The organism is Streptomyces sp. NPDC048291 (genome assembly GCF_043201715.1).
GTDB lineage: Bacteria > Actinomycetota > Actinomycetes > Streptomycetales > Streptomycetaceae > Streptomyces.
On record NZ_JBICZC010000013.1, the window covers coordinates 114,376 to 202,447 of the forward strand.

The window sequence follows — 88,072 nt, forward strand, 5'->3', positions numbered from 1 at the left end:
CGGCCGGCATGGTCAGCCTCACCGTCGTCGTCCTGGTCGGCATAGCCAGGCGCCACCGCTGGCGGCAGGGCGTCCTGCACGGCGCGGTGGACATCCTCGGCATCGGGGCCGGCGCCCTGGTGCTCCTCGTCTGCGGACGGGTCCCGACCGTCGAGTCGCCCTGGAACCCCGACAGCTGGAGCGTCGCCACCGCGCCCGAGGTCGTGCTCGTCGCGGCCGCCTACCTCGCCGTCACCCGCGCCCTGCTCTGGTACCTGCACGCACCGCGCGGCGGCGGCCTGCCCACCGTCGCCCGCACCGCCCTGATGCGCCAGGGCCTGGTCGCCGTCGCCCTGCTCGGCATCGCCCCGCTGATCTGCGTGGTCGCCGTCGCCCAGCCGCTGCTGCTGCCGCTGTTCTCCATCCCGCTGGTCGCCCTCGACTCCACCCTGTGGATAGCCCGGGCCCGCGCCGAGGAGCAGCTGCGCGACCCGCTGACCGGACTGCCCAACCGGCAGTGGCTCCTGGAGCGGATCTGGACCGCCCTCGACGACGCCGAACGCATCGGCGCCCGCTCCGCCCTCATGCTGATCGACCTCGACCGGTTCCGTTCGGTCAACGACACGCTCGGTCATCTCGCCGGTGACCGGCTGCTCCTCCAGATAGCCGACCGGCTGCGGGCCGCGCTGCCGCGCGGTGCGGAGGCGGCCCGGCTCGGTGGCGACGAGTTCGCGGTCTTACTCCCGGTCGCCGACTCCACGACCTCGGCCACCCGGGTGGCCCGGAGCCTGGTCACGGCCCTCTCCTCGCCGCTCGACCTCGACGGCCTCACCCTCGTCCTGGAGGCCAGCGCGGGGGTCGCCGTCTTCCCCGACCACGCGCTCGACGCGGAGGGTCTGCTGCGCCGGGCGGACGTGGCGATGTACCAGGCGAAGCGGGACCGTACCGGCGTCGAGGTGTACGAGTCCAAGCGGGACTCCAACACCCCCGACCGGCTGGGCCTGCTGGGCGACCTGCGGCGCGCCCTGGACGCCCACGAGGTGCAGCTGCACTACCAGCCGAAGGTCCGTTTCGACGGGCAGGTGGCCGGTCTCGAGGCGCTGGTGCGCTGGGTGCACCCCGAGCGGGGCAAGGTGCCGCCGGACGAGTTCATAGCGATCGCCGAGTCGTCCGGGCTGATGCCCCATCTGACGGAGTACGTGCTGGAGACCGCGCTCGGGCAGGTCGCCGAGTGGCGGGCGCAGGGGCTGCGGGTGCCGGTGGCGGTCAACGTCTCGCCGCGGGACGTCCACACGCCGGGGTTCGCGGGCCTGGTGGCGGCGAGGCTGGCCCGGCACGGCGTGCCGGCCGGGGCGCTGCAGCTGGAGATAACCGAGCACGTGCTCCTGGAGGACCCGCAGCGGGCCGCCGACACCCTCGCCGGGCTGAACGGGCACGGCGTGAAGATGTCCCTCGACGACTTCGGCACCGGGTACTCGTCCCTGGTGCATCTGCGGCGGCTGCCGGTGAGCGAGCTGAAGATCGACCGGTCCTTCGTGGCCCGGCTGGCGATCGACAACGAGGACGCGGAGATCGTGCGCTGCACGGTCGACCTCGCGCATTCGCTGGGGCTGCTGGTGGTCGCGGAGGGGGTGGAGGACGACGAGACGTGGGAGCGGCTGCGGGACCTGGGGTGCGACGCCGTGCAGGGGTGGCTGGTCGCCGCCGCGATGCCGCCGGAGGAGACCACGGCGTGGTTGCTGGCGCGGGGGTCGCGGGGGTGGCAGCGGCCGCGGGCGGCGTTGCCGGCGGCCGAGTAGTCTCCCACTCGGCCTGCCCGTTCGCCGTCTCCGGAGGTGAGCGTCTGCCGTGGGGGTGCGGTGGTGTGGGCGGCCAACGGTGCGTCGTGGTTGCTCGCGCAGTTCCCCGCGCCCCTAGAAGGCGCAAAGACAAAAGACGCAAAGACGAAAGACGGGGCGTTCAGGTCCTACGGAGTGGCGAAGTGGTCGACCAGTAGGGCCAGCCTCGTCTCGTGGGCCTCCTCCGGCAGGCGGCCGCTGCGCATCAGCGTCACCATGCCGTGCAGGCCCGCCCAGAACGTCTCCGTCAGGATGCCGGGGGCGTCGTCGCCCGTGGCGATCGGCTCGATCGCCCGCAGCAGCTCGCCGAACGCCGCCCACAGGGCCTCCGGGGCCTCCTGGGTCGCGAACGGCAGGTCCACCCGGTGGGTGAACATCGCGTCGTACAGAGCGGGGCGCCTGCGGCCGAACGACGTGTACGCCTCCGCCACCGCCGCCAGCGACTCCCGCACGCCCTGCGCCGCCGCGCGGGCTGCCCGCAGCTCCGTCGCCATCTCCGCGAAACCCTGGACGGCCACCGCCGCCATGATCGCGTCCTTGCCCTTGAAGTGGCTGTAGAGGACCGGCTGGCTGTACTCGATCTCGGCGGCCAGGCGACGGGTCGTCACCGCGTCCCAGCCCTCGCTCTCGGCGAGTTCGCGCGCGGCGGTGACGATCAGCTGCTCGCGCTCTGCCCGTTCGCGTTCCCGGCGGTTCTGAATCGACATGCTCCGGATTCTAGCAGCGCTAGCCAATCTGTCGACGCTCTGCTAGCTTCGCTATCAGTCCTAGCGCTGCTAGAAAACCATCGACAGGGGGCCGCCATGACCGTCACCGCCTACACGCTCGCCGTTCTGCTCGACCTGTTCTGCCTGTTCCTCGGCTACCGGTTCCTGTTCCAGCCGGGGCCTGCCGCCGCCGGATACGGCGTGCCCGCCGACCCGACGGGCGACGCGGGTGCCTATCTCTCCGTCAAGGGCCTCAGGGACGGCACGTTCGGCGTCGTGGGGCTCGCGCTGCTGGCCTTCGCCGGAGCGCACGCCGAGGCCTGGTTCATGCTCTGCGTGGCCCTCGTACCGCTCGGGGACACGCTGACAGTCCTGCGGCACGGCGGCACCCGGGCCGTCGCCTTCGGGATCCATTTCGCCACCGCGGTCGTCGTCCTGATCAGCGCCGCGCTGCTGTTCCTCGTCTGAACGAGGCCACCCGCCACGGAAACCGTTTAACGGGTACTCGCCCGTGCCCCATAGGATTGGCTCCAAACCGCACACACTCACCCCAGAGGAACGCTGCATGCCTGGCATCACGCGCGAGGAGGTCGCCCACCTCGCCCGGCTGGCGCGTCTGGAGCTGAAGCCCGAAGAACTCGAACACTTCGCCGGCCAGCTGGACGACATCATCGGCGCGGTCGCCCGCGTCAGCGAGGTCGCCGACCAAGACGTACCGCCGACCTCGCACCCGCTGCCGCTGACGAACGTCATGCGCGCGGACGAGGTCCGTCCCTCGCTCACCCCCGTGCAGGCGCTCTCCGGCGCCCCGGCCCAGGAGCAGCAGCGTTTCAAGGTGCCGCAGATCCTGGGGGAGGACTAGACAGCCATGACGGACATCATCAAGCTCGGTGCCGCCGAGATCGCCGCGAAGATCGCCGCCGGCGAACTCACGGCCGTCCAGGTCACCGAGGCCCACCTCGCCCGGATCGAGGCCGTCGACGAGAAGGTGCACGCCTTCCTGCACGTCGACCGCGAGGGCGCCCTGGCGCAGGCCCGTGCCGTCGACGAGAAGAAGGCCCGGGGCGAGAAGCTCGGCCCGCTCGCCGGCGTACCGCTCGCGCTCAAGGACATCTTCACCACCGAGGGCATCCCGACCACGGTCGGCTCGAAGATCCTCGAAGGCTGGATCCCGCCGTACGACGCGACGCTCACCAAGCGGCTCAAGGCCGCCGACGTGGTCATCCTCGGCAAGACCAACATGGACGAGTTCGCCATGGGGTCGAGCACGGAGAACAGCGCGTACGGGCCGACCGGCAACCCGTGGGACCTGACCAAGATCCCCGGCGGTTCGGGCGGCGGCTCCTCCGCCGCCCTCGCCTCCTTCCAGGCCCCCCTCGCCATCGGCACCGACACCGGCGGCTCCATCCGCCAGCCGGCCGCCGTCACCGGCACGGTGGGCGTCAAGCCGACCTACGGCGCCGTCTCCCGTTACGGCATGGTCGCCTTCTCCAGCTCCCTGGACCAGGGCGGGCCCTGCGCCCGTACGGTCCTGGACGCGGCCCTGCTGCACGAGGTCATCGCCGGGCACGACCCGATGGACTCCACCTCCATCGACGCGCCCGTCCCGCCGGTCGTCGAGGCCGCCCGCAACGGCAGCGTGGCCGGTATGCGCGTCGGTGTCGTCAAGCAGTTCCGCGGCGAGGGCTACCAGGCCGGCGTCATCCAGCGGTTCGACGAGTCCGTCGCGCTGCTGAAGGAGCTGGGCGCCGAGATCGTCGAACTGGACTGCCCGTCCTTCGACCTCGCGCTGTCGGCGTACTACCTGATCGCGCCCAGCGAGTGTTCCAGCAACCTCGCCCGCTTCGACGGCCTGCGCTACGGCCTGCGGACCGGCGACGACGGCGGTCACTCCGCCGAAGAGGTCACCTCGCTCACCCGTGAGGCGGGCTTCGGCCCCGAGGTCAAGCGCCGCATCATGCTCGGCACCTACGCGCTGTCCAGCGGGTACTACGACGCGTACTACGGCTCCGCCCAGAAGGTCCGCACGCTCATCACGCGGGACTTCGAGAAGGCCTTCGAGCAGGTGGACGTCATCGTGTCGCCCACCACGCCGACCACCGCCTTCGCGATCGGCGAGCGCGCCGACGACCCGATGGCGATGTACCTGGCCGACCTGTGCACCATCCCGACGAACCTCGCGGGCAACGCGGCGATGTCGCTGCCCTGCGGTCTCGCCCCGGAGGACAACCTCCCGGTGGGCCTGCAGATCATCGCCCCGGCGCTGAAGGACGACCGGCTTTACAAGGTCGGCGCCGCCGTCGAGGCCGCCTTCGTGGAAAGGTGGGGGCACCCGCTCCTGGAGGAGGCACCGTCGCTGTGAGCAACGCACTGTCGAAGGCCAAGGGCTTCAAGAAGTCGAAGTCCGGTACGTACCTGTCCATGGCCACCACCGCGTTCGGCGCGGTCGGTGTCGCCAAGCAGATCAAGAAGGCCCGCGCCGAGCACGACACGCTGCGGCTCATCGACGCCACCGTGTCCGCCGTCGCGATCGTCACCGGTTTCGCCCTGCTGTACCGCGAGCTGAAGCGGCTGGGCGACGACGACGTCCTGCTGGGCTGAGAGGGAAGTTTCACCGTGACCACCACGACCGACCTGGTGTCGTACGAGGACGCGCTGGCGTCCTACGACCCCGTCATGGGCCTTGAGGTCCATGTGGAACTCGGCACCAAGACGAAGATGTTCTGCGGCTGTTCGACCGAGCTGGGCGCCGAGCCCAACTCGCAGACCTGCCCGACCTGCCTCGGCCTGCCCGGCGCGCTCCCGGTCGTCAACGCGACCGGCGTCGAGTCCGCGATCAAGATCGGCCTCGCGCTGAACTGCGAGATCGCCGAGTGGTGCCGCTTCGCCCGGAAGAACTACTTCTATCCGGACATGCCGAAGAACTTCCAGACCTCCCAGTACGACGAGCCGATCGCCTTCAACGGCTACCTCGACGTACAGCTGGAGGACGGGGAATCCTTCCGCGTGGAGATCGAGCGCGCCCACATGGAGGAGGACACCGGCAAGTCGACGCACGTCGGCGGCGCCACCGGCCGTATCCACGGCGCGTCCCACTCCCTGCTCGACTACAACCGCGCGGGCATCCCGCTCATCGAGATCGTCACCAAGCCGATCGAGGGCGCCGGCGAGCGGGCCCCCGAGGTCGCGCGGGCGTACGTCCGTGAGCTGCGCGAGGTCATCCGGGCGCTCGGCGTGTCCGAGGCCCGCATGGAGATGGGCCAGATGCGCTGCGACGTGAACCTGTCGCTGCGCCCCAACGGCACCGAGAAGTTCGGTACCCGCTCCGAGACGAAGAACGTGAACTCGCTGCGGTCCGTGGAGCGCGCGGCCCGCTTCGAGATCATGCGGCACGCGGCCGTGCTGAACGGCGGCGGGACGATCATCCAGGAGACCCGGCACTTCCACGAGGACACGGGGTCCACGACCTCCGGCCGCGTGAAGGAGGAGGCCGAGGACTACCGGTACTTCCCGGAGCCCGACCTGGTCCCCGTGGCGCCCTCGCGCGCGTGGGTCGAGGAGATCCGCGCCGCGCTGCCGGAGATGCCGCTGGCCCGCCGCACCCGGCTGCTCGCCGAGTGGGGCATCTCGGCCTTCGACATGCAGGCGATCATCAACGCCGGTGCGCTGGACCTGATCGTCGCCACCATCGACGCCGGGTCCGACGCGGCCTCCGCGCGCAAGTGGTGGATGGGCGAACTGGCCCGCAGCGCCAACGAGTCGGGCACCTCGCTCGACGAGCTGGCGATCACCCCGGCGCAGGTCGCCCGGGTCACCGAGCTGGTCTCGAAGGGTGACCTGAACGACAAGCTGGCCCGGCAGGTCATCGAGGGCGTCCTCGCCGGCGAGGGCACCCCGGACGAGGTCGTCGACAAGCGCGGCCTGAAGGTCGTCTCCGACGAGGACGCGCTCACCGCCGCCGTCGAGGAGGCCATCGCCGGCAACCCGGGCGTCGCCGACAAGATCCGCGGCGGCAAGGTGGCCGCGGCCGGTGCCCTGGTCGGCGCGGTCATGAAGGCGACCCGCGGCCAGGCCGACGCGGCCCGCGTCAAGGAGCTGATCCTGGAGAAGCTGGGCGTCAGCGAGGGCTGAGCGAGAGCACCACGCACCGGTACGGCCCCGGAGGCAGCGCCTCCGGGGCCGTACCGCGTCACAGGCGGCGGCCCACGATCCGGGCGAAGCCGAGCAGCTGACCCCGGTCCGCCTCCAGCAGTTCGACCGACTCCCGGGCCATCCTGGCCATCTCCGGGTCCGGGCTCTCCGCGGCGCACACCTCGCTCCACAGCAGCCAGTCGCGCCAGCCGTCCTCCAGCCAGTCGGCGGCCTCGACCTGCACGGCCCCGCTGCGGGTCCAGTGCCGGTGCCACCAGCCGGGGGAGTGGAACGCCCAGAAACCCGGGTCCCAGTGCGCCTTCAGGTGCTCGGGGGGCTCGGATCCGGCCGGTTCCTCGCGCACCGCGGGCACGACGACCCCGATCCGGCCGCCGGGCTTCAGCAGCCGGGTGAGCGTGGGCAGATAGAGGTCGGCGGTGCCGAAGTACTGGTAGGCGTCGACCGAGACGATCGCGTCGAAGCTGCCCTCGGCGAAGGGCAGGTCGTGCGCTTCCACGTGCACCGGCTGCACGCGGTCGGCGAACCCCGCCTCGGCGATCCGCCCGGCGTTGTCGTCGGGCCTGATCCACAGGTCCGCCGCGGTGACCTGCGCGTGGAACTCCCTGGCCAGGAAGATCGAGGTCATCGCCCGGCCGCAGCCCAGGTCGAGCACCCGCGCGCAGGGGCGCAGGGCGTCCAGGCCCAGGGCAGGGGCCAGCCACTCCAGCAGCCACAGGGCGTGCGGGCCCATCTGGTTCTCGACGGCCCACCGGGCGTCGTAGGTGCTGCTGAGCGGATACCGGGGGAGGGTCAGACGGTCAGTGAGAGGGGCGTCCTTCGACGGTGCGGGAGAGACGGCGTCGGACATGGCTGAACGGGCTCCTTGTGATCTTCGTAGTGGAAGGCGATGCGTAGGAGCTCATTCGAACCGTCAAACAATGCACCCGCTTCGGTCGCCGGCGAGGGGCCGGTCAGGGCTGACCAGCGGAAGCTAGCAGTTGTTCATCTGGTTCGCAGCCGTTTCCCTCAGGTGCGGGTACTACGCTCGCCCGCCATGACCGCACACGCCGAATCCGACGCCGAACCCGAGATACCCGGGGTGGAGGCCGCGGACGACGAGGACGAGGACCTCTACGAGGACGCCCGTCGGGCCCGCTGGACCGCCACCGTGACCGGGGCGCTGCTGGCCCTGATGGGGCTCACCGCCGCGCTGATGAGAGTGGGCGGGGGCGTGCCCGCGCTGGTGCCCGCCGCCTACGGCTCCGGATCCGCCGTGTGCGTGTTCGCGGCGGCACTCGGGTCCCGCGGCCGTACCCGCTGGGCCCTCTGGCTGATGATCCTGGGCACCATGGTGATGGCGCTCGGCGACCAGTTCGACTGACGCACCGCCCCGGACCGGCCGCGGACCGGCCCCGGACCGGCGCCGGGCCGCCCGGTCGGCGCGCCGCGCATGAGAGGCTCGACACGCCGGTCAAGGACGTGGTGGAACTGGAGAAGCACGATGTACGCGATATCCCTGGGTGACGACGGCGCCGAGCTGCGCCCGCTGGAGCCCTGGCACGCCGAGGAGTTCCTGGCCCACCTGGAGCGCGGGCGGGAGTTCATCGGGCAGTTCATCGCGTTCGGCACCAGGGAGAAGGACGTGCCGGCCGCACGGGCCATGCTCCAGCGGTACGCCGACATGCGGGCCGCCGACACCGGCTCCCTGCACGGCCTGTGGCTGGAGGGCACGCTCGTCGGCGGGGTGCTCTTCCTGAACTTCGACGCCGAACACGGGAACACCGAGGTCGGCTGCTGGCTGGAGCCGGCCGGCACCGGGCGCGGACTCGTCACGCGCGCGATGCGGGTACTGCTCGACTTCGCGGTCGAGCAGCGCGGCATCCACCGCATCGAGTGGGTCGCCGCCTCGGGCAACGAGCCCAGCCTGAACGTGGCCCGGCGGCTGGGGATGACCCGCGATGGCGTACGCCGTCAGGCGCACCCCTATGGTGGCCTACGGCACGACCTGGAGGTGTGGTCGATCCTCGCCCCGGAATGGCGTGAAGCACGCGCGCGTGTCACAGCGAACGATCATTAAGACGCCTCTCAGACAGGATCCGTACGGTGCCGGACATGGGAACCAAGACAGCTGACGAGACCGGTGCCGCGACGGGCGCCGAAGCGACGACCGACGAGGAGAAGGTGAGCGTCACCAAGAACGCCGATGACGCGTCGGAGCCCGGCACCGAGGCCGCCGACGGCACGGACGCCGACCTCGCCGCGGAGAACGCGGACGACGACGAGGACGCCGAGGACTTGGCGGACGACGACGCCGACCTCGCCGCGGACCTGGCCGAGGCCGAGGGCCCGTCCGGGGTCGGCCAGGGCGCCGGTGCCGTCGTCTCCGTCGCGCTCGGCCTGGTCTCCCTCACGGGTGGCTGGATCGGTACGGTGGCCGCCGCCCGCGAGACCCTCGTCGGCCAGCTCCAGACCTCGTCGACCGCGAGCGTCGCCACGCAGGTCAAGGAGGTGTACGGCGACGCGTGGGCGACCACAGCGCTGTGGGCCGGCTTCTTCGCGCTGGCCGCGCTGCTCACCGCCGTCGTGGTGCTGGCCCGGCCCGCGTTCGGTACCCCCGGCAAGTCGCAGGCGCCGTGGATCAAGTCGGTCGCCTGGGCGGGTGTCGCGCTCGGCGTCATCGGCCTGCTGCTGGCCGTCCTCAAGTACTCCGACGCGCTCCTCGGCCTGCCGTCGACCAGCTGAGCCGACTGCGGGGGCTCAGCTCAGAAGCCCAGGTCGGAAGGGGCCTTAGGGCGTCCGTAAGCACCTTACGGACGGTCTGAGGCCCCTTACGCGTGTCCGGGGTCCGGCGGCCCCGCGAAGATGCGGAACTCTCCCGATGTGGCGCACCCCCCTGGGAGACGAAGGTGGAGGCATCGCGGAAAGCGAAGCACAACCACCGACTCTCACAAGGGACACCATCATGTTCGAGTACGAACTCCACCGGATCCGCTCCGCCGAACTGCGCCGGCAGGCCGACGACGCCCGCCTCGCCCGCGAGGTCGTCCGCTCCCGCCGCGCCGCCCGCCGCGAGGCCCGGGCGGCCGGGGCGGCGGGAGCCGCCACGGCGGCGCAGGAGGCCCATACCGACCGCCGCGGCCGGCGCCGGCTCCCGCGCGCCGCGTGACCACGGGACGCCCGGGCGGGGCAGACCGCCCGGGGAACGGGACCGGGCACGGGACTGGGCACGGGACCGAGAAGGGGACCGGGAACGGGGAAGCCGGTGGCCGCACGGGGGTCGGCCACCGGCTTCTGCCGTCTCCGCCCACCGGTACGACGAGCGCACCGGTGCTGTGGAAAACCGCTGCCGTGGACTCCGGGCCCCATGCGATGCTCTGGCCTGTGGAAACCAGGTCCGTGAGTCCCGTGTTCGTAGGCCGCAACGACGAGTTGGACACACTGAACGACGCGCTGGAGCGTGCCGGGGCCGCCGAGCCGCAGGCGCTGCTGCTCGGCGGCGAGGCCGGCGTCGGCAAGACCCGGCTGGTCGAGGAGTTCGCCACCGCCGCCTGCCGTCGCGGCGCGGTGGTCGCCCTGGGCGGCTGCGTGGAGATCGGCGCCGACGGCCTGCCGTTCGCCCCCTTCTCCACCGCCCTGCGCGCGCTGCGGGCCGCCCTGCCCGACGAACTGGCCGAGGCCGCCGCCGGCCAGGAGGACGAGCTGGCCCGGCTGCTGCCCGAGCTCGGCGAGGCCACCTCCGGCCGCCACGACGAACAGGGCATGGCCCGCCTCTTCGAACTCACCGCGCGCCTCCTCGAACGGGTCGCCGCCGAGCGCACGGTGGTCGTCGCCCTGGAGGACCTGCACTGGGCCGACGCCTCCACCCGCCATCTCCTCGCCTACCTGCTGCGCACCCTGCGCACCGGCCGGCTCGTCGTCCTCGCCACCTACCGCTCCGACGACATCCACCGCCGCCACCCGCTGCGCCCCCTGCTCGCCGAACTCGACCGGCTGCGTACCGTCCGCCGCCTCGAACTCGCCCGGTTCACCCGCGAGGAGGTCGGCCGCCAGATCGCCGGCATCCTCGCCGCCGAACCCGACCCCGCCCAGGTCGACGACATCTTCGAACGCTCCGACGGCAACGCCTTCTTCGTCGAGGAACTGGCCGTGGCCGGCGCCGAAGGCTGCTGTACCGGGCTCACCGACTCACTGCGCGACCTGCTGCTGGTCCGGGTCGAGGCGCTGCCCGAGAGCGCCCAGCGGGTCGCCCGGATCGTCGCCGAGGGCGGCTCCACCGTCGAGTACCGGCTGCTCGCCGCCGTCGCCCAGCTCGCCGAGGACGACCTCATCGAGGCGCTGCGGGCCGCCGTCGGCGCCAACCTGCTCACCGCCACCCCCGCCGGCGACGGCTACCGCTTCCGGCACTCCCTGGTCCGCGAGGCCGTCGCCGACGACCTGCTGCCCGGCGAACGCTCCCGGCTCAACCGCCGCTACGCCGAGGCCCTGGAGGCCGACCCCCAGCTGGTGCCGGCCGACGCGCGCGTGACCCGTCTGGCCAGCTACTGGTACCAGGCCCACGACCCGGCCAAGGCCCTGCCCGCCGCCCTCGACGCCTCCGTCGTGGCCCGCCGCCGGCACGCCTACAGCGAGCAACTGCGACTCCTGGAGCGGGCGATGGAGCTGTGGGACACCGCCCCCGAGGAGGTCCGCGCGGCCCTGCGCCCCGTCGACTACACCGACGTCTACCCTCCCCCACTGCCCGAAAGGCGTGGGGGGACCCCCAGCGGCTGCGATCCCGCCACCACCCCGCTGCGCTACCTCGACCTGATGGCGGAGGCGGCCGTCGCCGGCCGCTTCTGCGGGGAGCGCGAACGAGCCCTGAAGATCACCAAGAAGGCGCTGCGGATCCTCCAGGACGAGCACGACCCGCAGCGCGCCGCCTGGTTCTGGGTGCAGCGCTCCCGGCTGGTCCAGGGCCTCGCCCGCGGCGACGGCTGGCAGGAGCTCGGCACCGCCCAGGATCTGGTGCGCGGCCTCCCGCCGTCCGAGGTGCACGCCGACGTGCTGGCCAACGCCGCCGCCTGGTCCATGCTGCACGAGCCCGGCCCCGAGGCCTTCGCCGCCGCCGAACGGGCCGTGGAGTACGCGCGGATGGTGGGCGCCCGGGAGATCGAGCTCAACGCGCGCGTCACCCTGGGCACCCTCATGGTCGACGCGGGCGACGTCGACGACGGCCTCGCCGAGCTGGAGCGGGTCAAGGACGCGGCGCTCCAGGAAGGCGTCGCCCATGTCGCTGGCCGCGCCTACACGAACCTCCCCTCCGAGCTGGAGTCGGTGGGCCGCTCCCGCGAGGCGGTGCCGATCCAGCGCGAGGGCATCGCCTTCGCCCGCAGATACGGCCTGCTGGACTCCGAGGCATGGGTCTGGGGCAACCTCTCCGAGTCGCTGTACGCGCTCGGCCAGTGGGACGAGGCCGCCGAAGCAGCCGCGGGCGCCCTCGGCTCCGCGGCCAGCGCCAAGCCCCGGGGCGCCGGGGCCCTGCACCTCGCCCATATCGCCCTCGCCCGGGGCGACACGGCCGAGGCCGCCCGCCGGCTGGCCGTCGCGCGCGCCCACTACGGCACCCACGACCCGATGCCCCAGGCCCAGCTGCCCGTCGCCCGGATCGCGATCGGCGTCGCCGCCGAGGAGGGCAGGATCCTCGACGCCCGCGCCGAGCTGGACCGCTCCCTGGCGGCCGGCTTCCCGCCCGGCACCCACCGCTACGGCTGGCCCCTGCTGCTGGCCGCCGCCACCGCCGAGGCCGACGCCCGCGCCCTGCCCGCGGCGGCCGAGGGCCGGGCCGAGGCGCTCGACCGGCTCGCCGAGGCCGCCCGCAAGCTCACCACCGGCGCGCCCCTGTGGCAGGCGTACGAGCGCTGGACCCGCGCCGAGCTGCACCGCGCCCGGGGCACCGCCACCGCCCTCGTCTGGTCGGACGTGGTCACCGACTTCGAGCGTCTGGACCGCCCCTACGACCTCGCCCGGGTCCGCCGCCGCCTCGCCCAGGCCCTCCTCGAAGAGGCCACCGGCGACGACGAACGCGACCGCGCGACGGAACTCCTCCGGCTGGCCGGGGCCGTCTCCGACCACCTCGGCGCCCGCCCGCTCGCCGAGGCCGTCGCCCTCCTCGCCCAGCGCGCCCGCCTCATCCTCACCCCCCGAGCCGCCGCCCGCCGGGCCCTCGACCCCGCCGAGAGCCTCGGCCTCACCAGCCGCGAGCGCGACGTCCTGCGCCTGGTCTCGGCCGGCCGTACCAACCGCCAGATAGCCGAGGAGCTCTTCATCTCCCCGAAGACCGCGAGCGTCCACGTCTCGAACATTCTGGGCAAGCTGGGCGTTGCAGGGAGGGGCGAGGCGGCGGCGGTGGCACACAGACTGGGGATGTTCCCCGCCGAGGCCCTCGACCCGACCAGGTAGGGGACCGGCAGAGGAGGCACCGTGTTCAACATGTTCGAGGAGCTGTTCGCACCCGGCCGCAAACACACCCACGAGGAGCAGAAGCGGCTGGAGCTCACCCGGGAGGACGTGGGGGACACGGATCCCGGACGCGGACCGATAGACCTCGCGTCCGGCAAGGTCGTCATACGGGTTCCCCAGGAGGAGCCCGCGGTGGACACCGTTGCCGACTCCGACTCCGACTCCGACTCCGACGCTGACGCGGACCCCGGCGCGGACTCCGGGGACGGCGGGGCGTGAGCGGTACCGCCCCGGCCCCGCCTACTTCACCGCCAGTTCCAGGATCCGGTCGTCGCCCGTCTTCGGCTTGCCCCGCCCGTCGGTGTTGCTGGTCACCAGCCACACCTTGTCGCCGCCGGCCGCCACGACCGTGCGCAGGCGGCCGTACTCGCCGGTGAGGAAGGCCTGCGGAGCCGCGGCGGCGGTCGTGCCGTCCAGCGGGATGCGCCACAGCCGTTGGCCCTTCAGCCCCGCCATCCAGATGACGCCGTCGACGTAGGCGATGCCGCTCGGGGATGCGTCGTCGGTGTGCCACTGCGCGATCGGGTTGACGTACTTCGGGTCGGACGACTTCCCCTCCGCGTCCGGCCACCCGTAGTCGCCGCCGGGCTTGATCGCGTTCAGCTCGTCCCAGGTGTCCTGCCCGAACTCCGAGGCGAACAGCCGCTGCTTGTCGTCCCAGGCGAGGCCCTGCACGTTGCGGTGGCCGTAGGTGTAGACGGGGGAGCCCGGGAACGGGTTGCCGGGGGCCGGGTCGCCCTCCGGCGTCAGCCGCAGGATCTTGCCGCCGAGCGACTTCCTGTCCTGCGCGAGTCCCCGCTGTCCGCTCTCCCCGGTCCCCGCGTAGAGCATGCCGTCCGGGCCGAAGGCGATCCGCCCGCCGTTGTGGATGAACCCCTTGGGAATCCCCTTGAAGATCGTGTCGGGGGCGCCCAGCTGCTCCTTGGCCGGCTTGCTCTCGTCCCAGAGCATGCGGACGATCCGGTTGTCGGAGGCCGACGTGAAATACGCGTAGATCATGTGGTCCGAGGCGAAGTCGGGGGAGAGCGCGATCCCCAGCAGACCCCCCTCACCGGCCGCGGACACCCCGGAGACGACCCCCAGCTCGGTGATCTTCCCGGTCTTCTCGTCGACCTTGCCGATCGTCCCGTCGTCCCGGTCGGAGACCAGCAACCCGGACCCGTCCGGCAGCGGCGCGAGCCCCCACGGCGACTTCAGCCCCTCGGCGACGGTACGCACCACCGTGACCGACCCCTTGGCGGGCGCGGCCGACTCCGATGCCCCGGCGGACGCGGAGGCCGCTCCGGACCCACTCGCCGACGACCCGCCGGCCCAGGACGGCGTGGGCAGGTCCCCACCCCCGCCCCCGGCGGAGCACCCTGCCACCAGCAGGAGTCCAGCCGCAGCCAACAAGGCGGGCACACCTCGACGTTGCACGATCACAATCCCTTCGACCAGCCCCCGACCCCTCCGCCCGACGGTAGTACAACGCGCCCCGTAAGGGGCGCGGGGAACTGCGCGACCAGCCCCCACGGCGCCGCACCCGACCGACGACAGATCGCGGCTCATCCCAATGCGCGCTCAGTCCCAAGAACCCTGCGCAGCAGGCAGCCCACTCAACTCCGCCAGATCCGCCACCGACAGCCGGACCTCCACGGAACCGGCGTTCTCGGCCACCCACTTCCCCCGCTTCGTCCCCGGCACCGGCACCACATGCGCCCCCTGCGCCAGCACCCACGCCAGCGCCACCTGAGCCGCGGTGACACCACCGCCCCCCTGCCGGCCCGCAACCCTCCGCAACCCCGCCACGATCGGCTGGTTCGCCGCCATCATCTCCGCCGTGAAGCGAGGGTGCCGCGCCCGCAGGTCGTCGGGCTCGAACCCCTCACCCGGCGTGAGCGTCCCGCTCAGGAAGCCGTTGCCGAGCGGCATCGCCGCGAGGAACCCCACCCCCCGCGCCGCGCACCACGGCAGCAGCGACTCCAGTGCCTCCGGCGACCACACCGACAGTTCCGCCTCCACCGCGCTCACCGGAAACACCTGCTGCACCCGCTGAAGCTGCCGCAGGGTCGCGTCATGCAGTCGCGCGCCGGACCTGCGCCCCCCACGCGCCCCCACGGCGCACAACCCCAGCGCCCGCACCTTCCCCGCCTGCACCAGTTCCGCCATCGCGCCCCAGGTCTCCTCGACGGGAACCTCGGGGTCCGCGCGGTGCAGCTGGTAGAGGTCTATGACATCGGTCTGCAGCCGGCGCAGCGACGCGTCGCAGGCCCGTTTCACATAGCCGGGGCGGCCGTTCGCCACGATGTGCTGGTCGCCCACCAGCAGCCCCACCTTCGTCGACACGAAGGCCTCCGCACGCCGCTCCCTGAGCACCCGCCCCAGCAGCAGCTCGTTGGTGAACGGGCCGTACATGTCGGCCGTGTCAAGGAGCGTCACGCCCAGATCCAGCGCCTCGTGCACCGCTCTCGACGACTCGTCACCCCGCTGGCGCGACCCGCTGTACGCCCAGCTCATCGGCATGCACCCGAGTCCGACGGCTCCCACCGCGAGCGCCCCCGCGCCGATCGTCCTGCGCTCCACCAGCCCGTGAACCTCCTTCTTGGGCCCCCAACCTAACCCGGTCGCCCGAACACCTCTGACATAGCCTCCTGCCCATGACCTCTGACGTGTGGCTCCCCATCCCCCCGGCCGAGATCCAGGGGCTCCCGGAAGGTCCCCATTACCTCTTCTGGGACGGCGACCAGGACTTTCCCGCGGACCCCGCCGACTGCGCCGTGTACGTCGTCCCCTACATGAAGCGGCAGCCCGTCAAGGTGCGGCCGCTGCGGGGGATGCGCAACGTCCGCCTCATCCAGACCCTCACCGCAGGCGTCGACGACATGACCGCGGCCCTCGACCTGATCGCCCCCGGCGTGCAGCTCTGCAACGCGCGCGGGGTGCACGAGGCGAGCACCGCCGAACTCGCGCTCACCCTCACCCTCGCGTCCCTGCGCGGCATCCCGGGGTTCGTCCGGGCCCAGCGGCAGGAGCACTGGCAGAGCGGCTTCCACCAGGCCCTGGCCGACAAGTCCGTCCTCATCGTCGGCTACGGCGCCATCGGTTCGGCCATCGAGGACCGGCTCGTGCCCTTCGAGGTTGCGCGGGTGGCGCGCGTCGCGCGCTCCGGGCGCGCCTCGGCGCGCGGTCCCGTGCATCCGCTCACCGAACTGCCGAATCTGCTTCCGGAAGCCGATGTCGTCATCCTTGCCACGCCCCTCACGGACACCACGCGTGGCCTGGTCAACGCGGAGTTCCTCGCGCGGATGAAGGACGGCGCCCTGCTCGTGAACATCGCGCGCGGGCCCGTGGTGGATACCAAGGCCCTCCTCGCCGAACTGGAGAGCGGTCGCCTCACCGCCGCCCTGGACGTCACCGACCCCGAGCCGCTGCCGGCCGGACACCCCTTGTGGCAGGCGCCCGGAGTGCTGATCAGCCCTCATGTCGGCGGCCCCACCTCGGCCTTCCTGCCGCGCGCCAAGCGGCTCGTCACCGATCAGTTGAACCGCTACGTGAACCGGGAACCGCTGCGGAACGTGATTTTGACGACGGGATCCACCGACAACTGACCATCACGGCAATACGCGTGTAATCCGCTTCCGGTACGGTCCGCAACCTTCCGGGCGCGGTGTGTGCCGACATAGCCGCTGGTCGTCACGGAGCGTAGAGAAGCTATGTCCCTGAGTGACGAGACTGGTGTATCGTCCCGGAAGGGGCTGCGCCGCGTACCGAACGGCGCCGGGGATGGACATTTCAGATTTGTGAGGGGGGCGACGGGCGATGCACGGCCTATGGACGAACGATCCGACGCGGCGGAGCCGCCGGCGGCGACCCTGGCGCACGGCTGCGCGCAGACGCGGCCACCACACCAGCCATCACCACCACCGCAGGCACAGCGGACGCAGGAGGCACGCTCACCCAGCGCACCGGGGCCCACGGGACCCGGGAGCGGCGCAGACCGGGAGCATCCGGTGACAGCGCCGACGCCCGTGACGACCACCCTCCCCGGAGCGCTGCGGGCGCAGTCTCCGGCGGGGACGCCGCACCCCCGGCCGCCGGCCACCGGCGGCGGGACCGGTATGGTCCGCCAACTCGTCCTGGCCCTGATCTGCGCGGGATACGCCGTCGGTTCCGCGCTCGACTGGGGCTCGAACCAGATCGCCCTGTTCATGGGCGACTTCGGTCTGACCGCGGCCGCCGGCACCGCCGCCGTGTCGTGCTTCTTCTACGCCCGCTCCCCGCGGGTCCGCTTTCGACCTGCCTGGCTCCTGTTCGCCCTCTCCTCGGCGATGGCGGCCCTGGGCAACGCGGTCTGGGGGTGGTACGAGGTCGTGCTCCACCGGCCCGTGCCCAGCCCCAGCTACGCCGACCTGTTCTTCCTCTGCTTCGCGCCGCCCGCCATCGTCGGCCTGCTGGTGCTGGCCAAGCGGCCGGTGACCAAGGCCGGCTGGATCTGCCTGGCGCTGGACGCCTGGCTGATCGGCGGCTCGCTGCTCACCCTGTCGTGGAGCCTCGCGCTCGCCCAGGCCGCCCGGTTCGACGGGCCCAGCGTCGCGCACACCGCGCTCTCGCTGGCCTACCCGCTGCTGGACATCGCCCTGGTCAGCATGGTGCTCGCCCTGCACTTCCGGCGCTCGCCGGGCAACCGCACCGCGGTGAACACCGCGATCGGCGCCCTCGCCCTGACCGTGATGTGCGACGCGCTGTTCACCTCGCCCCTGCTGCACAGCAGTTACCGCTCCGGCCAGCTGCTGGACGCGGGCTGGTTCGCCGGTTCGCTGCTGCTCGCGTACGCCCCCTGGGCCGCCCCCCGGCCGCAGGGCGCGCAGGATCCCGAGGGGCACACGCGGGTGGTCCACGAGCACGTGCCCGGCGGCCGTGCCCCGGCGGCCAAGCAGCCGCCGGCGCCCGCCCCGGGTGGTGATCACAGCCGGTACCCGGCGGGCCGCCCGATCACCGGCTCGCTGGCCGCGCTCACCCCGTACCTGGCCGCCGCCGTGTGCACCCTGGGCATCCTCTACAACGTCCTCAACGGCCGCAGCCCGGACCACGTCGTCCTGATCACCGCCGGCTGCGTGGTCCTCGCGCTCGTCGTGCGCCAGGGCATCATGCTGCTCGACAACATCACCCTCACCCAGGAACTGGCGCAGCAGGAGAACCACTTCCGCTCCCTGGTGCAGGGCTCCAGCGACGTCATCATGATCGCCGCGCCCAGCGGCATGCTCCGCTACGTCTCCCCGGCCGCCGTCGGGGTCTACGGCCGGTCCGCCGAGGACCTGGTGGGCTCGGAACTGGCCAACCTCATCCACCCGGAGGACCTGGGCTGCGTGGTGCACGAGGTGCGCCGTTTCCTCGCCGCCAGCTCGCAGGACGAACCCACCACCCGCATCGAGTGCCGGTTCCGCTCGGGCGAGGGCGGCTGGCTCAACGTCGAGTCCACCGTCAACCGCCATCACGGCGGCCTCATCTTCAACAGCCGGGACGTGACCGAAAGAGTGCGTCTGCAGGCGCAGCTCCAGCACAACGCCGAGCACGACCCGCTCACCGACCTGCCCAACCGCGCCCTGTTCACCCGGCGGGTCCAGCAGGCCCTGTCCGGCCGCCGTTCCTCCGACCGGGGCCCGGCCCTCAGGAACACGGCGGTGCTCTTCATCGACCTGGACGGGTTCAAGGCCGTCAACGACACGATCGGGCACCAGGCCGGGGACGAACTGCTCGTCCAGGCCGCCCGCAGACTCCAGGACGCGGTCCGCCAGGGCGACACCGCGTCCCGGCTGGGCGGCGACGAGTTCGCGGCACTGATCGTCGGCGACGGCACCCGTGACCGCAGTGCCCGGGAGCGGCACATCCTGGAGCTCGCCGACCGCCTCAGGGTGACCCTCTCCCAGCCGTACGCCATTGACGGCAACGATGTCCGTGTCAACGCGTCCATCGGTGTCGCCTTCGCCGAACCGGGCCTCGGCGCGGGCGAGTTGCTGCGCAACGCCGACCTGGCGATGTACCGCGCCAAGTCGGCCGGGAAAGGCCGCGTCAAGCTGTACAAGCCGCAGATGCAGCAGGACGTCGTACGCAAGGCGGAACTGGCCACCCGGCTGCGGGCCGCCCTGCACGACGGTGAGTTCGCGCTGCTGCACCAGCCCGTGGTGAGCCTGGACAGCGGCCGGATCGAATCGGTCTGCGCGCAGGCCCGCTGGCGCTCCTCGCAGGGCGTGCTGTTCACGCCGGCCGAGTTCCTGCGGGTCGCCGAGGACAGCGACAAGACGGCCGAGCTGGACCGCTGGATCCTCCAGGAGGCGGTCGAGCAGGCCGCCGAGCGGGCCGCGAGCGGGCTCGTGGTGCCGGTCGCCGTCCGGACGTCCGCCCGGCGGCTGCTCGACCGGTCCTCGCCGCTCGGCTCCGTGGAGGCCCTGCTCACCCGGCACGGGCTGCCCTCGGGGGCGCTGCTCCTTGAGCTGTCCGACACCGACCCCAGGGTCCCGCTGGACGAGCTGGAGCGGCGGCTGACCGCGCTCAGCCGGCACGGTGTCCGGATCGCACTGGACGGCTTCGGCAGCGGCTACGCGGCGATCACGGCCCTCCGCAAGCTCCCCGTCGACGTGCTCAAACTCGACCGCAGCCTGGTCGAGGGGGTCGTCGAGTCGGCCCGGCTGCACAAGATCACCAGCGGGCTGCTGCGGATCGCCTGCGACCTGGGCCTGGAGTCCGTGGCCGAGGGCGTGGACCTGCCCGAGCAGGTCACGGTGCTCCGCGCGATGGGGTGCACGCACGGGATGGGCATGGCCTTCTCCGGCCCGGTGGACGAGTACCGGCTGCGCCGGGCGCTCGGTTCCGGCCACTATCCGGTTCCGCACGCCCCGGCCGAGCCCGCCTTCGCGGGCGGCGTGAGAGAGCCGGAGGGGCGCGTCGGTGTCGAGGGCGCGACCGCGCGGAGGCCCGAAGGGTTGAGCACGGTCGTGGCCTCGACACCGACTGGAGCGCCCCGGAGGTGAGCGAACGATGAAAGGGGGCGCGGGGGTGTACACCGGAGGTGTGCCCGCCGGTGTACCGGCCGTGCTCGGAGGCGGAAGTGGCCTACGCTCACATAATGAGACTCCCGTCCCACCCACTTGACACGTGGTGCGCGTCGGAGGGAGGGTCAGTTCCATGCGCACCCGAATTCTCGTACTTGGACAGCGCGTCGGCTGAGCTGGGACCCACCGGAGGACGATCCGGAACCCCCAGCGACCTCACCGGCGCGCTCCCCTCGCTTGCCTTTTGGCACGAGGGGTTTTTTGTTGCACCAGCACCACTCGTACAGCATGCGTACGGCAGCAGAAATCCGTACGAACCTCGCAAAAACCCTCAGCATCGAGAAGAGAATGCCGATGACCGAGCAGAGCGCCGCGGCCCACCATCCGCAGCCGCGGCCCCGTTCCGGAGGACAGCAGCCCGCCCCCGTCGAGCACGTCACGGGTGCGAAGTCCCTCATCCGCTCGCTTGAGGAGGTCGGCGCTGACACGGTATTCGGCATCCCCGGCGGCACGATCCTGCCCGCCTACGACCCGCTGATGGACTCCACCCGGGTGCGCCATGTCCTGTGCCGGCACGAGCAGGGCGCCGGACACGCGGCCACCGGCTACGCGCAGGCCACCGGCAAGGTCGGCGTCTGCATGGCGACCTCAGGTCCCGGTGCCACCAACCTGGTGACGCCGATCGCGGACGCGAACATGGACTCGGTGCCGCTCGTGGCGATCACCGGCCAGGTGGTCTCCGCGGCGATCGGCACGGACGCCTTCCAGGAGGCGGACATCGTCGGCATCACCATGCCGATCACCAAGCACAGCTTCCTGGTCACCAAGGCCGAGGACATCCCGCGGATCATCGCGCAGGCGTTCCACATCGCCTCCACCGGCCGTCCGGGCCCGGTGCTCGTGGACATTCCCAAGGACATCCTCCAGGCGAAGACCACCTTCTCCTGGCCGCCGGTCATGGACCTGCCCGGCTACCGCCCGGTGACCAAGCCGCACGCCAAGCAGATCCGCGAGGCCGCCAAGCTGATCACCGCCGCGAAGCGGCCCGTCCTCTACGTCGGCGGCGGTGTCATCAAGGCCGGCGCCACCGCCGAACTGAAGGTCCTCGCCGAACTCACCGGAGCGCCCGTCACCACCACCCTGATGGCGCTCGGCGCGTTCCCCGACAGCCACCCGCTGCACGTGGGAATGCCGGGCATGCACGGTGCGGTCACCGCCGTCACCGCGCTGCAGAAGGCCGACCTGATCGTCGCCCTCGGAGCCCGCTTCGACGACCGCGTCACCGGCAGGCTGGACAGCTTCGCCCCGTACGCCAAGATCGTCCACGCCGACATCGACCCCGCGGAGATCGGCAAGAACCGCGCCGCCGACGTGCCGATCGTCGGTGACGCCCGCGAGGTCATCGCCGACCTGATCCAGGCGGTGCAGAAGGAGCACAGCGAGGGCCACCAGGGTGACTACACCGCCTGGTGGAAGGACCTGAGCCGCTGGCGCGAGACCTACCCGCTCGGCTACGACCTGCCGGAGAACGGCTCGCTCTCCCCGCAGCAGGTCATCGAGCGGATCGGACAGCTCGCCCCGGAGGGCACCGTCTTCACGGCGGGCGTCGGCCAGCACCAGATGTGGGCCGCGCACTACGTGCAGTACGAGAAGCCCGCCACCTGGCTGAACTCCGGCGGCGCCGGAACCATGGGCTACGCGGTCCCGGCCGCCATGGGCGCCAAGGCCGGCCAGCCCGGCAGGACCGTCTGGGCGATCGACGGCGACGGCTGCTTCCAGATGACCAACCAGGAACTCACCACCTGCGCCCTGAACAACATCCCGATCAAGGTCGCCATCATCAACAACGGCGCCCTCGGGATGGTCCGCCAGTGGCAGACCCTCTTCTACAACCAGCGGTACTCCAACACGGTGCTGCACTCCGGGCCCGACGACGTCAACCCGGACGCCCGCGGCACCCGGGTCCCCGACTTCGTCAAGCTGTCGGAGGCCATGGGCTGCCACGCGATCCGCTGCGAGTCCCCGGAAGACCTCGACAAGGTCATCGAAGAGGCGAACTCCATCAACGACCGCCCCGTCGTCGTCGACTTCATCGTCCACGAGGACGCCATGGTGTGGCCGATGGTCGCCGCCGGCACCTCCAACGACGAGATCATGGCCGCCCGGGACGTCCGCCCCGACTTCGGCGACAACGAAGACGACTGAGCGAGAGACGTAAGAGAGAGACGCAGAAGAATATGTCCAAGCACACGCTCTCCGTCCTGGTGGAGAACAAGCCGGGCATCCTCGCCCGGATCGCCGCCCTGTTCTCCCGCCGCGGCTTCAACATCGACTCGCTCGCCGTCGGCGTCACCGAGCACGCCGACATCTCCCGCATCACGATCGTGGTGAGCGTCGAGGCGCTGCCCCTCGAACAGGTCACCAAGCAGCTCAACAAGCTCGTCGAGGTGCTCAAGATCGTCGAACTGGAGCCGGGTTCGGCCGTTCAGCGGGAACTCGTTCTGGTGAAGGTGCGCGCCGACAACGAGACGCGCTCCCAGATCGTCGAGATCGTCCAGCTGTTCCGGGCCAAGACCGTCGACGTCTCCCCGGAGGCCGTCACCATCGAGGCCACCGGCAGCAACGAGAAGCTGACGGCCATGCTCAAGATGCTGGAGCCGTTCGGCATCAAGGAACTGGTGCAGTCCGGCACCATCGCGATCGGACGCGGGGCCCGTTCGATCACCGACCGGTCGCTGCGCGCCCTCGACCGATCTGCGTAAGGCTTGAGCAAGGTCCGACACGGGCGGCCGGCGATCCGTCCCCGGCTCACCGGCCGCCCGTATACCGAGACCCCGAAACTTCCCCTCCGCCCACCGGCATACGGTGGGACGCAACACCTGCACACCAAGGAGAGAACCCAAAGTGGCCGAGCTGTTCTACGACGCCGACGCCGACCTGTCCATCATCCAGGGCCGCAAGGTCGCGGTCATCGGCTACGGCAGCCAGGGTCACGCCCACGCGCTGTCGCTGCGCGACTCGGGTGTCGACGTGCGTGTCGGTCTGCACGAGGGCTCCAAGTCCAAGGCGAAGGCCGAGGAGCAGGGCCTGCGCGTGGTGACCCCGGCCGAGGCCGCCGCCGAGGCCGACGTCATCATGATCCTCGTCCCGGACCCGATCCAGGCCCAGGTCTACGAGGAGTCCATCGCCCCGAACCTGAACGACGGCGACGCCCTGTTCTTCGGCCACGGCCTGAACATCCGCTTCGGCTTCATCAAGCCCCCGGCCGGCGTCGACGTCTGCATGGTCGCCCCCAAGGGCCCGGGTCACCTGGTCCGCCGCCAGTACGAGGAGGGCCGCGGCGTGCCCTGCATCGTGGCCGTCGAGCAGGACGCCACGGGCAACGGCTTCGCGCTGGCGCTGTCGTACGCGAAGGGCATCGGCGGCACCCGCGCCGGCGTCATCAAGACGACCTTCACCGAGGAGACCGAGACCGACCTGTTCGGCGAGCAGGCCGTCCTCTGCGGTGGCACCTCCGCCCTGGTCAAGGCCGGTTTCGAGACCCTGGTCGAGGCCGGCTACCAGCCGGAGATCGCCTACTTCGAGTGCCTGCACGAGCTGAAGCTCATCGTCGACCTGATGTACGAGGGCGGCCTGGAGAAGATGCGCTGGTCGGTCTCCGAGACCGCCGAGTGGGGCGACTACGTCACCGGCCCGCGGATCATCACCGACGCCACCAAGGCCGAGATGAAGCAGGTCCTCGCCGAGATCCAGGACGGCACCTTCGCCCGCAACTGGATGGACGAGTACCACGGCGGTCTGAAGAAGTACAACGAGTACAAGAAGCAGGACTCCGAGCACCTGCTGGAGACCACCGGCAAGCAGCTGCGCAAGCTGATGTCCTGGGTGAACGAAGACGCGTGAGCCCCAGGTGACAGGGCCGGGGCGAGCCGCCCCGGCCCTGTTGTCCGCCCCGTCGAATCTCGGACGGGTGATCCTTCCGCAGAGGCGCAGGACGACTCCTGCCACGCCACTACACTGCCGTACTACATACGCGTCAGGCCCACAGCGTCGTGCGTCTCCACGCGGCTAGCCAACCTCCACCGCCTGCGGCCGTCGGGACGGCCGTCCGCATTGGACATGTGAGGACTCACGTGAGCTCGAAACCTGTCGTACTCATCGCTGAAGAGCTGTCGCCCGCCACCGTCGACGCGCTGGGCCCGGACTTCGAGATCCGGCACACCAACGGAGCAGACCGAGCCGAACTGCTCCCCGCCATCGCCGACGTGGACGCGATCCTGATCCGCTCCGCCACCAAGGTCGACGCCGAGGCGATCGCCGCGGCGAAGAAGCTGAAGGTCGTCGCACGAGCCGGCGTCGGCCTGGACAACGTCGACGTCTCCGCCGCCACCAAGGCCGGCGTCATGGTCGTCAACGCGCCGACCTCGAACATCGTGACCGCCGCCGAACTGGCCTGCGGTCTCCTCATCTCCAGCGCCCGCCACATCCCGCAGGCCAACTCCGCGCTGAAGAACGGCGAGTGGAAGCGCAGCAAGTACACGGGCGTCGAGCTCGCCGAGAAGACCCTCGGTGTCGTCGGCCTCGGCCGCATCGGCGCCCTGGTCGCGCAGCGCATGTCCGCCTTCGGCATGAAGGTCGTCGCGTACGACCCCTACATCCAGCCCGCCCGCGCCGCTCAGATGGGCGTCAAGGTGCTGTCCCTGGACGAGCTGCTCGAGGTCGCCGACTTCATCACCGTGCACCTCCCGAAGACCCCGGAGACGGTCGGTCTGATCGGCGACGAGGCGCTGCGCAAGGTCAAGCCGTCGGTGCGGATCGTCAACGCCGCGCGCGGTGGCATCGTCGACGAGGAGGCGCTGTACGCGGCGCTGAAGGAGGGCCGGGTCGCCGGCGCCGGCCTCGACGTCTACAGCAAGGAGCCGTGCACCGACTCCCCGCTGTTCGAGCTCGACCAGGTCGTCTGCACCCCGCACCTCGGCGCCTCCACCGACGAGGCCCAGGAGAAGGCGGGCATCGCCGTCGCCCGGTCCGTGCGCCTCGCCCTCGCGGGTGAGCTGGTCCCGGACGCGGTCAACGTCCAGGGCGGGGTCATCGCCGAGGACGTCAAGCCGGGCCTGCCCCTCGCCGAGCGCCTCGGCCGCATCTTCACCGCGCTCGCCGGTGAGGTCGCGGTCCGTCTCGACGTCGAGGTGTACGGCGAGATCACCCAGCACGACGTGAAGGTGCTGGAGCTCTCGGCGCTCAAGGGCGTCTTCGAGGACGTCGTCGACGAGACGGTGTCGTACGTCAACGCGCCGCTGTTCGCGCAGGAGCGCGGTGTCGAGGTGCGCCTCACCACCAGCTCGGAGTCGACCGACCACCGCAACGTGGTCACCGTCCGCGGCACTCTCGGCAACGGCGAGGAGGTCTCGGTCTCCGGCACGCTGTCCGGCCCGAAGAACCTCCAGAAGATCGTCGCGGTCGGCGACTACGACGTCGACCTCGCGATCGCCGACCACCTGCTGGTGCTGCGGTACGAGGACCGGCCGGGTGTCGTCGGCACCGTCGGCCGCATCCTGGGCGAGGCCGGGATCAACATCGCCGGCATGCAGGTCGCGCGTGCGGCGGCGGGCGGCGAGGCGCTGGCCGTCCTGACCGTCGACGACACGGTGGCCGCCGGCGTGCTGGCCGAGGTCGAGGCGGAGATCGGGGCCACGTCGGCCCGTTCGGTCAACCTCGTGTAACAGCCACTTCCGCGAACGGCGGGCGGGCTGACGCAAGTCAGCCCGCCCGCCGTTCGCATGTCCTGCTACTTACCGGGCTTCCGCAGCGTCACCCCCGCCCCCACCGCGGCCAGCGTCAGCAGCACCGCCCCCGCGATCGCCGCCCCCTGCATCCCGCTGGTGAACGCCTCCCGTGCCGTGCGGGTCAGGGCCTCTCCCGCGGGCCCCGGCAGCCGGCCCGCCGCGGCCAGGGCGCCGCCCAGGGTCTCGCGGGCGCCGGCCGGGGCCGTGGCCGGCATCCGGTGGCGGTAGAGCGCCGTGCCGATCGAGCCCAGTACCGCCATGCCGAGCGCACCGCCGAACTCCGCGGCCGTCTCAAGGAGCGAGGACGCCGTCCCGGCCCGTTCCACCGGCGCGCCGGTCATCGCGAGGTCGGTCAGCTGGGCGACGATCGCGACCATCCCGCAGGCGAGGACGCCGGCGGCGGTCAGCACCAGCCACAGCGAGTCGGTGCCGACCAGGGCGAGCAGCACGAACCCGGCGGCCATGGCCGCGAAGCCGCCGGCGACGACGTACCCGCGGTCGGCGCCCCGCTGCACCAGCTGCGCCGTGAGCGGCCCCGCGGCCCCGATGAACACCGAGGGCAGCAGACTCCACAGCGCCGCCGCGAGCGGGCTCATCCCGAGGACCGACTGCAGGTACTGGGTGGTGAAGATCGCCGAGCCCATCATCGCGAGCGAGGCGACCAGGTTCAGGACCAGCGCCGGGGTGAAGCCCCGGCCCGTCAGCAGGGCCGGCGGGATCAGCGGGGAGCCGGTGGTGCGCTGACGGTGCACGAAGAGGGCGGCGAAGAGCAGGCCGACGGCGACCGAGACGACGTACAGCGGGTGCCAGCCCTCGGAGGGGATCTCCTTGACGCCGTAGACCACGGGGAGCACGGCGGCCATCGAGAGCGGGACGCTCAGCCAGTCGAAGCGGCCGGGGGAGGGGTTCCGGGACTCCGGGAGCAGGAACGGGCCGACGAGCAGGAGCAGGGCCATCGCCGGGAGGTTGACCAGGAAGACCGAGCCCCACCAGAAGTGCTCGACGAGGATCCCGCTCATCACCGAGCCGAGTGCGATCCCGCCCGTCATCACGCCGGACCACAGGCCGATCGCCTTCGCGCGCTGGCCCGGGTCGGTGAACATCGTGCGCAGCAGCGCCATCGTCGACGGCATCAGGGTCGCGCCGCCGATGCCGAGGACCGCGCGGGCGGCGATCAGGGTTCCGGCGCTGTCCGCGTAGGCGGCGAGCAGCGAGGCGCCGCCGAAGGCCGCGGCGCCGAACAGCAGCAGGCGGCGCCGGCCGATGCGGTCGCCGAGCGCGCCCATCGTCATCAGCAGGCCGGCCAGGACGAAGCCGTAGACGTCGAGGATCCACAGCTGCTGGGTACCGCTCGGCGCCAGGTCCGCGCCGATTGCCGGGAGGGCGAAGTAGAGGACGGAGACGTCCATCGAGACCAGCAGCAGCGGCAGCATCAGCACGCCGAGCGCCGTCCATTCGCGGCGCCCGGCAAGGGAGTTGGTCTCGGGTGTGGTCGTGCTCGTGGTCGTGGCCGTGCTCGGCGGGTTCGTCATGCCAAGGAATGTACGGGCGTATTAAACGCGTGTCTAGAACGAATGTATAAGTCATTCGTCTAGGACGGCTGTATGGATCCCGGGGTAGGGTGGCCGCATGGGACACCGTGAGGATCTGCTCGAAGGCGCCAAGCGCTGCCTGCTGGAGAAGGGGTTCGCGCGGACCACGGCGCGCGACATCGTCAAGGAGTCGGGGACCAACCTCGCCTCCATCGGCTACCACTACGGCTCCAAGGACGCGCTGCTCGCCCAGGCCTACATCGCGCTGGTGGAGGAGCTGTCCTTCGAGGGCGGCGACGGGGGACCGACCGGGGCGCCCGGCTCCCTCGAACGCTTCCGCGAGGTCTGGACGAACATCGTCGCCAGCATGCGCGAGCCCGGCACGATGTGGCGGCTGAGCGTGGAGATCATGGCGATGGGCGATCAGCTGCCCGAGGTGCGCGACCAGTTGGCCCGCGCCCAGCGCGAGGGCGGCCGTGGACTGACCTCGCTGATGATGGGCGTACCGGAGGAGGAGGTCTCCGACGAGACCGCCGACACCCTCGGCCGCTTCTACATGACCCTGATGTCCGGCCTGATCTCGGCATGGACCTTCGACCCGAAGACCGCACCCGACGGCGACGCGCTCACCGAGGGGCTGCGGCAGATCGTCGAGGCCGCGAACCGGAGTTGACGCGGCGGAGCCGCCGGCGCGCGGGTCAGCCGAGCGGGTACGTCAGCACGGCGCGGGCCGGGAACCGGAGCGCGTCGTCGTACAGCGGCGACCGCTCGACGGTGACCCGGACGCCGTCGGCGGGGCGGTAGTACCAGACGGGACTCTGCAGGGCGGGTCCGCACAGGCCGTCGGGAAGCTTGTACGGCTCGCCCGCCACACCGACGCTGCCGTGCCGCTCGTCGAACAGGTCCGCGCCCGCCGGCACGATGCCCGCGCCGCGCAGGAAGTCGGAGAGCAGGCCGCTCCGGAAGGACAGGACGGCCCTGCCGTTCCGGGTGAAGTAGTGGACGTCGGCGGCGTCGGAGGGGATCGGCGTGCCGTGGACGAGGATCCGCTCCGGCAGCCGCTGCTCGCTGCCGGCGCAGGCCCGGTCGTCGCCGAGCGGGTGGGGCAGGTCGTCCCGGAAGAGCCAGACGGCCCCGGAGGCGCACCCCGCGAGGGCGAGTGCGCCGATGCCCAGCGCGGCGGCCCGGCGGCCCGGCCCGAGCTGTCTGCGTCCCCCGCTCTCCTCGGCCGCTCTCGGTTCGCCGGCCTCGCCCTGCCGTATGTCCGGACCCGATTCACCCATGTCCGCCCCCGCCGACATCCTTGATGTGAACACGCATTCTGAACATGCATTCGGAACACGCGGAGCATACGCCGACCGGCATCCGCGCAGGGCACCGAAAGGCGCACCTCAGGCGAGCCGGGCCCCCTTCAGCGCCATGTGCAGCAGCAGGCGGTCCTCGCCGTCGTCCAGGTCGAGACCGGTGAGCTGTTCGACGCGGGACAGGCGGTAGTACAGGGTCTGCCGGTGGATGCCGAGCGCGGTGGCCGTGCGGCCCGCCTGGCCGGCGTGGTCGAGGTAGACCTCGGCGGTGCGGGCCAGTTCGTGGTGGGCCGGGGTGAGCAGCGGGGCCACGGCCGGGTCCTGCGGGGCCTGCGGCGGCAGCGCGGTCAGCAGCCGGTACGGGCCGATGTCCGCCCACCGCGCGACCGGCCCGAACCGCGGCTCCGCCAGCGCTGCCCGGGCCGCCGCCGCCGCCTCCTGCCAGACCGCGCCCAGCTCGGCCAGCCCGGTCCGGGCCCCGCCCACCCCCGCGGCGCAGCCCTGCGCCGCCGGCACCGGTCCCGCGAGCCCCGCGGCGACGGCCGCCGCCGTCCGTGCCCCGGCGCCGCGCGCCGCCGCCGACCGGGCCTCCTCCGCGTCCTTGAGCAGCCGGGCGGCGGCCGTCAGGGCGGGCGTGGCCGTGTCGGTGCTGCGCAGCCGGACCAGGACCGCGAGGCTGTGGCCCGTCGCCCCCCAGGGCAGCGCGCACAGCGCGGTGGCGTGCGGGACGGCGCGCGGGGACGGCGCGTCGTCCGGGTCGGCGGACGGCCAGGGGGCGACACAGACCAGGGTGTGCGGGGCGTCCGCGCGGGTGCCGAGAGCCGTGCGGAGTTCGGCGACCGCCATGTCCCGCTGCCAGCCGCCCTCCGCGACCAGCACCGCCCGCAGCTCCCGGCCGAGCCCCGCCCCCGCCTGCGCCTCGTCCGCGAGCAGCGCCCCGATCCGCCCCGCCACCCCCATGGCGGCGGCCAGCTGGGCGTCCGTCGGACCCGGATCCGAGTCCAGCAGCCACACATAGCCGAGGACGACACCCCGATGGCGTACCGGCAGGCAGATCCGCCCCCGGTACACGCCGGCCTCCGGGGTCGGCGGGATCCGGACCGGTCCGGTCGCCCGGGTGATGCCGAAGCCCTCGAACCAGGTGCGGACCGTCGCCGTCGAACGCCGGGTCAGGATCGAGCGGGTGCGGACCGGGTCGAGGGCCGACGGATCGAGGTCGCCCTCACTGTCGTACGCCCCGAAGACGATCAGCTCGAAGTCGCGGTTCTCCAGGGTCGCCGGGACGCCGAGGAGCTCCGAGATCTCGTCGACCAGCTCCTGGTAGTCACCCTTGAATTCCGACGTCACCCGGGCATTCTCCCGCAATTCCCGAGCGTCTTCATACATCTGTCTGAGATCCGTGGCACGGATGCGTGACAGCTGTCGATGGCCCACGATCGGAGGGATCCATAACTTTCACGGTGGTTCCCCGTGCCGTATCCAAATCGTCGGATCGCGGCTGTCTGGCATGTGTTGTGGAGGTGCCCCGTGCTGGGTCCCGTGATTCTCGCCGCGTCGCGCAGCGACCGGATGCGACGCCTGATCTCGGCGGCCCCGGTGACGAAGCAGGTCGTCGACCGCTTCATCCCCGGTGAGTCGGTCACCGACATCGTCCCGATCATCGAGCAGCTCACCGGCCGCGGCCTGGAGCTGACCATGGACGTCGTCGGCGAGGACATCACCACCCCCGAGCAGGCCGGTGCCGCCCGGGACGCCTACCTCGCACTGATCGACCGGCTGCGCGAACTGGGCCTCGGCGAGCGCGTCGAGATGTCGGTCAAGCTGTCCATGTTCGGGCAGGCCCTCCCGTCGCCCACCACCGCCCTGTTCGAAGGGCCCTCCGGGCCCGCCCCCACATTCCACGGCGGCCACGAACTGGCCCTCGCCAACGTCCGCCCGGTCGTCGAGGCCGCCGCCGCCATCGGCACCACCGTCACCCTCGACGCCGAGGACCACACCACCCTCGACTCGATGTTCGCCATCCACGAGGAGCTGCGGAAGGACTTCCCGCAGACCGGCTGCGTCATCCAGGCCTACCTCTTCCGCACCGAGGCCGACGCCCGCCGCCTCGCCGCGGCCGGCAGCCGCGTCCGCCTGGTCAAGGGCGCCTACAAGGAGCCCGCCGAGGTCGCCTACCAGCAGAAGCACGAGATCGACAAGGCGTACGTGCGGGTCCTGCGGACTCTGATGGAGGGCGAGGGGTACCCGATGGTCGGCTCCCACGACCCGCGCCTGATCTCCATCGCCCAGGAGCTCGCCCGGCGCGCGGGCCGCAAGCCCGACGAGTACGAGTTCCAGATGCTGTACGGCATCCGGAGCGACGAGCACCTGCGGCTCGCCGCCGAGGGCCACCGGATGCGCGTCTACACCGCCTACGGCACCGACTGGTACGGCTACTTCATGCGGCGGCTCGCCGAAAAGCCCGCCAACCTGCGATTTTTCGTCCGCTCGATGATCAGCAAGGGGTGATGCGCTGGATGAGCCACGGCTGTCGGTCGCCGAGAAGTTTCGGAGGCCAACAGTCGCAGCCCTGCGGCCGGCTGAGCCGGACCCAGATCCGTGGAAAGGAGTTACGGATCCCGTGACTCCGCCCCCGAAGGGGCTTCTCACGGCTCGCCTCAGCGAGTCCGTGACGGTCAAGCCCTGACCGCTGCTCACCATACGCAACTGCCTCGGCCCCCTCGGGCTGAAGCCAGGGAATCACTCGGAAGAGGTAACCCATGGACGCTGTGACCCAGGTCCCCACCCCTGTCAACGAGCCGGTGCACGGCTATGCCCCCGGCTCCGCCGAGCGCACCCGCCTGGAGGCGAAGCTCAAGGAGCTCGCCGAGAACCCGATCGAGCTGTCGATGACCATCGGCGGCGAGAAGCGGCTCGGTGGCGGCGAGCCCTTCCAGGTCGTGCAGCCGCACCACCACAAGGCCGTCATCGGCACCGGCCGGCACGCCACCCGGCAGGACGCCCAGGACGCGATCGACGCGGCCCTCGCCGCCGCGCCCGCCTGGCGCGCGATGGCCTTCGACGACCGCGCGGCCATCATCCTGCGCGCCGCCGAACTGCTCGCCGGCCCCTGGCGCGAGACGATCGCCGCCTCCACCATGCTCGGCCAGTCCAAGACCGCCCAGCAGGCCGAGATCGACTCGCCCTGCGAGCTGGTCGACTTCTGGCGGTTCAACGTCCACTACGCCCGCCAGATCCTGGCCGAGCAGCCCCCGGCCAACTCCCCGGGCGTCTGGAACCGCCTCGACCACCGCCCGCTCGAGGGCTTCGTCTACGCGATCACGCCGTTCAACTTCAGCGCGATCGCCGGCAACCTGCCGACCGCCCCCGCCCTCATGGGCAACGTGGTCGTGTGGAAGCCGTCCCCGACCCAGACCCACGCCGCCGTGCTGCTGATGCAGCTGCTGGAGGAGGCCGGTCTGCCCAAGGGCGTCATCAACCTCGTCACCGGCGACGGCATCGAGGTGTCCAAGGTCGCCCTGGAGCACCGGGACCTGGCCGGCATCCACTTCACCGGCTCGACCAAGACCTTCCAGTACCTGTGGAAGACGGTCGGCAACAACATCGAGAAGTACCGCTCCTACCCGCGTCTGGTCGGCGAGACCGGCGGCAAGGACTTCCTGGTCGCCCACCCGAGCGCCGACCGTGCCGTCCTCAAGACGGCGCTCACCCGCGGTGCCTTCGAGTACCAGGGCCAGAAGTGCTCGGCGACCTCCCGCGCCTACATCCCGGCGTCCATCTGGAACGACGGTTTCCGCGAGGAGTTCGCCGCCGAGGTCGACTACCTGACCATGGGCGACGTCACCGACCTGTCGAACTTCATCGGCGCCGTCATCGACGACCGCGCGTTCGCCAAGAACAAGGCCGCGATCGACCGCGCGAAGACCGACCCGTCCTGCGAGATCGTCGCGGGCGGCTCCTACGACGACTCGGTCGGCTACTTCGTCCGCCCGACGGTCGTCGTGTGCAGCGACCCGGAGAACGAGGTCTTCCGCACCGAGTACTTCGGCCCGTTCCTCGCCGTGCACGTCTACGAGGACGACGAGTACGACGCGATGCTGACCCAGATGGAGTCGGTGTCCGACTACGCGCTCACGGGCTCGGTCGTCTCCAACGACCGCGCCGCCGCCGCGTACACGATGGAGAAGCTGCGCTACGCGGCCGGCAACTTCTACATCAACGACAAGTCGACCGGCGCCGTCGTCGGCCAGCAGCCCTTCGGCGGCGGCCGTGCCTCCGGCACCAACGACAAGGCCGGCGCCCCGCAGAACCTGCTGCGCTGGACGCTGACCCGTGCGATCAAGGAGACGCTGGTCGCGCCGACCGACTACGCGTACCCGCACATGGGCTGATCCCCAGCCCCCCGAGCACGGGCCGGGAAGCCTGACCCACGAGCAGGCTTCCCGGCCCGTTCCCATGCCCGGCGCGGCTACGGCCGCCGGCCCGGCTACAGCAGCGTGCGCAGCCGGGCCGCGCCCTCGGTGTCCGGCGTCGCCGAGAGGATCACGATCTTCAGCTCCGAGTCGCCGTCCGTCAGGACGTCGCAGTCCACCTCCACAGGACCCACCCCCGGATGCTCGACCGTCTTGCGGTCCGTGCGGTGGGCGGCGACCGTGCCCCGCGCCCAGAGCCGGGCGAACCGCTCGTTGCCCTCGGCCAGTTCGCGCACCAGACCGGCCAGCCGGGCGTCCTGCGGGAAGCGGCCGGTGGCGCGGCGCAGGTCGGCCACGATCGCGAGGTCGGAGCCGTCGGCGTTCGCCACCCGCACCGGCCAGGACGAGAGGCGGGCCTCCCCGGCGCCGACCGGGAACCGCTCGCGGGCCAGGTTGCGCAGCTCGTGCGGGGTGGCCGCCGGGTCGCCGAGCAGCGCGGCCCAGCCGGTGTTCCACCACAGCAGCTGCCAGTGCGCGGTGAACACGCCGACCGCCACACCGCCGAGCCGGTCCAGCACGCGGAGCACACCCGGCGGGAGGTGGTCGGGGACCGGGCCGCCGTCCGGCGGGACCAGCCCGGCCATCCGGTAGAGGTGCTCGCGCTCGGCGGCCGTCAGTCGCAGCGCACGGCACAGCGCGGCGACCACCTGCCCGGACGGCGCCGTGGCCCGGCCCTGCTCCAGCCGTACGACGTAGTCGACCGACACCCCGGCCAGCTCGGCCAGTTCCTCGCGGCGCAGCCCGGTCGCCCGGCGGGCACGGCCGGTCGCGGGCACCCCTACGGCCGCCGGCGAAAGCCGCTCCCGCCAGGCCCGGATCGTCGGGCCCAGACCGGCCGCCTCTTTCCTCGCCATGCCCTCCATCCTGCCCCAACCGGGTGATCCTGGTAATGCCGTTCCTACGGTCGAGGCGTCCCTGGCAGAGGGCCCGCGCCGGGCCGACGATCGATCCATGACCATCACCTTCATCACCGGGGCCAACAAGGGCCTCGGCCGCGAGACCGCCCGCCGCCTCGCCGGACTCGGCCACACCGTCCTCGTCGGCGCCCGCGACCCCGAGCAGGGCGCGGCGGCGGCCGACGCGCTCGGCGCGCGGTTCGTCCGGATCGACGTCACCGACGACGCCTCGGTCGCCGCCGCGGCCGCCGACGTCGCCGCCCACGAGGGCCGGATCGACGTACTGGTCAACAACGCCGGCATCGCAGGACCGCACGTCGATCCGGGTGACCTCACCGCCGCCGACGCCCTCGCCGTCTTCGACGTCAACCTGTTCGGCGTCATCCGCACGACCACCGCGTTCCTGCCCCTGCTGCGCCGGTCGGCCGACCCCGTCGTCGTCAATGTCAGCAGCGGACTGGGGTCGGTCGCCGTCACCCACGACCCGGACCGCGTCGAGTCCACCGTCGTGGCGCCGCTCTACAACTCCTCCAAGGCGGCCCTCGTCATGCTCACCACCCAGTACGCCAAGGCCCTCAAGGACATCCGCGTCAACGCCGTCGACCCGGGCTACACGGCGACCGACCTCAACGCCCACAGCGGCCCGCAGACCGTCACCGAGGGCACCGACGCGATCGTCCGCCTCGCCACCGAACCGGCCGACGCCGGAACGGGCCGCTTCATCGACCGCAACGGCCCCGTCGCCTGGTAGTCCCGTACGACACTGGGGTCATGTCTCTCCCGTCGCTCCGCATCGCCCACACCGCCGACCTCGACCCCGCCGACCTGAGTGCCGCCCGGGCCCTCCTCCAGGAGGCGTTCGGCGGGGACTTCGGCGACAGCGACTGGGAGCACGGCCTGGGCGGCCTGCACGCCCTCGTCCACGACGAGGCCGGGCTCGCCGCCCACGGCTCGGTCGTCATGCGCCGCGCCCGCCACCGGGGCCGCTGGCTGCGCGTCGGCTACGTCGAGGCGGTGGGCGTACGGCCCGACGCCCGCCGCCGGGGGCACGGCGGGCGGGTGATGGCGGCGCTGGAACGGATCGTCGAGCGGGGGTACGACCTCGGCGCGCTCGGCGCGAGCGACGACGGCGCCCGGCTCTACACGGTCCGGGGCTGGCAGCGCTGGCCCGGCAGGATCTGCGCGCTGTCCCCGGACCGGGGGATCGTGCGGCTCGCGGCGGAGGAGGGGGACGTGTTCGTGCGGCCCGCCCTGGCCGGCGCCCTCGACCCCGCCCACGAGCTGGTCTTCGACTGGCGCGACGGAGACGTCATGTAACCCTTTCGCCCCACCCGCCCCAACCGTCAAAACCCCAGTTCACAGGCGGGTGGCCGACCTCGCCGTCTCAGATAGTAGGAAGTCCGAGTAATTGTGCAGACAGAAGCGGGCCGCTCCCTTACTTTTGTAGGAGCCGAACGTCTCGCTCGATCAAGCGAATGGCGGTCGTGAGCCGGGCCCCGTGCAGGCAACCCCTGCGGCACCGCTCCCCGCCCCTTCCGGCGTCTCGTATCTCCCCTTGCCGTACTCCCCGTATGTCGAAGGAGTCGATTCCCATGGCCGAGACGACCGTCCGCCGCCGAGTCCGCCACGTGTCCCGCACCAGCGACTCGGACCGCAAGAACGCCGCCGCCGCTCTCCAGCGCGCCCTCGACCGCCGCGACAACGGCGGCGAGACCGGCCACTGAGCCGCTGACGAGCCGTTGACGCACCGCCGGTATCACGTGTAGCAACCCCTCGACGGGAGCCGCGCCCGCACGGGGTACGGCGCGGCCGGGACAGCCGCGCCGTACTCCGGGGTCAGCCGCCCCGGCGTACCTCGAAGTGGTCGATCCGCGCGCCGCTCTGCGCCAGCGCCGACACCTTCAGCCTCGGGGCCGTACCCGCCTCCGCCTCGACCCTGAGGAAGGAGAAGCCGGTGTACCGGACCCGCGACCACTCCACCGTCTCCGCCACGCTGTGCTGCCCCTTGGTCCAGTGGGAGCTGTCCACCGCGTCGTGCCGGGTGACGTGCCCCTCGTAGCTGTCCTTCACCCCCGAGGGGAACCCGTACAGGCCCCGCCCGCCGCCGCCCGCCGTGACGTACACGATCCCGTCCCGTGTCGGGTCGGTCGAACCGCCGACCGGGACCGCGCGGCCGACCCCGCCGCCCTTCACCGCGTCCGTGCGCTCGTAGACGTGGTTGTGCCCGTTGATCACCAGGTCCACCTGGTACCTGGTGAACAGTGGCAGCCAGGCCGCCCGGATCCCGCCGTCGGAGGCGTGCGAGGACGTCGAGTACGCGCAGTGGTGGAAGAAGACGACCACGAAGTCCACGCCCGGCGCCGCCCGCAGCTCTTTCAGCTTCCGCTCCAGCCATTTCGTCTGCCGGCCGCCGCTGTAGCCGAGGTTGGCGGGGATCTCGTACGACACGTCGTTCGCGTCCAGCGCCACGAAGCCCACGTTGCCGTAGGTGAACGCGTACACGCCCGGTGACCCGTGCGGGTCGAAGCCGTTGTCGGGGAGGGCGAAGCGGGCGTACTGGCCGCCGTAGCCGTCGGGGGAGTACCAGGCCTCCATGTCGTGGTTGCCGGTCGTCACCATCCAGGGCACGGACCGCGCCACCGGGTCGTTCTGCTTCAGGAACCGGTCCCACTCCCGGGCGTCGTAGCCGTCCGAGGTCTTCCCGGCGCCGTTGCCGTCCGCGTAGCAGATGTCGCCGGCGTGCAGATGGAAGGCGGGGTCCTGCTTCAGCAGCGCGTTGTCGGCGGCCTTCCCGGCCTGGCTGACACCCTGGTCGCCGAAGGCCGTGAACACGAACCGCTCCGGGCTCGCGGGCGCGGTGCGGAACGGGGTGATGGTGCCGCGGTGGTTCGGGGCGGCCGGGTCCCGGCCGTCGTGGCCGACGCCGTAGTAGTACGTGGTGCCGGGCGTGAGGCCGGTCAGGGCCGCGTGCACGTAGTACTGCTCGACCACCGGGCGCACCCCCCGCACGCCGGGCGTGTGCAGGTGCCGGATCTCGGCGGCCACCCGCGTGCCCAGCTGGTCCGGGCGCGTCCCGATCCGCACGAACGGCTTCTTCACCGCGAACGGCACCTGCCAGGAGATCCGCATCTGCGTCCGCGGGTCGGCGCCGAAGGCGAGATGACGGCCGAACGGCACGACCGCCGAGCCCCGGACCGCGGAGGTCGCCGGAGCCGGGTCCGCCGACTTCGCCGACGGGTGCGCGCAGCCCGTCACCAGCGCGCCGCCCGCCAGCGCGCCCGCCGTCACCAGGGTGCGGCGGCTCACCAGCCGGGCGCGCAGGTACTCGTACTGCTCGGCCATGCTCAGCCGGGCGGCGAGCCGCGGCGGGATGCCGAAGTCGGGGATGTCCGTGCCGGGGTTGTCCATGCCCGGGAAGCTGCCCGGCGCGGGCCAACAGCAGCCACATGTACGGGTGAACGCCCGGTGACGGGACGACCCGCCGTGTCCGCATGCCGGACGCTCCATGTCATCCCATGGGACGAGGGGTAGGGTGCCGGGCATGTCTCGCAGCATCGATCTCGCAGTGATCCCCGGTGACGGCATCGGGCAGGAAGTCGTGGCCGAAGGCCTCAAGGTCCTCTCCGCCGTCCTCCCGGAGGACGTGAAGCTGGAGACCAAGGAGTACGACTTCGGCGCCAAGCGCTACCACGCCACCGGTGAGACCCTCACCGACGCCGACCTCGACGCGCTGAAGGGGCACGACGCCATCCTGCTGGGCGCCATCGGCGACCCGAGCGTGCCCTCCGGCGTCCTGGAGCGCGGCTTCCTGCTGAAGCTCCGCTTCGCCTTCGACCACCACGTCAACCTGCGTCCGTCGAAGCTGCTCCCGGGTGTCGCCACCCCGCTGGCCGGCGAGCCCGAGATCGACTTCGTCGTGGTCCGCGAGGGCACCGAGGGCCCGTACACCGGCAACGGCGGCACCATCCGCAAGGGCACCGAGCACGAGGTCGCCACCGAGGTCTCCGTCAACACGGCCTTCGGTGTCGAGCGCGTCGTCCGGGACGCCTTCGCCCGCGCCCAGGCCCGCCCGCGCAAGAAGCTCACGCTGGTCCACAAGAACAACGTGCTGACCTTCGCCGGGCACCTGTGGACCAACATCTTCAACAAGGTGGCCGCGGAGTTCCCCGAGGTCACCACGGACTACATCCACGTCGACGCGGCGACGATCTACCTCGTCACCGACCCCGGCCGCTTCGACGTCATCGTCACCGACAACCTCTTCGGCGACATCATCACCGACCTCGCCGCGGCCGTCTCCGGCGGCATCGGCGTCGCGGCGAGCGGGAACATCAACCCGAGCGGCGAGTTCCCGTCCATGTTCGAGCCCGTCCACGGTTCCGCGCCCGACATCGCAGGACAGGGCAAGGCCGACCCCACCGCCACGGTCCTGTCCGTCGCCCTGCTGCTGCGCCACCTCGGCTACGAGGCCGAGGTCGCCCGCGTCGAGGAGGCCGTCACCGCCGACCTCACCGAACGCCAGGGCAAGCCCGCCCGCTCCACCTCGGAGATCGGCGACGCGCTCGCCGTACGAGTAGCCGGCTGACCCGCCGAGCCCCTCGAAGACACTTCGAAGCCGCCGGGTCGCACAAGCGCCCGGCGGCTTTCCCATGCCTGCCGCCGGGTGCCACCATCAACCCCGGGTCCGCATTCACCCCGATTCCTTCCACCCCGGCCCCCGCGCGATAATCGAACGCGGAGCCGCGCCATGAGGGAATGCTCGGACGTCCTACGACAGGGCACTCGCCCTGCTACGGGACACCGGCCGTACGGGTGTGAGCGCGGCCCCATCACTACAACCGGTGCTGCATCTCCCGGGGGACAACCCCCGGACCCCCGGCCGAAAGACCGGAGCCGCCCCGGCCCCAGCCTGGAAGCGAAGGACACCTACCGATGACGACGCCCACGATCGAGCTCAAGCCGTCCGCACACCCGCTGCCCGCCGCGGAGCGCGAGGCGATCCTGGCCAGCCCCGGATTCGGCCGCCACTTCACCGACCACATGGTGACGATCAAGTGGACCGAGGGCCGCGGCTGGCACGACGGCCAGCTCGTCCCGTACGCGCCGATCCCCCTCGACCCGGCCACCAACGTCCTGCACTACGCCCAGGAGATCTTCGAGGGCCTGAAGGCCTACCGCCGCCCCGACGGCTCGGTGGCCACCTTCCGCCCGGACCAGAACGCCAGGCGCTTCCAGCGGTCCGCCCGCCGCCTGGCCATGCCCGAGCTGCCGGTGGAGACCTTCATCGAGGCCTGCGACCTGCTGGTCCAGCAGGACAAGGCGTGGGTCCCCGCGCACGGCGGCGAGGAATCCCTCTACCTGCGTCCCTTCATGATCGCCACCGAGGTCGGCCTGGGCGTCAAGCCGGCCAACGAGTACCTCTTCCTGGTCATCGCCTCCCCGGCCGGCGCCTACTTCCCCGGCGGCGTGAAGCCGGTCTCCATCTGGGCCTCCGAGGACCGCGTCCGCGCCGTCCCCGGCGGCATGGGCGACGCCAAGACCGGCGGCAACTACGCGGCCTCCCTGCTCGCCCAGGCCGAGGCGGCGGCCCAGGGCTGCGACCAGGTCTGCTACCTCGACGCGGTCGAGCACAAGTGGGTCGAGGAGCTCGGCGGCATGAACCTGTACTTTGTGTACGGCGACAAGATCGTCACCCCCACCCTCACCGGCTCCATCCTCGAAGGCGTCACCCGCGACTCCCTCCTCACCGTCGCCCGCGACCTCGGCTACGAGTCCGAGGAGGCCCGCGTCTCCGTCGAGCAGTGGCAGCGCGACTCCGAGAACGGCACCCTCACCGAGGTCTTCGCCTGCGGCACCGCCGCCGTGATCACCCCCGTCGGCACGGTCAAGCGCGCGAACGCCGAGTGGCAGCAGTCCGGCGGCGAGCCCGGCGAGGTCACACTTCGGCTCCGCGAGGCTCTCCTCGACATCCAGCGCGGCACGGTCGAGGACAAGCACGGCTGGATGCACCGGCTGGGCTGACCCCAGCGGTCACACAGGCGGCCGATCTTCGGTTGTCCGTTCGACGCGTATCACCTCCCCCGTAGGGGTATCTCCTGAGTCCGAACGGGGGAGGGAACACGCGTGAGTGGACGATCGCCGATGCCGCGGCTGCGCTGGCTGATGCGCACGTTACGGACACCGCGTCGCCCGCAGAGCCTCACCGTGCTCGGCCTGCTCGCCGCCGTCGCGGGCCTGCTGCTGTGGCGGGCCTCGACGATGGACAGCTACGGGCAGAACCTCGCCCTCAACCTCGGCACCGACCTCGTCGGCGTGGTCATCACGGTGTTCGTCATCGGCCCGCTGATATCCCGGGCCCAGGAGGGCCGGGTCCGTGAGCACACCCGCCTGGACTACGAGTGGTTCGCCGCCCAGGTGCACGGCTCCACCTCCAACGTGAAGGTCCTGGACACCTTCTCCAACCTGTTCGGCCCGCAGTTCTCCGAGCGCCTCTTCCGGGGCGTCAGGTCCGCCACCGCGAGCGGCGCCCGGGTGCAGATCCTGCTCCTGGACCCCGACTCCCTCGCCGTCATCCTGCGCGGCCGTGAACTGGGCGAGCAGAGCGCCGACATCCGCCGCGACATCATGCGCAACCTGCGCACCCTGGACGGGTTCGCCCGCCGCCTCGACGCCACCTCCCGGCAGCTCCTGGAGGTACGGCTGTGCTCCACCTCCCCCGGCGTCACCCTCTACCGCTGGGACGAGCGCTGCCTGGTCTCCTTCCTGACCGTCGGCAGGCTCTCCGGCGAGGGCGTCCAGCTGGAGGTCGCGGTCCGCTCCCCGCTGGGCACCTTCGTCGAACAGCGCTTCGACGAACTGTGGCAGCAGGGCAAGCCGATGGAACGGTTCACCCGTCTGCCCGTCACCCTCGTCGACGCCACGGACGGGCGACGCGAGTTCGTCTGCCACTTCGTCTTCCTCGACGACCGCCTCTACGTCGCCGCCCCCGACCTCGTCACCTACCTGGCCCGCCACCGCCTCGACCAACTCAGCGCCTACAGCGACGCGCTGAGCGCGTCCGGCGCCCACGACGTCATCGTGGTCGACGACGAGAGCGAGCTGCACCGACGGCTCATCCAGCACTTCGGGGAGAAGTACGATGCGCGGGCGGCCGCCTTCGTGGAGTTGCGGCCGTCCACGGTCCTGGTCACGGAATGAACAACAGAGGGCCCCGCCACAGATGAGCTCAGCGCACCACCCCCGTTTCCGCGCCTTCACGCCCCGTGACCTGGACGGTCTGCTCCGGCGGGTCTGCCTGACGGACGATCAGCGGCTGGCGCTGCGGGCGGTCTCCTCGGTCCTGCCGTTCCGCACGAACGCCTACGTCGTCGACGAGCTGATCGACTGGTCGGCCGTCCCCGAGGACCCGGTCTTCCGGCTGACCTTCCCGCAGTCCGGGATGCTGCCCGCGCCCGACGTCCGCCGGATGGCCGACCTGCTGGGCCGCGACGCGCCGCGGGCCGAGATCCAGCGCGCCGCGCACGAGATCCGGATGCGGCTCAACCCGCACCCCTCCGGACAGCTGGACGCCAACGTCCCCGTGCACGAGGGGCAGCGGCTGACCGGCCTCCAGCACAAGTACCCGGAGACGGTGCTGGTCTTCCCGCGCCAGGGCCAGACCTGCCACGCCTACTGCACCTACTGCTTCCGCTGGCCGCAGTTCGTCGGCGAGGCCGACCTGCGCATCGCGACGGACGACATCGCGGCCACCGGTTCCTATCTGCGCGCCCACCCCGAGGTCGCCAGCGTCCTGGTCACGGGCGGCGACCCGCTGGTGATGAGCACGGACGTCCTGCGCCGGTACGTCGAGCCGCTGCTGCGGATCGACACGGTCCGCTCGATCCGCGTCGGCACCAAGTCCCTCGCCTTCTGGCCCTACCGCTTCACCACCGACCGCGACGCCGACGACCTGCTGCGGCTCTTCGAGGAGGTGGTGGCGAGCGGCCGGCACCTGGCCCTGATGGCCCACTTCACGCACCCGCAGGAGCTGCGCCCGCCCGTCGTACGGGAGGCGATGCGGCGCGTCCGTGACACCGGGGCCGTGATCCGCTGCCAGGGCCCGCTGGTGGCCGGGATCAACGACAGCGCGGACGCGTGGGCCGAGCTGTGGGAGGAGACGACCACGCTGGGGGCGGTGCCGTACTACCAGTTCGTGGAACGGGACACCGGGCCCCAGGGTTACTTCGGCGTCCCGCTGGCCCGCGGCCACGCCGTCTTCCGCGACGCCTACGCCCGCGTGTCGGGCCTCGCCCGTACGGTCCGCGGGCCTGTCATGTCGGCGATGCCGGGCAAGGTCTGCGTGGACGGCGTCGCCGAGGTGGCCGGTGAGCGGGTCTTCGTCCTCCATCTGATCCAGGCCCGCGATCCGGACCTGGTCGACCGGCCGTTCTTCGCGGCGTACGACGAGGGGGCGACGTGGTGGACCGACCTGAAGCCGGCCTTCGGAGCGAGCCGGTTCCTGCCGGGGCTTGAGCCGGGGTGACGGTCACTCCGGGGGCTGCGCCCCCCCGGACCCCCGGGCTTCGCCCACCCACCGCCCGACTCGGTCGGTCAGGAGGCGAAGCCCGGGGCGCGGTTCGTTACTCCGCCGGCTCCACCCCGGCGCGCAGCAGGCCGTACGTGTACGCGTCCTCCAGGGCCTGCCAGGAGGCGGCGATGACGTTCTCCGCGACGCCCACCGTGGACCATTCGGCGGTGCCGTCGGAGGTCGAGATCAGGACGCGGGTGGTGGACTCGGTGCCGTGCTTGCCCTCCAGGATGCGGACCTTGTAGTCGACCAGGTCCAGCTTGGCGAGCTGCGGGTAGATCTTTTCGAGGCCCACGCGCAGGGCGCGGTCGAGGGCGTTGACCGGGCCGTTGCCCTCGGCCGTGGCGACGATGCGCTCGCTCTTGGCCCAGAGCTTGACGGTGGCCTCGTTGGCGTGGGTGCCGTCGGGGCGGTCCTCGACGATGGCCCGCCAGGACTCGATGCGGAAGTAGGAGCGAGGCCTGCCCTCGACCTCGGCGCGCAGCAGGAGCTCGAAGGAGGCGTCGGCGGCCTCGTAGGTGTAGCCCCTGAGCTCGCGTTCCTTGACGCGCTCCACCACCCGGCCGACCAGTTCGCGGTCGCCGCCGAGGTCGACGCCGAGCTCCTTGCCCTTGAGCTCCACCGAGGCGCGGCCGGCCATGTCGGAGACCAGCATGCGCATGGTGTTGCCGACCAGGGCCGGGTCGGTGTGCTGGTAGAGGTCGGGGTCGACCTTGATCGCGGAGGCGTGCAGGCCCGCCTTGTGGGCGAAGGCCGAGACACCCACGTAGGGCTGGTGGGTGGAGGGGGTGAGGTTGACGACCTCGGCGATGGCGTGCGAGATGCGGGTCATCTCGCGCAGGCGGCCGTCCGGCAGCACCTTCTTGCCGTACTTCAGCTCCAGGGCGGCGACCACCGGGAACAGGTTGGCGTTGCCGACCCGCTCGCCGTAGCCGTTGGCGGTGCACTGGACGTGGGTGGCGCCGGCGTCGACGGCGGCGAGGGTGTTGGCGACCGCGCAGCCGGTGTCGTCCTGGGCGTGGATGCCGAGTCGGGCGCCGGTGTCCGCGAGGACGGTGGAGACGACGGCGTTGACCTGGGCGGGGAGCATGCCGCCGTTGGTGTCGCAGAGGACGACCACGTCGGCGCCGGCCTCGGACGCCGCCCGCACGACGGCCTTCGCGTACTCGGGGTTGGCGCGGTAGCCGTCGAAGAAGTGCTCGCAGTCGACGAAGACCCGGCGGCCCTGGGCCTTCAGGAAGGAGACCGTGTCGCGGACCATCTCCAGGTTCTCGTCGAGGGTGGTGCGCAGGGCCAGCTCGACGTGCCGGTCGTGGGACTTGGCGACCAGCGTGATCACCGGGGCGCCGGACTCCAGCAGCGCCCTGACCTGGGGGTCCTCGGCGGCCTTGGCGTTCGCCCGGCGGGTGGCGCCGAAGGCGACCAGCTGGGCGTGCCTGAAGTCGATCTCCTGCTGGGCGCGGGCGAAGAACTCGGTGTCCCGGGGGTTGGCGCCCGGCCAGCCGCCCTCGATGAAGCCCACGCCGAAGTCGTCCAGGTGCCGTGCGATGGCGAGCTTGTCCGCGACGGTGAGGTTGATGCCCTCGCGCTGCGCGCCGTCGCGCAGCGTGGTGTCGAAGACGTGGAACGAGTCGTCCAGCTCGTTGGTTTCCGTCTCGGTCATGGTCTCAAGGCTCCTGATGTCGAATCTCGGTCGTACCGGAATGACCGGCTCCACCGTCCCTCCATGGTCCCTCGCGCCTGTCCTCCGGCTGAAGGTGGGCCGGAAAACGAAAAAACCCCTCGCGGGTGCGAGAGGTCTGCGCGCGGGTCGAGGACGACGATGGCCACCCGTACCTGGTCGTACGTGGTGGTCACTGCGGACCGGCGCGCCTGCTGCCAATAATCATGGCGAACGAGAGCACGGAGGCAGTCTGGCACAGCCCGCCCCCGTCCTCACCGTCCGTCTCAGGATGCGAACAGTGTGCAGTCCGTCACGTGTCCGTGAGGAGGTCCGCTTCCAGGAAGTCGCGTACATGGCCGAGAACCTGTGCCCGGTCCGTGCCGCGCAGGCCGATCGCCACGTGGATGGAGAAGCCGTCGAGCAGGGCGCGCAGCCGGGCGGCGAACCGGTCGGGGTCGACGGGCCGGAACTCGCCGCGTGAGATGCCCTCGGCGACCAGCGCCACCAGGTCGCGGTGCCAGGCGCCCTCGATGGCGGCCTGCCGGTCGCGGGCCGCCTCGTCGGCGTTCTGCGAGCGGTTCCAGACCTCCAGCCAGAGCGTCCAGTGCGGGTCGCGGTGCCCGTCGGGGACGTACAGGTCGACGTAGGCGTCGAGGCGTTCGCAGGCGGTGCCGCGCCGGGTGAGCAGCCGGCCGCGCTCGGCGCCCAGCCGGCCCTCGCTCCACTCCAGGGTCTGGAGCAGGAGTTCGTCCTTGGAGTGGAAGTAGTAGAGGAGATGGCCGCTGCTCATGCCGACCTCACGGCCGAGCGCGGCCATGGTGAGCTTCTCCAGGCCCCGTCCGGCGATCATCGTCATGGCGGCGGCGAGCACGTCCTCGCGGGGCGGGGCGTTCCTGCGCGCACCGGCCATGTTCCGCTCCGCTCCTAGATCCTCGGCTGCTGCTGGGTGATGCAGTGGATACCGCCACCTCCCGCGAAGATCGTACGGGCGTCCACCAGCGTCACCGTCCGCTCGGGGAAGAGACGGCGGAAGATCCCGGCGGCGATCTCGTCGCGCGGGTCGTCGAAGCCGCAGAGCACGACCCCGCCGTTGCAGAGGTAGTGGTTGATGTAGGAGTAGTCGGCCCAGTGGCCGTCGGCCTCCAGGGCGGTCGGGGCGGGCACCTCGACGACCTCCAGGGTCCGGCCGCGGGCGTCGGTCTGGGACCGCAGCAGGCCGATGACCTCCTTGCTCACCTCGTGGTCGGGGTGCGCGGGGTCCGGCTGGGAGTGTGCGACCACGACTCCCGGGCGGGCGAAGGCGGCGACGATGTCGACATGGCCGAGGGTGCCGAAGCCGTACGGGGGGTAGTCGCCGGTGAGGCCGCGGGGCAGCCATATCGCCTTGCGGGTGCCGAGCATCCCGTGGATCTCGGCCTCGACCTCCGCCTTCGTCCAGCCCGGGTTGCGCTCGGGGCCCAGCTGCACGGTCTCGGTGAGCAGGACGGTCCCCTCGCCGTCGACGTGGATGGCACCGCCCTCGTTGACCAGCTTCGAGGCGTACGTCCGTGCGCCCGCGAGGTCCGCGACATGCGCGGCGATCTTGGCGTCGTGCTCCCAGCGGGCCCAGTGCTGGGCGCCCCAGCCGTTGAACGTCCAGTCGACGGCGGCCAGTTCACGCCCGTCGGTCAGGAAGGTGGGGCCGATGTCCCGCATCCAGGCGTCGTCGAGGTCCCGCTCGACGGTGTCGACGCCGGGGCCGAGCAGCGTCTGTGCCGCCGCCGACTGGCCGGGGCCGCACACGACGGTCACCGGTTCGAAGCGGAGGACGGCACGGGCCACCGACGCCCAGGCCATCCGGGCGGCGATGAGGTCGTCGGCGTCGTCGAAGGTGGGGTTGGGGCCCGGCCACGCCATCCAGGTGCGCTCGTGCGGGGTCCACTCGGCGGGCATCCGGAAGCCGTCGGAGGCAGCAGACATCGGCGATCCTTACAGGAAGTACAGGCGGTTGAGGGAGACGGAGTCGGCCGGTTCGGAACGCAGCGGTTCGCCGTCGAGGGTGACCAGGCCGGTGCGCTGGTCGACGTCGACCGCTCCGGTACGGGAGTTGCGCCGCAGGTCGGCCGGGCCGATGCCGCGGGTGCCGCGGACGGCGACCCGGCGGCGCCGGGTGGGCATGGTGTCGTGGCCCTGGTCCAGGGCGGCCCGGGCCACGAACGCGACGGAGATGTCGGCGGGGGTGGCGCCGTGCGCCCCGAACTGGGGGCCAAGGACGAGGGGTTCGCAGGTGTCGGTGGCCGCGTTGGGGTCGCCGGTGACGCCGAACGCCGGGAAGCCGGCCTTCAGCACCAGCTGCGGCTTCGCGCCGAAGTACTCCGGGCTCCACAGCACGATGTCGGCGAGCTTGCCGACCTCGATCGAGCCGACCTCGTGCGAGAGGCCGTGCGCGATGGCCGGGTTGATGGTCAGCTTGGCCATGTAGCGCAGCACGCGCTCGTTGTCGTGGCCGTCGTCCGGGGCGCCGAGCTCGGCCTTCATCTTCCCGGCCATGGCGAAGGTACGGCGGACGGTCTCGCCGGCCCGGCCCATGCCCTGTGCGTCGGACGAGGTGATGCCGATCGCGCCCAGGTCGTGCAGGACGTCCTCGGCGCCCATGGTCCCGGCGCGGATCCGGTCGCGGGCCATGGCGGCGTCGCCGGGCAGGTCCGTCTTCAGGTCGTGGACGGAGACGATCATCCCGTAGTGCTCGGCGACCGCGTCCCGGCCGAAGGGCAGGGTGGGGTTGGTGGAGGAGCCGATGACGTTGGGGACACCGGCCATCTTCAGGACGTTGGGCACATGGCCGCCACCGCAGCCCTCGATGTGGAAGGCGTGGATGGTGCGGCCTTCGAGCACCCGCACGGTGTCCTCCACCGAGAGGCACTCGTTCAGCCCGTCGCTGTGCAGGGCGACCTGGACGTCGTGTTCCTCGGCGACCCGCAGGGCCGTGTCCAGCGCCCGGGTGTGGGCGCCCATGTCCTCGTGCACCTTGAAGCCCGAGGCGCCGCCCTCGGCGAGGGCCTCGACCAGCGGGGCCGCGTGCGAGGACGAGCCCCGGCCGAGGAAGCCGATGTTGACCGGCCAGGCGTCGAAGGCGTTGAACGCGTGCTTCAGCGCCCAGGGCGAGTTGACGCCGACGCCCCACACCGGCCCGAACTCCTGCCCGATGATCGTGGTGACGCCGGAGGCCAGCGAGGCCTCCATGATGCGCGGCGACAGCAGGTGCACGTGCGTGTCGACGGCCCCGGCGGTGGCGATCAGCCCCTCCCCGGACACGATGGACGTGCCGGTGCCGACCACGACGTCCACCCCGTCGAGGGTGTCCGGGTTCCCGGCCCGCCCGATCGAGCAGATCCGCCCCTCGCGGATGCCGATGGACACCTTCCGGATCCCCAGCACGGCGTCGATGACGACGACGTTGCTGATCACGACGTCGCAGGTCTCGCGGACGGCGGCGGCCTTGAGGTGCAGCCCGTCCCTGGCCGTCTTGCCGAAACCGGCCAGGAACTCGTCGCCGTAGCGCTGGGAGTCCGCCTCGACACGGATCACGAGCCCCGAGTCCCCGAGGCGGACGCGGTCGCCGGCGCGGGGGCCGTGGGTGGCCGCGTACTCGTGCGGGGTGAGGCGGCGGGCCTCGGCGGGGTGTCCTCCGGGACGGCTCATCGATCGGCCTCCTCTGCCTCTCGTACACCCAGGTATCCGCAGGCGGCGGCGCGGCGCAGGGCCTCCTCGCGGGCGCCGGGCGCGTCCAGCGGCCCGTCGACGAGTCCGGCGAAGCCGATGGCGACCCGGCCGCCGCCGATCGGCACGAGGCCGACCTCCAGCGACTCTCCCGGCCCGAACCGCAGGGACGACCCGGCGGGCACGGCGAGCCGCAGGCCGTAGGCGGCGGCGCGGTCGAAGTCGAGGCGCGGGTTGGCCTCGAAGAAGTGGAAGTGCGAGGTGACGGAGACGGGGACGGCCGCGGTGTTGGTGACGGTCAGCCGTACGACCGCCTCCGGATCGGCGTGCTCGGGCCCCGGCAGCAGCGCGCCCGGACCCTCCTCTCCCAGCCCCCCGCCGCCGATCGGGTCGGTGACGACCGCGAGCCGCGACCCGTCGTCGAAGACGGCCTCGACGTGCACCTCGGTGACGATGTCGGCGACGCCGGGCAGCACGTCGGCCGGGCCGAGGACGGAGCGGGCCGCCTCGATCGCCTCGGCGAGCCGCCGGCCGTCCCTGGCGGCCTCGCAGACGGTGTCCGCGATCAGCGCGGTGGCCTCCGGCACGTTGAGCCTGAGGCCCCGTGCGCGGCGGGCCCGGGCCAGCTCCGCGGCTCCGAAGAGCAGCAGCCGGTCACGTTCCGTGGGGGTCAGCCGCACGCCCGGCACCTCCTTCGCTTCGTCATACCTGACTCGACTTAGAACAACACTCTAAATGCCGGATTACGAGAAGGGAACCATTGACATCGACCCGCAGCTCACCCACATTGAACGTCGCTCTAACTTTTGCGCGGCCGTCGAAGGGGACCAGCCATGCCGATAGAACAGCGCGGAGTCGACACGATCCCGGACGGGATGGGGGTACCTCCCGCGCTCGAACGCAGTTGAGAGCGTGGGGGAGCACCAGCGGGCCGAAGGACCTGGTCTCGATCCTGCTCGGCTCCAACCTCTGCCTCGGCGTGATCATCTTCGGCTGGCTGCCGCCGTCCTTCGGGCTCGGCTGGTGGGCGTCGGTGAGCGCGATCGTGGCGGGCACGCTGGTCGGCACGGTCTTCACGGCCCCGCTGGCCCTGGTCTCCCTCCGCACCGCGACCAACCTCTCCACCTCCTCGGGCGCCCAGTTCGGGGTGCGGGGGCGGCTGGTCGGCTCGGTGGTGGGCCTGCTGCTGGCCCTCGGCTACACCGGGCTGACCGTGTGGATCGGCGGCGACGTGATGGTGGGCGTGCTCGGCCGGCTGTTCGGTCTCCCGGCGGACGGGGTGGCGTACGCCGTCGTCTACACGGTGCTCGCGGCGGCGACGGTGGCGGGCGCGGTCTACGGCTACCGGGTGCTGCTCGCCATGTCCAAGGTCCTCGCCATCGGCATGACGGCCCTGCTGGTCCTCGGGATCCTCGCCTACGCCCCGCACTTCACGACCTCCGCGCTCCCGGAGGCCGGCGGCTACCTCCTGGGCGGCTTCTGGCCGACGTGGTGCCTGGCGGCGGTGGCGGCCGGCCTCTCCGGCCCGGTCGCCTTCATCACCCTCCTCGGCGACTACACCCGCTACATCTCCCCGGCCCGCCACACCTCCCGCCGGGTCCTGCACGCGACCTGGCTCGGCCTGATCCTGGGCCTGCTGGTCCCGCAGCTCTTCGGCACGTTCACCGCGTACGCGGCGCGGGCGGCGGCGGACTACGCGGGCCCGCTGGTCTCGGCCTCCCCCGCCTGGTACCTGGTCCCGCTCCTGCTCTCCGCCTCGGCCGGCTCGGTCGGCAACGCGGGCCTCATGCTCTACTCCATGGGCCTCGACCTGGACGCGATCCTCCCCCGCGCGTCCCGCGCCCGCGCCACCTACACGGTCGCGATCGTCGCCACGGCCTGCGTCTTCGCCGGCCACTACGCCTGGAACGCCCAGTCCGCGATGACCTCCTTCGTCCTCCTCCTCACCGCCGTCGGCACCCCGTGGGCGGTCATCACCCTCATCGGCTTCGCCCGCTGCCGGGGCGTCTACGACGCGGACGCCCTCCAGGTCTTCAACCGCCGCTCACGGGGCGGCATCTACTGGTACCGCGCCGGCTGGAACATCCGGGCCACCATCTCCTGGGCCCTCGGCGCAGGCGTAGGCCTCCTTGCGGTCTCCCTCCCGACGTACGAGGGCCCACTGCTGTCCCTGACAGGCGGGGTGGACTGCAGCTTCCTGCTCTCGGGGACGGTCGGTGGGCTGGTGTATCTGCTTCTCACCCGGAATCGGGCAGACACGGCCCACCCGATGTCCGACGACGACGCCCGGCCACGGCTCAGCCCGTCGGGCGTCTGAGGAGGAGGCCGTTCAAGCCAAGGGGGGCTGGGGGTCGTGCCGTGAGCACGCCGCACGCGAACAACCAAGGATGCCAAGTAGGTCGTGTCACAGCCCTGTTGGAGGGTGGGGCTTCCCCCCGGGGGAGGAGTGGAGTCAGCCTGTTGGCGCGGCCCTGGGCGTCGAACCTAGTCTCTGACGCATCGCCAGAAACGCCTCGCCTCAAGTGCGGTGCGGCTGCTGGCATCCGATACCGTGACCCCGAACTTCCGGAGAGCCCCGTGTTCCGCACGACAAGGATCGCCACCGCCACGACCGCCCTGCTCTGCGCCGTGACGGGGGCCGCTCTCACCGGCCTTCCCCAGGCGTCCTCTGCCGCGGCCGTGGTGCAGCAGAGCCGCCTGGGCAGCCCGGAACTGGCCGCCGCGGCCACGGTCGCGAAGCGCAGCGGCAGCCTGTTCACCGGTACCGGGAAGATCAAGGTCGGCGACCGGTCGGTGAACGTGTCGTGCACGGGCAGGCCGGCACCGCATCGGCCGGTCGTCGTACTGATGGCCGGCTTGGGTGACGGTCTGGACAGCCTGAGCGGCATACAGAAGACGCTCAGCTCGAAGGGCCGGGTCTGCTCCTATGACCGGCTCGGCGAGGGCGGGAGCGACGCACCGGCCGGCCCGCAGACCATCGACAGCACCGGAAAGGTGCTGACCGCCGTGCTCGACAGGGCAGCCGGCCACCAGCCTGTCGTCCTGGTCGGGCACTCCCTGGGCGGGCTGATCGCCGCCCGCTACGCTCCCGAACACCAGGACCGTGTCAAGGGCCTGGTCCTGCTCGACGCCACCCCGTCGACCATGGCCGCCGACCTCACCCGCATCGTCCCTGCGTCCGCGACCGGCCCCGGTGCCGAGGCACGCGACGGGTATCTCGCGGTCAGCCAGGGACAGAACCCGGAGATGCTCTCCTTCGCCGACGGAAGGGTGCGCTCGGCCGGTGACATCCCGGTGGAGGTCATCCGGCACGGGGTGCCGTACCTGGCGCAGTCCATCCCCACCTACGGACCGGCCCTGGAACGCGCCTGGGCCGACGGCGAGCGCGCCTGGCTCGCCCTCTCCACCAACAGCAGGCTGAGCGTCGCCACCAAGAGCGACCACTACATCTACGTCGCCCAACCCGACCTCGTCGACCGGGCCGTACAGCACGTCACCTCGCGGGTCTCCGGCCGGTCCTGATCCTCACGCCCCTCCCCTGAGTGGTGTTCCGCGTCCACGATCTGCACGAGCACCTCGGCCTGCCCACCGACGAGCCCTCGATCAACCCGGACGCGGCCGCTGTCAGAAGCGGACTTGACGCCCTCTGAGCCGCGTTCATGGCGATGCGGGCTTGCGGGCGAGGATCTGGATCCCGGTTGACTCGTGACCGTTCACGGTGGGCACTGTGATGGTCCGGGTGTCGATGGTCCGGAACCCGGTGAGCAGGGTGGAGAACCACTCGCGAGGGTGGTGGCGACAGACCGCACCGTCGCCGGTTTCGAACACGCCGTAGCTGCCGTAGTGATCGGCATGGCGGACGTATCGGTTGCGGTTGCGTTCGTCGTCCTGCAGCAGAAGATCGCTGACGTAGAGGATTCCGCCGGGCTTGAGGATGCGGTTCACCTCGGCGATCAACCGGTGCTGGGCTTCGTCGCCGGGGACGCAGGTCAGCACGGCGAAGAGCAGAACGGCGTCGAAGCCCGCGGCTGGACAGGGTGAGGTGGGCGGTGCGTCCAGGGCGGCGAAGCGCATGGTGGGGTGCAGGTGGCGTGCCCGGCTGATCATTCCCGGTGAGGCATCGACGCCCGTGAGGTTGCCGAAGCCGCGCTGTTCGAGCTCCTTCATGATGCGGCCGTAGCCGCATCCGTAGTCGAGGATCGCGGCATGCGTGCTGATCCCGTCGAGCCAGGGGAGGTGCAGCGGGTGAGTGAACGTCTTCGTGGCCGCAGCGGCATCCCAGTAGGGAACCTGGCTGTCGAGGTCGGACAAGGTGGATACCTCCCTGGACGCTTGCCGGAAGCCGGTCATGCTGCCACGGCGGTTGGGCGTTCGACGAGCTTGAAGACCATGGCCAGGGCGGTGGTGCGGGAGCCGGCCCCGCGGGTGACCTTGGTCCGCAGCCGGACGGTGGAGAACGTGGACTCGATCGGATTCGTGGTCCGCAGGTGGATCCAGTGCTCGGCCGGGAAGTCGAAGAACGCCGGCAACTCCTCCTGACCGCCGGTGATCTTCTTGACCGCATTGGGGAACTTCGCGCCGTAGAGCTGGGCGAACATCGTGACCGCCTTGATGGCGTGGGCGCGGTCCTCGGCGTTGTAGATGTCCTGGATCGCCTTCTTCGCGCCGGGCTGTGCGGACTCCGGCATGGCGTCGAGGACATTGGCGGTTTGGTGAACCCAGCACCTTTGCTCGCGGGTGTCGGGAAACACCTCGGCCCAGGACTCACCGGACTCGCGGTAGCCGTCCTTGAGCGCCACCAGCTCCTTGGAGCCATCGGCGCGAACCCCGATGAGCACCAGGACGCAGGCTTTGGCCTCCTCCAGGCGGACGTTGAGGTGGATGCCGTCGGCCCACATGTACACGTAGTCGACCTGTTGGTGTTCAGCGGCACCTCGTAACGCAGAAGAGCCCTGGTATCCGTCCTTGCGACGCGAGGGGACACCAGGGCCGATGGGGTTCGTCTACTGCAGGTGCCACTTCTGGTTGGCGGCCCCGGTGCAGGACCAGATCTGCGCCCGTGCCCCGTTCGCCGACGAGTTGTCCGTGACGTCCAGGCACTTGTTGGCCGCCGTGTTCACCACGTCGCCCGTGGACGAGTTGTACGACCACTGCTGCGCCCCGGTGCCGTTGCAGTCGTAGAGCTGCACCTTCGCGCCGTCCGCCGTCGACGCCGACGTCACGTCGAGGCACTTGCCGAGCGCCCGGACCGAGCCGTCGGACTGCACGGTCCACTGCTGGGCGGTGGAGCCGTTGCAGTCGTAGAGCTGGACGGCCGTGCCGTTCGCGGTCGAACCGCCCGCCACGTCCAGGCACTTGCTCGCGAGCCCCACGAAGGCCCCGGTCTGGCTGCCGCCGCCCGACTGGGTGCCGGACCAGGTGAAGGTCGCCGAGGTCTTGCCGGGGAGCGAGTAGGTGGCGTGCTGGGAGCCCCAGTTGACGGTCACCGTCTGCGCGCTGGACGAGTCGTTGTAGGCGATGAGCGCCTTCGAGCCGTCGGGGTTGCGCCAGGCCACGTTCGGCACGGTGGTGGACGCGGTGGAGGCGATCCGCTGCGCGCCGGGCCGTACGAACTTGGTCAGGTGGCCCATGTCGTAGTACTCGACGGTGTAGTCGACCGTCCCGCTCGCGCCGTCCCCGTTGTGCACGGTGACCAGGCCGGTGCAGGTGCCGCAGCCGCCGTTGTGCGGGCCCATGTTCTGGTCCACGGCCAGCGACCACTTGGTCACCGACTTCGCCCAGTTGCGGGTGTAGTCGATGATGTTGGACATGTCCTCCTTCTGCTGGTTGGCGACCCAGGTGCCGCCGGAGTGCTCGGTGCCGAAGGCGTCCAGCGTGGGGTACTGGTTGTGCACGGTGGTCTGCTCGGAGACGTCACCGCCGTAGCCGTGCCAGGCGATCCCGCCGAAGTTGGGGTGGTTGCGGATCGTCGAGTCGTTGACGAGTGCGGAAGCGTACGAGTCGTACACGTCCCAGTTCCAGTCGTGCGCGAGGACCTTGGTGGACAGGCCGGCCGACTGGAGCTGCGGCAGCAGGTCGTTCTTGAGGAAGTACTGCAGCCCGGACGCGTTCCAGCTCATCGACGGGTAGCCGGAACAGCAGGTGGGCTCGTTCTGCGGGGTCACGTAGGAGACGTTGACGCCCTGCGCACGGTACGCCTGGAGGTACTTCACGAAGTACGCGGCGTAGGCGGCGTAGTCCTCCGACTTGAGCCAGCCCCCGTTGAGCGAGCCGCTGTCCTTCATCCAGGCCGGCGCCGTCCATGGCGAGGACATGACAGTCAGAGAGGGGTTCAGCTGGAGCGCCTGCCTGGTGAGCGGGACGACGTCCGCGAGGTCGTGCGAGATGGAGAAGCTGTTGAGGTTCGGGTCGGTCTGTCCGGCGGGTACGTCGTCGTACGTGTACCCGTACCGCGCCAGGTCCGAGGCGCCCATCGGATTGCGCAGGAACGACAGACCGATGCCGTTCGTCGGCGAGAACAGCTTCTGCATGGTGGCGTCCCGGGTGGCCTGGGACAGCGCCCCGCTGCTGTTCATCAGCCAGGCCGCGGTGTCGGTGAAGGACGCGCCGCCGCCGGTGAAGGTCTGGTAGCGGGTGTTCTCGTCGACGGTGATGTTGGTGCCGCTGCCGCCGGTCCCGGAGGAGAAGGCGAACGGCGTCTGCGCCTGGAGTCCGCGGGTGACATGGCGTCCGGCGGAGTCGTCGGTGGTGGTGAGGTACGCGGTGACCTGCTCGCCGGCCGCGTGCGCCGGCGGTACGACGGCGCTGAAGCCGGCCGCGGTGAGCAGCCCGGCCAGCAGCAGCCGGAGGGTGCGGGGTGCTCTTCTCGTCGGCACGTGGGGGGTGCTTCTCATGGGCACATCGCCCTTCCTGACGGGACGTCTTGACGGGGGTGCGAGCCGTTAGTTAACTCACGTCGTGATCTAAGCCATGAGTGAACTGTGAGAGCCCCGAGTGAACCAGAGAGTCGAGGGAAGGTCCATGCCAAGAGCCGCCCTGCTCGTCTCCACCGCCCTACTCGCAGCCCTGATCCCCCTGTCCGCCGCCAGCGCCGCCGACGACCCGGCCCCCACCCCCGTCGACCGCTTCGAGGGCGAGGTCCCCTTCGCCTCCCAGCCCGCCGACGGCATCTTCACCTGGGGAAGCGACAGCGACGACCCGCCCGCCCTGCAGTTCGCCGACCGCGCCGACGCCCCCGAGGGCGCCAAGGTCCTCGCCGGGACCTACGACATCAGCGGCTACGGCGGCTTCACCCACGACTTCGCCGCCACCGAGCCGGCCCACGACTGGTCCGCGCACAAGGGCATCCGCTTCTGGTGGGACGGCCAGGACAACGGCAGGAAGATCGCCTTCGAGATCAAGGACGGCGGCGCCAACGGCGAGGCCTCCGAGCTGTGGACGACGTCCTTCACCGACGACTTCACCGGCTGGAAGCAGATCGAGATCCCGTTCGCCGACTTCGTCTACCGAACCGACTACCAGCCGGTCGGCGGCATCGACCACGTCCTCGGCCTGACCCGGATGTGGGGGTACGCGGTCACCCTCCCCGTCGGGATCCAGGGCCGGTTCGCCATGGACGACGTGGAGTTGTACGGCAAGGCCGACCAGGCACTGCGCGCTTCGGTCACCACCGACGCGGCCGTCTACCCGGTCAAGGAGGGCTCCACGGCGAGCGTGAAGGTCACCGTCGCCACCACCGGCTCCGCCCCGATCGACGACCCGGTCACCGTCGCCTACGAGACGACGGGCGGCACCGCCGAGGCCGGCCAGGACTACCAGGCGGTCTCGGGCACCGTCACCTTCCCCGCGGGCACGGCCTCCGGGGCCACGCGGACCATCAAGGTGCCGACACTGAAGGACCGGTCCGCCGAATCGGCCGAGACCGTCCCGCTGAAGCTCACGGTCACCGGCGCCAAGGCCCCCGCGGAGACCCCGCAGGTCGTCATCGACGCGCACGGACTGCCGTACCTGGACAGCAAGTTGCCCGTGAAGAAGCGGGTCGCCGATCTGCTCTCCCGGATGTCCCTGGCGGAGAAGGTCGGCCAGATGACCCAGGCCGAACGCGGCGCCGTGGGCACCGGCGGCGACGTCACCGCGTACGACCTCGGCTCGCTGCTCTCCGGCGGCGGCTCCACCCCCACGCCCAACACGGCCGCGGCCTGGGCGCGGATGATCGACGACTTCCAGCTCCGGGCCCAGGCGACCCGGTTCCAGATCCCGCTGATCTACGGCGCCGACGCCGTCCACGGCCACAACAACCTGGCCGGCGCCACGATCCTGCCGCACAACATCGGCATCGGAGCCACCCGGGACCCCGCTCTCGCCGAGCAGGCCGGTGCGGTGACCGCCTCCGAGGTCCGTGCCACCGGCGTCTCCTGGGACTTCGCCCCCTGCCTCTGCGTCACCCGTGACGAACGCTGGGGCCGGTCCTACGAGTCCTTCGGCGAGGACCCGGCACTGGTGAAGTCCATGGAGACCGTCATCCAGGGCCTCCAGGGCCGCGCCGACGGACGGGACCTGAAGGACGACGACAAGGTCCTCGCCACCGCCAAGCACTTCGTCGGCGACGGCGGCACCGCCTACGGCTCGTCCACGACCGGCACCTACACCATCGACCAGGGCGTCACCACGGTCACCCGGCAGCAGCTGGAGGCGATCCACCTCGCGCCGTACCAGACCGCCGTGGACCGGGGCGTCGGCACCGTCATGCCGTCGTACTCCTCGCTGGACATCGTCGGCGACGGCCAGGGCCCGGTGAGGATGCACGCCCGCGCCGACATGATCAACGGGGTGCTCAAGGGCCGGATGGGCTTCCAGGGCTTCGTGATCAGCGACTGGAACGCCATCGACCAGCTCCCGGGCGACTACGCGTCCCACGTCAGCACGGCCGTCAACGCGGGCGTCGACATGATGATGGTGCCGTACAGCTACCAGGACTTCACGAAGACCCTGACCGACCAGGTGAACGCGGGCGGCGTCAGCGAGCGGCGCATCGACGACGCGGTGTCCCGCATCCTCACCCAGAAGTTCAGGCTCGGCCTCTTCGAACACCCCTACGCCGACACGGGCAACGCCTCCAAGATCGGCTCCACCGGGCACCGGGCCGTCGCCCGGCAGGCGGCGGCCGAGTCGCAGGTGCTGCTGAAGAACTCCGACGGGGTCCTGCCCCTGAAGAAGTCGGAGAAGGTCTACGTCGCCGGGTCCAACGCCGACGACCTCGGCAACCAGACCGGCGGCTGGACCATCACCTGGCAGGGCCAGTCCGGCACCCACACCACCGGCACCACCATCCTCCAGGGCATGAAGAACGCCGGGGGAGACGTCACCTACTCCAAGGACGCCTCGGCGCCGACCTCCGGCTACGACGTGGGCGTGGTCGTGGTCGGCGAGACCCCCTACGCCGAGGGCGTCGGAGACGTCGGCAACGGCAACGACCTCACGCTGACCCCGGCCGACCAGGCCGCCGTGGACAAGGTGTGCGCGGCCATGAAGTGCGCGGTGCTGGTGGTCTCCGGGCGCCCGCAGCTGATCGGCGACCGGCTCGGCGAGATCGACGCCCTGGTGGCCTCCTGGCTGCCGGGCACCGAGGGCGACGGCGTGGCCGACGTGCTCTACGGGAAGAAGGCCTTCACCGGTCAGCTCCCGGTCACCTGGCCGAAGTCCGAGGCGCAGCTGCCGATCAACGTGGGCGACGCGTCGTACGACCCGCAGTACCCCTACGGCTGGGGCCTGACCACGCTGGCCAAGGCTCCCAAGGGCGGCGAGGCCACCCTGAAGGCGCTGGGCGCGGCGGCGAGGGCGGCCGAACGGACGGGCTCCGACGCGGCGGGCCGCAAGCTGGTCGGCAAGGCCCGGCTGCTGGTCCAGGCGAAGATCGGGCAGTCGGTCACCGCGGCCGTCTCGAAGCCCTTCGCCGACGCCGACCACCTGCTGCTGACCGGCAGGTACGCGGCGGCGGTGGAGAAGCTGACGGAGGCCTACCGGGCAGCGTAGGAGGACCGCGCTCCCCGGGAGGCTTCGGGGTAGGTTCGTAGCATGAACGCGGTGCGACGGACCACCCGAAGCCTCCCGGGGCTGCTGTTCCTGGCGCTTGCGCTGGCGCTGGTCGCCCTGACCGCGCCCGCCCCGAGGGCGGTCGCGGCGACCGGTGTCTCGGCGGTCGCCGACGCCCTCCGCAAGAACCCGGTGTACGTCGACCCGGCCGCCGCCGCCCAGCTCTCCACGGCCGACGCCGACGCGCTGGCCCGGCAGATCAAGGACGCGGACAAACCCCTGTTCGTCGCCGTCCTGCCGGCCGGCTACCCCACCAAGGACCTCTTCACCAACCTGCGCACCGCCACCGGCGTCACCGGCCTCTACGCCGTCCGCCTCGGCGACCGCTTCGACGCCCGCGCCGACTCCTCGGTCCTGCCCCGGACGGCCGTCCAGAACCTGGTCACCAGCGTCCAGGGCGAGAGCGCCAAGGCCCAGCTGACTGACTTCACCGACCGGGCCCTGACCAACATGGGCGGCAAGGCCCCCGCGAGCTGGGGCGGCGGCAGCACGGGCGGCTCGGGGGTCTCCAGTACGGCGCTGATCGCGCTCGGAGCGGTGGTGGTGGCCGGCGGGGCGGGCGCGTACGCGCTGGTCCGCCGCAACCGCCGGCGCCACGAGGAGGAGCAGCGGGCCGCCCTGGACCGGCTCCGGGTGGTCGTCGACGAGGACATCACCGCGTTCGGCGAGGAGCTGGACCGGCTCGACTTCCACCCGTCCGAGCCCGGCGCCGACGACGCGATGCGCACCGACTACGAGCGTGCGCTGAACGCCTACGAGCAGGCGAAGTCCGCGATGGCCGCCGCCCGCAGACCGGAGGACGTCCGGGTGGTCACCCAGGCACTGGAGGACGGCCGTTTCGCACTCGCCGAGCTGGCCGCCCGCCGCGCGGGCCGCCCGCTCCCGGAGCGCCGCCCGCCCTGCTTCTTCGACCCCCGGCACGGCCCCTCGGTCACCGACGCCACCTGGACCCCGGCCGGCGGCGCGCCCCGCGAGGTCCCGGTCTGCGCGGCCGACGCCACCCGCCTCGCCGACGGCCACGACCCGGCGGTCCGCGAGGTCGACACCGACTACGGCCGCCGCCCCTACTGGGACGCGGGCCCGGCGTACGGCCCCTGGGCGGGCGGCTACTTCGGCGGCGGCATCCTCCCCGGCCTCCTCATCGGCACCGCCCTGGGCGGCTGGATGTCCGCCCCCGCCTACGCGGCCGACTACGGCACCGGGTACGGCGACTTCGGCGGCCTCGACACCGCCGGCTACCAGGGCGGCGACGTCTCCGGCGCGGACTTCGACCCCGGGGACTTCGGATCCTTCGGCGGGGGCGGCGACTTCGGCGGCGGTGGCGGCGACAGCGGGGACTTCGGCGGCGGTTTCTGAGCCGCGCGGGCTACTCCAGGGTCCCCAGCCGCTCCAGCACGGAGGCGGCGAGCGACAGCACCCCGCGCTCGGTCTCGCTCAACGCCCCGAACGCCTCGGCCAGCCAGGCGTCCCGCTGCGCCATGTCGGCCTCCAGCGCGCGCCGCCCGTCCCCGGTGAGACGCAGCACCGACTGCCGCCGGTCGGCCGGGTCCGGCGCCCGCCCGACCAGCCCCTCCGCCGCCAGCTCCGCGAAGACCCGGGTCAGCGACTGCGGCCGCTGCCGCTCGGCCGCCGCGACCTCGCCGGGCGTGGACGGGCCGTGCCGGTACAGATGCCCGAGCACCGACAGCTGATTGGGGCTGAGGCTCCCGTCCCGGCGCTCCTGCCGCAGCCGACGGTTGAACAACAGGACGGCACGACGGACACGGGCGGCTTCGGCGAGGTGCTCCATGAGGAGATCCTACGCGCGAACTTACTACCTGTTGGGCAATAGACCCGTATCCTCCGCACCGTGACTCTCAAACTCATACGCAACGCGTACGAAGCCGGGCTGACGATGGCGGCCGTGCTGCTCTGCTGGGGAGCCGCGCTGGTGCTGGAGGGGGCCGCCGGGCTGCACACCGACGTGCTCGTCCTCGCGGTCGCCCTCACCCTGACCCTCGCCGGTACCCAGCGCACGGCCGACACCCGCCGCCGGCTGACGACACTGGTGCTGCTGCCCGTGACCGCCGCCGCCTCGATCTTCGTCGCCCGGCTGATCGCCTCGCACTACACGGCGGGCGCGGCCGTCTACACGGCGGGAATGGCGCTGGCCATCTGGATCCGCCGCTACGGCCCCGCCGCCACCAAGGCGGGCACACTGATCGCCCTCCCGCTGGTCGCCCTCCTCGTCGTCCCCGGTTCCGCGCTCCCGGCGGAGGCACAGAGCGGACTGGTGACCTGGGGCTGGTCGGCACTGGTCGGGGTCATGGCGTGCTGCTCGGTCTGGCTGGTGCAGGCCCTGGGCGACCGCTTCGGCCCCTGGCGCCCCGACCCGGCCCCCGCCGCACCCGCGCGCCGCTCCCGCCTGCACCCCCGCCCCAGCACCCGCATGGCGCTCCAGATGGCCGCCGGGATCGCCGCCGCCTTCACCCTGGGCCACCTGCTCTTCGACGACCACTGGCCCTGGGCCGTACTGACCGCGTACGTCGCGGCGAGCGGCAACCGGGGCCGAACCGACGTGCTGCGCAAGGGGATCGAGCGCCTGGCCGGCGCCTGCCTGGGCACGTTCCTGGCGGCGGGCGTCGCGGCGGCCGACGTCACCGGTCACGCGGCGGTGGCGCTGGTGTTCACGACCCTCGCGGTCGCCCTCTGGCTGCGCCCGCTCAACTACGCCTTCTGGGCCGCCGGCATGACCTGCGCCCTCTCCCTCCTCCTCGGCTACTTCGGCCAGGACGCCGCGTCCCTGCTGCCGACCCGTCTGGAGGGCATCGCGGTGGGCGCGGTCCTGTCGGTGGCGTCCGCGTGGTGGCTGCTGCCGGTACCGGGGCGCCCTGCGGCGAGCGCGGCACGGCCGCTGGCGGCGGGCTAGTGGTGCCAGGCCCGCCCGCCCGTGTCACGGACGAAGCGTTGCAGCACCTTGAGGGCGACGAGGTACTCCTCGTCGGAGATGCCGGCATGCCGTTGCGCCCGCAGTTCGTCCTGGCCACCACTGAGGCTGGGTGGTACCGAGCCCAGCGAGTGCGGCGCGGGTACGGTCGACGAGGGCCTCTCGGAGAGACCGACGGTAAGAACTCGACCTCGCTTGAGATCAAGACCCCTTACGGGGCGATGCGGACCCAGCCGGTCTGCTCAGCCGCGGGTGAGACGGTCGAGGAACTCGCTCCAGGTGGCGGGGGAGACGGTGAGTACGGGGCCGTCGGGTGTCTTGGAGTCGCGGATGTGGATGGCGGCCGGGTGGGTGGCTACCTCTATGCAGTCGCCGCCTTGGCTACCGCTGTAGCTGGACTTGAACCATGTCAGTGCAGCGGACTTCATGACTCTCCAAGCAATCCATTCAAGAGACGCACGCTCTCGTCGGGAGAGAGGGCCTGTGACCGCAGCATTCCATACTGCAGGTGGTAATCGCTGACCTCGTCGGCGTCGGCGACCAGGAAGCTGGCGCGCTGGACCTCCAGGTAGACCAGACGCTCGAACTCCGGTGTCTCCAAGAGCACCATGGGGCCGTCGAGGCAGGCATGCGGCGTCCGCGCCGCAGGCATGATCTGGAAGCTCATGTGGACCGGCTCGGTGTACTCCAGGATCTTGCGGATCTGCTCCCGCATCACCTCCGGGCCGCCGACCTCCCGCCGCAGCACACTCTCCTCCAGGACGAAATGGCCCACGGGCGGCCGGTCCCGCTGCCAGATCAACTGGCGTTCCATACGGGCGTTCACCCACTGCTCGGCGGTCTCACTGCCGATCGCCGGATACCGATAGCCGAACACGGCACGGCAGTAGTCCCTGGTCTGAAGAAGCCCGGGAACCACTTGACTCTGGTACGAGAGAACACTCACCGCCTCCTGCTCATGGTCGACCAACCCCTGCGCGAACTGCACGATCCGCTCCCGCACCGGCATCTTCGCCACCAGCACGGTCAACGCCCCGCCGGTGCCCAGCAGTTCGTCGAACTGCTCCGCCCGGTCCGGTTGCAGGGCAAGCCGTCCCTGCTCGACAGAGCCCACCGTGTCGACGTGCAGGTTGGCGAGTTCGGCGAACTGCTCCTGCGTGAGCCGCGCCTGTTTCCGGTAGTGGGCGACGAGCGCCCCGACCGCGTGCCACGAACCGACCTTCTTGGGCTTCCTCGCCACGTGCATGCGTGTCCCTTTCCCCCTGGGCGCCCGAACCGCTCGTAGTGGACTCGTAGAAGTCGGAACTACGACCTCACTCACTGATCCATGCTAATCACTCACGGTGACACTCGCCTCATGAACCCGGAACCCCAAACCCCCCACACCCGCGAGGCGTTCTACCGCCGGGACCGCAGATCGGTCGGCATGGCACGCGACTTCACGCGCGCGGCCCTGGCCGACTGGCGGGTCGGCCCGCGCGCCGACGACGTGCTGCTCTGCGTGAGCGAACTGGCCACCAACGCACTGCTCCACGGCGTCCCCCCGGGCCGCGGCTTCCGCCTCCGGCTGGCCCTGCACCCCGACGGAGTCCTCCGCACCGAGGTCCACGACAGCGGCCCCGGCGAACTCCGCTACGGCGACATGTCACCGGAGTCGGAGGGCGGCCGGGGCCTGCTCCTGGTCACGCTGCTCGCGGACAAGTGGGGGGCGGGGGAGCGGGAGCCGGGGAAGGTGGTGTGGTGCGAGTTCGAGGTGCGGGGATGATCTACGACTCGGCGAGTCGAAGGGCTGCCGCAGCCTCCTCGTGGCGGACCATGGCGAGAAGCGCGGTTTCGAGGTTGAGCCATGCCGTTGCTTCTGCGTGGCCGTCCTTCAGGAAACTGTTCCAGCCCCAAGCACGACTGTGGGCGTCGGCGGCTTCGTCGAACCGGCCGAGGCCCTGCGGGGCCACTCCCAGGTGGTTCCATGCCTTCGCAAGCTGTTGTCCCGGGCGCTTGGCCGTGTCGGTGCGTACGGGTGCCGTTGCGAGGTGACTGCGGATGTCACTGCGCCCTTTCCTCGCGGGCGTAGGCGTCGAGGCGGGCGAGTTCCTTGTCGTGGACGCGGTGCAGCCTGCGCGGCGCGATGATCCGCTCGACGAAGCCGGCGAAGCCGGTCTCGCCGTCGAAGCGGGAGGTGATGTTCACCAGCGCCTGCTCGCCGTGCGGGGTCACGGTGAACGTGGTGACGAGGCCGGAGCCGCCGGTGTCGGTGTGGACCAGGGTTCGGCCCGGTTCCGGCTCGGTGACCCGCATCCGCAGCTCCCGGACGCCCCCAGCGAAGTCGATCTTGAATCGGACGACGTTGCCCGTGCCCACGCCGCCCTCCTCGGCTCGGAAGTCGTAGAAGGGGGGCGGCAGGAACCGGGAGTGCAGTTGCGTGTCTGCCAGGTACCGGTAGACCTCGTCCGCGGGAGCGTCGACAGTGCGCTCGGCGGACGCGACGACGACGTGAGCCATGGGTCTGACCTCCGTGTTCATGGGGTGAAGTGCTGGGTTCTGCGCGCCGCCGCGGCGGGCGGACGGCTGGTTCAGACCGTCTTGACGGTGCCGCCGTCGATGACGTAGTCGGCGCCGGTGATGTTGCCGGCCACGTCGGACAGCAGGAATGCGACCAGGGCCGCGACCTCCTCGGCTTCGCTCATGCGGCCGGTGGTGATGTTCTGGGACTTCGCGATCTGCTGGACGAAGTCGGCGAGGCCGACGCCCGCTGCCGCGGCCAGCTGGGCGACCGGGCCGTCGGGGTCCTCGTAGACGGTGGTGCGGACCAGGCCGGGGGAGACGGTGTTCACGCGCACGCCCCGGGGGCCGAACTCCTCGGCCAGGGACTTGCCGAGCGCGGTGACCGCCGCCTTGACGGCGCTGTAGCTGGCCGGGACTCCCACGGGCAGGCGGGCGACGGTGGAGGAGATGTTGACGATCGCCCCGCGATGCTCGATCAGGCTGGGCAGGGCCGCGCGCGTGGCGCGGACGGTGGCGAGCACGTTGATGTCGAACATGCGGGTCCACTGGGTGTCGTCGGCGTCGAGGAAGCCCATGACGGCTTCGTCCCCGCCGCCCACGTTGTTCACCAGCAGGTCGATGCCGCCCAGTTCGGTCAGCGCGCCGTCGATGAGGGCGGCGACGCCTTCCGCGGTGCTCAGGTCCGCCGACACGGTGTGGGCGCCGGTCTCCTTCAGCTCGGGCGTGATGGTGCGCGCGGCGCCCACGACGCGGACGCCCTCGCCGACCAGGGTCCGGACGGTGGCCAGGCCGATGCCCCGGCCGGCGCCGGTGACGACGGCGGTCTTGCCCGTGAGGTCGAGGTTCATGGGGCTCCTCCAATGCATATGACTTGAATGCTTCAAGTCATATCTATCATGGGTTGAAGCAGTTGGGTAGTCTGGAGTCATGGCTATGACGAAGGCGCAGGCGGAAGCGCAGTGGGAGCTGGGCAAGCTGGTGCACGACCTGGACATGCAGAGCAGTGCGCGCATGCGTGAATGGGTGGCCGGGCTCGGTCTGACCGTCGCGCAGGCCTCGGCCCTGCGCGAGATGACCGGTCCGATGACCATGCGCGAGCTGGCCGGGCGGATGAGCTGCGAACCGTCCAATGCCACCGTCGTGATCGACAAGCTGGAGGGCCTGCAACTGATAGAGCGCCGTCCCCACCCCACCGACCGCCGGGCCAAGCAGCTCGTCCTGACCCCGGAGGGTGCCGGGCTGCGGGAACGGCTGCTGAAGGTCCTGGCCGAGGAACCCCTGTTCGCCGGCCTGACGCAGGCCGAGCAGGACGCGCTGGAGGGTCTGCTCAAGCGGGCCCTTCACCGCGCAGAAACCCTCCAGGCCTGACGGCCCACGCAGGTGAGTGAGCCGGATGGCCGCCCTAGACTTGAGAGTCCGGGAGGGGGATCCCGATCCGGGAGGACGCGATGGCGCGGCAGACCAGGCTGGCCGGGGAGTCCGAGGAATATCTCGGCGCCCGCGAGGAGCTGCGGCTGGCCGAGATCGAGCTCATGCGGCACCGGGAGGAGGTCGCGGCCCGGCGCCGGGCGCTCCCGCAGGGGCCGCCCGTCGACGACTACGTCTTCCTCGAAGGCCCCTCCGACCTCGACGCCGGTGACACCCCGGTCCGCGAGGTCGCGTTGAGCGAGCTGTTCTCCGCGCCCGGACGGCCGCTGATCGTCTACCACTTCATGTACGGCAAGCTCCAGACCGGTGCCTGCCCGATGTGCACGCTGTGGATCGACGGTTACGACGGCATCGCCCACCACGTCACCCGCAACGCGGACTTCGTCGTCGCGGCGGCTGCCGACCCGTCCACCCTCCGGAAGTACGCCCGCGACCGCGGCTGGCACCGGCTGCGGCTGCTCAGCTGCGGTGACAGCACGTTCAAGTACGACCTGGGCAGCGAGGACGAGGACGGCGCGCAGGACTCCACGGTCTCCGTCTTCACCCGCGACGGCGACGGCACGGTCCGGCACACCTACTCCGCCCATCCCCGCATGGCCGACGACATCCAGGAGCGCGGCATCGACCTGCTGACCCCCGTCTGGCACCTGCTCGACCTGACCCCGCAGGGGCGCGGGGACTGGTATCCGACCGTCGACTACTAGGGCCGGGGGCCCGCGGGACCGTCCGGACACGGCGGAGCGCCGCCCTCGGGGGAGTGGAGGGCGGCGCTCAGCGGGCGTGGTCGGGGCCGGCGGTCCGGCGCCGCGGGATCACGCGTTCTTGATCGCCGAGATGTCGAAGTTCAGCTTGATCTTGTCGGAGACGAGGACGCCACCGGTCTCCAGCGTCGCGTTCCAGGTGACGCCCCAGTCGGAGCGCTTGATCTCGGCCTTGCCCTCGAAGCCGACGCGCTCGTTGCCGAACGGGTCCTTGGCGGCGCCGTTGAACTCCAGGTCGATGGTGACCGGCTTGGTGACACCGAGGATCGTGAGGTCGCCGGTGATGCGGTAGTCCTCGCCGCCGAGGGCCTCGGCCTCGGTGGAGCGGAAGGTCATCGTCGGGAACTCGTCGATCTTGAAGAAGTCGGCCGACTTCAGGTGACCGTCGCGGTCGGGGCTGCCGGTGGTGATGCTGTCCATCTTGATGTCGAGGGAGGCCGTGGACTTGGACGGGTCCGAGCCGTCCAGGTGCAGGGTGCCCTCGAACTCCTGGAAGCTGCCCTTCACGTTGGTGACCATGGCGTGCCGGGCCACGAAGCCGAGCGTGGTGTGCGCCGGGTCGATCGTGTAGTCGCCGGTCAGTGCGGCCGTGTCGGCGCTGGTGCCGGCGGTGGTCTCGTCGTTCTTGCGGCCGAAGATGCCCATGAGGTGCTCCTTGAGGGGACGGGTCGCGACTTCGAAGCGGTGCGTGCAGCGGTACATGCGGAAGGCGCGGCCTTGATGTTTAACGTTCAACGAACTCAACGAGAGACACCGTAGACCCATTCCCTTCAACCTTCAACATCATCGACCCGCGTGTCACGACCATTACTCACCGTAACGTCGCGTCGCTCGATGTCGCGCCGGGACCCGCTGGGGAGAGCCGCTAGGCTCTGTGTGGGTGAACCGCCGTCCGGAGGCCTGTATCACTCCGCGGGTGGTATGGACCGCCGGTGAATGTGAGGCGCATCTCAGCCCCGCCTTTGTGGCACCCCTACAACGACGAAGCCCTCTGAGCAGTCGGAACGGCTGCATGCCGTTCTGGTTCTGTTCAGTGGTTCCAGGAAAACGCGTCGGAGACTGTACGGAGTCGACGTCTCGCATTCCTTGGTGTCCTTCGTAAGGTCACTACATGACCGTTTTGGAAGAGACGACGGGCGAGCCCACCGGTGAACCTACGGACGCGCGCGGGCGGGTCGCCGAGCTGCACGAGATCCGTGCGGCGGCCGTGGCGGGCCCCAGCGAGAAGGCGACCGAGGCGCAGCACGCCAAGGGCAAGCTGACGGCCCGGGAGCGCATCGAGCTGCTCCTGGACCCGGGTTCCTTCCAGGAGGTCGAGCAGCTGCGCCGGCACCGCGCGGTCGGCTTCGGCCTGGAGGCCAAGAAGCCGTACACCGACGGTGTCATCACCGGCTGGGGCACGGTCGACGGCCGTACCGTCTTCGTCTACGCCCATGACTTCCGGATCTTCGGCGGCGCGCTGGGCGAGGCCCACGCCACCAAGATCCACAAGATCATGGACATGGCCATCGCGGCCGGTGCCCCGCTGGTCTCGCTGAACGACGGCGCCGGCGCCCGTATCCAGGAGGGCGTCTCCGCCCTCGCCGGCTACGGCGGCATCTTCCAGCGCAACACGAAGGCCTCGGGCGTCATCCCGCAGATCTCGGTCATGCTCGGCCCGTGCGCGGGCGGCGCGGCCTACAGCCCCGCCCTCACCGACTTCGTCTTCATGGTCCGCGAGACCTCGCAGATGTTCATCACGGGCCCGGACGTCGTCAAGGCGGTCACCGGCGAGGAGATCACCCAGAACGGGCTCGGCGGCGCCGACGTCCACGCGGAGACCTCCGGCGTCTGCCACTTCGCGTACGACGACGAGGAGACCTGCATCGCGGAGGTCCGCTACCTCCTCTCGCTCCTTCCGCAGAACAACCGCGAGAACCCGCCGCGCGTCGAGTCCACGGACCCCGTCGACCGCCGCAGCGACGTCCTCCTCGACCTCGTCCCGTCGGACGGCAACCGGCCGTACGACATGACCAAGGTCATCGAGGAGATCGTCGACGACGGCGAGTACCTGGAGGTCCACGAGCGCTGGGCGCGGAACATCATCTGCGCGCTGGCCCGGATCGACGGCCAGGTCGTCGGCATCATCGCCAACCAGCCCCAGGTCCTCGCCGGCGTCCTGGACATCGAGGCGAGCGAAAAAGCTGCGCGCTTCGTTCAGATGTGTGACGCTTTCAATGTTCCGATCGTCACATTCCTGGACGTACCGGGCTTCCTCCCCGGTGTCGACCAGGAGCACGGCGGGATCATCCGGCACGGCGCGAAGCTCCTCTACGCCTACTGCAACGCGACCGTGCCCCGGATCTCCCTGATCCTGCGCAAGGCGTACGGAGGTGCCTACATCGTCATGGACTCCCAGTCGATCGGCGCCGACCTCACGTACGCCTGGCCGACCAACGAGATCGCGGTCATGGGCGCCGAAGGTGCCGCCAACGTGATCTTCCGACGGCAGATCGCCTCCGCCGAGGACCCCGAGGCCATGCGGGCCCGCATGGTCAAGGAGTACAAGTCCGAGCTGATGCACCCCTACTACGCGGCCGAGCGCGGCCTGGTCGACGACGTCATCGACCCGGCCGAGACCCGCGAGGTGCTCGCCAAGTCGCTGGCGATGCTGCACAGCAAGCACGCCGACCTGCCGTCCCGTAAGCACGGCAACCCCCCGCAGTAATCCTGCGGAAACCTCTCTCACGGAGACTGACACCCATGAACGTGCCTGACATCCGCGTCGAGAAGGGCAATGCCGACCCGGAGGAAGTCGCCGCCATAACGGCGGTCCTCCTGGCCCGCGCGGCCGCCCGGCCGACCGCCGACACCGAGCACCCCCACCACCGCCACGCCAAGGCCGCCTGGCGCCGCCTGGAGCGCGAGAACGGCTTCCGCGCTCCGCACAGCTGGCACGGCTAGGCCGCGCCGCTCAGCCGACAGCAGGTATGGAGAAGGGCCCCTCTACTCAAGAGGGGCCCTTCTCCGTGTGCGCCAAGGGCTGTCGGCCGCTTCGGCACCGCCGAACACCGCCGTCGCGGCAAGCGCCGTTGCGGCGGAAAGAAAGTGACGGGCTGCGGCCGTGGCAAAAAGTTCGGGCCCCTTCAAAGAAGGGGCCCTGCGACGCGCCCCGTCAGGGGCGCGGGGAACTGCGCGACAAGCCACGATCCGCCCGCGGTCGGCGAGCGACCGGTCGTGGCAACCCGGTGGCCGGAAGCTACCGCAGCCGGGCCATCAGAGCGTGCTCGACCAGGGTGATCAGCGCCGACTTCGCATCGGCACGATGCCTCGCGTCCGTCGTGATGATCGGGGTGTCCGGGCCGATCTGGAGGGCCTCGCGGACCTCTTCGGGGTTGTACGGCTGGCTGCCGTCGAAGCCGTTGAGTGCCACGACGAACGGCAGGCCGCTGTTCTCGAAGTAGTCGACCGCGGGGAAGCAGTCGGCGAGACGCCGGGTGTCGACCAGGACGATCGCGCCGATGGCGCCGCGTACCAGGTCGTCCCACATGAACCAGAAGCGGTCCTGGCCGGGGGTGCCGAACAGGTACAGGATCAGGTCCTGGTCCAGGGTGATGCGGCCGAAGTCCATGGCGACCGTGGTGGTCGTCTTGTCCCCGGTGTGGGTGAGGTCGTCGATGCCGGCAGACGCGGACGTCATCACGGCCTCTGTGCGCAGCGGGTTGATCTCCGAGACGGCACCGACGAACGTGGTCTTGCCCACGCCGAAGCCGCCCGCCACCACGATCTTCGCGGAGGTGGTGGAGCGGGAAGGACCGCCGCTAGAGCTTGCGAAGTCCACTGAGCACCCTTTCGAGCAGTGTCACGTCTGGCTGGCCACCGGCGTTCTCGTCGCCGCCGGGCTGATGGATGGCGACCAGGCCCGCCTCCGCCAAGTCGGCGACGAGGATCCTGGCCACGCCGAGAGGGATCGACAGCAGGGCCGAGACTTCGGCCACCGACTTGATCTCCCGGCAGAGGTTGCAGATCCGCTGATGCTCGGGCAACTGGCCCTGCATCTGGTGCGGCTGCGCGGTGGTGTGCACCAGCGCCTCGATGGCGAGCTGGTACCGCGGGCGCGTCCGGCCGCCGGTCATGGCGTACGGGCGCACCAGGGGGTTGCTGGCCCCCGAGGCCGGCGCCGGTTCGGGGCGGCGCTGCGGCTGCACCGGCTGGATGCGCGGTGCCGGCGGCTGGTCGTACGGGGACGGGCCGGGGCCCTGCGGGGCGTACGGCTGCCGGTGGCTGGGCGTGGAGGGGAAGTTGTACCGGTTCCCGGAACCGTCGCCCTGGCCCTGCGCAGGCCCGTACGACCAGTTGCCGTTATTAGAACCGCCTGGGGGTGTTGCCACTTTCTCTCCTCCTCCGACCGTGCCGGGCACCCATCCTTGTGGAGCCGCGTCCCGAAACCTTACGGCCCCGGGACGCGAAAACGCACCGTCTGACTATTAGTTGAGAAGGCTTCCCTGGAGTTCCGCACGCAGATCCGGGGTAAGAACCGTGCCCGCGCGGTCCACCAAAAGGGCCATCTCGTACCCAACCAGGCCGATGTCGGCCTCCGGGTGGGCAAGGACCGCGAGTGAGGAACCATCGGAAATGGACATGATGAACAGGAACCCCCGCTCCATCTCCACAACCGTCTGATTCACGCTGCCGCCCTCGAAGATCCGGGAGGCGCCTGCCGTCAGAGACGTCAGACCGGAGGCGACGGCCGCGAGCTGGTCGGCGCGGTCGCGGGGGAAGCCTTCGGACATCGCCAGAAGGAGTCCGTCGGCGGAGACCACCACCGTGTGGGACACCCCCGGGGTGTTGTCCACGAAGTTGGTGATCAACCAGTTCAGGTTCTGTGCCGCCTGGCTCATCGGGCTCACACTAACGCTCCTGGTTGTAGGTGCTGTCAGGACCGAAGCCCTGGCCGTTCGTTTCACTGCCTGCGCTGCGTCCGCGCTGGACGCCTCGACGCAGGTTGCTCAGCCTGCCCCGGACGTCCTCCGGGGCGCGGGAGACCTGAGGGCCTCCCTGGGGGGTGCTCGCGGCGGCTCCCTCGACCAGGTTGGCCTTGGGTACCCGCCTCGGCAGGCCGGAGGAGGTGACCCCGCCCGCCTTGGGCTTGCGCAGCGCCGAGGCCTGCTGCCAGCGCTCGTCGTTCTTCGAGCGCCAGGAGTCGTCGCCGGCCGGTTCGGGAGCCGAGGGGGCCGCCGGCGCCGCCGGTGCGGCGGCCGGAGCCTGCTGCACGTGACCCGCGCCCTTCGGGCCGCCGCCGCCGGAGCCCCGGCGGGGCAGCCCTGCGTCGGTCAGCTGGTGGCCGTTGGAGGGGGCCGTTCCCGGACGGTCGAAGCCTACGTGGTTCCGCTCGCCCACGTCACCGGCCTGCGCCGACTCCGCCTGGGGAGCGTACTGGGCCGGGTAGCCGTTCGTGTAACCGTCCTGCTGCGGCCAGTCGTCCTGGTAGGGCTGCTCGCCGAAGGCCGGGAAGGCGTCCGCGGCGGCGGCCTGCGCGGCCGCGGGCTCCTCCTGGACCGGCTCCGGGTAACCGGGCTCCGGGTAGCCGGCGTTGACGGAGAACGCGTCGGGGGCGAACGTGTCGTTCTGCGGCAGGCCGCCGTTCGGCGCGTAGTACTGCTCGTCGTACCCGCCCTGCGGCTGCTCCTGGTACGCCGGCTGCCCGTCGTAGCCCGTGGGCTGCTCCTGGTAGCCCGTACCGTTCGTGTCGTAGCCCTGCCGGCCGCTGTCGAACTCGTCGGTGTACGCCGGGATCTCGGCGGTCTCCTGGGGCGCCTGCGGGGCCTGTGCGCCCTGCGGGGGCTGCGCCTGGGCCTCAAGGGCCGCACGGCGCTCCTCGCGCATCAGCGAGCGGCCCACGGGGTCGAGGTCGCGGATGTCGTCGGGGACCTCGATGTAGCGGCTGTCGTCGAAGCCGAGTTCGGCCGCCGTACGCATCGGCTGGAGCTGCGGCTGGCTGAAGTTCTCGGCCTGGAACTGCTGCTCCGGGATGATCTGCGAGACGGTGAAATTGTCGCGGTCCACCTGCTGTTCGCCGCCACCGCCGTGCGTGATCGCGTCCGGCAGCATGACCAGCGAGGTGGTGCCGGCCTGCTCGCCCGAGGGGCGCAGCTGGACCCGGATGCCGTGCCGGTCGGACAGCCGGCCGACCACGAACAGACCCATGCGCTGCGAGATCGCGGCGTCCACGGTCGGCGGGTTGGCCAGCTTGTGGTTGATGTCCGCGAAGTCCTCGGCGGTGAGGCCGATGCCCTTGTCGTGGATCTCGATCATGATGCGGCCGTCGGGGAGACGGGTCGCGGTGACGCGGACCTTGGTCTGCGGCGAGGAGAACGTGGTGGCGTTCTCGAGCAGCTCGGCGAGCAGGTGCACGAGGTCGGTCACGGCACGGCCGTGGATCTCGGCCTCCGGGACGCCGGAGAGCTCGATGCGCTCGTACTGCTCCACCTCGGAGGAGGCGGCGCGCAGCACGTCGACCAGCGGGACCGGCTGGTCCCAGCGGCGGCCGGGCTCCTCGCCGGCGAGGACCAGGAGGTTCTCGCCGTTGCGGCGCATACGGGTCGCGAGGTGGTCCAGCTTGAAGAGGTTCTCCAGCTGGTCCGGGTCGGCCTCGTTGTTCTCCAGGTCGGTGATCAGGGTCAGCTGGCCCTCGATCAGCGACTGGTTGCGGCGCGACAGGTTGGTGAAGATCGCGTTGATGTTGCCCCGCAGCAGGGCCTGCTCGGCGGCGAGCCGGACGGCCTCGCGGTGGACCTGGTCGAAGGCGCGGGCGACTTCGCCGATCTCGTCGGTCGAGGTGATCGGGATCGGTGCCACCCGGGTGTCGACCCGGCCCGGGTCGGTGCGGGAGAGCTGGTCGACCAGCATCGGCAGGCGCTGCTCGGCGATGCCGAAGGCGGCGTTGCGCAGCTGGCGCATCGAGCGGGACATCTGGCGGGCCACCATGCCGGCCAGGATGAACGCGGCGAGCAGCGCGACCATGACCGCGGCACCCGTGATGAAGGCGTCCGTCTTCGCGCTGTCCGCGATGTCGGAGGCCTCGCTCACCGCCTTGTCGGCCATGTCCGACTCGATCGTGCGGTAGGCCTGGTACTTGAGGGTGTTGACCGTCCACCAGTTGTCGGCGGTGACGCCCTGGGTGGCCAGCGCCTGGCGGGTGCCGGGGTCGGTGTCCTTGAGCGTCGCCAGCGCGGAGACCATCGCGTTGGCACCGGACGGCGGGGCCACGTAGTTCGGGTCCTTGGCCTTGGCCTGCTGGACCAGCGCCGCGCCGTCGGTCTTGATCTTCTTCTCGAGGTCGGTCAGCTTCTGCGCGTCCGCCTCGGTGCCACCGCCGATGTACTCCTCGACGGCGATGCCCTCGAGGTAGGCGTACGAGGAGAGGGCGACCCGCTGGCTGGCCAGGTTGCCGGCGTCCGGGCCGGGCTTGACCAGCAGGTGCATGCCGATCGACCGCTCCAGCGACAGGGCCGCCTTGGTGAGCGAGATGGCGTAGACGGTACGGCCGTAGGAGGTGATGTTTCCGGTGCCCAGACCGAGCTCGTTGGCGAACTCCATCAGCGGGTGGGCGACCTGGGTGTAGCCCTCTTCCGTCTTCACACCGCCGAGCTTGCTGGTGTACGCGGCGGCGCGCAGGTTCGTGAGGGTGGGCTCCGCCTCGCGGAACAGCTTCAGGCGGCGCTCCAGGCCCGGCTTCTGCGGCATGTTCTGCGCGGCCGCGTCGAAGGCGTCGGCGGCCTTGTCGGTCGCGGCACGGGCCTGGGTGACGGTCGCCTTGTCCTTGTTCAGGAGCAGCGGTGCCGCACTGACGTCACGCTCGTTGTACAGGGCGTCGCCGTAGGACAGGGCGGCACGGACCAGGCGCGCGGTGTTCTCCGCGTCGCGGGCGTCCTGCCAGGTGTCGATGGAGCTCTTCACCTGGAAGCCGCCCATCACGAGGCCGACGGCCACGGGTATGAGCAGGATCGCGTTCAGCCTGGTCGGCACTCGCCAGTTCCGCGGGGAGAAACGGCCGCCGCTCTTCGCGGGCGCGGCCGGTGGTTCCGCGGCTGGCACAGGGGTGGGCGCCGCAGCGCGCGGCGGCGGGGTGAAGTTGCCCCGTGCCGACGGCTCGGGACCGTTCTTGCTTCGCCTCACTCGACCAACAACCTCTCGGCGGCGGGCACCTGTCGTCGTGCCGCAGTCTCTCAGAGCCCGGTGTGTCTCAGACCACTACTCAGTACGTCGTTGACTAATGGGCAGTTCAGGCATTCCAGCACGGGGGCCGGTGCACTTCCAAACAGTCCATTGGGGCAGAGCGCACGGATGTAAGCCCCAGATAAAACGGTCATAAAGAGCGAGCCCCGCCAAAAGGCGGGGCCATTGTGAGCGCAGCGGTACCGCGTGACCGCGACGCGTGGCGATACCACTGGATTCCTCTGCCGAAACGTTATGAACACCGAAGCCGACCGTGTCAAAGGCCACAGTCGGCTCCGGTTTCCTTACGACAACTGCCGTACACGACGACGAACTTGGCTACGGCGCGGTGGCTACCGCAGGCGCGCCATGAGAGCGTGCTCCACCAGCGTGATCAGCGCGCTCTTCGCGTCGGCGCGGTGCCGGGCGTCGGTCGTGATGATCGGCGCGTCCGGTCCGATCTGCAGCGCCTCGCGCACCTCTTCGGGTGTGTAGGGCTGGTGTCCGTCGAAGCCGTTGAGGGCTATGACGAACGGCAGGCCGCTGTTCTCGAAGTAGTCGACCGCGGGGAAGCAGTCGGCCAGACGCCGGGTGTCCACGAGCACCACCGCGCCGATCGCACCGCGCACCAGGTCGTCCCACATGAACCAGAAGCGGTCCTGGCCGGGCGTGCCGAACAGGTACAGGATCAGGTCCTGGTCGAGCGTGATACGGCCGAAGTCCATGGCCACCGTGGTGGTGGTCTTGTCCCCGGTGTGCGTCAGGTCGTCGATGCCCGCCGAGGCGGACGTCATCACGGCCTCCGTGCGCAGCGGGTTGATCTCGGAGACCGCTCCCACGAACGTGGTCTTGCCGACGCCGAAGCCGCCCGCCACCACGATCTTCGCGGAGGTGGTGGCCCGGCCTCCGTCAGAGCTTGCGAAGTCCACTGAGCACCCTTTCGAGCAGCGTCACGTCAGGAGCGCCGCCGTTGTTCTCGTCGCCGCCCGGCTGGTGGATGGCGACCAGGCCGGCCTCGGCGAGGTCGGCCACCAGGATCCGGGCCACACCGAGCGGCATGGCGAGCAGGGCCGAGACCTCGGCCACCGACTTCACCTCGCGGCACAGGTGGCAGATGCGCTGGTGCTCCGGGAGCAGCCCCATGAGCGCTGCCGGGTCGGCCGTGGTGCTGATCAGCGCCTCGATGGCGAGCTGGTAGCGCGGCCGGGTCCGGCCGCCGGTCATCGCGTAAGGACGTACCAGCGGCTGGTCGCCCTCGTCCCCGTACGGCTCCGCGTACGGATCATGAGAGGCGGTGGGCGGGGTCATCGTTCCTCCGGGCGGGACAGCAAGTCGGTCGGGCTAGCCGTCGGACGTGGCCGGTGGGGGGATTGTGGCGGCCGGACGGTGATTTGGTGAGGCGGGTTGGATCCGGGCTGTCAGTGGAGCAGACTGCCTTGCAGTTCGGCGCGCAGGTCGGGCGTGAGCACCGCGCCCGCGCGGTCGACCAGGAGCGCCATCTCGTAGCCGACGAGACCGATGTCGCACTCCGGGTGGGCCAGCACCGCGAGGGACGAGCCGTCGGAGATGGACATCAGGAAGAGGAAGCCGCGTTCCATCTCGACGACCGTCTGCGCCACGTTGCCGCCCTCGAAGATCCGGGAGGCCCCGGCCGTCAGCGAGGTGAGCCCGGACGCGACGGCCGCCAGCTGGTCGGCACGGTCGCGTGGGAAGCCTTCGGACATCGCCAGAAGGAGGCCGTCGGCGGACACGACGACGGTGTGGGACACACCTGGGGTGTTGTCCACGAAGTTGGTGATCAACCAGTTGAGGTTCTGTGCCGCCTGGCTCATCGGACTCAACTAACGCTCCTGCTGGTGAGTGGGGCTCGGGAAAGTGCCGGTCTGGGGGCCGGTGCCGGCCTGTCGACCCTGTGCGATACCCCGACGGAGATTGGTCAGCCGGCCGCGAACGTCATCAGGCGAACGCGAGACCTGCGGACCCGCTTGGTGCTGTTGCTGCTGTGCCGTGCCCGGGACGAGGTTCGCCCGCGGGACCCGGCGCGGCAGACCGGAGGTGGTGACGCCGCCCGCCGCCGGCTGCCGTACGCGCTCCGCCTGCCGGACGAGGTCGTCGTTCGGGGAGGTGCGCCAGGTTGCCTGGGCGGGACGCTGGGGGGCCGCGGCGGCGGGCGCCGGCGGCTGGGTGGGCACCGGCGGGATCGGCGGGACCGGTGCCGAGCCGTTGCCGTTGCTCTGGTGCTGCTGCTCCTGCTGGCCGCCGTGGAACCAGTTGGTCTCCAGCGTGTCGTACAGCGGGGTACGACCGTCACCGGGACCGGTGGCCGGCGGCAGCGCCTCGGGCTCCTGGCGGACCGGCGGCGCGGGCGGGACCGGCGGGCGCTGCGGCGCGCCGAAGTCCAGGCCGCGGCCGTTGGTCCCCGGACGCTCGAACTGGCCCGTGCCGTACTGGCCGTTGCCGTTCTGAGCGTTGCCGTTCTGGCCGTTGCCCGCGTAGCCGTTCTGCCGGCCGGGCAGGGAGTGCTGCCCGGTGGAGCCGCCGTCGTAGGAGGACGGCGTGGCGAACTGGCCGGTGGAGCCGTTGTCGTAGGCCTGCGGGGTGGCGAACTGCCCGGTGTTCTGGGAGCCGCTCTGCGGTCCGGCCGGCGTGCCGAAGACGTCGGAGCGCACGAACTGGCCGTTGTCCTGCTGGCCGTTGACGTTGGGCCGCGGGAACGACCCCGTGTCGTGCTGGCCGTTCGCGTTCGGGCGCGGGAAGGAACCGGTGTCCTGCGGGCCGGTGGTGCCCGGCCGCGGGAACGACCCCGTGTTCTGCGAGCCGTTCGGCGCGTTGAAGTCCGGGCGCGGGAACTCGCCGGTCGACGGAGCCTGCGGGATCGCGGGCATCTGCGAGGTGGCGCCGAAGTCCTGCCGGTCGTCGATGCGGGGCATCGGCGCGGTGTGGGCCGGGTCCCGCTCGTCGTGGCCGCGCGGGGTGTCCAGCGAGGCACGGGAGAGCGGCGGCTGGGCGTTGTCGTCGCTCCAGCTGGGGCGGCCGGCCGGCGGGTTGGCACCGGGCAGCTCGGCCCGCGGGCCGCCACGCGGCGGCAGCTGGGGCTGACGGCCCTGGTCGGAGGAGTTCGCGGAGCGCTGCGGCGGGACCGGGGTGCGGTTGCCGAAGGCGTCCTGGCCGCCGAAGGAGTCCTGCGCGTTGCCGAACGCGTCCTGGTTGCCGAAGCCGCCGGCACCCGTGTTCGGCCGGCCCTGCGAGCCGCGCCCGCCGCCCTGCTGCGTACCGGGACGGCCGCTGTTCGGGCCCGCGCCGGGCAGCGCGGCCCGGGGACCCTGGCCGGAGCCGACCTGGCCGCGCGGAGCCGCGCCGGCACCGAGCAGTCCGCCACCGGAGGGGGCGCCGGAGCCGAGGGCACCGCCGCGTCCGCCGGCCGCGGGGGCACCGCCGCCGAGCGCCGGGGCGGGGGCACCCGCGCCGAGCGAACCACCGGCACCGCCCTGGCCGTTGCCGCGACGGGCGGCGGCCGCACCGGCCGCGGCCTGCGCGGCGGCCGGGCCGCCGGACGTGACCGGGGCACCGGGCTTGCCGGGAGCGGGCTTCTTGCCGCCCTGGGCGACGTCGACCGGGAGCATGACCAGCGCGGTCGTGCCACCGGAGTCGGACGGCCGCAGCTGGATGCGGATGCCGTGCCGCTGCGACAGACGACCGACCACGAAGAGGCCCATGCGGCGGGAGACGGAGACGTCCACGGTGGGCGGCGAGGCGAGCCGCTCGTTGATCGCCGCGAGGTCCTCGGGGGAGAGGCCGATGCCGGTGTCGTGGATCTCGATCAGGACGCGGCCGTCGGGCAGCGCGTGACCGGTGACCTTGACCTTGGTCTGCGGGGAGGAGAACGAGGTGGCGTTCTCGAGGAGCTCGGCGAGCAGGTGCACGAGGTCGTTGACCACGCGGCCGGCCACTTCGGTGGTCGGCACGGCGGCCAGTTCGATGCGCTCGTACTGCTCCACCTCGGACGCGGCGGCGCGGAGCACGTCGACCAGCGGGACCGGGCGGGTCCAGCGGCGGCCGGGCTCTTCACCCGCGAGGACCAGAAGGTTTTCACCGTTCCGGCGCATACGGGTCGCGAGGTGGTCGAGCTTGAAGAGGGAGGACAGCTGGTCCGGGTCGGCCTCGCGGGACTCCAGTTCGGAGATGAGCGAGAGCTGACGCTGGATGAGGCCCTGGGAGCGGCGCGAGAGGTTGGTGAACATCGCGTTGACGTTGCCCCGCAGGAGGGCCTGCTCGGCGGCGAGGCGGACCGCCTCGCGGTGCACGTCGTCGAAGGCCGCGGCCACCTGGCCGATCTCGTCCCGGGAGTGCACACCGACCGACTCCACGGACGTGTCGACGTCCTGCGGGTCGGACTCGGAGAGCTGCTTGACCAGCTCGGGCAGGCGGTCCTGGGCGACCTTGGTGGCGGTCTCCTGGAGGCGGCGCAGCGAGCGGATCATGGAGCGGGCCACGATGAAGGCGCCGACCAGCGACACACCGAGGACGAGCAGGATCAGCGCACCGGAGATGATCGCCGACTGCTCGGAGGAGTTGCGCAGCTCGCGCGCCTTCTGCTCCATGTCCTCGAGCAGCGTGTGCTCGATCTTCTGCATCTGCTCGATCTTGGTCGAGCTGTCGTCGACCCAGTCCAGGTACGAGCGCTTGCTGAGCTCGTTCAGACCGTTCTGGGCGCCGAGCGCACGCTTGGCGTAGGTGTCGGCGGACTCGATCGTCGGGTTGTTGCCGTCGATCGGGCTGAGCAGGTCGGCCGCGTTGCCGGCGTAGATCTTCCGGAAGATCGTCAGCTCGGAGGTCTCGCTCTCCTGGGCGGACTCGCCGTACAGGCGGTCGTTCTCGGAGAGGTCGCCGGAGCTGGTGCCGTTGTCGGGCAGGGCCGCGGCGATGACGGCGCGCTGCACGGACGCGTACTCCTTGGCGGTGGAGAACGCCGCCAGGGCGCGGGTGCGCTGGATCATCTCCGGGTTGCTGGAGGCCTGCGCCATGTCCTGCGAGAGGTCGATCAGCTGGGTGATCAGCCGGTGGTAGGCCTCGACCGTCTGGGTCGAGTTCTCCTTCTGCTGATAGGCGTCCTTGCGGATCTTCGCCAGGTCGTCCAGCTGGCCGGCCAGACCGACGAGGCTGTCGCGGACGCCCTGGAGCTGACCGTTCTTGCTCGCGGTGTCGATTTCCTCGGAGGCGTTGAGGAAGTTCTCGCGGGCCTGGTCGGTCTGGTCCTCGAGGCCCTTGACGGCGGGGCTCGTGGGCGAGCCGTTGTGCGCCAGCGGACCGGCGGTCTTGTCACGCTCGGTCTGGAGCGCGGTGGCCAGCTCGGTCGCCTGCGTGGTCATGTCCGTCAGCAGCTGCATGTTGTCGAGCTGCTGGATGGAGTCGAGCGACTGGTTGATGCGCACCGCGCCCAGCGTCGTCGCCGCCACCACGGGGAGCGCGAGCAGCGACACCAGGCGCGTGGAGATACGCCAGTTGCGCAGGGCTATGCGCGAGCCCGGGTTGGACGGACCCTGGGGGGTCTTGACCGTCGGAGTCGGAGTTGCGGCCGGCTGGGGGCCCGAAGACCCCGAAGACGCCGACACGGCGGGGCGCCCGGAGCGCTCACCGCCGTCGCCACCACCGCCGGCCGGGGCCGGGCCCGGGTTCTGGGCGTGCTGGGGCGAGGAACCGCGGTCGGTCCCGCCGTGCGCCTCCGGCTCAGCCGAAGCGCTGCCATCCCTCTTGAAACGTCCCTGCACTAGCGTCGCAACCTCTGGACCAGGCGCCCCTCCGGGAACGGAAGGACACGGTGTCGGCGTTGAACGGGGAGCGCCCTGAATGCGCACCCTGTTGGTCGTGAGTGTGACCGGCGCTGGCTCCCCCTGTCTCGCCGCCACTCGGCGCTGCGTTGCGCCCCCTGCGCGCCGGCTCGATCCTGCGGCGGTCCGTGGAATTCCAGCACAGTGCCGGATCTCCAACAAGGGCCGTGGACCGAGCTGTGACCTCTGTGACAGCGTGTGAGTGACACGTTACGAGATGTCGAAGTCGATCGCGTACATAAAGGGCGTATCCCTGTCAGTCGCCGGTGCGTGGGCCGTGTCCCAGTCGCCATGATCAGGAGCGGAATGACAGGTTCAGTTCGCCAATGTCCGTTTCGTTGCGGTGAGTTGTCGGCCGGATATGACCGCTTTGCCCCCGAGGCCGTGAGCAAACTCACATGCGGATCCAGGCCTCTTCGCCGCTTCGGCCGGGAATTCGATGTTTAGCCTGGCGCTTTACAAGAGGGAAGTCTCTGCCAACCCACACACGACGGGGTCCAGTACAACCGTGAAGACGACGATGATGTTCCGCAACATAGCCAACCCCCGGCGCACCACCCTCGCCCACCTCAAGGACGCCGAGGAACTGCAGACCCCCGAGCTGCCCGAGCACTCCCTCGATCTCCCCTCCCAGACCGCCAACCCCCGGCGCACCATCCTCATGGAGATCCCGGCCGGGACCTCGGTCGCGGAGTAGTACGGCACCCGCCCGCCGATCACTCACCCACCCGGTGACCGGGTTATTCCGCGGCGGCCACCCCTCATCACGTTAGCCTGGAGCGTCAGACTCCAGCCGGTTCAGTGAGGGGCGCAGGATCCCGTGCGCATCGCCAGATTCTCCATCGACGGGAACGTCGCCTTCGGCGCGGTCGAAGGCGACAAGCAGGACGAACTCGTCCTCGACATCATCAAGGGCATTCCGTTCACGGACTTCGAGCTCTCCGGGACCAAGGTCCCGCTGAGCAAGGTCCGGCTCCTCCCGCCGGTGCTCCCCAGCAAGGTCGTCGCCTACGGCCGCAACTACGCGGAGCACGCGAAGGAGCTGGGCAACGAGGTCCCGGACGCCCCCTTCGCCTTCTTCAAGCCGTCCACCTCGGTGACCGGCCCCGGCGACGAGATCCAGTACCCGTCCTTCTCCCAGGACCTCCACCACGAGGCCGAACTGGCCGTGGTCATCGGCCGGCTGTGCCGCGAGGTCCCGCGCGAGCGCGTGGCGGACGTCGTCTTCGGCTACACCTGCGCCAACGACGTCACCGCCCGGGACGTCCAGAAGCGCGAGAAGCAGTGGGCCCGGGCCAAGGGCTTCGACACCGCCTGCCCGCTCGGCCCCTGGGTGGAGACGGACCTGGACCTCGCCACCGCGTCCGACCTGACGATCCAGCTCACGGTCAACGGCGAACAGCGCCAGCTCGGCCGTACGAGCGAGATGATCCACTCCATCGAGGACCTGATCGTCAACATCACCGAGGCCATGACGCTGCTCCCCGGCGACGTCATCCTCACCGGCACCCCGGCAGGGGTCGGCCCCCTCAGCGTCGGCGACGAGGTCGCCGTCACCATCGAAGGCATCGGCACTCTCACCAACAAGGTTGTCAAGCGTGGCTAGCGCATCCGGCACTCCCGTCCGCGTACGTTTCTGTCCCTCGCCCACCGGTAACCCGCATGTGGGCCTGGTCCGCACCGCCCTGTTCAACTGGGCGTTCGCCCGGCACCACCAGGGCACGCTGGTCTTCCGCATCGAGGACACCGACGCGGCCCGCGACTCCGAGGAGTCGTACGACCAGCTGCTCGACGCGATGCGCTGGCTGGGCTTCGACTGGAACGAGGGCCCCGAGGTCGGCGGCCCGCACGCGCCGTACCGCCAGTCGCAGCGCATGGACATCTACGCCGACGTCGCCGCCAAGCTCCTCGACGCCGGCCACGCCTACCACTGCTACTGCTCCCAGGAGGAGCTGGACACCCGCCGCGAGGCCGCCCGCGCCGCCGGCAAGCCGTCCGGCTACGACGGCCACTGCCGCGACCTGAGCGCCGAGCAGGTCGAGGAGTACAAGGCCCAGGGCCGTACCCCCATCGTCCGCTTCCGGATGCCCGACGAGACGATCACCTTCACCGACCTGGTCCGCGGCGAGCTGACCTTCACCGCGGAGAACGTCCCGGACTACGGCATCGTCCGCGCCAACGGCGCCCCGCTCTACACGCTGGTCAACCCGGTCGACGACGCCCTGATGGAGATCACCCACGTCCTGCGCGGCGAGGACCTGCTCTCCTCCACCCCGCGTCAGATCGCCCTCTACAAGGCGCTGACCGAGCTGGGCATCGCGAAGCAGACCCCGGCCTTCGGCCACCTGCCCTACGTGATGGGCGAGGGCAACAAGAAGCTCTCCAAGCGCGACCCGGAGTCGTCCCTCAACCTCTACCGCGAGCGCGGCTTCCTCCCCGAGGGCCTGCTCAACTACCTCTCCCTGCTGGGCTGGTCGCTCTCCGCCGACCAGGACATCTTCTCGATCGGCGAGATGGTCGCGGCCTTCGACATCGCGGACGTCCAGCCCAACCCGGCCCGCTTCGACCTCAAGAAGTGCGAGGCGATCAACGCCGACCACATCCGCATGCTGGACGTGAAGGACTTCACGGAGCGCTGCGCCCCCTGGCTGACGGCGCCCTTCGCGCCCTGGGCCCCGGAGGACTTCGACGAGGCGAAGTGGGAGGCGATCGCCCCGCACGCCCAGACCCGCCTCAAGGTCCTCTCGGAGATCACCGAGAACGTCGACTTCCTGTTCCTCGCCGAGCCGGTCGAGGACGAGGCGTCCTGGACCAAGGCGATGAAGGAGGGCAGCGACGCCCTCCTCGCCACGGCCCGCGAGAAGCTGGAGCCGGCCGACTGGACCTCCGCCGAGTCCCTGAAGGAGGCCGTCCTGGCCGCCGGCGAGGCCCACGGCCTCAAGCTCGGCAAGGCCCAGGCCCCGGTCCGGGTCGCCGTCACCGGCCGCACGGTCGGCCTGCCGCTCTTCGAGTCCCTTGAGGTCCTGGGCAAGGAGCGGACGCTGGCCCGCATCGACGCGGCGCTGGCGAAGCTTGCCGCGTAGGTACGCGCGCGTAGGCAGGGGCGGCGGCCGGGGCACCGGCCGCCGCCCCGCACGCGTTTCCCGGCCGTCTCCCGGAGTTCACCTGGACGGCCGAGCCCCGCTTCCTGAGTGCACGTTGGATGTTTCCTGTGCGCATGATGTGCATGCGCGGCCGGTGCAGGGGGTGGGGGACGTGACCCGTTCACGAGACGAAGTGATCCGTTCGCGAAGACTGGCCACGGCCGTCGTCGCCGCAGCGGCGGCGCTGACCTGCGCCGGAGCGACCTCGCCCGCGCAGGCCGGGCCCGTGCCGTCGCCGGCCGGCTTCGTCACGTTCCGGACGGAGGAGCCGACCGTCGTGTACTACATGTGGGCGGGGGATTCCGGGTTCCAGTGGGAGCCGCAGACCGCCGCGGGCCCCGGTACCTGGGTCGACTACCCGGGCTTCGTCCCGCCCGCGCACGCCGGCCCGGACGACCTGGCCACCGGCACCGACGTGGTCAGCACATGGGACGAGGGCGCCCAGGTCACGCAGCGGCACCGCTCGACCGGCGTGACGGCCACCGTCACCGTCCCGGCCGGCCAGACCTACCGGACCACCTCCGGCTGGAGCGTGCTCACCCAGGACGCCTCCGGCACCCCGCACGTCCTGCGCGCCGCGGCCGACGGCTCCACCACCGACCTCCCGGTGACCGGACTCCCCGCGGGCGCCGTGCCGACGGGTTACATCCCGGGCGGCTCGGTCCGCCGGGCCGCCATCGTCTACACCCTGGACGGCACGACCTCCGTGGGCCTCGTGGACCTGGGCGACGGCACCTTCCGCACCTACGTCACGGGGGTGGCCGCCGATCCGACGGTCCGCTTCAACGACCGCTGGCTGGTCGCCGACTGGAGGTACATCCGCGTCGACGCCGCCCCGGGCACCCAGCCCACCCAGATGCCGCGCGGGGGCGCCGAGATGGTGGCCGTCGTCGGTGACCAGCTCCTCACCGGCAACCAGCCCTTGCAGGGCGGCACCAAGCCCGCGCTGACGGCCCGCTCACTGATCACCGGCGGGACCGGCACCGTCCTCGCGGACTCCTCCGGCGGGATGGCCCCGACCCCGGACGGCGGCGCGCTCGCCACCGCCGGCACCTCCAACGTCGACTGGAACATCTATCGCGTCACCCCCACCGCGGACGGCGGCACCGCCACCCGGAAGGTGGCCCCTGCCCCGCCCGGACGGGAACGGGTCGAGGGGCTGGCCATGGCCGGGGGCGAGCTGTTCCTCGACGGCAGGCAGAGCCGTGGCCACCGGATCTCCGGCTTCGCGCTGGACGCCTCCGGGAGCCCGGTCGGCCCCCAGGCGCCGCGCAGCCCCGTCCTGGGCGACGTGAGCTGCCTCCCGGGCGACACCGCCTGCCCGCAGCTGGAGGCACTCGGCGACGGCAGTGTCGCTGTTCTGTCCACCGACGCCCTCGGCCACGAGAACGTGCTGCGGACCGGCCTCGACACCGGCTCCTCGCCGAGCGCGGACACGGGCGACTCCGGCGGTCGCATCGCCGGCGGCACCGGCCGTTACGTCCTCTACAACGGCGGTACGCCCGGCGTGCAGCAGATCGAGGACTTCCCGCGCGGCGCCACGTCCGGAAAGACCGCGCTCAGCCGGAACCGCACCACCGCGGCCCTGTGGGGCCAGGTCCTGTGGACGCCCGGCAGCGCCAAGGGGTCGATCACCGGCCACGACCTGAAGACCGGCAGGACCACGACGACCGTGGTCACCGGCGCCCGGTGCGTGCCCACCGACATCCAGGCCGTCAACAGCAGGCTCTACTGGAGCTGCGGCCCGTCCGGCCCGGCCGGGGTCTACGACCGGGCGGCGAAGCGCAACATCTCCGTGCCCGCCGGCCGCTCCCCGGCCCGTCTGGGTGACGGTTTCCTGGTGCGCGAGAACCGGACCACGCACCAACTGCTGCTCACCGATGTCCACACCGGTACCGCGAAGACGCACGTCGTGGCCGTGCTGCCCTCGACCGATCTGAACACCGGCGCGAGCAACGGCCGTTGGGCCGTGGACCGGTTCGGCGGCCAGATCGCCTACCTCGGCAGCTACGAGAAGGTGTGGATCGTCCCCAGCCGCGTGCCCACCTCACCGCTCGCCCAGATGGACGCGCAGGTCTACTCGCCGTCCGTCGTCACCGGGTCCGCGCCCTGGTCCCCGGTGTGGCAGCTGAACAAGCCGTCCAGGTGGACCCTGACCCTCGCCACCCCCTCGGGCACGGTCCGGCGCACCCTGACCGGCGCCTCCACGGGCGCGGCCGTCCGCCCGGCCTGGGACGGCAGGACCGGCAACGGCGGCGTCGCCGCGGCCGGCAGGTACACCTGGAAGCTCACCGCCCGTCCCCGCGACGGCCAGGGCCGGACCCTGACCCTGTCCGGCGGGATCACCCTGGGCTGACGGTGGTCGCGGAGTATCGCGGAGTACGGTCGGTGTCATGACGATCAGGGCCGTGGTGTGGGACGTGGACGACACTCTCTTCGACTACACGAGCGCCGACCGCGAGGGCATGCGGGCGCATCTGGCGGCGGAGGGGCTGCTCGCCGGCTGGGGGAGCGCGGAGGCGGCGCTGGTGCGGTGGCGGGAGATCACCGACCAGCAGTGGGCGCGGTTCTCGGCGGGCGAGCTCTCCTTCGAGGACCAGCGCCGCGACCGGGTCCGGGTGTTCCTGGAGAGTGAGCTGACCGACGCCGAGGCCGACGACTGGTTCCACCGGTACCTGACGCACTACGAGGCCGTCTGGACCCTCTTCCCGGACGTCCTGCCCGCCCTGGACGCCCTCGCGAGCGGATACCGACACGCCGTGCTGTCCAACTCCAGCCTGCACGTCCAGGACCGCAAACTGCGCACGCTCGGGGTGTACGACCGCTTCGAGGCCGTCCTCTGCGCGGCCGAACTGGGCGTCTCCAAGCCGGCCGCCGGCGCCTTCCTGGCGGCCTGCGCGGCGCTGGAACTCGCCCCGCACCAGGTCGCGTACGTCGGCGACCACCCGGAGATCGACGGGCGCGGCGCCGCCGACGCCGGGCTGCTGTCGGTGTGGATCGACCGCCACGGGCTGTCCACCGGCCCGGCCACCAGGGCCGACGCCCCCGCCGGCCCGCACCGGATCGCCTCCCTCGCCGAACTGTCCGCGATCCTCCGCGCCGATACCCGTTTTGGAGCCCCGTCCACCTTCAGGTAATGTTCTTCCTGCGCCGCCGGGGAGCGGGCCGAAAGGCCGGAACCGGAGGCGCGAAACTAGAACAAGATCCCCTCAGGGGCTTGCGTTCCAGTGGCCTATGGTGTAATTGGCAGCACGACTGATTCTGGTTCAGTTAGTCTTGGTTCGAGTCCAGGTAGGCCAGCTCGCAGAGCTCATCTGCAAAGCCCCCGTTGTGTAGCGGCCTAGCACGCTGCCCTCTCAAGGCAGTAGCGCCGGTTCGAATCCGGTCGGGGGTACGGAGATCTTCCACGGATGATCGCTAGGGCCCCCGTTGTGTAGCGGCCTAGCACGCCGCCCTCTCAAGGCGGTAGCGCCGGTTCGAATCCGGTCGGGGGTACGAACTGGTCTAAACCATCATTGGTCTATGGTGTAATTGGCAGCACGACTGATTCTGGTTCAGTTAGTCTTGGTTCGAGTCCAGGTAGACCAGCTCGGATCTGCGGCGGTGTAGTTCTAAGCGCTCGTAAGATCCATGCCCCCGTTGTGTAGCGGCCTAGCACGCCGCCCTCTCAAGGCGGTAGCGCCGGTTCGAATCCGGTCGGGGGTACGCGATGAAGGCCCTCCGCTTCGGCGGAGGGCCTTCTTTTTTTCACCTCTACGGTGCGCCCTACCCGAAACCGTAGCGCCGGGCCGACTCCTCCTCCTGGGCCAGTCGGTGCAGGGCCTGCAGCATCGGCTCCACCAGTACCGCGCTGGCCACCGCAGCCTCCGCCTTCTCCTCCTCCGACGGCTGCGTCTCCATGAAGTCCAGATCGGCGACGGCCGCCTGGTACATCAACTTCGCCCGCGGCACGAGGAGTTCGGCGTCCCAGTCGTAGCCGAGCCGGCGGAACGCGGCCAGCGCGACCACCAGCCGGCGGTACGCGGGGGAGATCGTCGTCAACTGCTTGGCGTTCTCCCAGCCGAGCGTGTCGAGCAGGGCGTCGGCCTCCCGGTGCGCGGCCCGCACGTACTCGTCGTCCTCGTCCGGCTCCGGGAGCTGCGGCAGTGCCCACAGTGCGGCGCCCACCCGGATCGTGCGGCCCAGCGAGTCGTCGTCGACATGCCCGAGCACCTCGCGGACCGTCGCCACGGGGATCCGGCCCACCTGGATCATCGCCCGCACCAGCCGCAGCCGCCGCAGGTGCTCCTCGTCGTACTCCGCGGTCGTGGCGTTGACCTGGCGGCCGGGCGGCAACAGCCCCTCGCGCAGGTAGTACTTGATCGTCGCGACGGGCACCCCGCTGCGCTCGCTCAACCGGGCAAGCCGCATGTCTTGCGCGCCTCCTTGGTAAGTGCCACTATCCAAGCATCCACAGAAGGATAGTGTCGCTATCCGACAAGGCTCCGGGGGTGTCGCTCCACATGGTCTCCATGTTCGCCAAACCGATTCCGGGCCGTACGACCGCTGCCCGCGAGGGTGACGCGGTGGTCCTGCTCATCGGCATGCGCATCAACCACTTCTGGGCGGTCCACCAGTGGCTCCCGGTCATGGTGTCGATGTTCCGCATGCTGGCCGAGCTGGCGCGGGACCCCGGCCGGGGGCTGCTCGGCCGCATCCTGCTGACGGCCTCGCCGCGGACGTACTACGTCGTCCAGTACTGGGAGTCCAAGGAGAAGCTGTACGCGTACGCGAGCGAGGTGGGCCTGCTCCACCACAAGGTGTGGGGCGCCGTGAACCGCAAGGAGAAGGCGGGCAAGCTGCACGCGCACGTGGGCCTCTGGCACGAGACGTACGTCGCCCCCGAGGGCTCGTACGAGTCGATCTACTTCGACATGCCGGAGTTCGGCCTGGGCGCGGCAAGCGGCGTGATCCCGGTGGAGAAGCGAGGCCGCTACGCAAAGGACCGCTTCGCTCACAGGAGCGCCCTGTAGGGGGCGCGGGGAACTGCGCGATCAGCCGCGATGGCGCGGCAGCCGACTGACGGCCGGTGGCTGTGCGAAGGGCTGCTTCGCTTGG

Annotated in this window: 75 protein-coding genes, 5 tRNA genes and 3 pseudogenes (1 of these 83 cut by a window edge); 49 read left to right on the forward strand and 34 right to left on the reverse strand. The window is 71.1% G+C overall.

The genetic code is table 11. The annotated features are described in order from the left end of the window. Positions 1 to 1,778, forward strand: partial view of a putative bifunctional diguanylate cyclase/phosphodiesterase gene (locus tag ACGF5O_RS33145; RefSeq protein ID WP_393813587.1) — the 3' portion only. The gene continues 463 nt to the left of window position 1, outside the view; the window shows 1,778 of its 2,241 coding nt (coding positions 464–2,241); the start codon falls outside the window, past its left edge; the stop codon is at positions 1,776 to 1,778. A 167-nt stretch (positions 1,779 to 1,945) separates the two neighbouring features. Here the strand turns inward: ACGF5O_RS33145 and ACGF5O_RS33150 are convergent, their stop codons facing one another. After that, the gene (locus ACGF5O_RS33150; RefSeq protein WP_393813588.1) at positions 1,946 to 2,524 is read right to left on the reverse strand and encodes a TetR/AcrR family transcriptional regulator; all 579 of its coding nucleotides are present in this window, start codon (positions 2,522 to 2,524) and stop codon (positions 1,946 to 1,948) included. Positions 2,525 to 2,620: 96 nt separating this feature from the next. Between ACGF5O_RS33150 and ACGF5O_RS33155 the strand changes: the two genes are divergently transcribed. The 5 genes from ACGF5O_RS33155 to gatB all read left to right on the forward strand — a co-directional run bounded on the left by ACGF5O_RS33155 (position 2,621) and on the right by gatB (position 6,655). Continuing rightward, on the forward strand, positions 2,621 to 2,992 hold the full coding sequence (locus ACGF5O_RS33155; RefSeq protein ID WP_393813589.1) for a DUF4267 domain-containing protein: 372 nt from the start codon (positions 2,621 to 2,623) through the stop codon (positions 2,990 to 2,992). Between the two features lie 97 nt (positions 2,993 to 3,089). Then, entirely contained in the window at positions 3,090 to 3,386 is a 297-nt protein-coding gene (gene gatC, locus ACGF5O_RS33160) for an Asp-tRNA(Asn)/Glu-tRNA(Gln) amidotransferase subunit GatC (RefSeq protein ID WP_293990396.1), read from the forward strand. A 6-nt stretch (positions 3,387 to 3,392) separates the two neighbouring features. Further along, a complete protein-coding gene (gene gatA / locus ACGF5O_RS33165; protein WP_393813590.1) occupies positions 3,393 to 4,886 on the forward strand; it encodes an Asp-tRNA(Asn)/Glu-tRNA(Gln) amidotransferase subunit GatA in 1,494 nt (497 codons plus the stop codon). Further along, positions 4,883 to 5,125, forward strand: coding sequence for a hypothetical protein (locus ACGF5O_RS33170; protein ID WP_089098594.1), 243 nt, complete (start codon positions 4,883 to 4,885; stop codon positions 5,123 to 5,125). Before gatA ends, ACGF5O_RS33170 begins: the two co-directional genes overlap by 4 nt. 15 nt (positions 5,126 to 5,140) lie before the next feature. Further along, positions 5,141 to 6,655 carry an Asp-tRNA(Asn)/Glu-tRNA(Gln) amidotransferase subunit GatB gene (gene gatB / locus ACGF5O_RS33175; protein WP_393813591.1) on the forward strand — a complete coding sequence of 505 codons (1,515 nt, stop codon included), beginning with the start codon at positions 5,141 to 5,143 and terminating at the stop codon, positions 6,653 to 6,655. 58 nt (positions 6,656 to 6,713) lie between these two features. Here gatB and ACGF5O_RS33180 read toward each other — a convergent pair whose 3' ends face one another. Next, positions 6,714 to 7,523: an SAM-dependent methyltransferase gene (locus tag ACGF5O_RS33180; protein WP_393813592.1), complete on the reverse strand. Its 810-nt coding sequence runs from the start codon at positions 7,521 to 7,523 to the stop codon at positions 6,714 to 6,716. Between the two features lie 186 nt (positions 7,524 to 7,709). Between ACGF5O_RS33180 and ACGF5O_RS33185 the strand changes: the two genes are divergently transcribed. The 6 genes from ACGF5O_RS33185 (at position 7,710) to ACGF5O_RS33210 (ending at position 13,372) form a co-directional block, all read left to right on the forward strand. Continuing rightward, positions 7,710 to 8,036 (forward strand): hypothetical protein, encoded by a 327-nt coding sequence (locus ACGF5O_RS33185; RefSeq protein ID WP_393813593.1) that lies wholly within the window; start codon positions 7,710 to 7,712, stop codon positions 8,034 to 8,036. A gap of 120 nt (positions 8,037 to 8,156) precedes the next feature. Beyond that, positions 8,157 to 8,732, forward strand: a complete 576-nt coding sequence (locus tag ACGF5O_RS33190; RefSeq protein WP_393813594.1) for a GNAT family N-acetyltransferase — start codon at positions 8,157 to 8,159, stop codon at positions 8,730 to 8,732. A gap of 35 nt (positions 8,733 to 8,767) precedes the next feature. After that, positions 8,768 to 9,397, forward strand: a complete 630-nt coding sequence (locus ACGF5O_RS33195) for a hypothetical protein (RefSeq protein ID WP_393813595.1) — start codon at positions 8,768 to 8,770, stop codon at positions 9,395 to 9,397. 220 nt (positions 9,398 to 9,617) lie between these two features. Beyond that, positions 9,618 to 9,821: a hypothetical protein gene (locus tag ACGF5O_RS33200; protein ID WP_393813596.1), complete on the forward strand. Its 204-nt coding sequence runs from the start codon at positions 9,618 to 9,620 to the stop codon at positions 9,819 to 9,821. Positions 9,822 to 10,024: 203 nt separating this feature from the next. After that, positions 10,025 to 13,093 carry an AAA family ATPase gene (locus ACGF5O_RS33205; RefSeq protein WP_393813811.1) on the forward strand — a complete coding sequence of 1,023 codons (3,069 nt, stop codon included), beginning with the start codon at positions 10,025 to 10,027 and terminating at the stop codon, positions 13,091 to 13,093. A gap of 21 nt (positions 13,094 to 13,114) precedes the next feature. After that, positions 13,115 to 13,372 (forward strand): DUF6191 domain-containing protein, encoded by a 258-nt coding sequence (locus ACGF5O_RS33210; protein ID WP_393813597.1) that lies wholly within the window; start codon positions 13,115 to 13,117, stop codon positions 13,370 to 13,372. Positions 13,373 to 13,393: 21 nt separating this feature from the next. Here the strand turns inward: ACGF5O_RS33210 and ACGF5O_RS33215 are convergent, their stop codons facing one another. Beyond that, on the reverse strand, positions 13,394 to 14,554 hold the full coding sequence (locus ACGF5O_RS33215) for a PQQ-dependent sugar dehydrogenase (RefSeq protein ID WP_393813598.1): 1,161 nt from the start codon (positions 14,552 to 14,554) through the stop codon (positions 13,394 to 13,396). Positions 14,555 to 14,713: 159 nt separating this feature from the next. Beyond that, positions 14,714 to 15,715, reverse strand: a complete 1,002-nt coding sequence (locus tag ACGF5O_RS33220; protein WP_393813599.1) for an aldo/keto reductase — start codon at positions 15,713 to 15,715, stop codon at positions 14,714 to 14,716. Positions 15,716 to 15,789: 74 nt separating this feature from the next. Between ACGF5O_RS33220 and ACGF5O_RS33225 the strand changes: the two genes are divergently transcribed. The 6 genes from ACGF5O_RS33225 to serA all read left to right on the forward strand — a co-directional run bounded on the left by ACGF5O_RS33225 (position 15,790) and on the right by serA (position 25,904). After that, positions 15,790 to 16,740 (forward strand): 2-hydroxyacid dehydrogenase, encoded by a 951-nt coding sequence (locus ACGF5O_RS33225; protein WP_393813600.1) that lies wholly within the window; start codon positions 15,790 to 15,792, stop codon positions 16,738 to 16,740. 222 nt (positions 16,741 to 16,962) lie between these two features. After that, positions 16,963 to 20,160, forward strand: coding sequence for a putative bifunctional diguanylate cyclase/phosphodiesterase (locus tag ACGF5O_RS33230; RefSeq protein WP_393813601.1), 3,198 nt, complete (start codon positions 16,963 to 16,965; stop codon positions 20,158 to 20,160). Between the two features lie 375 nt (positions 20,161 to 20,535). Continuing rightward, a complete protein-coding gene (locus ACGF5O_RS33235) occupies positions 20,536 to 22,386 on the forward strand; it encodes an acetolactate synthase large subunit (protein WP_393813602.1) in 1,851 nt (616 codons plus the stop codon). Positions 22,387 to 22,418: 32 nt separating this feature from the next. Further along, the gene (gene ilvN / locus ACGF5O_RS33240; RefSeq protein ID WP_362325683.1) at positions 22,419 to 22,943 is read left to right on the forward strand and encodes an acetolactate synthase small subunit; all 525 of its coding nucleotides are present in this window, start codon (positions 22,419 to 22,421) and stop codon (positions 22,941 to 22,943) included. A 142-nt stretch (positions 22,944 to 23,085) separates the two neighbouring features. Then, positions 23,086 to 24,084: a ketol-acid reductoisomerase gene (gene ilvC / locus ACGF5O_RS33245; RefSeq protein WP_393813603.1), complete on the forward strand. Its 999-nt coding sequence runs from the start codon at positions 23,086 to 23,088 to the stop codon at positions 24,082 to 24,084. A 230-nt stretch (positions 24,085 to 24,314) separates the two neighbouring features. Further along, complete coding sequence (gene serA / locus ACGF5O_RS33250) at positions 24,315 to 25,904, forward strand: phosphoglycerate dehydrogenase (protein ID WP_393813604.1); 1,590 nt, start codon at positions 24,315 to 24,317, stop codon at positions 25,902 to 25,904. A gap of 65 nt (positions 25,905 to 25,969) precedes the next feature. Here serA and ACGF5O_RS33255 read toward each other — a convergent pair whose 3' ends face one another. Continuing rightward, the gene (locus ACGF5O_RS33255) at positions 25,970 to 27,499 is read right to left on the reverse strand and encodes an MFS transporter (protein WP_393813605.1); all 1,530 of its coding nucleotides are present in this window, start codon (positions 27,497 to 27,499) and stop codon (positions 25,970 to 25,972) included. A 97-nt stretch (positions 27,500 to 27,596) separates the two neighbouring features. Between ACGF5O_RS33255 and ACGF5O_RS33260 the strand changes: the two genes are divergently transcribed. Next, positions 27,597 to 28,172 carry a TetR/AcrR family transcriptional regulator gene (locus ACGF5O_RS33260; protein ID WP_393813606.1) on the forward strand — a complete coding sequence of 192 codons (576 nt, stop codon included), beginning with the start codon at positions 27,597 to 27,599 and terminating at the stop codon, positions 28,170 to 28,172. Positions 28,173 to 28,197: 25 nt separating this feature from the next. Here ACGF5O_RS33260 and ACGF5O_RS33265 read toward each other — a convergent pair whose 3' ends face one another. Both ACGF5O_RS33265 and ACGF5O_RS33270 read right to left on the reverse strand, forming a co-directional pair. Next, a complete protein-coding gene (locus ACGF5O_RS33265) occupies positions 28,198 to 28,782 on the reverse strand; it encodes a hypothetical protein (RefSeq protein ID WP_393813607.1) in 585 nt (194 codons plus the stop codon). Positions 28,783 to 28,890: 108 nt separating this feature from the next. After that, complete coding sequence (locus ACGF5O_RS33270) at positions 28,891 to 30,189, reverse strand: PucR family transcriptional regulator (protein WP_393813608.1); 1,299 nt, start codon at positions 30,187 to 30,189, stop codon at positions 28,891 to 28,893. Between the two features lie 141 nt (positions 30,190 to 30,330). Between ACGF5O_RS33270 and ACGF5O_RS33275 the strand changes: the two genes are divergently transcribed. Together ACGF5O_RS33275 and pruA are read left to right on the forward strand one after the other, a co-directional pair. After that, positions 30,331 to 31,311 (forward strand): proline dehydrogenase family protein, encoded by a 981-nt coding sequence (locus ACGF5O_RS33275; RefSeq protein ID WP_393813609.1) that lies wholly within the window; start codon positions 30,331 to 30,333, stop codon positions 31,309 to 31,311. A 251-nt stretch (positions 31,312 to 31,562) separates the two neighbouring features. Continuing rightward, on the forward strand, positions 31,563 to 33,194 hold the full coding sequence (gene pruA, locus ACGF5O_RS33280) for an L-glutamate gamma-semialdehyde dehydrogenase (protein WP_393813610.1): 1,632 nt from the start codon (positions 31,563 to 31,565) through the stop codon (positions 33,192 to 33,194). Between the two features lie 95 nt (positions 33,195 to 33,289). Here pruA and ACGF5O_RS33285 read toward each other — a convergent pair whose 3' ends face one another. Continuing rightward, positions 33,290 to 34,129, reverse strand: a complete 840-nt coding sequence (locus ACGF5O_RS33285) for a helix-turn-helix transcriptional regulator (protein WP_393813611.1) — start codon at positions 34,127 to 34,129, stop codon at positions 33,290 to 33,292. Between the two features lie 97 nt (positions 34,130 to 34,226). Here ACGF5O_RS33285 and ACGF5O_RS33290 point away from each other — a divergent pair, with 97 nt between their 5' ends. From ACGF5O_RS33290 to ACGF5O_RS33300, 3 genes are all read left to right on the forward strand, one after another. After that, positions 34,227 to 34,922, forward strand: coding sequence for an SDR family NAD(P)-dependent oxidoreductase (locus ACGF5O_RS33290; protein ID WP_393813612.1), 696 nt, complete (start codon positions 34,227 to 34,229; stop codon positions 34,920 to 34,922). A gap of 20 nt (positions 34,923 to 34,942) precedes the next feature. Further along, entirely contained in the window at positions 34,943 to 35,488 is a 546-nt protein-coding gene (locus ACGF5O_RS33295) for a GNAT family N-acetyltransferase (RefSeq protein WP_393813613.1), read from the forward strand. A gap of 275 nt (positions 35,489 to 35,763) precedes the next feature. Further along, on the forward strand, positions 35,764 to 35,895 hold the full coding sequence (locus ACGF5O_RS33300; RefSeq protein ID WP_294004210.1) for a hypothetical protein: 132 nt from the start codon (positions 35,764 to 35,766) through the stop codon (positions 35,893 to 35,895). A 112-nt stretch (positions 35,896 to 36,007) separates the two neighbouring features. On the opposite strand, the gene ACGF5O_RS33305 is transcribed toward ACGF5O_RS33300, so the two are convergent. Then, positions 36,008 to 37,579 (reverse strand): purple acid phosphatase family protein, encoded by a 1,572-nt coding sequence (locus tag ACGF5O_RS33305; protein ID WP_393813614.1) that lies wholly within the window; start codon positions 37,577 to 37,579, stop codon positions 36,008 to 36,010. A gap of 133 nt (positions 37,580 to 37,712) precedes the next feature. Here ACGF5O_RS33305 and ACGF5O_RS33310 point away from each other — a divergent pair, with 133 nt between their 5' ends. The 4 genes from ACGF5O_RS33310 (at position 37,713) to ACGF5O_RS33325 (ending at position 42,692) form a co-directional block, all read left to right on the forward strand. Then, the gene (locus tag ACGF5O_RS33310) at positions 37,713 to 38,756 is read left to right on the forward strand and encodes a 3-isopropylmalate dehydrogenase (protein WP_393813615.1); all 1,044 of its coding nucleotides are present in this window, start codon (positions 37,713 to 37,715) and stop codon (positions 38,754 to 38,756) included. A 347-nt stretch (positions 38,757 to 39,103) separates the two neighbouring features. Continuing rightward, the gene (locus tag ACGF5O_RS33315; RefSeq protein WP_393813616.1) at positions 39,104 to 40,192 is read left to right on the forward strand and encodes a branched-chain amino acid aminotransferase; all 1,089 of its coding nucleotides are present in this window, start codon (positions 39,104 to 39,106) and stop codon (positions 40,190 to 40,192) included. A 102-nt stretch (positions 40,193 to 40,294) separates the two neighbouring features. Continuing rightward, the gene (locus ACGF5O_RS33320; RefSeq protein ID WP_393813617.1) at positions 40,295 to 41,368 is read left to right on the forward strand and encodes a hypothetical protein; all 1,074 of its coding nucleotides are present in this window, start codon (positions 40,295 to 40,297) and stop codon (positions 41,366 to 41,368) included. A 22-nt stretch (positions 41,369 to 41,390) separates the two neighbouring features. Then, positions 41,391 to 42,692, forward strand: a complete 1,302-nt coding sequence (locus ACGF5O_RS33325; RefSeq protein WP_393813618.1) for a KamA family radical SAM protein — start codon at positions 41,391 to 41,393, stop codon at positions 42,690 to 42,692. Between the two features lie 97 nt (positions 42,693 to 42,789). On the opposite strand, the gene cimA is transcribed toward ACGF5O_RS33325, so the two are convergent. The 5 genes from cimA to ureA all read right to left on the reverse strand — a co-directional run bounded on the left by cimA (position 42,790) and on the right by ureA (position 48,779). Further along, complete coding sequence (gene cimA / locus ACGF5O_RS33330) at positions 42,790 to 44,400, reverse strand: citramalate synthase (protein WP_393813619.1); 1,611 nt, start codon at positions 44,398 to 44,400, stop codon at positions 42,790 to 42,792. A gap of 310 nt (positions 44,401 to 44,710) precedes the next feature. After that, entirely contained in the window at positions 44,711 to 45,310 is a 600-nt protein-coding gene (locus tag ACGF5O_RS33335; RefSeq protein ID WP_393813620.1) for a TetR/AcrR family transcriptional regulator, read from the reverse strand. Between the two features lie 14 nt (positions 45,311 to 45,324). Beyond that, positions 45,325 to 46,359 carry an agmatine/peptidylarginine deiminase gene (locus ACGF5O_RS33340; protein WP_393813621.1) on the reverse strand — a complete coding sequence of 345 codons (1,035 nt, stop codon included), beginning with the start codon at positions 46,357 to 46,359 and terminating at the stop codon, positions 45,325 to 45,327. A gap of 9 nt (positions 46,360 to 46,368) precedes the next feature. Continuing rightward, complete coding sequence (locus ACGF5O_RS33345; RefSeq protein ID WP_393813622.1) at positions 46,369 to 48,081, reverse strand: urease subunit alpha; 1,713 nt, start codon at positions 48,079 to 48,081, stop codon at positions 46,369 to 46,371. Further along, entirely contained in the window at positions 48,078 to 48,779 is a 702-nt protein-coding gene (ureA, locus tag ACGF5O_RS33350; RefSeq protein WP_393813623.1) for an urease subunit gamma, read from the reverse strand. Before ureA ends, ACGF5O_RS33345 begins: the two co-directional genes overlap by 4 nt. Before the next feature lie 153 nt (positions 48,780 to 48,932). On the opposite strand from ureA, the pseudogene ACGF5O_RS33355 reads away from it, so the two are divergent. Continuing rightward, positions 48,933 to 50,416, forward strand: a pseudogene (locus ACGF5O_RS33355) (cytosine permease). Positions 50,417 to 50,676: 260 nt separating this feature from the next. Continuing rightward, entirely contained in the window at positions 50,677 to 51,621 is a 945-nt protein-coding gene (locus tag ACGF5O_RS33360; protein ID WP_393813624.1) for an alpha/beta fold hydrolase, read from the forward strand. A 135-nt stretch (positions 51,622 to 51,756) separates the two neighbouring features. On the opposite strand, the gene ACGF5O_RS33365 is transcribed toward ACGF5O_RS33360, so the two are convergent. From ACGF5O_RS33365 to ACGF5O_RS33375, 3 genes and pseudogenes are all read right to left on the reverse strand, one after another. Then, positions 51,757 to 52,410, reverse strand: a complete 654-nt coding sequence (locus ACGF5O_RS33365; RefSeq protein ID WP_393813625.1) for a class I SAM-dependent methyltransferase — start codon at positions 52,408 to 52,410, stop codon at positions 51,757 to 51,759. A gap of 47 nt (positions 52,411 to 52,457) precedes the next feature. Then, positions 52,458 to 53,009: pseudogene (locus ACGF5O_RS33370) on the reverse strand (transposase); the annotation flags it as partial. Positions 53,010 to 53,102: 93 nt separating this feature from the next. After that, complete coding sequence (locus tag ACGF5O_RS33375) at positions 53,103 to 54,992, reverse strand: ricin-type beta-trefoil lectin domain protein (protein WP_393813626.1); 1,890 nt, start codon at positions 54,990 to 54,992, stop codon at positions 53,103 to 53,105. Between the two features lie 127 nt (positions 54,993 to 55,119). On the opposite strand from ACGF5O_RS33375, the gene ACGF5O_RS33380 reads away from it, so the two are divergent. Together ACGF5O_RS33380 and ACGF5O_RS33385 are read left to right on the forward strand one after the other, a co-directional pair. Continuing rightward, complete coding sequence (locus ACGF5O_RS33380) at positions 55,120 to 58,131, forward strand: glycoside hydrolase family 3 N-terminal domain-containing protein (RefSeq protein ID WP_393813627.1); 3,012 nt, start codon at positions 55,120 to 55,122, stop codon at positions 58,129 to 58,131. Between the two features lie 42 nt (positions 58,132 to 58,173). Beyond that, the gene (locus ACGF5O_RS33385) at positions 58,174 to 59,547 is read left to right on the forward strand and encodes a hypothetical protein (RefSeq protein WP_393813628.1); all 1,374 of its coding nucleotides are present in this window, start codon (positions 58,174 to 58,176) and stop codon (positions 59,545 to 59,547) included. Between the two features lie 10 nt (positions 59,548 to 59,557). Here the strand turns inward: ACGF5O_RS33385 and ACGF5O_RS33390 are convergent, their stop codons facing one another. Beyond that, the gene (locus ACGF5O_RS33390) at positions 59,558 to 59,980 is read right to left on the reverse strand and encodes a MarR family winged helix-turn-helix transcriptional regulator (RefSeq protein ID WP_393813629.1); all 423 of its coding nucleotides are present in this window, start codon (positions 59,978 to 59,980) and stop codon (positions 59,558 to 59,560) included. Between the two features lie 60 nt (positions 59,981 to 60,040). On the opposite strand from ACGF5O_RS33390, the gene ACGF5O_RS33395 reads away from it, so the two are divergent. Continuing rightward, positions 60,041 to 61,099 (forward strand): FUSC family protein, encoded by a 1,059-nt coding sequence (locus tag ACGF5O_RS33395; protein WP_393813630.1) that lies wholly within the window; start codon positions 60,041 to 60,043, stop codon positions 61,097 to 61,099. Here the strand turns inward: ACGF5O_RS33395 and ACGF5O_RS33400 are convergent. The 3 genes and pseudogenes from ACGF5O_RS33400 to ACGF5O_RS33410 all read right to left on the reverse strand — a co-directional run. Next, positions 61,096 to 61,212: pseudogene (locus ACGF5O_RS33400) on the reverse strand (MarR family transcriptional regulator); the annotation flags it as partial. The gene ACGF5O_RS33395 and the pseudogene ACGF5O_RS33400 sit on opposite strands and share 4 nt — an antisense overlap. Positions 61,213 to 61,359: 147 nt before the next feature. Then, positions 61,360 to 61,545, reverse strand: coding sequence for a DUF397 domain-containing protein (locus ACGF5O_RS33405; protein WP_393813631.1), 186 nt, complete (start codon positions 61,543 to 61,545; stop codon positions 61,360 to 61,362). Beyond that, on the reverse strand, positions 61,542 to 62,363 hold the full coding sequence (locus tag ACGF5O_RS33410) for a helix-turn-helix domain-containing protein (protein ID WP_393813632.1): 822 nt from the start codon (positions 62,361 to 62,363) through the stop codon (positions 61,542 to 61,544). The genes ACGF5O_RS33405 and ACGF5O_RS33410 overlap by 4 nt, the downstream gene beginning before the upstream one ends. Positions 62,364 to 62,474: 111 nt before the next feature. Here ACGF5O_RS33410 and ACGF5O_RS33415 point away from each other — a divergent pair, with 111 nt between their 5' ends. Continuing rightward, positions 62,475 to 62,882: an ATP-binding protein gene (locus ACGF5O_RS33415; protein ID WP_393813633.1), complete on the forward strand. Its 408-nt coding sequence runs from the start codon at positions 62,475 to 62,477 to the stop codon at positions 62,880 to 62,882. A gap of 1 nt (position 62,883) precedes the next feature. On the opposite strand, the gene ACGF5O_RS33420 is transcribed toward ACGF5O_RS33415, so the two are convergent. The 3 genes from ACGF5O_RS33420 to ACGF5O_RS33430 all read right to left on the reverse strand — a co-directional run bounded on the left by ACGF5O_RS33420 (position 62,884) and on the right by ACGF5O_RS33430 (position 64,467). Beyond that, a complete protein-coding gene (locus ACGF5O_RS33420; protein ID WP_393813634.1) occupies positions 62,884 to 63,069 on the reverse strand; it encodes a hypothetical protein in 186 nt (61 codons plus the stop codon). Positions 63,070 to 63,160: 91 nt separating this feature from the next. Next, positions 63,161 to 63,616 carry an SRPBCC family protein gene (locus tag ACGF5O_RS33425; RefSeq protein WP_393813635.1) on the reverse strand — a complete coding sequence of 152 codons (456 nt, stop codon included), beginning with the start codon at positions 63,614 to 63,616 and terminating at the stop codon, positions 63,161 to 63,163. 71 nt (positions 63,617 to 63,687) lie between these two features. Beyond that, entirely contained in the window at positions 63,688 to 64,467 is a 780-nt protein-coding gene (locus ACGF5O_RS33430) for an oxidoreductase (protein WP_393813636.1), read from the reverse strand. An 85-nt stretch (positions 64,468 to 64,552) separates the two neighbouring features. On the opposite strand from ACGF5O_RS33430, the gene ACGF5O_RS33435 reads away from it, so the two are divergent. Together ACGF5O_RS33435 and ACGF5O_RS33440 are read left to right on the forward strand one after the other, a co-directional pair. Then, the gene (locus ACGF5O_RS33435; protein ID WP_393813812.1) at positions 64,553 to 64,987 is read left to right on the forward strand and encodes a MarR family winged helix-turn-helix transcriptional regulator; all 435 of its coding nucleotides are present in this window, start codon (positions 64,553 to 64,555) and stop codon (positions 64,985 to 64,987) included. An 80-nt stretch (positions 64,988 to 65,067) separates the two neighbouring features. After that, complete coding sequence (locus ACGF5O_RS33440; RefSeq protein ID WP_393813637.1) at positions 65,068 to 65,751, forward strand: DUF899 family protein; 684 nt, start codon at positions 65,068 to 65,070, stop codon at positions 65,749 to 65,751. Between the two features lie 108 nt (positions 65,752 to 65,859). Here the strand turns inward: ACGF5O_RS33440 and ACGF5O_RS33445 are convergent, their stop codons facing one another. Further along, positions 65,860 to 66,453, reverse strand: a complete 594-nt coding sequence (locus tag ACGF5O_RS33445; protein WP_393813638.1) for a YceI family protein — start codon at positions 66,451 to 66,453, stop codon at positions 65,860 to 65,862. Between the two features lie 466 nt (positions 66,454 to 66,919). On the opposite strand from ACGF5O_RS33445, the gene ACGF5O_RS33450 reads away from it, so the two are divergent. After that, the gene (locus ACGF5O_RS33450) at positions 66,920 to 68,515 is read left to right on the forward strand and encodes an acyl-CoA carboxylase subunit beta (RefSeq protein WP_393813639.1); all 1,596 of its coding nucleotides are present in this window, start codon (positions 66,920 to 66,922) and stop codon (positions 68,513 to 68,515) included. A gap of 35 nt (positions 68,516 to 68,550) precedes the next feature. Further along, the gene (locus tag ACGF5O_RS33455) at positions 68,551 to 68,751 is read left to right on the forward strand and encodes an acyl-CoA carboxylase subunit epsilon (protein ID WP_393813640.1); all 201 of its coding nucleotides are present in this window, start codon (positions 68,551 to 68,553) and stop codon (positions 68,749 to 68,751) included. A gap of 295 nt (positions 68,752 to 69,046) precedes the next feature. Here the strand turns inward: ACGF5O_RS33455 and ACGF5O_RS33460 are convergent, their stop codons facing one another. From ACGF5O_RS33460 to ACGF5O_RS33495, 8 genes are all read right to left on the reverse strand, one after another. Next, on the reverse strand, positions 69,047 to 69,628 hold the full coding sequence (locus tag ACGF5O_RS33460; RefSeq protein ID WP_123973912.1) for an ATP/GTP-binding protein: 582 nt from the start codon (positions 69,626 to 69,628) through the stop codon (positions 69,047 to 69,049). Further along, a complete protein-coding gene (locus tag ACGF5O_RS33465) occupies positions 69,609 to 70,178 on the reverse strand; it encodes a DUF742 domain-containing protein (RefSeq protein ID WP_393813641.1) in 570 nt (189 codons plus the stop codon). Before ACGF5O_RS33465 ends, ACGF5O_RS33460 begins: the two co-directional genes overlap by 20 nt. 96 nt (positions 70,179 to 70,274) lie before the next feature. Continuing rightward, positions 70,275 to 70,688 carry a roadblock/LC7 domain-containing protein gene (locus tag ACGF5O_RS33470; protein ID WP_033321188.1) on the reverse strand — a complete coding sequence of 138 codons (414 nt, stop codon included), beginning with the start codon at positions 70,686 to 70,688 and terminating at the stop codon, positions 70,275 to 70,277. A 10-nt stretch (positions 70,689 to 70,698) separates the two neighbouring features. Further along, a complete protein-coding gene (locus ACGF5O_RS33475; RefSeq protein ID WP_393813642.1) occupies positions 70,699 to 73,965 on the reverse strand; it encodes a nitrate- and nitrite sensing domain-containing protein in 3,267 nt (1,088 codons plus the stop codon). Between the two features lie 392 nt (positions 73,966 to 74,357). Continuing rightward, positions 74,358 to 74,933, reverse strand: coding sequence for an ATP/GTP-binding protein (locus tag ACGF5O_RS33480; RefSeq protein ID WP_046729249.1), 576 nt, complete (start codon positions 74,931 to 74,933; stop codon positions 74,358 to 74,360). Continuing rightward, a complete protein-coding gene (locus tag ACGF5O_RS33485) occupies positions 74,914 to 75,312 on the reverse strand; it encodes a DUF742 domain-containing protein (protein ID WP_019058642.1) in 399 nt (132 codons plus the stop codon). The genes ACGF5O_RS33480 and ACGF5O_RS33485 overlap by 20 nt, the downstream gene beginning before the upstream one ends. Before the next feature lie 110 nt (positions 75,313 to 75,422). Then, on the reverse strand, positions 75,423 to 75,836 hold the full coding sequence (locus ACGF5O_RS33490) for a roadblock/LC7 domain-containing protein (RefSeq protein ID WP_030382516.1): 414 nt from the start codon (positions 75,834 to 75,836) through the stop codon (positions 75,423 to 75,425). 9 nt (positions 75,837 to 75,845) lie between these two features. Next, entirely contained in the window at positions 75,846 to 79,772 is a 3,927-nt protein-coding gene (locus ACGF5O_RS33495; protein ID WP_393813643.1) for a nitrate- and nitrite sensing domain-containing protein, read from the reverse strand. Between the two features lie 568 nt (positions 79,773 to 80,340). Here ACGF5O_RS33495 and ACGF5O_RS33500 point away from each other — a divergent pair. The 10 genes from ACGF5O_RS33500 to ACGF5O_RS33545 all read left to right on the forward strand — a co-directional run bounded on the left by ACGF5O_RS33500 (position 80,341) and on the right by ACGF5O_RS33545 (position 86,680). Further along, complete coding sequence (locus ACGF5O_RS33500) at positions 80,341 to 80,529, forward strand: hypothetical protein (RefSeq protein ID WP_093498891.1); 189 nt, start codon at positions 80,341 to 80,343, stop codon at positions 80,527 to 80,529. A gap of 123 nt (positions 80,530 to 80,652) precedes the next feature. Beyond that, positions 80,653 to 81,438 carry a fumarylacetoacetate hydrolase family protein gene (locus ACGF5O_RS33505; protein WP_393813644.1) on the forward strand — a complete coding sequence of 262 codons (786 nt, stop codon included), beginning with the start codon at positions 80,653 to 80,655 and terminating at the stop codon, positions 81,436 to 81,438. Then, positions 81,431 to 82,915: a glutamate--tRNA ligase gene (gltX, locus tag ACGF5O_RS33510; RefSeq protein WP_393813645.1), complete on the forward strand. Its 1,485-nt coding sequence runs from the start codon at positions 81,431 to 81,433 to the stop codon at positions 82,913 to 82,915. The genes ACGF5O_RS33505 and gltX overlap by 8 nt, the downstream gene beginning before the upstream one ends. Positions 82,916 to 83,087: 172 nt before the next feature. Beyond that, positions 83,088 to 85,331, forward strand: coding sequence for a hypothetical protein (locus ACGF5O_RS33515; protein WP_393813646.1), 2,244 nt, complete (start codon positions 83,088 to 83,090; stop codon positions 85,329 to 85,331). A gap of 37 nt (positions 85,332 to 85,368) precedes the next feature. Further along, positions 85,369 to 86,112 carry an HAD family hydrolase gene (locus ACGF5O_RS33520; RefSeq protein ID WP_393813647.1) on the forward strand — a complete coding sequence of 248 codons (744 nt, stop codon included), beginning with the start codon at positions 85,369 to 85,371 and terminating at the stop codon, positions 86,110 to 86,112. A 91-nt stretch (positions 86,113 to 86,203) separates the two neighbouring features. After that, positions 86,204 to 86,275: transfer RNA gene (locus tag ACGF5O_RS33525), tRNA-Gln, on the forward strand. A 21-nt stretch (positions 86,276 to 86,296) separates the two neighbouring features. Continuing rightward, positions 86,297 to 86,369 (forward strand) — tRNA-Glu (locus ACGF5O_RS33530). A gap of 28 nt (positions 86,370 to 86,397) precedes the next feature. Beyond that, positions 86,398 to 86,470 (forward strand) — tRNA-Glu (locus ACGF5O_RS33535). A gap of 21 nt (positions 86,471 to 86,491) precedes the next feature. Beyond that, positions 86,492 to 86,563 (forward strand) — tRNA-Gln (locus ACGF5O_RS33540). A gap of 44 nt (positions 86,564 to 86,607) precedes the next feature. After that, a tRNA-Glu gene (locus ACGF5O_RS33545) sits at positions 86,608 to 86,680 on the forward strand. A 60-nt stretch (positions 86,681 to 86,740) separates the two neighbouring features. On the opposite strand, the gene ACGF5O_RS33550 is transcribed toward ACGF5O_RS33545, so the two are convergent. Next, a complete protein-coding gene (locus ACGF5O_RS33550) occupies positions 86,741 to 87,385 on the reverse strand; it encodes a MerR family transcriptional regulator (RefSeq protein WP_393813648.1) in 645 nt (214 codons plus the stop codon). 101 nt (positions 87,386 to 87,486) lie between these two features. Here ACGF5O_RS33550 and ACGF5O_RS33555 point away from each other — a divergent pair, with 101 nt between their 5' ends. Then, positions 87,487 to 87,987 carry a DUF4188 domain-containing protein gene (locus tag ACGF5O_RS33555; protein ID WP_393813813.1) on the forward strand — a complete coding sequence of 167 codons (501 nt, stop codon included), beginning with the start codon at positions 87,487 to 87,489 and terminating at the stop codon, positions 87,985 to 87,987. Positions 87,988 to 88,072 lie beyond the last annotated feature (85 nt).

Bases quoted from the DNA above. Each gene is read 5' to 3' on its own strand.
- ACGF5O_RS33150 (WP_393813588.1), bottom strand. From the start codon at position 2,524: ATGTCGATTCAGAACCGCCGGGAACGCGAACGGGCAGAGCGCGAGCAG.
- ACGF5O_RS33155 (WP_393813589.1), top strand. From the start codon at position 2,621: ATGACCGTCACCGCCTACACGCTCGCCGTTCTGCTCGACCTGTTCTGC.
- gatC (WP_293990396.1), top strand. From the start codon at position 3,090: ATGCCTGGCATCACGCGCGAGGAGGTCGCCCACCTCGCCCGGCTGGCG.
- gatA (WP_393813590.1), top strand. From the start codon at position 3,393: ATGACGGACATCATCAAGCTCGGTGCCGCCGAGATCGCCGCGAAGATC.
- ACGF5O_RS33180 (WP_393813592.1), bottom strand. From the start codon at position 7,523: ATGTCCGACGCCGTCTCTCCCGCACCGTCGAAGGACGCCCCTCTCACT.
- ACGF5O_RS33185 (WP_393813593.1), top strand. From the start codon at position 7,710: ATGACCGCACACGCCGAATCCGACGCCGAACCCGAGATACCCGGGGTG.
- ACGF5O_RS33190 (WP_393813594.1), top strand. From the start codon at position 8,157: ATGTACGCGATATCCCTGGGTGACGACGGCGCCGAGCTGCGCCCGCTG.
- ACGF5O_RS33195 (WP_393813595.1), top strand. From the start codon at position 8,768: ATGGGAACCAAGACAGCTGACGAGACCGGTGCCGCGACGGGCGCCGAA.
- ACGF5O_RS33200 (WP_393813596.1), top strand. From the start codon at position 9,618: ATGTTCGAGTACGAACTCCACCGGATCCGCTCCGCCGAACTGCGCCGG.
- ACGF5O_RS33205 (WP_393813811.1), top strand. From the start codon at position 10,025: ATGCTCTGGCCTGTGGAAACCAGGTCCGTGAGTCCCGTGTTCGTAGGC.
- ACGF5O_RS33225 (WP_393813600.1), top strand. From the start codon at position 15,790: ATGACCTCTGACGTGTGGCTCCCCATCCCCCCGGCCGAGATCCAGGGG.
- ACGF5O_RS33230 (WP_393813601.1), top strand. From the start codon at position 16,963: ATGGACGAACGATCCGACGCGGCGGAGCCGCCGGCGGCGACCCTGGCG.
- ACGF5O_RS33235 (WP_393813602.1), top strand. From the start codon at position 20,536: ATGACCGAGCAGAGCGCCGCGGCCCACCATCCGCAGCCGCGGCCCCGT.
- ilvN (WP_362325683.1), top strand. From the start codon at position 22,419: ATGTCCAAGCACACGCTCTCCGTCCTGGTGGAGAACAAGCCGGGCATC.
- ACGF5O_RS33255 (WP_393813605.1), bottom strand. From the start codon at position 27,499: ATGACGAACCCGCCGAGCACGGCCACGACCACGAGCACGACCACACCC.
- ACGF5O_RS33260 (WP_393813606.1), top strand. From the start codon at position 27,597: ATGGGACACCGTGAGGATCTGCTCGAAGGCGCCAAGCGCTGCCTGCTG.
- ACGF5O_RS33265 (WP_393813607.1), bottom strand. From the start codon at position 28,782: ATGGGTGAATCGGGTCCGGACATACGGCAGGGCGAGGCCGGCGAACCG.
- ACGF5O_RS33270 (WP_393813608.1), bottom strand. From the start codon at position 30,189: ATGTATGAAGACGCTCGGGAATTGCGGGAGAATGCCCGGGTGACGTCG.
- pruA (WP_393813610.1), top strand. From the start codon at position 31,563: ATGGACGCTGTGACCCAGGTCCCCACCCCTGTCAACGAGCCGGTGCAC.
- ACGF5O_RS33285 (WP_393813611.1), bottom strand. From the start codon at position 34,129: ATGGCGAGGAAAGAGGCGGCCGGTCTGGGCCCGACGATCCGGGCCTGG.
- ACGF5O_RS33290 (WP_393813612.1), top strand. From the start codon at position 34,227: ATGACCATCACCTTCATCACCGGGGCCAACAAGGGCCTCGGCCGCGAG.
- ACGF5O_RS33295 (WP_393813613.1), top strand. From the start codon at position 34,943: ATGTCTCTCCCGTCGCTCCGCATCGCCCACACCGCCGACCTCGACCCC.
- ACGF5O_RS33300 (WP_294004210.1), top strand. From the start codon at position 35,764: ATGGCCGAGACGACCGTCCGCCGCCGAGTCCGCCACGTGTCCCGCACC.
- ACGF5O_RS33305 (WP_393813614.1), bottom strand. From the start codon at position 37,579: ATGGACAACCCCGGCACGGACATCCCCGACTTCGGCATCCCGCCGCGG.
- ACGF5O_RS33310 (WP_393813615.1), top strand. From the start codon at position 37,713: ATGTCTCGCAGCATCGATCTCGCAGTGATCCCCGGTGACGGCATCGGG.
- ACGF5O_RS33315 (WP_393813616.1), top strand. From the start codon at position 39,104: ATGACGACGCCCACGATCGAGCTCAAGCCGTCCGCACACCCGCTGCCC.
- ACGF5O_RS33325 (WP_393813618.1), top strand. From the start codon at position 41,391: ATGAGCTCAGCGCACCACCCCCGTTTCCGCGCCTTCACGCCCCGTGAC.
- cimA (WP_393813619.1), bottom strand. From the start codon at position 44,400: ATGACCGAGACGGAAACCAACGAGCTGGACGACTCGTTCCACGTCTTC.
- ACGF5O_RS33335 (WP_393813620.1), bottom strand. From the start codon at position 45,310: ATGGCCGGTGCGCGCAGGAACGCCCCGCCCCGCGAGGACGTGCTCGCC.
- ACGF5O_RS33340 (WP_393813621.1), bottom strand. From the start codon at position 46,359: ATGTCTGCTGCCTCCGACGGCTTCCGGATGCCCGCCGAGTGGACCCCG.
- ACGF5O_RS33345 (WP_393813622.1), bottom strand. From the start codon at position 48,081: ATGAGCCGTCCCGGAGGACACCCCGCCGAGGCCCGCCGCCTCACCCCG.
- ACGF5O_RS33375 (WP_393813626.1), bottom strand. From the start codon at position 54,992: ATGAGAAGCACCCCCCACGTGCCGACGAGAAGAGCACCCCGCACCCTC.
- ACGF5O_RS33380 (WP_393813627.1), top strand. From the start codon at position 55,120: ATGCCAAGAGCCGCCCTGCTCGTCTCCACCGCCCTACTCGCAGCCCTG.
- ACGF5O_RS33385 (WP_393813628.1), top strand. From the start codon at position 58,174: ATGAACGCGGTGCGACGGACCACCCGAAGCCTCCCGGGGCTGCTGTTC.
- ACGF5O_RS33390 (WP_393813629.1), bottom strand. From the start codon at position 59,980: ATGGAGCACCTCGCCGAAGCCGCCCGTGTCCGTCGTGCCGTCCTGTTG.
- ACGF5O_RS33405 (WP_393813631.1), bottom strand. From the start codon at position 61,545: ATGAAGTCCGCTGCACTGACATGGTTCAAGTCCAGCTACAGCGGTAGC.
- ACGF5O_RS33410 (WP_393813632.1), bottom strand. From the start codon at position 62,363: ATGCACGTGGCGAGGAAGCCCAAGAAGGTCGGTTCGTGGCACGCGGTC.
- ACGF5O_RS33415 (WP_393813633.1), top strand. From the start codon at position 62,475: ATGAACCCGGAACCCCAAACCCCCCACACCCGCGAGGCGTTCTACCGC.
- ACGF5O_RS33425 (WP_393813635.1), bottom strand. From the start codon at position 63,616: ATGGCTCACGTCGTCGTCGCGTCCGCCGAGCGCACTGTCGACGCTCCC.
- ACGF5O_RS33430 (WP_393813636.1), bottom strand. From the start codon at position 64,467: ATGAACCTCGACCTCACGGGCAAGACCGCCGTCGTCACCGGCGCCGGC.
- ACGF5O_RS33435 (WP_393813812.1), top strand. From the start codon at position 64,553: ATGACGAAGGCGCAGGCGGAAGCGCAGTGGGAGCTGGGCAAGCTGGTG.
- ACGF5O_RS33440 (WP_393813637.1), top strand. From the start codon at position 65,068: ATGGCGCGGCAGACCAGGCTGGCCGGGGAGTCCGAGGAATATCTCGGC.
- ACGF5O_RS33445 (WP_393813638.1), bottom strand. From the start codon at position 66,453: ATGGGCATCTTCGGCCGCAAGAACGACGAGACCACCGCCGGCACCAGC.
- ACGF5O_RS33450 (WP_393813639.1), top strand. From the start codon at position 66,920: ATGACCGTTTTGGAAGAGACGACGGGCGAGCCCACCGGTGAACCTACG.
- ACGF5O_RS33455 (WP_393813640.1), top strand. From the start codon at position 68,551: ATGAACGTGCCTGACATCCGCGTCGAGAAGGGCAATGCCGACCCGGAG.
- ACGF5O_RS33470 (WP_033321188.1), bottom strand. From the start codon at position 70,688: ATGAGCCAGGCGGCACAGAACCTGAACTGGTTGATCACCAACTTCGTG.
- ACGF5O_RS33485 (WP_019058642.1), bottom strand. From the start codon at position 75,312: ATGACCCCGCCCACCGCCTCTCATGATCCGTACGCGGAGCCGTACGGG.
- ACGF5O_RS33490 (WP_030382516.1), bottom strand. From the start codon at position 75,836: ATGAGCCAGGCGGCACAGAACCTCAACTGGTTGATCACCAACTTCGTG.
- ACGF5O_RS33520 (WP_393813647.1), top strand. From the start codon at position 85,369: ATGACGATCAGGGCCGTGGTGTGGGACGTGGACGACACTCTCTTCGAC.
- ACGF5O_RS33550 (WP_393813648.1), bottom strand. From the start codon at position 87,385: ATGCGGCTTGCCCGGTTGAGCGAGCGCAGCGGGGTGCCCGTCGCGACG.
- ACGF5O_RS33555 (WP_393813813.1), top strand. From the start codon at position 87,487: ATGTTCGCCAAACCGATTCCGGGCCGTACGACCGCTGCCCGCGAGGGT.